This window comes from Phenylobacterium sp. (assembly GCF_030693405.1).
In the GTDB taxonomy this organism is placed as follows: Bacteria; Pseudomonadota; Alphaproteobacteria; order Caulobacterales; family Caulobacteraceae; genus Phenylobacterium.
On record NZ_JAUYAW010000007.1, the window covers coordinates 1 to 88197 of the forward strand.

Here is an 88197-nt window from a genome sequence, read left to right on the forward strand (position 1 = left end):
AAGGCGCCGAAGGCCTGATGGGCAAGACCGTCGCCATGCTGGGCGGCGCCATGTACGCCCAGTACCGCACGGTCCGGGCGGCTGACGCGCTTTTGCTGCCCGACGACGTGACCCCGGCCGAAGGCGCCTCCTGCTTCGTCAATCCGCTGACCGCGCTCGGCATGGTCGAGACCATGCGCCGGGAAGGCCACACCGCCCTGGTCCACACCGCGGCGGCGTCCAATCTCGGCCAGATGCTCAACCGCCTCTGCCTGAAGGACGGCGTGGCCCTGGTGAACATCGTCCGCAGCGCCGAGCAGGCAGCCCTGCTGAAGGGCCAAGGGGCGGTCCATGTTTTGGACAGCACCTCGCCGAACTTCACTGAGGAGCTGACCGAGGCCCTCGTCACCACCGGCGCGACGCTCGCCTTCGACGCCATCGGCGGCGGCCGCCTGGTGGGCCAGATCCTGACCGCCATGGAAGTGGCGGCCAATCGCAAGGCCACCGAATACAGCCGCTATGGCTCCTCCACCTACAAGCAGGCCTATATCTATGGCGGCCTCGACACCCGGCCCACCGAGCTGAACCGGGGCTTTGGCATGTCCTGGGGCGTGGGCGGCTGGCTGCTGACGCCCTTCCTCATGAAGATCGGCGCCGACGCCGCCCAGGCCCTGCGCCAGCGGGTGGCTTCGGAGCTGAAGACCACCTTCGCCAGCCACTACACCGCCGAGATCTCCCTGGCCGAGGCCCTGCAGCCGGACATTCTGGCGGCCTATAACCGCCGCGCCACGGGCGAAAAGTATCTGATCAATCCCAACAAGGGCGTCTAGGCCCCACTTCGCGAAGTGTTCAGCGTCCCCTGAGGCCTGGCTTCAGGGGACGCCGACTCGCGTCTGGCGATTCGTTTCAGGGCCAGGGCGGCGCTGCGTGGGGGGAGGTTTGGAGGCCTGGCCCGGAATCGAACCGGGGTGCACGGATTTGCAGTCCGCTGCGTAACCACTCCGCCACCAGGCCATCCGGCGCCCGACGCGCCCTTTCGGGCCCGTCGTCTTCAGCGGAGGCGGATCGCTAACAGAACCGCCCGCCCGCGGCAATCTCTCTTGCAGGGGGTGATTGCGCTCCGGTCCGGGCCGGACCTATAAGCGCGCTTCACCTGCACGCTCCCGAGGTCACATGGTCGACTTCTCCGCCGCCCGCCTGAACATGGTCGACAGTCAGGTCCGCACCAATGACGTGACCGATCTCCGGGTTCAGGACGCCATGCGGGTCATTCCCCGGGAAGCCCTGCTGCCGCCGGGCAAGGCCTTCCTGGCCTATGCCGACGCAGAGGTCCCCTATGGTCCCGGCCGCGCCCTGCTGGCGCCGCGGGACGTGGCCAAGCTGCTGCACGCCCTGGCCATAGCGCCGGGCCAGAAGGCCCTGGCCATCGCCGCCCCCTATGGCGCGGCTGTGCTCGAGCACGCGGGCCTGAGCGTCGAACGTCTGGACGGGGACGACCTGGCCTCGCCCAAGGCCGGGACCTATGACGTCATCATCTGCGAGGGGGCGGTGGCCCGCACCCCCGACGCCTGGACCGGGGCGCTGGCGCCTGGCGGACGGCTGGCGGTGATCGAGCGTATCGGCCCGGTGGGCAAGGCGGTGGTCTACACCCAGAGCCCCACGGGCCTCGCCCGGCGGGAAATCTTCGATGCGACCCCCAGCTACCTCGGTGGTTTTGAGCCTGAGCAAGGATTTGCTTTCTGAGGCGTGCTGAAACACGTGCGAAAGCCACGCGTGAAAAAAGCTTAAGGTTGCGACCCCTGGCCGAGTTGAAAACCGCGGGCCATATAGGTCGCAGAGACACACTGCCTTAATCGGGGTCCCATCGGGGCCTGAGTCGGGGACTACGCATGTTCATCAGCCGTCGCGGAGCCTTGCTGGCCGCCGTATTCACTGCGGGCCTGTCGTTTGGAGGACCTGCGTCCGCCGAGTCCCTGGCCGATGCTATTGCGCTGGCCTACGAAACCAACCCGACCTTGCAGGCCCAGCGGGCCTCCCTGCGGGCGCTCGACGAGAGCATCGTCCAGGCCAGGTCAGGATGGCGCCCGTCGCTCAGCGCCTCGGCCTCAGGCCAGTACACCGAAACCCGCACCCCCCGTCAGCTGGTCGATCTGAATGGCGACGGCATCCCCGACACCTCCGTCGGCGGGATCGATGAGGGTAATTCCGGGACCGCCGGGCTCAACCTGACCCAGCCGGTCTGGACCGGCGGCCGGGTCGGTGCGGCGGTCTCCGCAGCGCAGGCCGATGTCTTCGCCGGCCAGGAAAATTTGCGACGGATCGAGGCCGAGGTCCTGGGCGGCGTGATCGTCGCCTATGTGGACGTTCGCCGTGACCAGGAAGCCCTGCGAATCCGCCAGGACAATGTTCAGGTCCTGACCCGGCAGCTGGAAGAGACCGACGCGCGCTTCGAGGTCGGCGAAATCACCCGCACAGACGTCGCTCAGGCGCAGGCCCGTCTGGCGGCGGCCGAGGCGCAGATGCGCTCGGCCGAAGCCCAGCTGGCGATCAGCCGGGCGGGCTACGCCGCCATCGTTGGTCAGAACCCCGGCGACCTTGCGCCCGAGCCGCCGCTCACCGCGGTGCTGCCCGCCACGGTAGATCAGGCCTATGAGGCGGCGGAACGCAACAATCCCCAGCTCCGCCAGGCCCGCTACAACGCCCAGGCCGCCGGCGCCCGCGTCGCCGCCGCCCGGGCCGAGCGCATGCCGAACCTGTCGCTGACCGGCAGCGTCGGCTGGAGCGGCCTGGCCGATCCCTTCGAGCCTTCGGACTATTCGCGCAACGTGACGGGGCGCGCGACCCTGACCGTGCCGATCTTTACCGGCGGCCTGAACAACTCCCGTGTGCGGGCGGCCCGCGAACGCGAGAACGCCAGCGAGCTCACCGTCGAGCAGGCGCGCCGCAGCGCCTTGCAGAATGTCACCCAGGCCTGGAGCCAGCTTCTGGCCGCCCGGGCCAATATCGGCTCCACCGACGTCCAGGTCCGCGCCGCGCGCATCGCCGCCGAGGGGGTGCGTCAAGAGCAGCAGGTCGGCCTGCGCACCACGATCGATGTGCTGAACGCCGAACAGGAACTCCGCGCCGCTGAGCTGGCCCAGATCTCGGCCCGGCGGGACGAGTATGTCGCCGCCGCTTCGGTCCTGTCGGCGGTGGGACGCCTGGACGCCGCCAATCTCGCGCCTCAGCTCGACATCTACGACGCCACGGCCAATTCCCGGGGCCTGCGCTACGCCTGGGGCTGGACGCCGTGGGAGGAGCCGATCGCCCTCGTCGACTCCGTCTTCACGCCGCAACCTGAGCAACTGGCGCGGGACGCGCCCATGAGCACGGCCGGCGCGCCGCAATAGGCGCCCCCGGCGGTCTTATCGGTCTTGCGTCGCAAAGCTGAAATTGCAGGATCGCTCCATCGCGCCTAGGCTGGCGCACGGATTCCCTACCGCATTCAAAACGGCGCGCCCCATGTCCGATCAAACCTCCCAAGAACCGACGATGGAGGAGATTCTCGCCTCCATTCGCCGCATCATTTCGGAGGACGACGCGCCTGCGGACGAGGCGAAGGCCGAGGAGGCGCCGGCGGAGGCCGCCGCGCCCGAGCCCGAGTCGACCTACGAGCCTGAGCCTGAGCCGGAACCTGCGCCGGCCTATGAGGCGTCCGCGCCTGAGCCCGAGCCGGAAGACGACGCCCTCGAACTCACCGAGCGGGTCGATCAGGTCGGCGACCTGGACGTCTACAGCCCCACCTCTGCGCCGGCTTCGTCGGAGCCTGAGTCGGCCGTCTATTCGCCGCCGTCCAGCTACGAGCCGGTCAGCCGTGGTGATGATGAGGGGCTGCTCAGCCAGACGGCGGCCACGGCTGCGGCCTCGGCCTTCGGTCAACTGTCGGCGGCGATCGGCATGCCGCACTCCGACCGCACCCTTGAGGACGTGGTCCGCGAAATGCTCCGCCCGCTACTCAAGCAGTGGCTGGACGACAACCTGCCGCAGATCGTCGAGGCCTCGGTCCGCGAAGAGGTCGAGCGCATCGCCCGCGGTCGCGTACGCTAATCTATCTGTCTCTCACGCCCCACGGGCGTGCGAGTCGCCGAACCCGCCCCGTCAGGGCGGGTTCGTTCGTTTCGGCGCAGCATCCGGCTTTCGCGCAAATGCGCGGGCCTGTATGGACCCCCTGATCCGCCATGCTTGAAAAGACCTTCGATCCCAAGACCGCCGAGCCCCGCCTCTATGAGGCCTGGGAGCAGTCGGGCGCGTTCGCCCCCACCGACGATCCGAACGCCGAGCCGTTCTCCATCGTCATCCCGCCGCCGAACGTCACCGGCTCCCTGCACATCGGCCATGCGCTGAACAATACGCTGCAGGACGTGCTGATCCGGTTCGAGCGGATGCGGGGCAAGGCCGCGCTGTGGCTGCCCGGCACCGACCATGCGGGCATCGCCACCCAGAACATCGTCGAGCGCCAGCTGGCCGAGGCCGGGAACATCAGCCGCCGCGACATGGGCCGCGAGGCCTTCGTCGAGAAGATCTGGGAGTGGAAGGCCAAGTCTGGCGGGACCATCGTCAACCAGCTGCGCCGCCTGGGCGCCTCGTGTGACTGGAGCCGCGAGCGGTTCACCCTGGACGAAGGTCTGTCGGCCGCCGTCCGTAAGGTGTTCGTCCAGCTCCACAAGGAAGGCCTGATCTATCGCGACAAGCGGCTCGTGAACTGGGACCCCCATTTCCAGACCGCCATCTCCGACATCGAGGTCGAGCAGCGCGAGGTCGACGGCCACTACTGGCACTTCGCCTATCCGCTGGAGGATGGCTCCGGCGAGATCGTCGTCGCCACAACCCGGCCCGAAACCATGCTTGGTGACACCGCCGTGGCAGTCCATCCCGATGATGAGCGCTACAAGCACCTCGTGGGCAAGGCTGTTCGGCTGCCGATCGTTAACCGGCCGATCCCGATCATCGCCGACGAATACCCCGACCCGGAAAAGGGCTCCGGCGCGGTGAAGATAACGCCTGCCCACGACTTCAACGACTTCCAGGTGGGCAAGCGCCACAACCTGCCCGTTATCAACGTCTTCGACGACTTCGCGAAGATCAACGACAACGCGCCGGAAGACTACCGCGGCTTGGACCGGTTCGCCGCCCGCAAGAAGGTGGTCGAAGCGTTCGAAGCGCTCGGCCTGCTGCGCGAGATCGAGAAGACCCGCCATGTGGTCCCGCACGGGGACCGCTCCGGCGCCGTGGTCGAGCCCTATCTGACCGACCAATGGTACGTCGACGCCAAGACCCTAGCTGGCCCCGCCATCAAGGCAGTGGAGGAGGGGCGGACGGTTTTCGAGCCCCGCAACTGGGACAAGACCTATTTCGAATGGATGCGGAACATCCAGCCCTGGTGCATCTCCCGCCAGCTCTGGTGGGGCCATCGCATCCCGGCCTGGTATGGTCCGGACGGCAAGCCCTTCGTCGCCGAGACCGAGGAGGAGGCGCGCGCCGCCGCCCGGGAGCACTATGGCCGCGACGAGACCCTGAAGCAGGACGAGGACGTCCTCGACACCTGGTTCTCCTCAGGCCTGTGGCCGTTCTCCACCATGGGCTGGCCGGACAAGACCAGCGACCTGGCGCGGTTCTATCCGACCCACACCCTGATCACCGGCTTCGACATCATCTTCTTCTGGGTCGCCCGGATGATGATGCAGGCCATCCACTTCACCGGCGAAGTTCCCTTCAAGCGGGTCTTCATCAACGCTCTGGTCCGCGACGCCGAGGGCAAGAAGATGTCCAAGTCCAAGGGCAATGTCCTGGACCCGCTGGAGCTGGTGGACGAGTTCGGCGCCGACGCCCTGCGTTTCACCCTGACCGCCATGTCGGGCCAGGCCCGGGACATCAAGCTCTCGCGCCAGCGCATTGAAGGCTATCGGAATTTCGGCACCAAGCTGTGGAACGCCACGCGCTTCTGCCAGATGAATGGCTGCGCCCGGGCCGAGGGCTTCGACCCTGCCGCCCTGCAGGTTCCGCTCAACCGCTGGATCGTCGGCGAGGCTGCGCGCACCAGCCAGGCGGTGACCAAAGCCCTGGACGGCTGCGGCTTCGATGAGGCCGCGGGCCTGCTCTACCGCTTCATCTGGAACGTCTATTGCGACTGGTATGTCGAGCTCGCCAAGCCGCTGCTGAACGGCGAGGACGCCGCCGCCAAGGCCGAGACCCAGGCCACCGCCGCCTGGGCTCTGGACGTCATCCTGACCCTGCTGCACCCGATCATGCCCTTCCTGACCGAAGAGCTCTGGGTGCAGACGGCGGGCGAGGGGGCGGCGCGCAACCATCAGGGCTTCCTGATGACCGCGCCCTGGCCCAAGCTCGGCGAGGACCTGATCGACAAGGCGGCCGAGGCCGAGATCGGCCTGATCATCGCCGCCGTCAGCGAAGGCCGCTCGGTGCGGGCCGAACTGAATGTCCCCCCCGGCGCCCGGCCCGACCTGCTGGTCATCGAGGCCAGCCCCGCCCAGCGGGACGTCCTGGAGCGCTCGGCCCCGGTGATCTGTCAGACCCTGCGGGTGGCCAGCGTCCAGATGGCGGAGCGCGCCCCGGACGGCGCCATCCCGTTTGTGGTGGAGGGCGCGACGCTCGCCCTGCCGGTCGCGGCCTTCATCGACCTGGCCGCCGAGCGCGCGCGCCTGACGAAGGAGATCGCCACGCTCGCCTCGGACGTGGAGCGGACGGCCAAGAAGCTGGGCAATGCCGACTTCGTCGCCCGCGCGCCTGAGGAGGTGGTCGAGGAGAACCGCGAGCGTCTGGCCGAGGCGGAGGCCGCCAAGGCCAAGCTTGAGGCCGCCCTGCAGCGTCTGTCCGGCGTCGGCTGATCGCGTCTAGGCCGCGGCGTCCCGGGCGTCTTGGCCGCCCGGCGTCATCGCCTGGGCCGCGAGGGCCAGCAGGTCACGCTGGGCGATCGGCTTGGCGAGCACCGCGTCCATGCCGGCGTCGAAGCACTTCTGCTCGATCTCGGCCCCCGTCTGGGCGGTCAGGGCGACAATAGGCGTGTCGGCGTTCAACGGGCAGCTGGTGCGGATGGCGCTGGCGGCCGCCAGGCCGTCCATCACCGGCATGTTCACGTCCATCAGGATCAGGTCGAAATGTTCGACACTGGCTCGCTCGATAGCCGCCCGCCCATTGTCGGCCTCCGCGGTGACCACCCCGGGACTGGACAGGAAGAGGCGCACCAGTTCGCGATTGATGGGGTGGTCATCCACGATGAGCACCCGGCCTGTCAGCTGGAGCGCCTCGCCGTCGCGGCCCCCGTCAGCGATCTTCGCCTGGGCTGGGCACACGGCCGGAGCCGGGATTTCCACCCAGAAGCAGGCCCCGGGCTGATCCCGACTCTCTGCGCCGATCTGTCCACCCATGAGCTCCACCAGCTCGCGGCAGATCGCCAGGCCGAGCCCTGAGCCGCCGTGCCGGCGGGTCACGCTGGAATCCCCCTGGACGAACCGCTGGAAGAGGCGTTTGCGATGGGCTTCAGACAGGCCAGGACCGCTGTCGATGACTTCGATCCGAAGGCGGTCGCCCGACGCGCCGGCCTCCGTGAGATGCACCCGGACCGCGCCGCGATCGGTAAATTTCACAGCATTGCCCACCAGATTCAGCAGGATCTGGCGAAGCCTCAGACTGTCGACCTGACGTCTGGGGCGGGGCAGGTCATCGATGACCTGCAGACTGACCCCCTTCACGAACGCCTGGACGGACAGGATTTCCCGCACATCTTCCACCAGGGCCGGTACCTCGGCGGCGTTCAGCTCCAGTTCGATCTGGCCGGCCTCCAGCTTGGAGACGTCAAGGATATCGTTGATCAGGGCCAGCAGGGCGTCGCCGGCGATGGCGATGCGGCGGACATGGCTTTCGGCCGGCGCCGGCAGGCTGGTCTGCTGCAGCAGCGCGGTGAAGCCGAGAATGCTGGTCAGGGGCGTCCTCAGCTCGTGGCTCATATTGGCCAGGAAGGCGGCCTTGGCCTCCACGGCCGCCTCCAGCCTCTGCTGAAGCGCGCGCTGGGCGGTCACATCGCGGTAGACGCTGATCAGCTCGGATGGCTGGCCTGCGGCGTCCCGCACCACCGTGGACGCGCCTTCCAGCCAGATCGTTTCTCCTGTGCGGGTCTGAGCGGGGTAGGGCCGCTGCATCACCTCCCGCGGGGAGGCGGGATCAAAGCCGGGTGCGGTGGGGTCAAACAGCTTCGCCAAGCCGGAGACAACCGCCTCGTGGTGGTCGCTTGAGACGAAATCGACCAAGTTTCGACCGAGGACTTCGTCTGGCGAATAGCCCAGGATCTGGGTCGAGGGCGACGCGTAGGAGATCGTCCCGTGGCGATCGGTGCGCACCAGGATGTCGTGGCAATGGTTGGCCAGCATCCGGTAGCTCGCCTCCGACTGGATCAGCCGGGCCTCGGTCTCCCGTTGCAGATTGAGTTGGACCCGCAGTCGGAGCGCATCTTCGATCGCGTCAGCCAGACTTCTCATCTGGCTGCGTCCCAAGGCGTTCATCGGTGCGCGCGGAACGGTGTCCAGGACACACAGGGTCCCGACGGGCTCGCCTGAAGGGCATCGGATCAGGGCGCCCGCATAGTAGCGCAGGCGCGTCTCACCCCAGACCAGCGGATTGCCGTCGAAGCGGGGGTCGGCGGCGGCGTCGAGGATCTCATAGACCGGTGCGCCAGAGGCGAGGGCATGGGTGCAGAAGGAGATGTCGATCGGCGTGTCAGTGGGAATGATCCCCACACGGGCCTTGAACCACTGGCGATCGCCGTCCAGGAGCGAGAAGGCGCTGTAGGGCGCAGCGAAGATCTGCGCCGCCAGGCTGACGAGCGAATCGAAGGACGCCTCCGGCTCGGTCTCCACGATGTTCAGCCGCCGCAGGGCTGTAAGGCGTGCGGCGATGGGAGAGTCCATGGGGCGCGCTCCTAGGTTGGCCTCGTACCTGAGCGATTGGTCATTAACGACATCCTTCGAGGCCCTGCGGCCCGCCGCCGCAGGTTGAGTGCGATCGTGACGAACACATGTTTGCCACCGGTCTCAGGTTATGCTTGTTCACCCAGGAAGATGCGGGGGCTGTCTGACCCCTGCGCAGCATTAGGAGAACGCTCATGACCGAGGCCGCTCTGCCTCCCGGCTGGCCTGCCATGTCCATCGCCGACGCCCACGCCCTGCTGACCGCACCCGGCGTTCCGTTCGAGATGGAAGAGGTCACCGTCCGCGGGGTGACCATGAAGTCCTGGAAGAACTCGCCGCCGTCGCTGCGTTCGGTGGTCGAGGCTGGCCGCGCCCACGGGGAGCGAATCTTCCTGGTCTACGAGGATGAGCGCGTCTCGTTCGAGGCCTTTCACCGGGCGGTGGCCAATCTCGCCAAGGAATTCGCCGCCCGCGGCGTGACCAAGGGTGACCGCGTCGCCATCGTTATGCGCAATTTGCCCGAATGGGTTGTGGCCTTCTATGCCGGCGCCTCGTTGGGCGCGATCGTCACGCCGCTCAACGCCTGGTGGACCGGGCCCGAGCTGGAATACGGCCTCACCGATTCCGGCGCCAAGATCGTCGTCCTGGACGCCGAGCGCTATGAACGCCTCACCGAGCACCTGCCCAACTGCCCTGACCTGGTGCGGGTCTATGTCTCGCGGGAGTCCGACGAGATCGCCCACCCCGATGTCACCAAGCTTGAGGACATCTTGGGCGAGGCCAACAGCTGGAGCGGCCTGCCCGACATCGCGCTGCCCGACGTGGTCATCGACCAGGACGATGACGCGACCATCTTCTACACCTCGGGCACCACGGGTAAGCCCAAGGGCGCGCTCGGCACCCACCGTGGCGTCAACTCCAACATTCTCACCGCCGCCTGCGCCGGCGCGCGGCGGTTCCTGCGTCGCGGTGAAATGCCGCCGGCGCCGGATCCGGACGGTCCGCAGCGCTCGTCCCTGATCTCGGTGCCCTTCTTCCATGTGACGGGCTGCTTCGCGGTCCTGAACCCCAGCCTGTTCGCCGGAGCCAAGCTGGTGATGATGCACAAGTGGGACGCGGTCCGGGCCTTCGAGCTGATCGAGCGCGAGAAGATCCAGTCGGCCGGCGGCGTGCCGACCATCGCCTGGCAGCTGATCGAGCACCCGGCCCGGGCCAATTACGATCTGTCGTCCCTGGAATCCGTGGCCTATGGCGGCGCGCCCTCGGCGCCCGAACTGGTCCGCCGGCTCAGCGAGACCTTCCCCAAGTCGCAGCCCGGTCAGGGCTGGGGCATGACCGAGACCTGCGCCACCGTCACCAGCAATGGCGCTGAGGACTACACCCACCGTCCCGATAGCTGCGGTCCGGCCGCCCCGGTGGCCGAGTTGAAAATCGTCGATCCGGCTGATGGCGTGACCGAGCTTCCCATCGGCGCGGTGGGTGAGCTGTGGGCCAAGGGGCCGATGGTGGTGAAGGGCTATTGGAACAAGCCCGAGGCCACCGCCCAGACCTTCGTCGATGGCTGGGTCCGCACCGGCGACCTGGCGCGGCTGGATGAGGAAGGCTTCTGCTTCATCATCGACCGGGCCAAGGACATGCTCATCCGTGGCGGCGAGAACATCTACTGCGTCGAGGTCGAGAACGTCCTCTATGACCATCCGGCCATTATGGACGCCGCCATTGTCGGCGTGCCTCATCGCACGCTCGGGGAAGAGCCGGCCGCAGTGGTCACCCTGAAGCCCGGCGCCGAAGTGACGGAGCAGGAGCTGCGGGCCCATGTGGCCGAGCACCTGGCGGCCTTCAAGGTGCCGATCGCGGTCAAGTTCTGGCACGAGACCCTGCCGCGCAACGCCAACGGCAAGATCCTCAAGAACGAGCTCAAGAAGCTGTTCGAGGACAAGGCCGACGCCTGATCCATGGGCCGCAAGCGCGCCGACCTGCTGCTGGTCGAGCGCGGCCTGTTCGACAGCCGCGCCAAGGCCCGGGCCGCCATCGAGGCGGGCCGGGTCCTGGCCGGCGGGGCGGCGGTCGCTCGGCCGTCCGATCTTCTCGATGAACAAGCTGAGATCATCGCCGAGCCGGCCCATCCCTGGGTCGGTCGCGCGGCGCTGAAGCTCGCCCATGCTCTGGAGCTCTGGCCGATCGCCGTCGAGGGGCGGTTAGTGCTCGATGTGGGGGCGTCTACCGGGGGGTTCACGCAGGTGTGCCTCAGCCGGGGCGCCGCCCGCGTCTGCGCCGTCGATGTGGGGCGGGGGCAACTCCATCCCAAGGTCGCCGGTGACCCGCGGATTCACAGTCTGGAGGCGACCGACGCCCGGGACCTGGACGAGCCTCGCCTGGGGTTCGTCCCTGACCTCGTCGTCTGCGATGTCAGCTTCATCAGCCTCTCCAAAGCGCTGCCCAGGGCGCTGGACCTGGCGGCGCCGGGCGCGGATCTTGTGGTCCTGGTCAAGCCGCAGTTCGAGGTCGGTCCGGCCCTGGTCGGCAAGGGCGGCGTGGTCAAGGATGAGGCCGCCCGCGCCCGCGCCCTTTCGGAGGCTCAGACCTTCCTGACGGCCTCAGGCTGGGAGGTGCAGGCGACCGCCCTCAGTCCCATCACCGGCGGCGACGGCAATATCGAGTTTCTCGTCTGGGCGACGAAACCCGCCTGATCGGCCATGAAAAAGGCCGCCCACCCGAAGGCAGACGGCCCATCCCGTAGCAGGGATCAGGTCTAGTCGACGACCTGATAGCGTCCCGAATTATCGCGGCAGACGCGGACGAACCGCTTCTGAGTCGTGCCATCGGGCATGTAGATCGGGCTCTCGGCGATGCTGCAGCCATCGGCGCCGGGGCGCTGAGCCACCGAATAGGTGCGGCCATGGCGGTCATAGGCCTGACCGTAGGACGAACTCGAGGCCGAGTAGCCATAACGGTTGCTGTCATAGGACGAGCCGTAATAGCCGGGGGCCGCGCCGCTCTGATAGTAGCCGCCCTGGTACTGCGGCTGGCCATAGGATTGGCCGTAGCCCTGGCCATAGCGGTTCTGGTCGTAATAGCCGCCGTTCCCGTAGTGGCTGTTCTGCGTCGTGCGGTTGTCATAGCCCGGCGCACAGGCCGCAGCCCGGTTGCCGACCGCCGCGCCGGCCGCCGCGCCGAGCGCCCCACCCAGCAGAGCGCCTTCGGTGCGCACGCCGCCGGCCGCGGCGTTGGAGCCGATCACCGCGCCCAGCGCGCCGCCGATGAGGGCGCCGGCCGTGCTGCGGTTGGTCTGGTCGCGGCGGCAGGGGTCGTAATAGGTATTGCCCTGGGTCTGGCCGTAATAGCCGTAGGACTGGGCCGAAGCCGCGGTCGGGGCGACGGCGGCGGCGGCGAGAGTGGCGACGCCCGCAACCGCGGCGACGGCGCCCTTGGCGATGGTGGAACGGGTGGACATCGAAGCTCTCCCTTGAGCGGAAATCGTGGACGGGGCCGGGCCTCGTCCTTGTCGATCGTCAATATGGCGGCGCTTATCTGAACGGCCGTTGAGCGGGTCGTTCATCTTCGTTCATCTTGCCCTGCGACGCCCCAGTCGTGGCGTCCGGCGTCGAAATGTGGAATGGCCCTGGGGATGCGAAGTTCCAAACCGATCCGCCGCACCTCGACCCGCCCTCCTGCCGGCCCCGCCCCGGAGTCTGAGGTCACCATCACCGAGATGGGCGGGGAGGGCGACGGCATGGCGCCTGGGCCCATCTTCGCCAGCTTCACCCTGCCGGGCGAGCGGGTTCGTGTCGCCGGGACGGGCGAGCGTCGGAAGACCCTGGAAATCCTTTCAGCCAGCCCCGAGCGGGTCGAGCCGCCCTGTCCGCACTTTGGCCAGTGCGGCGGGTGCGCCCTGCAGCATTGGGGCATGCAGCCCTATCTGGCCTGGAAGCGCGACCGGATGATCGGCACGCTGGCCCGCCAGCATATCGAAACCGAGGTGCTGCCGATCTTCGCCTCGCCCCCGTACAGCCGCCGCCGGGCGGCCCTGCACGCCCGCCAGGGGCGCAAGGACGAGGCGCGGCTGGGGTATAAGATCCGGAATTCCTGGGACCTGGTGGACATCAGCGTCTGTCCGATCTCCGATCCCAAGATCACCGCCGCCCTGCCGGCCATGCGCCGCCTGGCCGCGCCGCTTTTCGAGCATCCCAAGTCTGCGCCGACCCTGCACGTCACCCTGACCGATGACGGGCTCGACATCGACATCACCGGTGTCGAGCGCAAGAGCGGCGGTCTGTCCGCCGACGCCCGCATGCGCCTGGCCGAGCAGGCCGCCGCCGGCGGCTTCGCCCGGGTCTCCATGGACGGCGAGATCGCCTATATGGACCAGGCCGTCCCTGGAGTGCGGCTGAGCGGCGTGCGCGTCGACCTGCCGCCCGGCGCCTTCCTGCAGGCGGTGCCTGCAGCCGAGAGCGCCATGGTCGACTTCGTGGTGGAGGCCGCGGCCGGCGCCGATCGGATCGCCGACCTGTTCTGTGGGGTCGGCACCTTCACCTTCGCCCTGGCTGGCGTCGCGCCCGTCTATGCCGCCGATGGCGCCGCACCGGCGATCACGGCGTTAAACGCGGCTGTCGCCAATGCGCCGGGCCTGAAGGGCGTCACGGCCGAGGCCCGTGATCTGGTGCGCCGTCCCCTGCTGGCCCAGGAAATGAAGAAGCTCGACCTGGTGCTGTTCGACCCGCCCCGGGCCGGCGCCGCCGAACAGGCCGGAGAGATCGCGCGTTCCAAGGTCAGCCGGGTGATCGGCGTCTCCTGCGCCCCGGCCACCTTCGCCCGGGATGCGCGGACCCTGATCGACGCCGGCTTCCGGCTGGAGCGGGTTCTGCCCGTCGACCAGTTCCTGTGGTCGCCGCATGTGGAGCTGGTCGGCGTCTTCTCCCGCTAGCCGAAGAGATCGACCTGGTCGCCGGGCTTCGGTGGAACCTTGAAGGCCGTCAGGTCCAGATCGGGGAGGGGGCGGTCAAGGCCGTAACGCCGCCGCGCGGCCCGGAACCTCTGGCCCATCATCTGGGCCACGGGACCCTGGCCCTTCATCCGGGCGCCAAACGTGGCGTCATAGTTTTTGCCGCCGCGCATCTGCCGGACCAGGGACATGACGCGGCTGGCCCGGTCGGGATGGTCGGTGGCCAACCACTCCTGGAAGAGGTCGCTGATCTCCAGGGGCAGGCGGAGCGCCACATAGCCCGAACCCACCGCGCCCGCCGCGGCGCTGCGCTCCAGAACCGCCTCCATCTCATGGTCGTTCAGGCCCGGAATGGCCGGGGCGAACATCACCACCACCGGGACGCCGGCCTTGGCCAGGCCCTCGACCGCCGACAGCCGTCGCTCCGGCGTGGCCGCGCGGGGCTCCATGCTGCGAGCGAGCTTGCGCTCGAGGCTGGTGATCGAGATGGCGACGCGGGTCAGGCCGCGGGCGGCCATGTCCCCCAAGATGTCGGCGTCCCGCAGGATCAGGGCTGACTTGGTGATGATGGTGAAGGGATGGCCAAAGCGCTGCAGCACCTCCAGCACCTGCCGGGTCACCCGCTGTTGGCGCTCGATAGGCTGATAGGGATCGGTGTCGCCGCCGATGTGGATCACCCGAGGAACATACCGCGGCGCAGACAGCTCCTTCTCCAAAAGGGCCGCGGCGTCAGGCTTGAAAAACAGCCGGCTCTCGAAATCGAGGCCGGGCGACAGACCGAGGAAGGCGTGGGCGGGCCGGGCGTAGCAATAGATGCAGCCATGCTCGCAGCCGCGATAGGGATTGATCGAGCGGTCGAAACCGACATCGGGGCTGGTGTTGCGCGCGATGATGGTCTTGGCCCTGTCCGGCAGGACATGGGTCTGCAGCTGGGCGGGCGCCTCGTCGTCCAGGGTCCAGCCGTCGTCGAACGCCTCCAGCTTACGGCTCTCAAACCGGCTGCTGGCGTTGGTGCGCGCGCCTCGGCCGCGGATCTGCTGGGTGAAGGTGACCACCAGCCCAGTCTAGGGCGAGGAGTGGAACATAACAAGAACGATCTTGACCCGGCGCCAGAACCGTCCCCTTTGGCGCCATGATCACCGTCATCGTGCCTGCCCATGATTCCGCCGAGCCCCTGGCGGGCCTGCTCGCCGCGTTGGTGCCGGCCGCCGTCGACGGACTGGTGCGGGACGTCATCGTCGCCGATGGAGACGCTGACCCGGCCACGGTCGCCCTCTGCGAGGACGCGGGCGCCACGCTGCTCCGGGGCTCCATTGCCGCGGCCGCCGCCGTCGCCAAGGGCAACTGGCTGCTGATCGTCGCCCCGGAGATGCGCTTTCCCAGCCGCTGGATCGAGATCGTCGCCGATCACAGTTCGCGGGCGACCCGCCCGGCCCTGGTGCTGCCGCCGCTGAAGACGGGCTGGTTCGCCGGCCGACGGCAGGCTCGCAATGCAGGCCTGCTGATCCGGACCCGGGACTTCGGCGGGACCCAGGGGGACCTGAAGGTCCTGCTGGCTCAGTTCGGGCGCAACGCGGTCCGGCTGGCCTAGAACTTCATCGCGCCGTTGAAATCCAGCCTCGCGTCGATGATGCGCGCGCCGCGGGCCGCAGCATCCAGGGTGCGCGAGGTTTCGCCGAAGTGGTCGCGATAGGCCCAATAGGCGGCCACGACCTTTTCCACATAGTTGCGGGTCTCGACCGACGGCAGGCACTCGATGACCAGCAGGCTGTCGGCCTGCTCGCCGACCATGGCCACGGTCTTTTGAAGCGTGCCGGGGCCGCCATTATAGGCAGCGACGACCTGCAGCAGATCATAGCCAACGCCGCGCTCCATCAGCCAGGTCAGATAGTCCTGGCCGACCCGCAGGTTGAAGGCGGGGTCGAACAGCGGGGTCATGTCACTGCGCAGCTTGTCGTCGCCGGCCGCGCGGGCGGCGGCTTCGGGCATCAGTTGCATCAGGCCGACGGCGCCGGCGGGGGACACCGCCGCAGGATTGAACCGGCTCTCCTGATGGACGATGGCGTAGACCAGGGCCCGGTCGATGGTGAAGCCCCACTTGGGCTCCAGCGTCGGGGTCGGATAGGCGAAGGTCGCCCGCATCCGGCCGCGGGAGGTGTCGGCCTGCGACGTCAGGGGCGCATTGAGAGCCAGGGCGAGCGTGGTCCAGCGGCTGCGCTCGGCCTCGGTCTTGGCCAGCATCAGGCCGGCGCGAAGTTCCAGGCCGGCCTCCAGGGACAGGCCCAGTTGGGAAAGCGCCACGGCGCGGTGGGCGCGGGGCTCAGTCTTGGCGAAGCGGACGATGTCGATGCTGTCGGCGCCTCTGCCGCTGGCGCGGAACAGCTGCGCCCGGGACGTGTCCTGCGACAGGCGAAGGGGGGCGGAATCGTCGCCAGAGAGGGCTAGGCGACGATCGGCGATCATGCCGTAGAAGGTCTGGGGATGGCGGGCGGCCACCCGAAGGTGGGCTGAGGCCCGATCGGCGTCTTCGTCCCGGCCGGCGGCGCGGGCGGCCCAGAAGCCGGCGCCGGCCTGCAGCCACTCGCCTTCTTCGGGATCACGGGCGACGGCGCTGAAGAAGCCCTCGGCCTCCTCGAAGCGGCCCATGCGGTAGGCGGCCATGCCGGCGATCCACCGCTCGCCGGACTCGCCGGCGAGATCGAAGGCGCGGGTGACGTCGCCGCCATAGAAGGCCTGGCGGGCGGCGCGGCCCTTGTCGGAATTCAGCCGCCCGCCGACCCGCTGGGCGGCGCTCTCCACCCGGCCCCAGTCAAGCCCGTTGACCACGGGGGCCGGGGGCGCCGGCGCGCCGGGCGGACGGCGCTTGATCGCCAGGGCGTAGACCCGCTCGGCGCCGGGCAGGTCAGAATAGGCGGCCAGCCAGCCGCTGAGTTCCTGGTAGGACGATGTGTGGGCGGTGGGGTGCATCAGCTGGCGCAGGGCGATGTGGCCAGCCAAGCTGCGGTCCTTCAGCTCCACCAGGTGCATCTGGGCGTCGATGAAATCGCCCCGGTCGACGGCGGCGAAGGCGGCGCGATAACGGGCGAGATCCCAGGGGTTAAGCACCTGGGGCGCGGCCCAGGCGGGGGTCGCCGCGCCCGCGGCCATAGCCGCGCCCATGGCGCCCAGACCCAGGCCGAAGACCTGCCTTCGCGTCGATGTCGTCATGCGACCTTCCACGTCCGCCGACATGCCGCAGCGGTTCCGTGGCCCTTTTCTCGAAGCTCAGCCTCCGGTCTAGTGGGGACGCTCCGGGCGATCAAGCCTCTGCACCAGAGACACGAGATCGCTCCACGCTTTCTTCTTGGCTGCCGGCTGACGAAGCAGAAACGCCGGGTGAAGCGTCGGCATGGCAGGCAGTTCGAGGCTTTCGTCTTCGGCCCGCCACTCGAACCAGCGCCCGCGCATGGCCAGAATGCCTTCGTCGCGCTTCAGCATGGTCTTGGCTGACGCGCCCCCCACCAGCAGCAGCATCTTCGGCTGAACCAGGGCGATCGCCCGCTCGACAAAGGGCGCACACACCGCCTGTTCGGCGGCCGACGGCGTGCGGTTGCCCGGCGGGCGCCAGAAGACGGTATTGGTGATGAACACCCGGTCGGTGAGGCCGGCCGCGGCCAGCATCCGGTCCAGCAACTGGCCGGCGCGGCCGACGAAGGGCTCGCCCCGTGCGTCCTCGTCGCCGCCCGGACCCTCGCCGATGATCATGACCGGGGCGTCTGCCGGGCCGCGGCTGAACACCGAGCGCGTGGCCGCGCCCTCATAGCGCAGTGGGCAGCCCTCGAAACCGGCGATCGCCTGAGCCAGGGCTTCGAGGTCCTGGGCCTGGGACGCCAGCTGGCGGGCCTCGGTGACGGCGTCGGCGGCGGGTCCGCCCTGCGCCCCAGGGGCCCGCAGCGGCGTCGGGGCCGGCTCCACCCGCCTTGGCGGCGGGCTCAACCCCGCGGCGATGCGGTCGGTCGGCTCGTCCTGATAGAGGCAGTCCACACCCGCATCGGCCCAGAAGGCGAGCAGGCTATGGGCCAGGATTTCGGGGGCGGGCGGGACGGACTGGTCCATACTGGCGGGTCGAAATCCTTGAGTTTCGCGGGGTTTGTCCTTGACCGCGTAGGGGCGACCTTCCGATAAGACGGCCAAAGGATCAACGCTGTCGGCGAGGGTGAGGGGCCCTGACCGTCACATAATGGAGTTCCGAGGGGATCATGAGCGAAGACGTCGAACGCGAAGCCATGGAATACGACGTCGTCATCGTGGGCGCCGGACCCGCGGGACTGTCGGCCGCCATCCGTCTGAAGCAACTCGCCGCCGAGGCCGGGACCGAGATCAGCGTTGCGGTCCTGGAAAAGGGCTCCGAGGTCGGCGCCCACATCCTGTCGGGCGCGGTCATCGATCCCAGCGGCATCAATGAACTGCTGCCGGACTGGAAGGCGCTGGGCGTTCCGCTGGAGACCAAGGTCACCCGCGACAAGTTCGTGATGCTCGGCCCGCAGGGGGAGCTGGACATCAGCTTCCTGCCCTTCCCCAAGTGGATGCTGAACCACGGCAACTACATCGCCTCCCTCGGGAATGTCTGCCGCTGGCTAGGTCAGCACGCTGAGAGCCTGGGCGTCGAGATCTATCCCGGCATGGCCGCCTCTGAGGTGGTCTACAGCGAGGATGGCTCGGTCAAGGGCGTCGTGGCCGGCGTGTTCGGCATCGGCAAGGACGGCGAGCCCACCGGCGACTTTCAGCCCGGCATCGAGCTGCACGCCAAGTACACCTTTATCAGCGAGGGCGTTCGTGGCTCGCTCGCCAAGCAGATCCAGGCCAAGTTCGGCCTTACCGAGGGCCGTGAGCCCCAAAAGTTCGGCATCGGCATCAAGGAGCTGTGGCAGGTCCCTGACGCCGTGTTCGAGCCCGGCCTGACCCAGCACACTTTCGGCTGGCCCCTGGATAACGCCACCGGCGGCGGCTCCTTCATGTACCACTTCGGGGACAACTACGTGGCCATCGGCTTCGTGCTGCACCTCAACTACAAGAACCCGTGGCTTTCGCCCTTCGACGAGTTCCAGCGCTTCAAGACCCACCCCACGATCCGCGGTTATCTGGAGGGCGGCAAGCGCATCTCCTACGGCGCCCGCGCCATTACCGAAGGGGGCTCCCAGTCCCTGCCGCAGCTCTATTTCCCCGGTGGCGCGCTGCTCGGCTGCTCGGCGGGCATGGTCAATGTTCCGCGGATCAAGGGCAGCCATAACGCGGTCAAAAGCGGCATCCTCGCCGCCGAGGCCGCTTTCGCCGCCATTTCCGAGGGCCGGTCGGGCGACGCGCTCACCAGCTACGAGGACGCCTACAAGAAATCCTCGATCCATAAGGAGCTGTGGAACGTCCGCAACTTCAAGCCGCTCTGGTCCAAGTTCGGCACCATCCCGGGCCTGGTCCTGGGGGGTATGGACGCGATGATCGCCACCCTGTTCGGTGGCTGGTCGCCCTGGGGCACCCTGAAGCACGGCAAGACCGACGCGGAATCCACGGGCCTGGCCAAGGACTACAAGCCGATCGTCTATCCGAAGCCCGACAACGAGATCAGCTTCGACAAGCTGTCCTCGGTCTTCCTGTCGGCCACCAACCACGACGAGAACCAGCCCGCCCACCTGCGGCTGAAGGACCCGGCGATCCCGATCTCGGTCAATCTGCCCCGGTTCGGCGAGCCGGCCCGGCTCTATTGCCCGGCGGGTGTGTATGAGGTCCTCTACGACGAGGCCGGACAGAACCCGAAGTTCCAGATCAACTTCCAGAACTGCGTCCACTGCAAGACCTGCGACATCAAGGATCCGTCGCAGAACATCGTCTGGACGACGCCTCAGGGTGGGGACGGGCCGAACTATCCCAATATGTGAGCCGTCGTCGCGCTTGCGGCGGGGGCCGGAAAAGGAAACCCTGCGGGGATGCGCCTTCGTTCTCTGACCGTGACGGTCCCTGTTCTGTTCCTGGCGGCCTGCGCCAGTCCCTCGGCTCCGGCCGGGGGGGCTGAGGCCCGTTCGCCCTATGGCCTGTTCCTGGCGGGGCAGGCGGCGCTCAATGACGGCGAGAGCCGGCAGGCCGCCGACTACTTCGAGCGCGCCACCCGCAGCGACGAGACCCCCGGTCTTATCTCCGAGCGGGCCTTCACCGCCGCGGTGCTGAGCGGGGAGATCGAAAAAGCCGCTGCCATGGCGCCGGTGGGCGATGAGGCTTCTGAAGGCGCCAAGCGCCTGGGCCGGCTGGTCCTGGCCGTGGACGCCCTGGCCGCCGGTCGAGGCGACGCCGCCTACAGGCTCCTGACCTCCGAGGAGATCGGCTTCCCCCACCGGACGGCTGCAGCCCTGCTGACCCCCTGGGCGGCCGCCCAGGCCGGTGACATGGATCTGGCCACCCGGCGTCCCGACGTGCCCGGCGACAAGCTCGTGGAGTATTTCGGCATGCTCGGCCAGGCGCACCAGTATGAGCGGGTGCGCCGCTATGACGAGGCCGAGACGGACTTCAAGGCCCTGACCGAGGGGCCTGACGCCCCGCCCATGCTGGTCCTGGCCTATGGCGAGTTCCTGGAGCGTCGCGGTCGCCGCACCGATGCGGTGGCGCTTTACGACCGGGCGTTGGCGACCTATCGCCGGGACGTAGCGCTGTCTCTGGCCCGGGAGCGGGCCCTGGCCCGCCGCGCCGCGCCGCCCGCGCCGAGCGTGCGCCAGGGGGCGGCCCAGGCCATTCTGACGCCGGCCGCGGCCATGCTGGCCGCCCGCCAGAGCCAGTTCGCCCTGGCCTATGTGCGCCTGGCCCTGCGTCTGGATCCGGAGCGCATGGACGCCTGGATGATGGTCGGTGACCTGATGGGGGCCGCCGGCGACGTAGAGGCCGCCCGTTCCGCCTATGGTCGCGTGCCGAAGGACCACCCCGACTACGCCGCCGCTCAGAGCAAGCTGGCCTGGAGCCTCCAGGGCGCCGGTGACATCGACGCGGCCCTCGACACCGCCGCCCGGGCCGCGGAGGGGGGCGATCCCACGGCGCTGCTGACCCTCGCCGATCTGCTGCGCAGCAATGAGCGCTATGAGGCCGCCATCGCGCCGCTGAACCAGCTGGTGGAGTCCAGCCCCGAACCGGACTGGCGGCTGCTGTTCGCCCGTGGCGCGGCCTATGAGCGCATGGGCGACTGGCCCCGCGCCGAGGCCGACCTGCAGGCGGCTCTGGCGCTCAATCCCGACGAGCCCGACATACTGAACTATCTCGCCTATGGCTGGATCGATCGGGGAGAGCGGCTGGAAGAGGCCCTGGCCATGGTCCAGGCGGCCGTGGACGCCAATCCCCGCTCAGGCGCCATGATCGACAGCCTGGGCTGGGGCTACTATCGCCTCGGCCAGTACGAGAAGGCCGTGGAGATCCTGGAGGAGGCGGTCGGCCTGGAGGCTGGCGATCCGGAGATCAACAATCACCTGGGCGACGCCTACTGGCAGGTGGGCCGCCGGGACGAGGCGGTGTTCCAGTGGCGTAGGGTGCTGACCCTTGAGCCTGATGCAAAGATCCGGGCGGATGCTGAGGCCAAGCTGGCCTCGGGCGTCGGGCCTGGGGCCGCCGGGGCGGCCGCCCAGGCCGCGGCCGAGCCTGCGCCTAGCACCATCGCTCGCTAGGCGATCCGATGTTCGGTCAGGCCTTCGCCCCCGCCAAGGTGAATCTGTTCTTGCACGTCGGGCCGCCCGGGGCGGAGGGCTACCATCCCCTATGCTCCCTGATGGTGTTCGCCGATGTGGGCGACCGCGTCTCCCTGGCGCCGGCTGAGGCCATGGACTTCGCCCTGACCGGGACCTTCGCCCGGGACCTCGCGGCCGATGGCGACAACCTTGTCCAGAGGGCCGCCTTGGCCATGCTCCAGGCGGTGCGGGCGCCGCGGTCTCCCGTCATGCTGGCCCTGGACAAGCAGCTGCCGGTGGCGGCCGGGCTGGGCGGTGGCTCCAGCGACGCGGGGGCGGCGTTGCGCCTTTTGCGGGCGGCCTGGGCGCCGGACATGTCTGATGCGCGTCTGCAAGACCTCGCCGCAAGCCTGGGCGCGGACGGCGCGGCCTGCCTCTGGGGCGCGCCCGTCCTGGCTGAGGGGCGGGGAGAGCGCCTGAGCCCGGCGCCGGACCTGCCGGTGATGCCCGCAGTTCTGGTCAATCCTCGGGTCGCCTCGCCGACCGGCGCCGTCTATGGCCGGTTCGACGCCCTGGGCGCGTTCGGCGATGTGACCCCGCCGCCGACGCCCGAAGCCTTTGAGACGGTGGAAGAGGTCGCCGGCTGGGTCAGCCTGCTGCGCAATGATCTTGAAGCCGCCGCCGTCCAGATCGCACCTGAGATCGGGGATGTGCTGAACGCCCTGCGTGGCGAGCCTGAGACCCTGGTCGCCCAGATGTCGGGCTCTGGAGCCACCTGCTTCGCCCTGTGCGCCAGCGACATCGAGGCCGAACAACTGGCCGAAGGGCTGGAGCGCCTGCGGCCTGACTGGTGGGTGCGTCGCTGCCGCCTGGGCGGCCCCTGGCCCGATCCGGCCTGACTCCCTTGCCATCGATCTGAACGCTGTGCGCCTTGCGGGGCGCCGCGGCTGTCCATGTCTCGCCCCAAACGAGAACGGGGGCCCCGAAGGACCCCCGTTCCGTGATCAGGCCAGAAGGCCCTATCAGCTGTGGATGGCTTCTCCGTGTTGGGAGAGGTCCAGACCTTCGACTTCCTCTTCCTCCGACGCCCGCAGTCCGACCGTGAACTTGCAGATCATCAGGATGATGAAGGTGACGACTGCCGACCAGGCGATGGTGGCGATGATGCCATAGCCCTGGGTAATGACGCTGGCGCCTTCGCCGGCCCCATTGATGGCCGGGTCGGCCAGGGCGCCGGTGAGCAGGGCGCCGGCGATGCCCGCGATCCCGTGCACGCCGAAGGCGTCGAGGCTGTCGTCGTACTTCAGCAGCTTCTTCAGCCACACCGCGCCCACATAGGCCGCCGCGCCGCCGACGATGCCGATGATCAGCGCGCCCTGCGGGTTGACGAAGCCGGCGGCCGGGGTGACGGCCACGAGGCCGGCGATGGCGCCCGAGGCCAGACCCAGCATGCCGGGCTTCTTGCGCTCGACCCACTCGATGATCATCCAGGTCAGGGCCGCGCCCGCGGCGGCGACCTGGGTGTTCATCATGGCTGCGGCGGCAAGGCCGTCAGCAGCCCATTCCGAGCCGGCGTTGAAGCCGAACCAGCCCACCCACAGAAGGCTCGCGCCGATCATGGTGTAGACGAGGTTGTTGGGGGCCATGTTGTCGACGCCGTAGCCCTTGCGCTTGCCAAGGACGATGGCGCAGACCAGACCGGCGACGCCGGCGTTGATGTGCACCACGGTGCCGCCGGCGAAGTCGAGCACGCCCGCGCCGCCGAGGAAGCCGCCGCCCCAGACCCAATGACAGACCGGGGCGTAGACGAAGATCGACCACAGACCCATGAACAGCAGCATGGCCGAGAACTTCATCCGCTCGGCGAAGGCGCCGGCGATCAGGGCCGGGGTGATGATGGCGAAGGTCAGCTGGAACATGATCCAGAGGAACTCCGGCAGGCCCGAGGTCAGGGAGTGGGCCGTCTCAACCGTCACGCCGCCGAGGAACACGGCGTCGAAGCTGCCGATATAGGCGTTGAGGCCTTCATCGGCGTTGGTGCCGAAGGCGAGGCTGTAGCCGACCGCCATCCAGAGCACCGTCACCAGGGCGGTGATGGCGAAGCTGGTCGCCACGGTGTTGATGACGTTCTTGTGCCGAACCATGCCGCCATAGAAGAGGGCGAGACCAGGAATGGTCATCAGCAGAACCAGACAGGTGGAGACCAGGATCCAGCCGGTGGAAGCTTCGTTCAGCTCCAGGGGCACCTGGTGGGCGTAGAGCGTGCTCGGCGCAGCTTCTTCCGCAGCCTCCTCAACCGGAGGCGCCTCGGCGGAGGCGGTGTCGACGACGGGCGCGGCCTCTTCGACCGGGGCCTCCACGGCGGCCTCGGCCGGCGGCGGCGCTTCTTGCGCCCAGGCCGAGGCGACGGGCGCCCCGACAATTGCGGCGGCGAGCATCAGGCCCGCCAGCCCCTTGAATTTCAACGACATCATTGTGGCTATCCCCTTGTCCCGTTCAGTTGCGCCCTTAAAGGGCGGCGGCCCCGGTCTCACCGGTGCGGATACGCACCGCGTCCTCGACGTTGACGACGAAGATCTTCCCGTCGCCGATCTTGCCGGTGGCCGCTGCGGCCTTGATGGCCTCGACGGCCTTGGCGGCGGCCGCGTCATCGACGACGGCCTCCAGCTTGACCTTGGGCACGAAGTTCACCTGGTACTCCGCCCCCCGGTAGATTTCGGTCTGTCCCTTCTGCCGGCCGTAGCCTTTGACTTCGGAGACCGTCAGGCCTTCAACACCGGCCGAAACGAGCGCTTCGCGCACGTCGTCCAGCTTGAAGGGTTTGACGATCGCAATGATCAGTTTCATCCGCTCGCTACCGCACGGGCTTTACGCCGCGCGTCCCCTTTTTGGTTCGAGCCGTCACCAAGCCCCATGGCCCCATTCCGACGGTGTCGGTCGACGGCGACTGTGACGCTATCGGCGGGGAGGGGAGGGCGGGCGGCTCCGGAGACCCGCGGTTAAGGAAAGCCTCCCGGCGCCTAGAATGCAGGCGCCGAGAGGAAGCGTCTGCGCGGTTGCTGGGCATTCCGCGCCGCGGTGGGGACTGACCTGTGCCCACGCCGGGCAGGGGGCGATGACGATCACGAGCCCGTGAACGTCGGCAACCGATGCCGCGCCCCCGCGTAGTTCTCCCGACCGTGACCCACGCTTCCGGGCCGCGACCCACAGTCGAGAGGATGATCATGCGTCTGACCCGCCTTATGTCCGCCACCGCCATCGCCGCCCTCGTGTCCGGCGCCGCCCACGCACAGACCGTCGATCCCGCGCCCTCTACGCCGTCGGCCGGGATGCCCGCCGCTCAGGCGGGCGCCGAGGCGCGCGCAGGCGGTCAGGTGTCGCCGGCTGGGGACATCGTCGAGACGGTCCAGGCGTCAGGCCAGTTCACGACCCTTATCAAGGCGCTCGAGGCGACCAACCTGGTTCAGCTTCTGAAGACCACCCCGAACCTCACCGTGTTCGCCCCCACGGACGCCGCCTTCTCGGCACTGCCGGCCGGTGAGCTGGACCGCCTGATGGCTGAGGAGAACCGCGCCGAATTGCAGAAGCTGCTCACCTACCACGTGGTCAACGCCCGCCTCGATGGCGCGAAGATCGAGAACTCCCGGGGCCCGGTCCCCACCGTGGCTGGAGAGGCCATCCAGGTTGATGGCGTCGAAGAGACCTGGATGATTGGTGAAGCCCGGATCACCCAGGCCGACATCAACGCCGACAACGGCGTGATCCACGTGGTCGACAAGGTGCTCATGCCGGGCGCCATACCGGCGGCCGGCGCTGCAGCCGCGTCTGGCTCTGACGCCTCGGCGATGATGGAAGCTCCGGCTCAGGGCGTCTCCGGCGCGATGTCGGAGCCGTCGCCGGAAATGGCCCCGATGGGCGCTGCCAGCGACACCTCGGCCAGCGTCTCGGCCACTCAGATGCAACCCATTCCGGACACTCCGGAAAATCGCGCCGCTTATGGCGCACCGCTTTCCAACGCCGGTAAACGCACCGCCGCTGAGAGCAACTAAGCCGATGGCAGGGCGCTGGGGGGACCTGCGGTACGACCAAACCCAAGGAATCCAGCAATGAACCTCAAGCTTGTTCTTTCGACCTCGGCGGCCGCCCTACTCGTGGCGTCCGCCGCCCACGCCCAGACCGCCTCAGGCGGCATGACCGGCGACATGTCCGGCCAGGCCGCAGGCGCCGTCAGCGGCCCTGCCGATCACACCCGGTCCAGCACCGGTCTGCCATCGGTTGATTCGACCCGTCCCACGGGCGCCGACGCCGGTCGCACCAACATGCCGGGGGGCCAGATCACAGGCGCCACCGCCATGGAGGATGACGCGGTCAATGCGCAGGGCGCCATGCGGGGCGCGACGCAGAACAGCGCCTCCATGAACAGCGGCGGCATGTCGGCGGACACCGGCATGACCGCGAGCGGTCAGGGCCAGATGAACACCCAGGCCCAGTCGGCCGGCTCCATGGGGGCTATGGCCTCCAGCACCACCGGCGCCCAGGTGACGACCAATGGTCCGATCCCGGACACGGAGGAAAACCGGGCCAAGTATGGCGAGCCCCAGTCCCGGGCCGGCAAGATGACCGAACCCAGCGGCAACTGATCTTCGCCGCGCGCTTGATGCACAGGTCGGCGGGCCCTATGGTCCGCCGACTTTTTTTGCGCCTGCAAATCAGCCCAGATGTCCTCAGAAAAACCGCTCTCGTTTCAGGGCCTGATCCTGAAACTCCATGACTATTGGAGCCGCCAGGGTTGCGTGATCCTGCAGCCGCACGACGTCGAGGTAGGAGCAGGCACGCTTCACCCGGCCACGGTGCTGCGCGCGCTCGGTCCAAAGCCGTGGCGGGCGGCCTATGTGCAGCCCTCCCGCAGGCCTGCAGACGGCCGCTATGGGGAGAACCCCAACCGGCTGCAGCACTATTACCAGTACCAGGTGATCCTGAAGCCAAACCCCGACGACCTGCAGGATCTCTATCTGGGCAGCCTCGAGGCCATCGGCCTCGACACCCGCCTGCACGACATCCGCTTCGTCGAGGACGACTGGGAGAACCCCACCGTGGGCGCCTGGGGCCTGGGCTGGGAGGTCTGGTGCGATGGTATGGAAGTGACTCAGTACACCTACTTCCAGCAGGTGGGGGGCGTGGACGTCTGGCCGGTGGCCGGCGAGCTCACCTACGGGCTGGAGCGGTTGGCCATGTATCTGCAGGGCGTCGACCATTTCACCGACCTGGCCTTCAACGATCCGGACGGGCCTGCGCCCATGACCTATGGCGAGGTGTTCCTGGAGAACGAGCGCCAGCAGTCGACGGCCAATTTCGACGGCTATGACGTGGCCACGCTCAAGCGCCAGTTCGAGGACATGGAGATTCAGGTCCCGCGCCTGCTTGCGATGAAGGGGCCGCAGGGCCAGGCCATCGTCCTGCCTGCCTATGACCACGTGCTGAAGGCCAGCCACCTGTTCAATCTGATGGACGCCCGCGGCGCCATCGCGGTGGCCGAGCGCCAGAGCTATATCGGCCGTATCCGCGACCTGACCAAGATGTGCGCCGAGGCCTGGGTGACCAATGAAGGGGGCAACGCCTAAGTCATGCCCCAACTGCTTCTTGAGCTCTTTTCCGAAGAGATTCCTGCGCGCATGCAGGTTCAGGCCGCCCGTGACCTGGAGCGCATGGCCCGTGAGCGCCTGGCCGAGCAGGGCTTCCTGCCCGAGGCCATGACCGCCTTCGCCGGCCCCCGTCGCCTGACCCTGGTGATCGAGGGCCTGCCCGAGGCCCAGGCCGACCGGACCGAAGAGCGCAAAGGCCCCCGGGTCGGCTCGCCGGAAAAGGCCATGGAAGGCTTTCTGCGCTCCACCGGCCTGACGATGGACCAACTGGTCGATCAGGACGGGGTCTGGTTTGCGAAGATTGAACGCAAGGGCCGGCCGACGCCGGAGATCATCGCCGAGATGGTCGAGGCCATTGTGCGGAACTTCCCCTGGCCCAAGTCGATGACCTGGGGGCGGGGGACCCTGCGCTGGGTCCGGCCGCTGAAGCGGATCGTCTGCCTGTTCGACGGGACGGTCGTGCCGGTCTCCATCGATGGGATCGTGAGCGGCGACGTCACCGAGGGCCATCGCTTCATGGGCAAGGCCCAGCCCTTCCGCGTGAAGGACTTCGACACCTATCGCGACGGCTTGGCCGCCCATTTCGTTGTGCTGGACGTGGAAGAGCGCAAGGCGCGCATCCTCGACGCCGCCCGCACCCTCTGCTTCGCCCGCAATCTGGAGCTGGTGGAGGACGAGGGCCTGCTGAACGAGGTCGCGGGCCTCGCCGAATGGCCGACGCCGGTCCTCGGCGACATGGACCCCGACTTCCTGGACCTGCCGCCCGAGGTGATCCGCACCTCCATGCGCACGCACCAGAAGTATTTCGCCGTGCGTGACCCGGCGACCGGGGGGCTCGCGCCCCACTTCATCACGGTGGCCAATATACAGGCGGCGGACGGCGGGGCGGCCATCGCCGCGGGCAACGCCAAGGTGCTGTCGGCCCGCCTGTCGGACGCCCGCTTCTTCTGGGACGAGGACCGCAAGCTGCGGCTGGAAGACCGGCTGGATAAGCTGAAGGGCGTTACCTTCCACGCCAAGTTGGGCGCCATGTCCGACCGTGTGGCCCGCATCACCGACCTCGCCCGCAGCCTGGCCCCCCGGGTCGGCGCCGATCCAGACGCCGCGGCCCAGGCCGCCCGCCTGGCCAAGGCGGACCTGGTCACCGGCATGGTCGGGGAGTTTCCTGAGCTGCAGGGCCTGATGGGTGGCTACTACGCCCAGGCCGAGGGTCTGCCGGCCGAGGTGGCCGCCGCCATTCGCGATCACTACAAGCCGCAGGGACCAAGCGACGCCCTGCCGGCCGGCCCCGTGGGCGCGGCGCTCGCCCTGGCCGACAAGCTCGACAGCCTGACCGGCTTCTTCGGCATCGATGAAAAGCCCACGGGCTCGCGCGACCCCTACGCCCTGCGCCGCTCGGCGCTCGGCGTGATCCGCATCGTGCTTGAGGGCGGCATCCGACTGCCCCTGCGCGAGCTGGCCGGCGACGATCTGGTGGCCTTCTTCGCGGACCGCCTGAAGGTCCTGCTGCGCGACCAGGGCAGGCGGCATGATCTGGTGGACGCCGTCTTCGCCCTCGGCGACGACGACCTCGTGCGGATCGTGGCCAGGGTCGAGGCCCTCGACGGCTTCCTGACCACCGAGGACGGGGTCAACCTGCTGGCCGGCTATAAGCGGGCGACCAATATCCTCAAGGCCGAGGAAAAGAAGGGCGCCATGCCCTCGGGGCCTGCGGTCGCCATGGGCGGCGCGCCCGAGGCCGAGCTCGCCCTGGTGGCGGCCCTGGCCGGGGTGGAGCCGCGGGTGGCCCAGGCCCTGGCCGCTGAAGACTTTGTGGCCGCCATGCAGGCCCTGTCGGGTCTGCGCGGTCCTGTGGACGCCTTTTTCGAGCAAGTGCTGGTGAATGCTGAAGACCCCGCAGAACGGGACAACCGCCTGCGGCTTCTGAGCCAGGTCCGCGACGCCATGGGGCGCGTGGCGGATTTCAGCCAAGTGACGGGATGAGTGGGACGATGACGAGCCTGACCAAGACGCGCTGGGTCTACGCCTTCGGTGGCGGCGCGGCCGACGGGGACTCCTCGATGAAGAACCTGCTGGGGGGCAAGGGCGCCAACCTGGCCGAGATGTCGTCCCTGGGCCTGCCGGTGCCGCCGGGCTTCACCATCACCACTGAGTGCTGCACGCACTATTACGCCAATGAGCAGCGCTATCCCGACGACATGAAGGCGCAAGTGACCGAGGCCTTGGGCCGGGTCGAGCAACTGACTGGCAAGCGCTTTGGCGACGCCGCCAACCCTCTGCTGGTCTCCGTCCGCTCGGGCGCCCGGGCCTCCATGCCCGGCATGATGGACACGGTGCTGAACCTGGGTCTCAACGACCAGACGGTCGAGGGCCTGGCCAAGCTGTCGGGGGACCGCCGGTTCGCCTTCGATTCCTATCGCCGCTTCATCCAGATGTATTCGAACGTGGTCCTCGACCTGGATCACCACATGTTCGAGGAGATTCTCGACGAGCATAAGGAACGTCTCGACGTCACCGTCGACACGGCGCTCAGCGCCGAGGACTGGGAGAAGGTGGTCGCCGACTACAAGAAGGCCGTCGCCGCCGATCTCGGTTCGGAGTTCCCGCAGGACCCACAGGAACAGCTGTGGGGCGCAGTCGGCGCGGTGTTCGCCAGCTGGATGAACGACCGGGCCAAGTTCTATCGCCGCATGCACGACATCCCCGAGAGCTGGGGCACGGCGGTCAACATCCAGTCGATGGTCTTCGGCAATATGGGCGAAACCTCGGCCACCGGCGTGGCCTTCACCCGTAACCCCTCCACCGGCGAGGCCCGCCTCTATGGCGAGTTCCTGATCAACGCCCAGGGCGAGGACGTGGTGGCCGGCATCCGCACCCCCCAGGCCCTGACCAAGATCGCCCGCGAGGAGATGGGGGACAAGCAGCCCTCCATGGAGGAAGCCCTCCCGGCGGTGTTCGAACAGTTCAAGGCCGCCGTCGAGCGGCTGGAGAGCCACTATCGCGACATGCAGGACATTGAGTTCACGGTCGAACAGGGCCGGCTCTATATGCTGCAGACGCGCAACGGCAAGCGCACCGCCAAGGCCGCCCTCAAGATCGCCGTCGATCTGGCCGCCCAGGGCGTGATCACCCAGGAAGAGGCGATCATGCGGGTCGAGCCGGCCTCCCTCGACCAGTTGCTGCATCCGACCATCGACCCCACCAGCGAGCGCGACGTGATCGCCCAGGGCCTGCCGGCGTCGCCCGGTGCGGCGACAGGCAAGATCGTCTTCGACGCTGACGAGGCCGAGCGTCTGGCCGCCATCCATGAGTCGGTGATCCTGGTCCGCGACGAGACCAGCCCCGAAGACATTCACGGCATGCATGCGGCCAAGGCGATCCTGACCGCCCGTGGCGGCATGACCAGCCACGCCGCCGTGGTCGCCCGCGGCATGGGCCGCCCCTGCGTCTCCGGCGCCGGGGAGGTTCAGATCCACGCCAAGGCCGGCGAATTCCGCGTCCGCGGCCGGACCTTCAAGGCCGGCGAGATCATCACCGTCGACGGCTCCACCGGCGAGGTGCTGGCCGGTGCGGTGAAGATGATCGAGCCCGAGCTCACCGGCGACTTCGCCACCCTGATGGTCTGGGCTGACGCCCTGCGCCGCCTGAAGGTCCGGGCCAACGCCGAAACCCCGCTGGACGCGCGCACCGCCCGCCAGTTCGGGGCCGAGGGCATCGGCCTGTGCCGCACCGAGCACATGTTCTTCGAGGAAGACCGCATCGCCGCTGTGCGCGAGATGATCCTGGCGTCTGACGAAAAGGGCCGCCGCACGGCCCTGGCCAAGATCCTGCCCATGCAGCGGGCCGACTTCGTCGAGCTCTTCACCATCATGGAGGGCCTGCCGGTCACCATCCGCCTGCTGGACCCGCCCCTGCACGAGTTCCTGCCCCACACCGAGGAAGACCTGAAGGCTCTGGCCAACAGCGCGGGCCTTGAGCTGGCCGTGTTGGAGCGGCGGGTGAAGGAGCTGCATGAGACCAACCCCATGCTCGGCCATCGCGGCTGCCGCCTGGGCGTTTCATACCCGGAGATCTACGAGATGCAGGTCCGGGCCATCTTCGAGGCCGCCTGCGAGATCGCCGAGAGCGGCAAGACCCCGCCGTGTCCGGAGATCATGCATCCGCTGGTGGCCAAGGGCGAGGAGATGAAGTTCCTGCGCCAACTCACCGACCGGGTGGCCAAGCAGGTGCTGGCTGAGCGCAAGCTCGACTTCCCCTATCTGGTGGGCACCATGGTCGAGCTGCCGCGCGCCGCGATCCGCGCCGCCGACCTGGCGGAGAACGCCGAGTTCTTCTCCTTCGGCACCAACGACCTGACCCAGACCACCTTCGGCATCAGCCGCGATGACTCTGGGCGTTTCCTGGCCGCCTATATGGACAAGGGCATCTTCGAAAAGGACCCCTTCGTCAGCCTCGACCAGGAGGGCGTCGGCGACCTGATCCGCATCGCCACCGAGCGTGGCCGCGCCCAGCGGCCGGAGATCAAGCTCGGCATCTGCGGCGAGCATGGGGGCGACCCGGCCTCCATCGACTTCTGCGAGCGGGTCGGCCTCGACTATGTGAGCTGCTCGCCCTACCGGGTGCCCATCGCCCGGCTGGCTGCGGCCCAGTCGGCCATCGGCGAGCGCGAGAAGGATCGATAGACAGACAAAAGGGCCCCGCCAGTCACCCGGCGGGGCCCTTCTTGTTTGTGGCTGACCTTGCGGCTTAGCGCTTGCGGACGAACACCGTGCCGGCCGAATAGCCCGCGCCGAACGAGCAGATCAGGCCCATCTCGCCTGCGGCGAACCCGTCATTGGCCTTGTGGAAGGCGATGATCGAACCGGCCGACGAGGTGTTGGCGTACTCGTCCAGAATGATGACGTTCTCCTCCGGCGAAGGATCGCGGCCCAGCACCTTGCGGCCGATCATGTCGTTCATGTTGATATTGGCCTGATGCAGCCACATGCGCTTCAGCGCCGTGGGGTCCAGGCCCAGGTCGCCGGCGTGATCGACGATCATTTCCGAGACCATGGGCACCACCTCGCGGAACACCTTGCGGCCCTCCTGAACGAAGAGCTTGTCCTTCGCGCTGGCCCCTTCCGGGGCGGCCCGGTTCAGGAAGCCGAAATTGTTGCGGATATTGTTGGAGAAGACCGTCTTAAGTCGCGTGCCGATGATGTCCCAGCCCTGGCCCGGCGCGGCGTCTTCAGCGGCTTCGACGATCACGGCGGTGGCCACGTCGCCGAAGATGAAGTGGCTGTCGCGGTCGCAGAAGTTCAGGTGGCCCGAGGTGATCTCCGGATTGACCATCAGCACCGCCTTGGCCGAACCGGTGGCGATATAATCGGCGGCGGTCTTGATGCCGAAGGTGGCCGAGGAGCAGGCGACATTCATGTCGAAGGCGAAGCCGTCGATGCCCAGCGCCTGCTGCACTTCGATGGCCATGGCCGGATAGGCCCGCTGCATGTTCGACGCCGCGCAGATCACCGCGCCGATCTCGCTCACCGGCTTGCCCCAAGCCTCGATGGCCTGGCGGGCCGCGGCCACGGCGATCTCGGCCAGGACTGAGATTTCTTCGTTGGGCCGCTCGGGGATCACTGGACGCATGACGTCGGGATCGATCAGGCCGGACTTATCGATCACGTAGCGCGACTTGATGCCCGACGCCTTCTCGATGAAGGGCTCCGAAGAGGGGGTCAGGGCCTCGACCTCGCCCGCGGCGATGGCCTCGGCGTTGCGGGCGTTGAAGCGCTCCACGTAGGCGTTGAACGTGGCCACCAGCTCCGCATTGGTAAGCGTATGAGGCGGGGTGTAGAGGCCGGTGGCGGCGATGACGGCGTGACGCAAGTTCGCTTCTCCGATGGCAGCCTCTTCCGGGCTTGCGGCCCTTAGATAGCACAGCGCCGGAAAATTGCAGGGGAGGGGAGTCGTGGCGGAATTGTCACAGGTTGTGGCCGCCCTGCAATTGTCTGCCCGCGGACAAGAAGCCGCCCTGATTGGCGGCGATTGAGGCCCGGTTCGAGGACACAGATCCTCAAGTCGGAGTACCTATTATGAAGTCTCTCATCACCGCCGCCGCCGCTGTCGCCGTGCTGGCCGCTGTCCCCGCCGCCGTTCAGGCCCAGTCCATGTCGGCGCCGGAAATCTACGGCTCGGTGGGTTACGCCCATGCCGACGCCGGCGACTTCGACCTGGGCGCCATCCAGGGCCGCCTGGGCGCCAAGCTCACCCCCTATTTCGGCGTTGAAGGCGAGCTCGCCTTTGGCGTGAAGGACGACACCTATCGTCCGCCGGTCAGCATCGGGGGTTCGCCGATCAAGGTGGAGCTCAACCACAGCGCGGCCATCTACGGTGTCGGCTTCCTGCCCATCAACCCCAATGCCGACCTGTTCGCGCGGGTGGGTTATGGCACCACCGAAGTCGAAGCCTCCGCCGCGGGCATCAGCAGCAAGGCCGATGGCGAAAGCTGGAACTATGGCGTCGGCGGCCGCTACTTCATCGACGCCAACAACGGCTTCCGGGCGGACTACACCCGCCAGGAGTTCCAGGACGACGGCGGTTCGGCTGACGTCTGGGCCGTGGGTTACGTCCGGAAGTTCTAAGCTTCCGCGATCCATCTGATGGATCTGGTGCGACGGCGCGTCCCGCGAGGGGCGCGCCGTTTTGCTTGACCAGGCCGCCTCGCCGGGGGACCGTGCCCTCAAGGGGAGGAAAGCGCTGTGGACAAGGCGTTCCTGATACAATTCACGGGCTCAATGGCCGCGGTCGCCGTGCTTGTGGGTCTGGCGGCGTGGGCGCGGATTGGCCGTCCGTCGCCGGGTCTCGACGAGGTCCGCGCCCGCGACCTGCTGGCTGAGGATTTTCCGGACCGGCAGGTCGACCAGTTGTGGATCGCTCGGGAGGGCCGCGGCGCCCTGGCCCGTTCAGGCGCCTGCGCCCTGGTGCTGATCCAGGTCGGTGACGGCTATGCAGCCCGTCGGCTCTCCTGGTGCCAGGCCTCTTCGGCCATGTTCCGCAACGGCCTGCTCGATATCCACCTGGACGAGGTGGCGGCGCCCCGGGCCGTCCTCGCCTTCGACAACTGGCCGCCCAAGGACCTGGCCGCCTGATGGACGACATCGATCCGGTCGGCCTGGCCGTTCCCTTCTTCATCCTGGCCATCGTGCTGGAGTTGCTGCTCGGTCGCCTGGGCTGGGCGCGAGCCCGCTACGAGCCCAAGGACACCTTCACCTCGCTGGCCATGGGCCTGGGCAGCTCGGTGGCGGGTCTCGCCACGGCCGGGGTTATTTTCGCCGCCAGTCTCTGGGTCTATCAGCACCGGCTGTTCGACATCCCCATGATCGCCGTCTGGGCCTGGGTGCTGATCTTCCTGCTGGAGGACAAGACCTACTACTGGTTCCATCGCCTCTCGCACGAGCGACGGTTCTGGTGGGCCAGCCACGTCAATCACCACACCTCGCAGCACTACAACCTCTCCACCGCCTTGCGGCAGACCTGGACAGGCGGGGTGGCCGGCACGTGGCTTCTGTGGCTGCCCCTGTCCCTGATCGGGTTCCCACCGGCCATGGTGGCGATCCAGAAGGGGATCAGCCTCGTCTATCAGTTCTGGATCCACACCGAGGCGATCGGCCGTATGCCGCGGTGGTTCGAGGCGGTGTTCAACACCCCGTCCCATCACCGGGTCCACCACGCGCGCAATCCCCGCTATCTGGACCGCAATTATGCGGGGATCCTGATTATCTGGGACCGCATGTTCGGCACCTTCCAGAGCGAGTTGGAGACCGAGGCCTGCCGCTATGGGGTGGTCAAGAACCTGGCGACCTTCAATCCCATCCGCGTCGCCTTCCATGAGTGGGCGGCCATCGGGCGGGACCTGTTGCGGGCGAAGTCCCTGCGGGAGGCGGCCCTCTACGTGTTTGGCGCCCCGGGCTGGAGCCCGGACGGCTCGCGGGAAACCTCGCAGCAGATCCGCGCCCGCTGGGCCGCGGGGCAGGGGCCAGCGCAGGTCAGTCCCGCAGCAGCGGAAGCGACAGCCCCGACACCGGACGCGCGTTCAGGCTCTCCCGCCTGAAGCGGAAGAGCTCGGCCGGCCGCCCGCCCGTATCGGCGTCGATTCGACCAAGGCCCTCAACCAGGCCGCCCCGCTCCAGGGCGCGGCGGAAGTTCTGCTTGTGCAGGGGCGCGCCGGCTATGGCCTCCACCGCCCGCTGCAGGGCCAGCAGGGTGAAGGCCTCGGGCATCAGCTCGAACACCACCGGCCGATACTTGATCTTCCCCCGCAACCGGCTGAGCGCGGTGGCCAGGATGCGGCGGTGGTCGGAGATCATCGGCGCCCCCAGGGCTGCCTTGAGCGCGTCTGAGCGCTCCCCCGAGGCCTCGCCCCGGTCACGGGCCGCCTCGGGCGCAAGACCGGCCCCATAGAGCAGCTCATAGCGCTCCAGGACACGCTCCTCGTTCCAGGGCGCGCCGTCCAGGGCGAAGGCTAGCCGGGCCCGGGCCATGCGCAGGTCCCGCTGGGCCGGCGGCGCCCGGTCGGCCCAGCGACGCAGGGCGTCCTCGATCAGGACGGCGGCGGCGGGCCGCCCCTGCCGCCAGTCCTCCCACGGGAAGAACCGCGTCCATGGGGCCCAGGCGGTGTCGGGCGCCTCGGTATCGACGGCTTGTGGTGTGAGGGCTAGATAGCCCACGGAAATGACCCTGCTGGGTGGCGCGCCTGGGGCGCTTTCGGCGCCCGCGCCCATATCGGCCAGCGGCGCGTCGCGGCCGCGGTCACCGAAGGTATAGAGCTGCTCCACATAGCCGAGGTCGAACCGGGTCTGGGCCGTCACAAAGGCGCGCAGGGCCAGCTCAAAGGTCCGGTGGCCGTCCGGGTCGAAGGGGCCGAAGGGCAGGCCCGCGGGTTCGGCGGCGGCCTCCTGGGCGCCTCGGGGCTGGACCGTAAGGACCATGGCCTCGGCGTCGCGCACGGCCACGACCACCGCCGACAGGCCGATGACGACCGGCGTTGGGGTCGGGCCCTTGGCCATCAGTGGCGGGCGGCGAAGTCGAAGGGCGCGCCGAGGCTCACATAGCTGTTGCCCCCGATCGCGGTGATGGCGTCGACCATGCGTCCGCCGCGGCCCAGCATGTCGTCGGCCAGGGCGACGATCCGCCGATTGGGATAGGCGTGCGGGGCGAGGCTGCGCAGGGTCCAGGCGATCTGCGCCTCGTCAGCCTCCGGGCTGCGGGCGCAGGCCAGGGTGAAGGCGCTGGCGGTGGAGCGGCTGACGCCGGCCCAGCAGTGCACCACCATCGGCGCGGATTCGTCCCAGGAGTGGGCGAAATCCAGCAGGCGGGTGACCAGATCCTCCTGCGGGGCCGTCATGCCCTCCATGGGCTGGGCGATGTCATTGACCCCCAGTTGCAGGTGCCGCTCCGGAGAAATGCCGGCCGGTGTGGGGATCAGGGTCGTGGGGTCCAGAAGGGTGACCACGTGGGAAGGGCGCCGGGCCGATATCACCCCAGGCAGATCGGCCAGGCCGCAGACGATCATCGTCATGTCTGGCTACTCCGTGTCGAAGGCCGCGTCGGCCGGGGCGAATCCCGCGGCCTCTGAAAGCACATGATAGCGCTGAACATAGCGCGCCTGCGCGACAGACGCTGTCTGCGGTTCGATGCGCAGATCGTAGCCCTTCGGCGGCGCGCCGAAGAATTCCAGGGCCTCGTGGGCCTCGAAGCCCGCCAGCTGGGTCGCCTCGAAATAGGCGCAGGCGTGGTCGGCCCGCTTGATCAGCGTCTTGACCCAGGCCGGGGACTTGGCCGGCAGGCCGAAGCGAACATGGATGGCGGTTTCCAGACGCTCCTCAAAGACCTTGTAGTCGAGGCCCAGGGCGGACTTGAACGGCGAGATCATGTCGCCGATCACATATTCGGCCGCATCATGCAGCAGGGCCGCCAGGCGCCAGCGCGGTTCGATGTCGGGCTGCAGATGCGCGACGATCTCCTCGACGATGATGGAGTGTTGCGCGACGGAAAAGGCGTGCTCGCCCACCGTCTGGCCGTTCCAGCGGGCGACCCGCGCCAGACCGTGGGCGATATCCTCGACCTCGATATCCATGGGGGAGGGGTCGAGCAGGTCGAGGCGGCGCCCCGACAGCATCCGCTGCCAGGCCCGCGGTTCCAGGGGCTTTCGACGCAGCCCTTTCCTCATCAAGGCGTTCCTTCCACAGTGCTACGGTCAAGGCGTCGGACCGCCGCGAGATTGGCAAAGATCAATGCACGGTTCGAACGCAGGACGCATCATCGGCGCTAGAGGAAAAGGGACGCAAATGAGCTGGGCGAAAATCATGGCGCCGCTGTCAGGCGGCGAGGGAGACCAGGTCGTGCTCGAGGCCGGCGCCCACGTGGCCGCAGCCTTCGGCGCGGAACTGGCGGGCGTCTACACGCCGGCGGATGTGGCCGATGTCATGCCGTGGATGGGCGAGGGCTTCATGGGCGGGGTTCAGGCCACCGCACTGGAATCCCTGAAAGAAGCCGCCGCCGTTGGTGAGAAGAAGGCCCGCGCCTCTGTCGCGGCCCTGGCCTATGAGGCTAAGAGCTTTCTCGCCTTGCAAACACCGGTCTGGGCGAACCTGTCGGCTGAGAGCCGCCTGTCGGACGTGGTGATCTTCTCCGACGAGCCAGGGCGTGGCCGTGGCCCCCTGGCCGAAGCCTTTCAGGAGGTTCTGGCCGACGAACAACGACCCGTCATCATCGCTCGTCCGGGCTTGAAGATCGGCGGCGTCGTCGCTGTGGCCTGGGATGGCGGCAAGGAGGCCTCGCGCGCGGCGCGGCAGGCGGTCCCCCTTCTGCAGAAGGCCAGCAAGGTGGTGATCCTCACGGCGCCGCGGGCGACCACTCGCGCGCTCGATCCGGCGCGCCTGCAAGCCTACTACGCCGCCCGCGGGGTGAGCGCAGAGTTTGAGATGCTGCCGGATTCCGGGGAGGCGGCGCCCATGCTGCTCTACGCCGCCCAGAAGGCGGGCGCCGACATTCTGGTGGCCGGCGCCTTTGGCCATCCGCGCCTGCAAGAATTCATCTTCGGCGGCACCACCCGTTCGCTCCTGGCGGCGGACTCGCCGTCCCTGTTCCTGTCCCACTGAGTACGAGGTCGATCATGACCCTTTCACGCATCGTCATGCGTCTCGCCCGCAATCCCGGCACGGAGTTCGCCGGCGGCGACGATCATCGCGGCTACGCGCTCACTGCGCCGCTGACCGCCGATGGCTTCCTGGATGAAGCCGCCTATGCCGAGAAGAAGGCGCAATGTGTCGTTCGCCGCTTTGCGCCCGACGAGCCGCCGGCCGATGGCCGGCTGGCCAGGCGGGGCAAGCACTGGTTCTTCGACTATGACTCCGCCGATACCGATGACGATGAGCCGGTGCACCGCCTGGGCGAGCATCGCTTTGCGCTGGGCGAGTATGTCACGGTCACCGATGATGACGGCCGGCCGCTGACCTACAAGGTGATGGAAGTCGTCGCCGCCTGAGGCCTGCGCGGCGGGGTCCCTCAGACCCCGCCGTTCTCGCGCACGAGATCCTGGATGTCGTCGAGGATTTCGGCCTCTTCGCCTTCCGTAGCCGCCGAGACGATGGCCACCACCAGCGGACCGGTCTTGGGGCCGCCAGCCTCAAGGCCTACATAGGTCGCCCCGCTGGCTTGCCGGCCGTCAGCCAGAATGTAGGTGGCCCGAACGCCGCGACGCTCCCGCGACAGGGACTCGCCCCGTAGACGGACCTCGCGGTAAATCCGCACGGTGGCCCCGTCCTCTGAGGCGTCAATGTTGATAGGGCCGATCTTGACCTGCGCCTGGTCCTCGCTGGCGTCGATCTTCAGGCCAGGCAGGGTGATGTTGACCGATTCAGGTCCTGAATCGATCTTGGTCCCGGGCGCGCGGACACTGGTTGTGCCCTCGCCCGCCACATCGGCCTCTGCCTGAGCCAAGGTGCTGGCGGCCAGGGCGGCGGTCTCGCTGCTCTCCGCCGTGTTCGAGGCTTCGGTCGCAGGGGCCGGCTGAGTCGCCGCCAGACTGGCGAGTTGGGCTTCTAGCCGCTCCAGCGTGGCCTTCGGCCCACCCTCGACGGGCACCAGCCGCAGCTCCATATCGGCGCCGTCGGCGGTGCGATAGCGGCAGGATTGTCCGTCCTCCGCGGCGCTGACCCGGGTCAGCTGACCCTTGGTCTCAGGGCAATCAAGACGGCCGGTGGTGATGGCGGACACCGGCGGCTGAGCGCAGCCCGACAGAGTGAGCAGGGCGCCCGCCGCGCCGGCCATGAGAAAAGTTTTCATCCGGAAGCTCCCGTACGCCATGGTCGTGACGGTGTACGGGAGCGACCGGCAGGTCGAGTGAAATCGCGGTAAGCTTGAGCCTACTGTCCCGGACGGGAGCCCGCGCCCTCGCGCCGCGCCAGGAAGGCCAGGCGCTCGAACAGATGCACGTCCTGCTCGTTCTTCAGCAGGGCGCCATGCAGCGGCGGGATCAGCTTGGTGGGGTCGCGTTCCTTGAGCGCTTCAGCGTCGATGTCTTCGACCATCAGCAGCTTAAGCCAGTCGAGCAGCTCAGAGGTCGACGGCTTCTTCTTCAGGCCCGGCACCTTGCGCATGTCGTAGAAGATGCGCAGGGCCTCGGCGACCAACTTCTGCTTGATCCCGGGATAGTGGACCTCGACGATCTGGTTCATCGTGTCGGCGTCGGGGAAGCGGATGTAGTGGAAGAAGCAGCGGCGCAGGAAGGCGTCGGGCAGTTCCTTCTCGTTGTTCGAGGTGATGATCACGATGGGGCGGATCGCCGCCTTGATCGTCTCATTGGTCTCGTAGACGTAGAATTCCATCCGATCGAGCTCCTGCAGGAGGTCGTTGGGGAATTCGATGTCGGCCTTGTCGATCTCGTCGATCAGCAGCACGGGGCGCTTGGGGGCGTCGAAGGCTTCCCAGAGCTTGCCCTTCTTGATGTAGTTCTTGACGTCCTTGACCCGCTCATCGCCCAGCTGGCTGTCGCGCAGACGGGTGACGGCGTCGTATTCATAAAGCCCCTGGTGGGCCTTGGTCGTCGACTTGATGTGCCAGGTGATCAGTTCGGCGTCGAGCGCCTTGGCGATCTCGTAGGCCAGCACGGTCTTGCCGGTGCCGGGCTCGCCCTTGATCAGAAGGGGACGTTCCAGCGCGACGGCCGCGTTGACGGCGACCTTCAGATCCTCGGTGGCGACGTAATCGTCTGTGCCTTCGAAACGCTCGGCCATATGAGCTCCCAATGTCCGCGGGTTCAATGCGGCCCGCGTTCGAACAAATGTTTCAACTGACGCCAACCTAAAGGGCGGCGCGGGACATTCAAGCGGCTTGAGCATCTGAAGGGCCGGCAAGGCGCGCCCGCCGCCGGAATAGGCCTCCCCGGTGGTTAGACGCGGCGCAGGTCGGGGCCGCCCGACTGGCCCAGGGCCATAGCCATCTCGGACAGCATCGGCGCCCAGTCGCCCAGGGCGCTGGCGGTGAAGACGCGCATCTGCGGGTACCAGGGGTAGTGGTCGCTCCCCAGCCTGGGCCAGGCACCAGGCGCCGAGGTGATCCAGGCGCTGGCGCCGCAGGCGCCGGCCAGGTTCACAGTCGCATTGGGGAACCCGACCACCAGATCCAGGGCGCAGGTGAGGGCGGCGATGTCGTCCAGGTCCTGCTTCAGATCGATCCCGGGGGGCGTCCAGATTTCCACCCCCATCTCCCGCCGGGCCTGGTCGAGCTCAGCGGCGCAATCGCCATACTGCAGGTTGACGAAGCTGACGCCCGGAACCGCGAGCACCTCAGCCCAGGCCTCGAAGGGGGAGAAGTAGCGTCGGCGGGCCCCGTTCATCAGGCCGCTCTTCCAGAGAAGCCCCACCTTCAGGCCGGCCGGCGCCTGCTTCAACGCCTCGCGCCAATGGGCCACCCGATCGGGGGCCGGCGTCAGAAAGCCAGGGCGAGGCGGAAACGAGTCCACCGTGGGTCGGAAGCGTCGCAGCAGGGACCCCATAGGCGCCCAGTAATCCAGCGCCTCGTCTTCGGCCAGGAAGGGCGCCACCCGCACGGTCCGTCCCCCCACGGCATAGGTCGCGTGGCCGCCCACCCGGGCGCTGGGGAAGCTGCGTTGGAACAGGGGGATCAGGCGGGGCTCCACCGCCAGGGTCAGACGCCCCTTGGGGCCCAGGGCCTCGATGACCTCAGGGATGAGGTTTGCGAACATCACCTCATCGCCCAGGCCCTGCTCGCCGAAGACCAGCAGCGAGCGGCCGTTCAGGTCGGTCTCCGGGGTCCACGGCGCGCCGGGCGACTGAAACTGCGTGCGGTCGGCGAACTGCGGGTGCAGGCGCGCCTCATAGTCCGCCCAGCCTTCGGCGGTGCGGCCCAGCTCCATCAGGATGGTGGACCGCGACAGACGCATCATCTGGCGTTCATCCTGGGCTATGGTTCCCGCCAGGGCGATGTCGCAGTCGGCGAGGGCCTCCTCCGGCCGGCCCAGGGACAGGCGAACATTGCCCCTGTTGTACTGAGCCTTGGGGAAGTTGGGCTGCAGCCGCAGCGCCTCATCAAAGAAGGTGTGCGCCGCCTCCAAATCCCCTTGTTCGGTGACGATGGTCCCCAAGGTGTTCCATGGCATGGCCGCGGTGGGATTGGCCTCGATGGCCGGCCGGAGGATCTCAATGGCTTCCTCGGCGCGGTCCTGATCCCGGATGGCGCAGGCCAGGTTGTTGGCCCCCTCCGGATGGTTCGGCTTGGCGGCGAGGAAGTGGCGGAAGAGCTTCTCGGCCTCGACCTTCATGCCCATGCGAAAAGCCAGGCGGCCGAGGTCATTGGCGACGTCGGCCTGGTTGGGCAGCAGGGCCAGAGCCGATTCATAGCAGGTGATGGAGCTGGTGAAGTCGCCCGCCCGTTCCCGGGCGATGGCCAGCAGGTACCAGGCGAAGCCATTCCGCTCGTCCTGCTCCAGGGCCTGGATGGCCAGGCGACCGCCTGTCTCGTGGTCTTCAGCCTCCAGGGCGGTCACCGCCCGGTTGAGCAGGGGCTCCACGGACAGGGCCTTCAGTTCGCTGATGGCGGCGTTCAGCCGTCGCAGGGCGTCCTGGGACCCGGCCGTTCCCATGGCGTCGGCCGCGCGGCCGGGAGAGGTCGGTCCAGCCTGGGCGGCCGAGAGGGCGATGGCCGAGGTTTCGCTGGTCCGGCTGGGGCGCGTCATCCCGACTCCATTTCCTGGGTGAACAAAGCGATGCTTCGGTCCATTATGGTTACCTCTTGCTTAAGCGCGGCCTTCCGTCGCAGGGCCAGCAAGGGCTCGTTAACAGTCCCCGCCTAGCTTGGGCCTGTCCGCTGCGCCGCCTTGATGACGGCCAGTCTGGGCTCAACGCGTCGGGGCGCGTAATTGGGGGTCGAGCATTGCCGCTCAAGCTGTCGCTGAAACCGGGCGAGAAGTTCGTTCTTAACGGCGCTGTCGTTCAGAATGGCGATCGTCGCGGGACCCTGGTGCTCCAGAACAAGGCGTCTGTTCTTCGTGAGAAGGACATCATGCAGCAGGACGAGGTGACGACGCCGGCGCGGCGCGTGTATTTCCCTGTCATGATGATGTATCTCGATGAGGCGGGCGCCGAGCGTTACTACGATGAATTTGTCCGGCGGCTTTCGGAGTTCATGAGCGCCGTCCGGAACCCTGCGGTGCTCGCAGAGTGCGTCTCCATCTCCAAGCACGCCATGACCCGAGAATACTATAAGGCGCTCATGCTGTGCCGGAAACTTATCGACTACGAGGACGAGGTGTTCGGTAATGTCCCTACGAGCCTACCAACAGGCGGCGCAGAGAGCTGAATCCCCGCGCGAGGCGGAATACCGCCTTTTCGCCCAGGTGACTCGTGCGCTCATCGAGGCGTCCAAGGCCGATCCCTTCGACTTCGGGACCCGCGCCGACGCCCTGGATTGGAACCGGCGGCTATGGATCGCGCTGGGGGACGACTGTGCCCATACCGACAATGGCCTGCCTGAGGCCCTGCGGGCGCAGATCATTTCGCTCAGCATCTGGGTCCAGAAGCACACCAGCGCCGTGATCCGTCGCGAGGATGACTTCGAGGCCCTGATCGATGTGAACCGAATCATCATGCAGGGGCTATCGCCCTCGGCGGCCGAGGCCGCCTGACCAGGCTCCAGTCCTACTGAACCGATTGAAGGCCCGGCCCCGCTCCGGGCCTTTTTCGTATGCGCCGCCGTTCCTGCCGCCCCGGCAGATTTGACTGGGCGATTCCTGCCCAGAACGGTTGGGGCGTGGTTTCCCGCCCATGAAAAGTCTAGGTGAATCAGGCGTTTACTGAGCGCTCGGACCTGGGCGCCCTTGGCGCGCCAATTGCGACGCCTCACGCGAGCCAACAAAGGCTCTCCGGTGAAAAATCGCCGGGTACCCGACCAGAATGGAAGGACAAGGCCATGCCGATGAATTCGGTCAACACCAATGTCGGCGCCATGGTGGCGCTTCAGAACCTTAACAAGACGAATACGGACCTCAACACCACTCAGAACCGGATCAACACCGGCCTGAAGGTCGGCAGCGCCAAGGACAACGGGGCCATCTGGGCGATCGCTCAGAACCAGCGGTCCAACTCCGGCGCGCTGAACGCCGTCAAGGAATCGCTTTCCCGGTCGATCTCGACCGTGGACGTGGCCCTGTCGGCGGGGGAGAGCGTCTCCGATCTGCTCCTGCAGATGAAGGAGAAGTCTCTCGCGGCCTCCGACACCACCCTGGATGCGGCCAGCCGCACGGCCCTGAATGATGACTTCAAGGCCCTGCGCGACCAGATCACCAAGGTGGTCACCAACGCCGTGTTCAACGGCGCCAACATGATCACGGCGACCACCCCGACCACGGTCGCGGCGCTCGCCAGCTCCGATGGGGTGAACAAGATCACGGTGGCGGCGCAGAACCTGGCGCTTGGCGGCGGCAATGTGACGATTGCGGCGACGGCCTCCATCGGAACCCAGACGACGGCTGCGGCGATGATCGCGACGATCAACACCTCAATCGCCAACGTCTCGGCCGCACTGTCCAAGCTCGGCACCGGATCCAAGGCGCTGAGCTCGCACATGGAGTTCGTCGGCAAGCTGCAAGACTCCATCGACGCCGGGGTCGGCAACCTGGTCGATGCGGACCTGGCCAAGGAGAGCGCCAAGCTCCAGTCGCTGCAGACGAAGCAGCAGCTGGGCATCCAGGCCCTGTCCATCGCCAACCAGTCGTCGGGTACGATCCTGTCGCTGTTCCGTTAACGTCTTGAGGCCGGGCGGCGCGCTCGCGTCGCCCGGCAGACTTTTCACCGGGCAGGTCGCGCCCGGCGATTTTTGCCGGGTTGCGCTCGGCAGAAATTACCGGGCATTTTGGCGGTCGGCAGAAACTGCCGGGCCAAAACGTGCCTAACGCCCCTATAACGCAATGATTCCAGATATTTGAGAGCGGCCTTCCCGCCAAGGCGACTTGGCGCGTCCGTTGCTGCCCTATGGTCCGGGCAAAACGCCCACGGCGGTCAAAACGACGGCCGGCTTCCTTAAGAACAAGGACCTAGGCGCATGAATAGCGTTAACACCAACATCGGGGCGATGGTCGCCCTGCAGAACCTCAACAAGACCAGCGGCCAGCTCGGTGAAGTTCAGAACCGTATCAATACGGGCCTGAAGGTCGCCAGCGCCAAGGACAACGGCGCCGTTTGGGCCATCGCCCAGAACCAGCGTTCGAACTCCGGCGCCCTGAATGCGGTCAAGGACTCCCTCCAGCGCTCGATCTCGACGGTGGACGTGGCCCTTTCGGCCGGCGAGAGCATCTCCGACACCCTGCTCCAGATGAAGGAAAAGGCCCTGGCCGCTTCCGACACCACTCTGGACGCCGCCAGCCGCACGGCCCTGAACGATGACTTCAAGGCCCTGCGCGACCAGCTGGCGAAGGTCGTGAACAACGCCGAGTTCAACGGCGCCAACATGATCAAGGCCACCACCCCGACCACCGTCGCGGCCCTCGCTTCGGCCGATGGCGTGAACAAGATCACTGTGGCGGCCCAGAGCCTTGCGCTCGGCGGCGCCAACGTGACCGTTTCGGCCACGGCCTCGATCGGCACCCAGACCACGGCCGCGGCCATGATCGCCACGGTCAACACCTCGATCGCCAACGTGTCCTCGGCCCTGTCCAAGCTCGGCACCGGGTCCAAGGCTCTGTCCTCGCACTTCTCCTTCGTGAGCAAGCTGCAGGACACGATCGACGCCGGCGTGGGCAACCTCGTCGACGCCGACCTGGCCAAGGAAAGCGCCCGTCTCCAGTCGCTGCAGACCAAGCAGCAGCTGGGCATTCAGGCCCTGTCCATCGCCAACAGCTCCAGCTCCTCGCTGCTGGGCCTGTTCCGTTAATCCGCTTACCAGCCCCGGGCGCCTGGCGTCCGGGGCTGGCCGAGGCCGGCGGGGAGGGCGACCTCTCCGTCGGCGTCGGTCCTCTAGCAGGGAGGCCGGCGACAGAAAGGTCCCGGTCACGACAGTATGGAAAACAGAGTGGCGGCTGTGGCGGCCACGAACAGAGCCAGCTTCGAGCGGCCCACGCCCCAGGCGACCAGGACCGCACCGGAAGTCGCTCCGCGACCCGCCCCCAAGTCCGAACAGGCCGATCTCAGATTGATCATCGAGGAAGACGCCGCCGTCGGCGCCTATGTCTACAAGACCGTTGATCGACACACCGGCGAGGTGATCTCGCAGATCCCCCGGGAAGAGGTCCTCAAGATGCGCGACCGGCCTGAGTACGAAGTCGGCGACGTGGTGAGCACCCAGGTCTGACCCGCAGGTCCGGCGCGCCGGGTCTGAAGAAGATGAGTCGTTTCAACCGTCTCGGTCCGCCGAGGCGGCCGCAGGCGTTTGCGCGTTAACCATCTAGACACCATGATTCCATAGCTTGCCCTTCGAACAGCAACCCGCGACTCGTCCCATGAGGCGAGGCGGGCGGCGGACGATGAAGGAGGTCCGGGCCATGGCGATCAGTGTTCACACCAACAAGTCTGCGTTGGTCGCACTGCAGAATCTGAACCGCACGAACGACGAGCTGTCGGGAGTTCAGAACCGCATCAGCACCGGCCTCAAGATCGGCAACGCCAAGGATAACGCTTCGGTCTGGTCCATCGCTCAGGGGCAGCGGGCCGACATCGGCGCTCTCGGCGCGGTGAAGATGAGCCTGAACCGGGCTCAGTCGATTTCCGAGGTCTCCATGGCCGCCGGCGAGTCGGTGTCCGACCTGCTGGTGCAGTTGAAGGAAAAGGTCGTCGCGGCGATGGACACATCGCTGGACGCGTCCTCGCGCACGGCGCTCAACTCCGACTTCAAGTCGATCCTCCGCCAGATCACTCAGGTGGTTGAAAACTCGGAGTTTGACGGCGCCAACATCCTGGACGGCTCCGTGGCAGGCTCGATCCGCTTCCTCGCCAACGCCGACGCCAACGCCTACATCACGCTCTCGACCCAGAACATGTCTCTGGGCGGGGCCATCATCACCATGGCTGCGACGGCCTCGATCACCACTTCTACGTTGGCGGCGGGCATCCTGACACAGCTGGACGCCTCGATCGCCAATGTGAACCAGTCGCTGGGCAGCCTCGGCGCCCAGGCCAAGCAGATCGAGGCGCACAACAAGTTCGTCTCCAAGCTGACCGACGTGCTGACGTCTGGCGTCGGCAATCTGGTGGACGCCGACCTGGCCAAGGAGAGCGCGCGCCTGCAGGCCCTTCAGGTCCAGCAGCAGCTGGGCGCCCAGGCCCTGTCCATCGCCAATGAGGCGCCGCAGGTCATCCTGTCGCTCTTCCGCTAACACCCATTCAGAGTTCTACACGGGGCGTCGAAATGAGCCCGGACCACAGGCCTGGTCCGGGCTCACTTCGTCTGTAGGCCTTAACCCCCTGTAAGCTCCGCAGGCCTGATCATAGGCGCGCAGGCGCCTGCCTGTGAGGGGGACCCCTTGATCGGCTTCGATTCCAACCTGCTGGTGAACTACTACCAGTCCAAGCTCACCGGGCTCGGCGGCGCGTCGAGCAGCGGGGGGACTGGAGTCGCGACCAAGTATGCGCCGACGGCGCCCTGGTCACCCCAGGCGAAGCCCGCCGACACCTCAGCCCTGCTGAAGACGGCTCTTCAGGGCGGCAAGCTCATCGATGAGGGCGCCGCGAGCCTTGATCTCTCCGGAGCGAGCTCAGACTACAAGAAACTCTTCGCCCTCTATCAGGGGCTGGGAACGCTGACCGCCCTGGCTGAGCGCGCCAACGCCAAGAACCTGACCAGCTTTGATTCGTCGCGCATCCTCGCAGCCTTCAACAAGGGCATGGCCGAGGTGGCCGGCTATGTGGACACCGCCGCCTTCGAAAAGGTCCGGCTCGGCTTCGCCGAAGTGTCCGACACCTCCCGCGCAGCGATCGGCATCGCCCGGGCCAAGACCGAGTATGTCACCGCGCCCCTGGTCACGGGCGTCGCCGACAGCGCCGTGCCCGCCTTCGCAGGCGACGTCCGCTTCAACATCGCTGTCCAGCAGATCAATTCGAGCCAGACGGTCCAGATCGATCTGGCGGAGATGGGCGCCCAGACCCGCACCCTCCCCAATGTGATCAATCACATCAACGCCAAGCTCGAAGCCGCTGGCGTCACGACGCGATTCGCCCAGGAGCGGATTCCTGGCGCCGAGCGCTCCTATCAGTCGGGCGGCAAGACCATCAAACTGGCTCCGGCCCCCGATCAGTGGGCCATGAAGATCAAGACCGACATCACCGAGAAGGTCACCTTCCAGGCGGTGGACACGGCGCCAGCCGTCTATCTGACGCAGAAGGTCGGTGACCCCGATCCGGACGGCAAGCCCGAAACCAAGGACGGCGTCCTGGTCAATCAGCTCCTCAAGTTCCAGACCGAGGCCGGCGTGGTGCCGGCGCCGTTGCAGCCCACCGGCGAGGCCAACTGGGTCGAGGGGCGCATCTTCGCCAAACCTCTTGAGGGCGCCATCGAGACCGTCCGCGCCACCCAGGTAGGCAGCGATGGCTCCGTCTATGTGCTGGCCGATATCACCGGCCCGGCGGGTGGTCAGGCGATCAAGGGCGCGCGCGACGTCGCCCTGATGAAGTACGATTCCGCCGGCAATCTGCTCTACACCCGCGTTCTGGGCGCGGCCGACGACGCCAAAGGTCTGGCTCTGGCCGTTTCCGCCGATGGTCAGGTGGCGGTGGCGGGTTCGGTGACCGGCGGACTGAACGGCGCCGTGGACGGCCCGCTGAACTCCAGCACCTCGGCGGCCCTGGCCGACAAGAGCGACAGCTTCGTCACGGTGTTCAACGCCAAGGGCGAGGAGCTCTGGACCGCCCGTCGCGGCGCGCGCATGGAGGACGAGGCCAGCCAGATCACCTTCGGACCCGACGGCAAGGTCTATGTGGCCGGCCGGTCCAAATCGACCATGCCGGGAACTACTGCGCTCGGCGGTTGGGACTCCTATGTGGAAGGCTTCAGCGTCAACGCCAAGGGCGAACCCCAGGCCCTGTTCACCCAGAGCTTCGGCACGGCGGCGGACGACCGGCCTGCGGGTCTCGTCCTTGATGGAAACGCCCTGGTCACCGCCAGCGTCGAGGATGGCCGCGCCGTGGTGCGCCGTTTCGACATCTCCAGCGGCGCGCCGGTTCAGACCGCCATGCGCGATCTGGGCGATCTCCAGGGTGGCTCCATCACGGGACTGGCGCTGGACGGGGGCCAACTGGTGATCGCGGGTTCGACCCGCAATGCGGCGCTGGACGCCGGGACCGTGACGCGGGCCCATGCGGGGGGCGTCGACGCCTTCGCCGCCCAGATTTCGGCCGACCTCTCGACGACCCCCGGCGACGCCGTGGCCTATTATGGCGGGGCAGGGGACGACAGGGCCGCCGGCCTCGCCGTCTCCAATGGCCAGGTCTGGATAACCGGTCAGGCGGGCGGAGCCCTGCCGGACCTCGCGGCCATGGGCAAGGCCGATGGTTTCCTGGCGCGCCTGGATGTGGCCGCTGGCGCAGTGGCCTGGTCTCAACAGTTCACCGGCAAGGACGGACACGCCGTCCCCGGCTCCATCGCCATCGCCCAGCAGGGCGCCAGCGTCCTCGATCGGCTGGGTCTGCCCACCGGCGAGCTCAGCTTCAGCGGCTCCTCCAAGCTGACCGCGGTCAGCGCGCTTCGGGCTGGCGACCAGTTCAACATCGCGGTCAATGGCGGCCGGCCAAAGGCCATCTCTATCGCCGTGGATGAGACGCTTGAGAGCCTGATGCTCAAGATCCGCCGGGCGACCGGCTTTCAGGTCAAGGTGGACACCGCCGTCACCGACGGCGTGCGTCGCCTGCAGATCAAGCCTCTGAACGACCGCTCGGTGATCGAGCTGACGCCGGCGGCGGCGGGCCAGGACGCCCTGTCGATCCTGGGGCTCAAGGAAGGCGTGATCCGGGCCAGCAAGATCGAGGATGGCAAGACAGTTGCGGCCGATGGCAAGGCCAACTTCTACGGCCTGGGACTTCACTCGAAGATCAATCTGAGCAGTCCCGAGCAGGTCAGGCACGCCATCTCCGAGCTGACCCAGGCCCAGGGCGTGATCCGCAAGATCTATACCGACCTGCGCGACGCGGCCACGCCCAAGAGCGTGCTGGCCCAGCGGCAGGCCGCCAGCACCGGCCAGGCGCCGGCCTATATGACCGCCAGGATCGCCAACTATCAGGCGGCGCTGGATCGGCTTACCGGCGGCGGGTAGGGGCCTTCTTGAAACCTTCGCACGGTCGGTCTAGAGCCGCCCGTGATCGTGCAGGCCGGTCCTGCGCGGGCCAGGATCGCAATTTTATCGGGGCGTTTGGGTCCCCGATGTGGTCTTTGGCAGGAATCCCCGCGTGCGAGGCCCCATGGACTTCCTGAACGACCGTCGCGTTGTGCTGTCCCTCGTTGGCGGGGCGCTGGCCCTGCTGGCGGGCATGGGCATCGCCGTAGGCCTGCTGGCGCGCGGCGGTGATGAGCCGGCTGAGGATCCGCCAGCCTCCAAGGCGGGCCTTGTGGTCGAGACCACCGAGATGGACGACGGCCGCCTTGATCCCGCCAGACCGCTGCGTTGCTTCGTTGGCGGTCAGTTCGTGGGCGAGGTGACGCTGAGCGAATGCGCACAGCGCAATGGCGTCGCCACCGGCGCCCTCGATGTCGGGGTCGATGAGACCGGCGCCCTGGCCGCGGCCGATGCAGCGGGCACCGTGCTAACCCCGCTGCCGCCGCCGGTGGAGACGGTGACGCCCGCCGCTACGGCGCCTCGCGAGGCGGCCGCGCCGTCGGCCACTGAAACCGCCGCTCAGGCCGCCCCGGCCGGCGCCTGCTGGCGCTATACCGACGCCGAATGGCGTCGCCTGCCTGGCGACCTGACCCTCAACGCCTGCGTCCAGGCCCTGTTCGCCGGGCGCTGCGAATCCCCTGGCGGGGCCACCTATGGCCGCTGGATGCAGCAGACCCTGCGTCTGGTGCCAGGTCGGGTGGAGGTCTCGGCCGACAACCGGCGCTTCCGCACCCTGGCGGAGCAGGGCGCGGGCTGCGCTATCGCGCCGATCGGTTGAGGCTTCGCCCCGGCGGCGATCTGCGTGTAGGATTTGGTCATGCTGAGAACCGCCATCCTTCTGGGCGCCTGCGCCCTCGCGCTCGCCGCCTGTCAGAAGCGCACCTACCCCCCTGGAGACCCTGGGGTCTGCTACCAGGTGGTCCGCACGCCTGAAGGCGCGCTCAAGTACAACAAGATCCCCGGGACCCAGCCAGACCTCGAGCATTGCGCCGCAGCCCTTGAGGCCATCCGGATCCGGTTCCTGCAGATGGGCGGCTCCACCCGGACCCTTGTGGGCGCCTATCAGGGGAATTTCATCTTCGTCCAGCGCGAGGGTATCTTCACCTCTCGCGCCTGGGAGCAGAATCGATATCTGGCCCTCGTGCGCACGGGCGACGGGCGCCTGGCCATCCCGGGCGCCATGCCGCAGCAGCCGGCGCAATGAGAACGTATGTGGAACATTGGCGTTGATCGCGCCGATCTGCGGCGCTAGCCTTAGGGCTCGCTGCGGTTTTAATTTTTCGAGAGCTTCAAGGACATCGACATGGCGGGCAGCGTCAACAAGGTCATTCTGGTCGGCAATCTGGGCGCTGACCCGGAAATCCGCGCCCTGTCGTCCGGCGACCGGGTGGCCAATCTTCGCATCGCGACCTCGGAAACCTGGCGCGACCGGTCCTCGGGCGAGCGCAAGGAGCGCACCGAGTGGCACCGGGTGGTGATCTTCAACGAGAACCTGGTGAAGGTGGCCGAGAGCTATCTGCGCAAGGGCTCCAAGGTCTATATCGAGGGCGCCATCCAGACCCGCAAATGGACCGACCAGAGCGGCGTGGAGAAGTACTCCACCGAGATCGTGCTCCAGAAGTTCCGCGGCGAGCTGACCATGCTCGATGGCCGTGGCGGCGATGGCGACGAGGGTGGCGGCTCCGGTGGCGGCTTCTCCTCGAGCGGCCCGCGCAGCCAGCCGTCTGGCCCCCGGGAGGACTTCTCCGCCGACCTGGACGACGAAATCCCCTTCTGATCCTGGCTCTCAGCCAGCAGACGCCAATGCGGCCGGTCCCCTACGGGGCCGGCCGTTTCTGTTGGATGACGGCGGGCTGGCCATGGTCAAGCCTACGCAGCCCTACCTAGGGGGAGGGCCCGAATGTCGGAGGCGCTCGCCAGGGCCTATCAACATCCTCAGTAACTTACGCCCTGGCGACAGGGCCGCAGCTTGAGGACCGCTTCCATGACCGCCCCGCTCGTTGACCTCTCCATCCATCACGCGCCCAAAGGTGTGTCTGACGCCGTCGCCCTGGGTTTCACCAAGCTGCTGCGCTTCACCGCCGACACCTTCTTCGCCAAGCGCTATGGCCACCGGGCCGTGGTGCTGGAAACCGTCGCGGCCGTGCCGGGCATGGTCGGCGCCACCATCAATCACCTGACCTGCCTGCGGCGCATGTGCGACGACAAGGGCTGGATCAAGACGCTGATGGACGAGGCCGAGAATGAGCGCATGCACCTGATGACCTTCATCGAGGTCGCCAAGCCCACCGCCTTCGAACGGTTCGTCATCGTCGCCGTGCAGTGGGTCTTCTACCTGTTCTTCTTCGCCCTTTATCTGGTCTCCGCCAAGACCGCCCACCGGGTGGTGGGCTATTTCGAGGAAGAGGCGGTGATCAGCTACACCCACTATCTCGCCGAACTGGATGAGGGCCGCTCGCCCAACGTCCCGGCGCCTGAGATCGCCAAGCGCTACTGGAACCTGCCGGCGGACGCGACCTTGCGCGACGTGGTCATGGTGGTCCGCGCCGACGAGGCCCACCATCGCGACGTCAACCACAGCTTCGCCAATGAGATCGCAGGCCTGCCCACCGGCGAGATCGCGCCTTGCCCGCCGCACGTGGAATTGCAGCCGACCTGGAAGACCGCAGCCTGAGCGCAGCGCACCCAAACCGGACCATCAACTATGAAAAAAGGGCGGGGCCTCGCGGTCCCGCCCGTCTTTTTTGCGCCGGCTGAAGGTGCGCCTAGAGCATTTTCCGATAAGTGTGACGCGGTTATCGGATCAAAAATGCTCTAACTTTATGATTTGGAGCCCGTTTCATTCGGTCTGATTGAAGCAATCAGACCGGAAAGGGCTCTAGTCTGCGGCGTCCTTCGGGGGACACACGTCGCTGATCCGCCGGGCCTCGGTGCTGGCGCGACCCGAGACGGGGATGCCAGCGAAGGTGGTGGCGATGTTGGCGGTCAGCTTGAATGTCGTCGGGGTGAAGTTCCCTTCGCCGGACACGGCCACTTGGCGGCCCTTCTTGCTGACGCAGGTGCCCTTTAGCAGGATCTGGCCGCCCGCGAACGACCGGGTGGGGTAGGTGCAGGTGTAGTGCCGGTTGCTGGGACCCATCATGAACTTCTCGACGTCAGCCTTTGTCAGGCAACGCTTTTCCACATCCGTCGTGCGGATCGGAGAGAGCATCCGGTTGGTGCTCTCCCAATAGCCGGGCAGGATGGTGTCGGCAGCCGCCGCGGGGCCGGCCAGGGCCACTAGGGCCAGTGCGAGGGGCGCAAGGCGTGTCATCGTCATGTCCTGGATAATTTAGGAGGCCGGTCTAGCGCCTTCAACCTGAACCAATCCTGCACGCCCGATACGGGCGCAGGGCCAGGTGAGACGGGGAGGGGCCGCAAAGTTGGCGCAACCGCCTGGGAATGCTAACAACCCAATTCCGTAATTTTGTCCGATTCTGACGGCTTTTCCCTGCTTTGACAGACGATCTCCATAACCCACCGGAAGATGGCCGGCGCGGGGGCATCGCCCCTATCGCCATTGAGGACGAGCTGAAGCGCTCGTATCTCGACTACGCCATGAGCGTCATCGTCAGTCGGGCCCTGCCCGACGCCCGTGACGGCCTCAAGCCGGTCCACCGCCGCATCCTCTTCTCCATGAGCGAGCAGGGTCACACCCCTGACCGGTCCTATGTGAAGTCGGCCCGGGTGGTCGGTGACGTGATGGGTAAGTATCACCCGCACGGGGACTCGGCGATCTACATGACCCTGGTCCGGCTGGCTCAGCCCTTCTCCATGGGTCTGCTGCTGATCGATGGTCAGGGCAATTTCGGCTCGGTGGATAACGATCCGCCGGCCGCCATGCGCTATACCGAGTGCCGCCTGACCAAGGCGTCCATGTCGGTCTTGGCCGACCTCGACAAGAACACCGTCGACTTCAAGCCCAACTATGACGGCTCCGAGCACGAGCCCTCGGTGCTGCCGTCGCGCATTCCCAACCTGCTGGTCAACGGGGCCGGCGGCATCGCCGTCGGCATGGCGACCAATATTCCGCCGCACAATCTGGGCGAAGTGATCGACGCCTGCCTGGCCTATGTGGATAATCCCGAGATCGGGCTTGAGGAACTGGCCGACATCGTGCCGGGACCAGACTTCCCCACTGGCGGCGAGATCATGGGCCGGGCGGCGTCGCGCCAGGCCATGCTCACCGGCCGCGCCTCCGTGGTCACCCGCGGCAAGGCTGCGGTGGAGGAGATCCGCAAGGATCGCGAGGCCATCATCATCACCGCCTTGCCCTATCAGGTGAACAAGGCGGGCCTGGTGGAGCGGATCGCCGAACTGGTCCGCGAAAAGCGTATTGAGGGCGTCGCCGACCTCCGGGACGAGAGCGACCGCGACGGCATGCGCGTGGTCGTGGAGATCAAGCGCGACGCCTCGGCCGAGGTGCTGCTGAACCAGCTCTACCGGTTCACCCCGCTGCAGTCCTCCTTCGCCGTGAACATGCTGGCGCTCGACCGCGGGCGTCCGCGGGAGATGAACCTCCGCGACCTGATCGTGGCCTTCATCGAGTTCCGCGAAGAGGTGGTGGTCCGCCGCACCAAGTTCGAGCTGTCCAAGGCGCGCGACCGGGGCCACGTCCTGGTGGGCCTGGCCATCGCCGTGGCCAACATCGACGAAGTCATCCACATCATCCGCTCGTCCAAGGACCCGGCCGAGGCCCGCGAGCGGCTGACCGACCGATCCTGGCCGGCGGGCGACATGATGCCCCTGGTCGACCTGATCGCCGATCCGCGCACCGTGCTGCTCGAGGGCTATCAGATCCGCCTGACCGAGGAACAATCCCGGGCCATCCTGGCGCTGACCCTGTCGCGTCTTACCGGCCTGGGCCGGGAGGAGATCTTCGGCGAGGCCAATGAGCTGGCCACCGCCATCCAGGGCTATCTGGCGATCCTGGCGTCCCGCGAGCGGGTCATGGGCATCGTCCGTGACGAGCTGATCGAGGTGAAGACCGCGTTCGCCGTGCCGCGCCGCACGGAGATTCTCGAAGGCGGCGGGGATATGGACGATGAGGATCTCATCGCCCGCGAAGACATGGTCATCGCCGTCACCCATTCCGGCTATGTGAAGCGGACGCCGCTGGCCACCTACCGGACCCAGCATCGCGGCGGCAAGGGCCGCTCGGGGATGTCCATGAAGGAAGAGGACGTGGTCACACGCGTCTTCTCCGCCAACACCCACACCCCGGTGCTGTTCTTCTCTTCCGGCGGCAAGGTCTACAAGCTGAAGGTCTGGCGTCTGCCTGTGGGCGCGCCGAACTCTCGCGGCAAGGCCTTCGTCAACCTTCTGCCCATCGAGCCCGGCGAGGCGATCACCTCGATCCTGCCGCTGCCCGAGGACGAGGCCAGCTGGGATCAGTACGACGTCATGTTCGCCACGCGCTCGGGCAATGTCCGGCGCAACAAGCTGTCGGACTTCGTGCAGATCAACCGCAACGGCAAGATCGCCATGAAGCTGGACGAGGGTGACGCCATCATCGGCGTTGCCGTCTGTCAGTCTGACCAGGACGTCCTGCTGACCACCTCGACGGGCCGCTGCATCCGCTTCTCGGTGGAAGACGTCCGCGTCTTCGCCAGCCGCGACTCCACGGGCGTTCGCGGCGTGCGTCTGGCCGAGGGCGACAGCGTCATTTCCATGGCCATCCTGCGCTCGGTGGACGCTACGCCTGCCGAACGCGCAGCCTATCTGAAGCACGCCACGGCCACCCGCGCGGCCGAGTCCGGCGAGGCCGAGGAACCGACCGCGCCGGAGACCGGCGAGGACGAGGACGTCGAGGCCGCTGATCAGGCCCTGTCCCTGGAGCGGATCGCCGCCCTGGGCGCGGCCGAGGAGTTCATCCTCACCGTCTCGTCCGAGGGTTTTGGCAAGCGCAGCTCGGCCTACGACTTCCGGCGCACCGGCCGCGGCGGCCAGGGCCTGATCGCCCAGGACCTCACCAAGCGCGGCGGCAAGCTCACCGCCTCCTTCCCGGTGGAGGAGGGCGACGAGATCCTGCTGGTCACCGACCAGGGTCAGCTGATCCGCACGCCGGTGGCCCAGGTCCGTATCGCCGGGCGCAACACCCAGGGCGTGACCATCTTCCGCACCGCCGCCGACGAGCATGTGGTGTCGGTGGAGCGCCTGGCTGAGGGCTCGGACGGCGCTGTCGCCGATGGCGAGGTCGGTGGCGAGGCGCCCAGTGATGACGGTCCTGGGGCGCCGAGCGAGGATTAGGTCTTGCTTTCGTCGTGTCGTGCGGCGAAAGCCGGACGAACGGGAACACGGGGAAACGTCGCATGACCCGCATCGGGCTCTATCCGGGCACCTTCGATCCAATCACCAACGGCCATTCCGATATCATGGGTCGGGCGGTGAAGCTGGTGGACAAGCTGGTGATCGGCGTCGCCATCAACGCCGGCAAGGGGCCGATGTTCTCCCTCGAGGAGCGCGTCGAGATCATCAAGGCCGAGACCGCCCCCCTGGCCACCCACATCGAGATCGACGTCCAGCCCTATGAGGGCCTGACCCTGCAGTTTGCGCGGCAGATCGGGGCGACCATGATTATCCGCGGCCTGCGGGCCGTGGCGGACTTCGAGTACGAATTCCAGATGACGGCCATGAACCAGCAGCTCGATCGCGAGATCGAGACCGTGTTCTTGATGGCCGACCCCCGCCACCAGGCCATCGCCTCGCGCCTGGTCAAAGAGATCGCCACCCTGGGCGGCGAAGTGGGCAAGTTCGTCAGCCCGCGGGTCAAGGAGGCCTTGCTGGCCAAGGTCCGCGGCTGATGGTTGACGGCGAGGCTTTCGCCGACGCCTGGATCGCCGCCTGGAACCAGCACGATCTGCCGGCCATCCTGTCCCACTACCGCGAGGATATCGTCTTCGTCAGCCCGGCGGCCGCCCGGATCACCGGCGAGGCGTCAGGCCGGGTGGTGGGCAAGACGGCCCTGGCCGCCTATTGGGGCGAGGCCTTGCGCCGGGTCCCTGATCTCACCTTCACCCTGCGCAGCGTTCTGAAGGGCGTGGACTCTGTCGCCCTGCGCTATCACAGCTCGCGCACGGACGCCGAGGTGGTCGAGGTGCTTCGTTTCGGACCCGACGGTCTGGCGGTCGAGGCCGCCGCCTATTACGAGTGATCCCATGATCCGCATGACCCTGATCGCCGCCCTCGCATTTGCGACGGCGGCCGCGCCCGCCGCGGCCCAGCCAATGGCCCAGGCCGAACCCGCCGCGCCGACCGCTGCGGATTGGCGCTCGCCCGACGCCGAGAACGTCATGGTGATCGACACCAACAAGGGGCGGGTCTTCGTCGAACTTGCCCCCCGTCTGGCGCCGACCCATGTGGAGCGGATCAGGACGCTCACCCGCCAGGGCTTCTATGACGGGCGCAGCTTCTTCCGCGTCATCGACGTCTTCATGGCCCAGACGGGCGACCCGCTGGACTCTGGCGCCGGCGGCTCGGATCTGCCTGACATGAGCGCCGAATTCACCTTTCGCCGGGGGGCGGCCGATCCCTTCGTGCCGGTGGCCGACACCGGCGGCAGCCAGACGGGCTTTGTCGGCGTCGTGCCGGTCATGACCCAGAGCCCGATGCTGATGGCCATGACCGCCGACCAGAAGGTCACCGGGTGGGCCCTGTTCTGTCCAGGCGTCGCCGGCATGGCCCGCGGCTCGGAGGAGAATTCAGCCAACAGCCAGTTCTTCCTGATGCGCCAGGCCTATCCGTCGCTGGAGAAGCGCTACACCGCCTTCGGGCGGGTGGTGGCGGGCCTTGAGGTGGTCCGCGCCATCAAGACCGGCGAGCCGGTGGCCGCGCCGCAGGACCAGATGACCAAGGTGCGCATGCTCGCCGATATTCCGGCGGCCGAGCGCCCGACCTTGCGCGTTGTCGATACGGCGGGCCCCTGGTTCGCCGCCCAGGTTGCGCAACAGCGCGCCGAAGACGGGGCCGATTTCTCGGCCTGCAATCTCAAAATCCCTTCCGAGGTAAAGTGATGGATTCCGAAAACACCCTGATCATGACGCTGGAGTCCGGTCCGGTGACCATTCGCCTGCGGCCCGACCTGGCGCCTGGCCACGTGGCCCGCATCAAGGAACTGGCCCGCGAGGGCTTCTATGACGGTGTCGTCTTCCACCGGGTCATTCCGGGGTTCATGGCCCAGGGCGGCGACCCCACGGGCACCGGCTCGGGCGGCTCGAACAAGCCGAACCTGAAGGCCGAGTTCAACGCCGAGCCCCATGTGCGCGGCGTCTGCTCCATGGCCCGCACCGCCGTCCCGGACTCTGCCAACAGCCAGTTCTTCATCTGCTTCGACGACGCCCGCTTCCTGGATGGCCAGTACACGGTCTGGGGCGAGGTTTCCGAGGGCATGGAACTCATCGACGCCCTGCCCAAGGGCGAGCCGCCGCGCAGCCCGGGCAAGATTGTCTCCATGAAGGTCGCCGCCGACGCTTGAGGCCTCGGCAATCCCCCGGCCGGCGTTCAGTCGGCCGGGGATAGCGCCAGGGTCACGATCACCGGGAAGTGGTCAGATCCCAAAGATGGCCCGCGCTCCACGTTCACCGTCTTCCAGTCGGCCCCCGCATAGACGTGGTCGATGGCCAGGAAGGGCAGGGGCATGTGGATGTTCCAGCGCGAAAACGCCATGGCCGGCCAGGTCAGCATCGACCGGTTCCGCCGGGTCAGGCCCAGCGCCTTGTCCTGTCGACGCAGGGTGAAGGACCAGGGCGTCGAGTTGAAATCGCCGGTGATGATGAGCCGGTCGCGGTCATAGAGCTCGGCGATCTTGGTCAGGCGCAGGCTCTGTTGCTGCTGCGGCCCGGCCGGAATCGGCCACGTGTAATGGGCCCCAATGACCGTGAAATCCCCCCCTGGCGCATCAAAAGTGGCCCTTGTGGCGGGGAAATAGGACCCTTCGCTGACCCGTGGCAGGCCGCCGGAGACCGGGGCGACCTTGCTGTAGATGATCACTTCGCAGCGATCGTCGGGATCGCAGGTGCGGTGGTAGTCGCCCCGAGCCTCAAGGGCGCGCTGGAAACGGCGGCTGGATTCTTCGACGACGATGATGTCCGGATCCTGGGCGACCAGCCAGTCGGCGGTCTCGTCCATGGTCTGGTTGCGACCGCTCCAGGTGTTCATCTGGATAATCTTCAGCTGGGCGAGTTCGGCGCCCTCGGCGTCTGACGCCCGGTGGGTGTCGCGCACCATTTCCGGGAGGATCAAAACGCCGGCGAGCGCCACGGCCAGGGCTGCGGAGCCCAGAGTGACGCGTCGCAGCAGGCTCTTCGGCGTCAGGGCCGCCATCAGGGCCGCGGCCATGGCCAGGACCAGGAAAACCAGGGCGAAATGCGTGGCGATGTCGAGGCGGTCGCTGAACCGACCCCCCTGGGCGGCCAGCATAGCCAGGGCCGAACCCACCGCCAGGGCAGCGGCGATGTCTTCCAGGATCCGGGTGATGACGACTCGCACGAGGCCCATGGATCGCCTCTAGCATGAGCCTGCGCTTGACGCGCGGGGTCTCGCATGGCCTGAGGCGGGTCACATGAAGACCGCCGATTTTGACTTCGATCTGCCTGACAGCGCCATCGCCCTGCGGCCAGCCCAGCCCAGGGACGCCGCGCGCATGTTGCGGGTCATCCCAGGCCAACCGCTGGCTGACCTGCAGGTGCGCGACCTGCCTGGCGAGCTACGGGCGGGCGACATCCTGGTGCTGAACGACACCCGGGTGATCCCGGCCAGGCTCAGCGGCCGACGGACCCGGGGCGAAAGCGTCGTCGCCGTGGAGGCCACCCTGCACAAGCGGGTCTCGTCCTCCCGCTGGAGCGCCTTCATGCGGCCTGGCAAGCGCCTGGCGCCCGGCGACCGGGTAGGCTTCGGCGAGACCGAGGACCGCGCCTGCCTGCTGGGGACGCTCGACGCCACCGTGGTCGAGAAGGGGGAGGGCGGCGAAATCCTGCTGGCGTTCGATCTGTCGGGTCCGGCCCTGGACGAGGCGATCAAGGCCCGCGGGGCCATGCCCCTGCCGCCCTATATCGCCGCCAAGCGCCCCGAGGACGATCAGGACCAGACCGACTATCAGACGGTCTACGCCCAGGCCGACGGCTCGGTGGCCGCGCCCACGGCGGGTCTGCACTTCACCCCTGAACTCCTGGCGCGGCTGGGCGAGGCCGGCGTCGAGACCTGCTTCGTCACCCTGCATGTGGGGGCCGGCACCTTCCTGCCGGTCAAGGTGGACGACATCTCAGGCCACCGCATGCATGCCGAGTTCGGCGAGGTGAGCCCGGAAACCGCCGATCGACTCAACCGCGCCCGGGCCGCAGGCGGCCGGATCATCTGCGTCGGCACCACCTCCCTGCGGCTTGTGGAGAGCGCGGCGGGGGAGGATGGCGTCGTGCGCCCATTCGCTGACGACACCGCCATCTTCATCACTCCGGGCTACCGGTTCCGGGCGGCCGACGGGCTGATGACCAATTTCCATCTGCCGCGCTCGACCCTGTTCATGCTGGTCAGCGCGTTTTCGGGCCTGGAGACAATGCGGGCGGCCTACGCCCATGCCATCGAGTCCGGCTACCGCTTCTATTCCTATGGCGACGCCAGCCTGCTCTGGAGGGCCGACTGATGGCCGCCTTTCCTTTCGAGATCGCCGCCACGGACGGCGCCGCACGCACCGGCGTGCTCAAGACCGCCCGCGGCGATATCCGCACGCCCGCCTTCATGCCGGTAGGGACAGCCGCCACGGTAAAGGCCCTGACCGTGGACCAGGTGGCCTCCACCGGCGCCGACATCATCCTCGGCAACACCTATCACCTGATGCTGCGGCCGGGCGCCGAGCGGGTGTCGCGCCTGGGCGGGCTGCATCGCTTCATGCGCTGGGAGAAGCCGATCCTCACCGATTCCGGCGGCTTCCAGGTGATGTCGCTCTCCAACATCGCCAAGGTGACCGAAGAGGCCGTGACCTTCGCCAGCCACATTGATGGCTCGCGTCACGTGCTGTCGCCCGAGCGCTCGGTCGAGATCCAGGCCGACCTGCTGGGCTCCGACATCGTCATGCAGTTGGACGAATGCGTCGCCTGGCCGGCCGAGGAAACCCGCGCGGCTGAGGCCCTGCGGCTATCGGCCCGCTGGGGCGCGCGCTGCAAGGCGGCGTTCGGCGAGCGGGAGCATCAGGCCCTGTTCGGCATCCAGCAGGGCTCGACGATCGAGGCCCTGCGCCGGGAATCGGCCGAGCGGTTGATCGAGATCGGCTTCGACGGCTACGCCATCGGCGGCCTGGCCGTGGGCGAGGGCCATGAGGCCATGTGCGAGGTGCTGGACTATGCGCCAGGCCTGCTGCCGGCTGATCGGCCGCGCTATTTGATGGGGGTGGGCAAGCCCATCGACCTGGTGGAGGCCGTGGCCCGCGGGGTGGATATGTTCGACTGCGTCCTGCCGACCAGGTCAGGCCGCCATGGCCAGGCCTGGACCTGGAACGGTCCTATCAATCTGAAGAACGCCCGCTTCGCCGAGGACGACACGCCGCTGGACGAGACCTCGGACTGCCCGGCCAGCCGGGATTATTCCAAGGCCTATCTGCACCACCTGGTGAAGGCCGAGGAGATCCTCGGGCAGGTGCTGCTCTCCTGGCACAATATCGCCCATTTCCAGGCCCTGACGGCGGCCATGCGTGCGGCTATCGCCGAGGGGCGGTTCGAGGCCTTCCGCCGGGACTTCCGCAGCGCTCAGCGGACGGGATAGCGGGGACGCAGCTCCTGCTGGATCACCTCGGGCTTTTCCCGCCCGTGGTTAGGGGTGGCCGGCGGGTTGCAGCCGCGCGCCTCGCCCAGACCCTTCAGATAGGCCCGCCGCACGCCGCCGGCGATGATGGCGTCGCGGACCAGATTGTCATGCTGCTCGGCGCCGCTCAGCTTGCGCACCCAGCCGCGGAACGGGATCACGTCCTGGGTGAAGCCGGCTACTGCCCCGAAGGCGGTGCTCCGCCCCTGGGACATCAGGTCGTCCTCATCGACCGCCGCCTCATCGAGATCGGCACCCAGGGCCTGGTTCAGGGGGGTGATCAGGGCGATCAGCTGGGCGCAGGTCGCCGGCTGCGGCCGCTGATAGGGATCAGCCTGAGCCTCCAGCAATACGGTCGGAATCTTCGTCCGCAGCAGGTTCACATCCCGCAGCGGCGCCGAGACCGCGCCTTCGAAGCTCTCGCGGGTGGCTTGGGAAGATGTCTGCACCTGAGGTGAGCCATCGGCGCGGGTGGTGGTGCAGCCGGCGAGCGCCAGGGCCAGAAGGGCGAGGGCGGGGGTAAGCGCGATACGGGTCATGGTCCAAGTTTATCCCCGAGCGATCCGAACAGGAAACACCCAAGCCTCACTTGCCCGAGTCGGACCTGCGCCCTATGGTCCGCCCCCTTCGACCGGCGCCCATTCCGCGCCATGTCGTGGGCCGGTAGCTCAGTGGTAGAGCATTCGACTTTTAATCGAATGGTCGTGGGTTCGACCCCCACCCGGCCTACCAATCCTTCCCAGGATTGCCGCGTCTCCATCGGACGTGAGGGCGGCTCTAATATTCCGCAATTCTGGAAATGTGATAGACGGAGCGCTTCGCGGCGCGGGCGCCGTGCCGGTGAGGAACGATCATGTCGGTTTTTGAGCGCTATCTGACGCTTTGGGTGGGTCTGGCCATCGTGGCCGGCATCGGGCTTGGGCAGGTGTTCCCGGACATCTTCCAAGCGGTGGCCGCCCTGGAGGTGGCCAGCGTCAACCTGCCGGTGGCCGTGCTGATCTGGGCCATGATCATCCCCATGCTGGTGAAGATCGACTTCCGCGCCCTGGGCGGGGTGGCGGCGCATTGGCGGGGTATCAGCGTCACCCTGTTCGCAAACTGGGCGGTCAAGCCCTTCACCATGGCCGCGCTGGGCTGGCTGTTCATCGGCTGGCTGTTCCGACCCCTGCTGCCCGAGGCGCAGATCGAATCCTATATCGCCGGCCTGATCCTGCTGGGCGCTGCGCCGTGCACGGCCATGGTCTTCGTCTGGAGCCATCTGACCAGGGGGGACGCGCCGTTCACCCTCAGCCAGGTCGCCCTGAACGACACGGTGATGGTGGTGGCCTTTGCGCCCATCGTCGCCCTGCTGCTGGGCCTGTCGGCGATCATCGTGCCCTGGGCGACCCTGCTGCTGTCGGTGGTGCTCTATATCCTGACGCCGGTGGCGATCTCACAGGTGCTGCGGGCCTGGCTGATCCGGTCCGGGCGGCTGGAGGCGTTTCTGAGCGCGGTGCAGCCCGTGGCCATCGCCGCCCTACTGGGCACCGTGGTGCTGCTGTTCGCCTTCCAGGGGGAGCAGATCCTGGCCCAGCCGGTGGTGATCGCCCTGCTGGCCGTGCCCATCATCATCCAGACCTATTTCATCTTCGGCCTGGCCTATCTGCTGAACCGCGCCACGGGCGAGATTCACGGTGTGGCCGGGCCCTCCGCGCTGATCGGGGCCAGCAACTTCTTCGAACTGGCCGTGGCTGCGGCCATCAGCCTGTTTGGCCTGCAGTCGGGCGCGGCGCTCGCCACCGTGGTCGGGGTGCTGATCGAGGTGCCGGTCATGCTGACCCTGGTGGCGCTGGTGAACCGCTCGCGCCCCTGGTACGAGGCCGGCCGCCGGGTCCGCCAGCGGCTGCAAGGGACCGACCCCGCGGGAGGCTGACCACGGGCCGCCTCACCGGTCCGGACCTAGGCCCGGACCGGGGGCGCTGGGGTTCAGTGGGCCATGCCGTGCGGCGCGGAGCGGATCTGCGCGGTGACGGTCTGGGCCGGAGCCTTTTCGAAGGTCAGGGTGAGCTCGACCTCGCCGCCTTCGTCCAGGGCGCCGGTGGGCGCCATCAACATCAGGTGTTCGGCGCCAGGCTTCAGGGCGACGCTCTCGCCGGCCGGCAGGGCCAGGCCATCGGGCAGCTGCCGCATGCGCATGACGCCGTCATCCATCGACATGGTGTGGATTTCGCCCCGGGCGGCAGCCGGCGTCGCCACAGCGACAAGACGATCATCGACGCTGGCCTGCAGGCCGACATAGCAGCCGACGGCGCCAGCGCCCGCCGTGGCGGGGCGGCACCAGGGATCGGTGACCGTGACGACGGCCTCGGCGGCCGGCTGCGGGCTGCAGGCGGCCAGAAGGGCGAGGGGGGCGAGGAGGAGAAGCGATCTCATGGCGGGCTCCGTGAGGGCGGGCCGGTGAAGGCGCCGCGGGGGCAGGAAAACTCGGCGGCCCCACGATGGGGGAGCCGCCGAGCCGTGGGAAGTCTGTGGCGCGACCTCAGAAGTCGAGGACGACGCCGGCGAAGATCGAGCGACGGTCGCCAGGCCAGTAGGCCGCCGTGGTGGGCGCCGCCAGGATCACCGGCTGGACGTTGGAGACATAGGCCTCGTCGGTGAGGTTGCGCAGGTCGAGGAACAGGCTGATCCCGTTTGGCGCCGTCCAACCGAGGTTGAGATTGGCGATGGCGTAGCTCGGCGACTTCAGCGTGTTGCGGAAGTCGACCCAGGCGCCCTGCGGCGACCACTCCACCGATGGCGCGACGAACCAGCCGGCGGGCGCGTCGTAGCGCAGCTCGGCGCGGTAGAAATGCTCCGGGGCGACGGGCAGGCGGTTGTCGCCGTACTGAGCGTCATCCCGGAACCGGAAGTCCGACCAGGTGTAGCTCTGGCGCAGGCGCCAGGCTTCGGCCAAGCGCCAGTCGAGGGCGGCCTCGATCCCCCGGTGATAGGTCTCATCGGCGTTGAAGGTGGTGGCCGGCCGGTCGGGGCTGACGCTGAACTGGAGCATCTCCTTCTCCAGCTCGGCATGGTAGAAGGTCAGGTCCCAGGTCAACGCCCCGCGGCGGCCCCGCGTGCCGATCTCGAAGGTCACCGCCTCCTGGGCCTCCACCGGCGCGAAGCCGACGCCGGTGGGCGACAGCGAGCCGAAGTTCGGCGGCTCGGCTGAGCGCGTCACATTGGCGAAGACCTGCACCCCGTCCGGCGCCTCCCAGAGCAGACCAATCCGCGGCGCCAGCCAGTCGAAGTCTTTGGAGTCGTCCAGATTGAAGGTCCCGGTGACGCCAGGAACCGCCACGCTGCGATAGTCACGCTCGGCCTGGCCATAGGTCGCCCCGGCGACGAGCGCCACACGATCGCTGACGAACAGCCGACCTTCGGCGAAGAGGTCGAGGGCCGTGGCGTTCTGATACGAAATCGACCGCAGGGCTCCGCGGGCCCCGTGATTGTTCACATAGAAGTGGGAATCGAGGTCGCCGCTGCGGCCCCACAGACCGGCATAGGCGTCGGCCCGGCGGCCGGCGACCTCGCCGTCCCAGTCGAGGCGGGCGAAGGCGCCGTAGTTGCGGCTTTCCTGGTCGATGACCTGGAAGATGGGATGGTCCAGCTCCTTCCAGACGGCGTAGACGCCGGCCGAGACGGAGAGGGTGTCGCTGAGGGGCTGCTGGAGGCTGACCACCCCGCGCAGGCCCCGCAGGTCGCGGGCATAGTCATTGGTCACATTGCCCGCCGCCGGCTGGTCGGGGTCGGCGGCGAACTGGGCGGCGGTCAGCGCCCCGTTGATCTCCTGCTTGATGTGAGCGCCGCTCAGGGTGAAGCGGATCTCGCCCTCTCCCAGTTCGCGGCCGAGGTTCAGGCTGCCGAACTGGATATTCTGCTGGCTCTGGGAACGAGGCCCCTGGCCTGTCTGATTGGTGGCGGCGACGAAGCCGTCCCAGGGGCCCATGGTGCGGGCGAGGGCCGCATGCTGGCGCAAGAGGCCGAACGACCCGCCGTCGATGCGGACGCGGTTGTCGTAGGGCGCGGTCTTGCCGGTGGGGGTCACCATATTTACCGCCCCGCCGAGGGTCGCGCCGCCGAATCGCAGGGCGTTGCCGCCGCGATAGACCTCCACATGGCGGGTCAGCAGCGGATCGGCGATCTGGCTGTCGCCATAGCCGTCGGCCTCGTTCAGGGGCAGGCCGTCCTGGGCGATTAGCAGGCCGCGATTGTGGTTGGCGTTGCCGATTCCCGATCCGCGGATCGAGAGCCGGGTGTCGCCGCCCCACTTCTTCTGGGCGAACACCCCGGGCGCGTCCCGGAGCATGTCATCCAGGGCCAGGGCGAAGCGGTCTTCGAAGGACTCTGCGGCGATGACCGACACCGCGCCTGGGGTTTCCGACAGGCGCCGTCGGGCGTCGGCCACCACGGCGGGATCTTCGGAGTCGGGGCGGGCGGTGACAATGACGGAATCGACGGTGGTCTGGGCGGCCGCGGCGAAGGGCAGGGCCAGGACGAACAGGGCGCTACAGGCGCCAAGCGTGGTTTTCATTGGGAGTCCCCCGGCCGCGCAGAGGCGGCCGCATATGCAGTGCAGGAAGGCGCGCGCCGTCGATGGACCTCGGGCGCCGGTTGCGTCGCGGAACCGGTGGCCGGTTCCTAGGCCTGCAGGGGAGGGGGGCCTCGGGCGGGGGGCGGAGGCGCCGCGAGGCCGCGGCCAGGGACGACCTGACGGGGGGCCGCCTCAGAGCGGTCGACATGGGGCGCAAAGGCGACGAGCTCGCCAGTCAGCATGACCGGCGGTGGAGCGTTCACCCCATGGCCGGAGAAGGCGCAGGGGCTGTGGCGGGCGCCGTCTTCGTCGGTGGGATCAGGGGCGCCGTGTTCGCCCCGGGCCGCAGCATCCAGGGTCACCATGCCCTGGGGCGTACAGAGCACCAGAGCGAAGGCCGGAGCCTCGGCCCTGACCGGCGCGGCCATATAGCCGGGCGGGATCAGGATCTTCAGGAACAGGGCCAGACCCGCCAGCACCAGCATCAGGCTGTGGCGGGAAGCAGGAGAAGGGGAGGCCCGGCGGTTCACAGCCTCGCCATAGTCCAGCCCGTTCCGGTTTGAAAGTCCCCATTCGCTGAGGAATGGAGGGCTCTTTGGTCCCCTATTGCTGCTGCTGCTGTTGCTGCTGCTGGTCGTGCATCACCGCATTCGGGGCCGGACGGCGCCGGGCGTTGCGGCTGAAGGTCGGCGGCGAGATGCGCAGGAACTCCGGCTCGGTGATCGCCGCCCGGGCCCGGCGAACCGAGACGCCGACGGCCAACTGGCTTTCGGCGTCGCCCTTATAGACCCCGCGGGACGGCGGCACATCGCTGTAGTCGCGGCCCACGGCGGCGGCCACATGCCGTTCGCCGGCCATCACATTGTTGGTCGGGTCGAGACCAATCCAGCGCAGGCTCGGCAGGAAGACCTCCACCCAGGCGTGGGTCGCATCGGGATCGGAGCGGTCGCCGCCCTCCCGGTCGGTGAACAGATAGCCTGACACGTAGCGGGCCGGGATGCCCCAGGCCCGGCAGAGCGCGATCATGATGTGGCTGAAGTCCTGGCAGACGCCCCGCCGCTCTCGCAGCGCCTCGTCGATGGGACTGTCGGCCTCGGTGACGCCCGTCTCATAGGCGAAGGACTCATAGATGATCTTCGACAGGGTGGTGACGGCGCTCAAGGGATCGCGCTGGCGCAGGCGCTCGATCTCATGCTCGGCGGCGAAGGCCCGCAACAGCTCAGTCTGTACGGCGAAGCCGTGCTCGCGCAGAAAGTCGAACTGGTCCCCGAGCACGAAGTCGCTGCGCAGGCGGTCCCATTCTCCCATGTCGAGCGCCTCGGGCAGGGGCGCCTCGGTCTGGGTCTCCACAGCCGATCGAGCGACAATGGTCAGGCGGTCGTGGGGGTGGGGGACATCGAAGTGGTAGACGGCGTTGCCGAAGGTGTCGGCGTAGGAAAACAGCTGTGCGCCCGGATCGATCTCCAGGTCGAAGCTCACCAGCCGCTGGCGCGCGCCCTTCTGGGGCTGCATCCAGACCTCCATGAGGCTTTCGCGGACCGGCGCGGCGTAGTGGTACTGGGTGACGTGGCGGATTTCGAGCAGCACTGGAATTCCTCAGGCCGGCAGGCGCATTTCGAGGGGATAGGCCACGAAGGCGTCATAGACGCCGCTGTGGATCGCGCCGCACTCGGCCAGCACGCCTTCCAGGAAGACGTGGGAGCCCTCACGTTCGATCTCGGCCATGTCGGCATATTGCAGCCGCGCCTTCAGCCGCCCGGCCAGACGGCCGGGACCGGCATGCACCGCCTCGGTATGGCGGCTGAGCACGGACAGATGGGCCTCGATCTCGTCGGTGGAGAAGCGGATCGACCGCGGGAACTCGGCGTTCAGGAGCAGGAATTCCAGAATCGGCCGGGCCCGGACGTCGGCGGTATAGACGCGCAGATAGGGCTCGAGCGCGCAGCTCATCCGCAGGACGGCCGTCAGCGTGGGGTGGTCCAGCCGCTCGACCCCCCGGCCAAAGCAGACCTCCAGCAGGCGACCGATCAGTTGGGCGCGCTCCAGATGGGCCCCCAGCAACAGGAAACGCCAGCCCTCGCCGTGACTCATGGTGGCGTCGGCGGCGCCCTTGAACAGGTGCAGGTCGGCGATGATGTCGTGCAGGAAGGCCGAGGAGCCGTCGTTGAACGACTTGGCCGCCGTGGCGCCCGACAGACGCAGATGGACAAGGTTCAGCCGCTCCCAGGTCTCGCTGGTGATCTGGTCGCGGACCTGGCGGGCGTTCTCGCGGGCCAGCGCCAGGGAGGAGACCACCGAGCTGCCGTCCATCCGGTCCAGGGCCAGGCCCCGGGCCGATTCAAAGGGGGTGGCGATCTTCTCCGGCGTGGCCTCGCCCACGGCCGACAGGGCGATCCGCGCCACCTGGGCGGCGGTCTCGGCCCGGTCGAGGGTGGCGGTGAGCATGATGTCGGCCAGACGGGCCACATGTTCGGCCCGCTCCACATAGCGACCGATCCAGTAGAGACTGTCCGCAACGCGGGCGAGCATCATGACAGGTCATCTCCCGGCCCGGCCAGGACCCAGGTGTCCTTCGACCCTCCGCCCTGGCTGGAATTGACCACCAGGGAGCCCTTGCGCAGGGCCACTCGGGTGAGGGCTCCCGGTGTCACGGTGATCTTCTCCCCGGACAGGATGAAGGGCCGCAGGTCCACATGGCGGGCGTCCACCTCACCATCGATCAGGCAGGGCGCGGTGGAGAGCTGGATGGTCGGCTGGGCGATGTAGTTCTCAGGGTCGGCCTTGATGGCCTGGGCGAACTCTTCGCGCTGGGCGGCGCTGGCGTGGGGGCCGATCAACATGCCGTAGCCGCCGGAGGCGCCGACCGCCTTGACCACCAGCTTGTCGAGATTGGCCAGCACATGGCTCATCTGCGCCGGCTCGCGGCAAATGAAGGTCTCGATATTGGGCAGGATCGGCTCTTCGCCCAGATTGTAGCGGATGATCTCCGGGACATAGGCATAGACCGCCTTGTCATCGGCCACGCCGGTGCCTGGGGCGTTGCACATCACCACGGTGCCGGCGCGATAGGCGTTGAACAGGCCTGGCACGCCCAGGGAGGAATCCCGCCGGAAGGTGAGGGGGTCGATGAAGTCATCGTCCACCCGGCGATAGATCACATCGATCCGCCGCAGGCCGGTGGTGGTCCGCATGTAGACCATGTTGTCGTGGACCACGAGGTCGCGGCCCTCGACCAGGGGGGCGCCCATCAGCCGCGCCAGATAGGCGTGTTCGTAATAGGCCGAGTTGTAGACGCCCGGGGTCAGCACCACGACCTGAGGGTTGGGCCGCCACTCGGCCATGCTCCGCAGGGTGGTGAGGAGCAGATCCGGATAACGGTCGATCTGGCGCACCCCGGCCAGGCGGAACGTGCCGGGGAAGGTGCGCTTGGAGGCCTCACGGTTGGCCAGCATGTAGGACACGCCAGACGGCACCCGCAGATTGTCCTCCAGGACGGCGTACTCCCCATCCTCCTGCCGGATCAGGTCGCTGCCGCAGACATTGGCGTAGGCCTGGTGGGGGACATACAGCCCCTGCATTTCCCGACGATATGAGGGCGCGCCCAGCACAAGCTCACGCGGGACCACCCCATCCTTGAGGATCATCCGCTCGCCATAGATGTCAGCGAGAAACAGGTTCAGGGCCTGCAGGCGCTGAACAAGGCCGGTCTCGATCCGCGCCCATTCGTCTGCGGGGATGATCCGCGGCAGGAGGTCGGTGGGGATGATCCGCTCGGTGGAGCTTTCGGCCCCATAAACGGTGAAGGTGATCCCTTGCAGCAGGAAGAACCGCTCCAGCGTTCGTTGCCGCTCGTCCAGCTCTCCAGGTCCCAGGGCCGCAAGCCGCCGCGCCATGATGGCGAAATGCGGTCTGACCGAGCCGTCAGGGGCGTGCATTTCGTCATAGGGCGGCTTCACGTCCGCCTTGGCCGCCGTTTCGGCGGCCTCCTGGGCCAAGGCCCGGTCGATCTCTTCGGATCTCTGCGCTGTCGCCACGCCCTACTCCACCCGCTCACGTCCTCGAAACCGCAAGCCGCAGGCTGAGCCTAGAGACTGCGAGCGTGATCGTCGCCCTGTAACGTCGGCGGCGCAAAAACAGGCGCCGGGCGCCAAATAAATGGGCGAAGACGGCGGGGTGACAGGGGGGCGTCCCCTCGTTACAGGGGGTGCGTCGGGGGCTTAAAGGTGATTGCGTGGGACGACTTGCCTTCGCAGCCGTCGCCACGGCTGCCCTCTGTGTCTATGGCGCGGGTTCCGCGCGGGCCGAGCCACGCGCCGACGTGGCCGGAGAGCTCGGCTCAGATCTGCGCGAGCGCATCGTCCGAGCGATCGGCGAGGCGGACCGGCCGGTCGAGAATCGCTTCCAGGCGCGCCGTCGGGCGCGCGATGCGGCCGAGGATGCGGTCGCCGTGCTCCGCTCAGAGGGCTACTACGCCTACGCCGTCGAGGCCGAGGTTAGCGAGGACGAGCCGCCACGCCCCGTCGTCGCGATCGTCCCCGGCCCGCGGTTCGTCTTCGCTGATCTTCAAGTCGCCTGGACAGGCGCCGCTCCGGATGGGGAGGCCCGCCTTGAGGCCGAGGAGGCGATGGGGCTGAACTTGGGCGATCCGGGCCGATCGGCGGAGGTCGTGGCCGCCGAGGGCCGGATCGTCGCCACGGTGCGCCAGTCCGGCTATGCCGACGCCACCCCCGATCCCCGCGAGGTGATTGTCGATCATGCCGACAACACGGTGCGGCCGACCTTCCGCATTTCCGCCGGAGATCTGGTTCGCCTCGATGGCCTCGTCCTCGACACCGATGGTCGCACCAACCCCGCCTGGCTGGACCAGCTGCGCCCCTGGCGGGAGGGAGACGTCTATGATCCGGAGGACGTGGCCGAGCTTGAGCGGCGGCTGCTGGACACCGGCGTCTACGACACCGTCACGGTCGCCCTGTCGGCAAAGGACGATGTGGACGAACAAGGCCGGCGCCGTGTTCTCGTCGGGCTGGCTGACCGTCCCCGCCGCACCCTCGAACTGGGCGCCAGCTATTCGACCCTCGAGGGCTTCGGCGTTGATTCCCGGTGGAGCCGCTACAACGTCCTGGGCCGGGCCGACACCCTGGCCCTGGTGGCGAGGCTCTCGGAGCTTGATAGCCGGATCGGCGGCGACCTGACCCTGCCGCACTGGCGTCGCGCCGCCCAGACCCTGCATCTGAACGCCGGCGCCTACCGCAATGAAACCGACGCCTATGAGGAGACGGGCGTTGGCGTCGGAGCGGACTTGCGCCGTCGCTATGGCGCCAATTCCTTTGTCACCGTCGGCGCATCCCTCGATTTCTCGCGAAACGACGAGAAGGAGGCGCGCACGCTCTCGCCGCTGGGTCGTGACCTGATCACCGCGGCGGTGTTCGGCGCAGTCTCCCTCGACCGCTCCAATGACCGGCTCGATCCGACCCAGGGTTGGCGCGTCGACACGCGGCTGGAGCCGACCTACATCGCCGGGGACGAGGCCTTGCCCTATCTGGAGGTCTCCGCCCAGGGCGCGGCCTATCTGCCCCTGGACGATCAGGCCCGGACCGTCATAGCCGGCCGCCTGCGGGTGGGCAGCCTCGTGGGCGGCGAACTGCCGGACGTGCCGGCCTCTCGCAGGTTCTACGCTGGCGGCGGCGGCTCGGTCCGCGGCTACGCCTATCAGGCGGTGGGCCCACGCCTGTCCGACAACACCCCGCGGGGTGGTCTGTCGCTGGTGGAGGTGAGCCTGGAAGCCCGTCGCAAGCTCACCGATCGCTGGGGCGTGGTGGCCTTTGTGGATGCGGGCTCGGTGGGCGACGAGATGACGCCCAATGGGGACAATCTCAGCGTCGGCATAGGGGTCGGCGTCCGCTACGACCTGGGCTTTGGGCCGATCCGCGCCGATATCGCCATCCCCCTTGACGCCGACAAGCGGGATGGCGCCTTCCAGATCTATCTCAGTATCGGACAAAGCTTTTGAGTCTCGAGCTTGAGCCCCAGGATGAGGCGGTGACGCCCGCCCGCCCGCGCCTGAAGCGCCGGCTGGCCGTCGCCGCTGTGGCCCTGGTCGCCCTGATCGGCATCCTCTTCGCCGCCGTACGGTTCGGCGCCATGGCGCCGCCGACCATGGGGCTGATCGAGGCGCGCACCGACGGGCTGGCCATCGGCCGCTTCGGCAATCTGAAGATCGAAGGGCTCGAGGGTGACCTGTTCCGCGATATCCGCATCCGCCGGTTGACCATCACCGACGAGGACGGGGTCTGGCTCGAGGCCGACAACATCGCCTTGCAGTGGAACTATCTGGAGCTGCTGCGCCGGCGCTTTCATGCCGAACGGCTGACCGCCGAGGAGGTGAGGCTGCTGCGCAGGCCGACCCTGACGCCCAAGAAGGATGAAACCAGCGGGCTGCCGGTCCGTATCGTCGTCGACCAGGCCCGCCTGCGGCTGGCCGCTTCGCCGGAGTTCAGCTACGAGCGCGGCCTTTTCGACGTCACCGCCCAGCTCGACGTGCGTCGGAAGGGGCGGGGCCAGTCCGGGGAGATCAGCGCCCGCAGCCTGCTGCGGTCTGGGGATCACCTAGACGTCGCCTTCGATCTCGGCCCCCGGCGGCCGCTGCTGGTCGATGTTTCGGCGCTGGAGGCGCAAGGGGGCGCGATCGCCGGCGCCCTGGGCCTGCCCGCGGACCAGCCGTTCCGGCTTCGTATCGACGCCGCGGGCGAGGGGCCGGACGGGCGTTTCGAGGCCCTCGCCCAGTCCGGCGCCACGACCCCGCTGCGGGCCAATGGCGGCTGGAATGAGCTCGGCGGCCGGGCTGTCGGGCGGGTGTCGCTGGGCGCCTCAAGCCTCACGGCGCCCCTGGCGGCGCGCCTCGGCGACGAGGTCACCTTCGATATCCAGGGCCAAGGGGTTGAGGACGGCCTCTACGCCATGACCGCGCGCCTGGGGGCCGACAACCTGACGGCCCGGGCGGTCGGCCAGGTTCATCCCGGCGAGCGGCGGACAGGTCCCCAGGGCCTGAGCCTGGTGCTGCAGACACCGCAGCTCTCGCAGCTTACTGGCGGCCCCGAGATGGGCGCTACGCGACTGTCCGGCGTGCTGTCCGGAACGCCGCAGGAGCTCACCTTCGCGGGTGATGTGTCGGCCAGCGACCTTGCGACAGGCGGTTACAGTCTGGGGTCGGTGGCTGGTCCGGTGAGCCTGGAGCGCAATCGACGGGGGATCGCCATCGAGACCGACCTGCGGGGCGCGGGCGGGGCAGGCGAGGGATATCTGAACGCCTTGCTGGGCCCCCAACCGCGGGTCTTTCTGGACGCCGAGCGCCTGAATGACGGGCGTCTGCTGGTTCGTGAGCTGAACGCCACCGGTGACGGCCTTGCGGTTGAAGCCCGGGGCGGCCGTGGGCTGCTGGGCGGTTTGAACGCCCGGGGAACCGCACGTCTGTCGAATCTCGCTGCCGCGCGGGCCGGCGCGGCGGGGCTGGTGAACCTGACCTGGTCAGCCGAGCGCGGTCGCCGGGAAGGCCCCTGGAGCCTGCGTCTGGAAGGCCGCGGCGCCGACCTGGGCACAGGTTATGCCCAGCTTGACCGTCTCCTCGGGCCGACCCCGCACTTGCGGGCCCAGGCCGACTATGGCGGCGGTCGTCTCGCCCTGCAGGAGGCCAGGCTCAATGGCCGCGCCCTCGAGGCGCAGGCGGCAGGGGTCTATGGTCCCGAGGGTGACCTGCGGTTCAAGGTCGACTGGTCGGCTCAAGGCCCCCTGCAGGCTGGTCCCGCCGAGTTCGATGGATCGGCTGACGGCAGCGGCGCCCTGACCGGGACCGTCTCGGCGCCGAAACTCGACCTGACCGCCCGGTTTGACGAGGTCGATCTGCCCCGTATGCCGCTGAGGCAGGCGGTCCTCACCCTGAGTTTCGGCCGCAGCCAGACCGCGGGCTCGGCAGGCCAGGTCACCCTGGCGGCTGAGAGCCAGTATGGCCCGGCCCGGGGCCGCGCCGACTTCGCCCTGCCCACCTCGGGCGTGGATCTTCGCCGTATCGATGTGGATGCGGGAGGGGTGACCTTACAGGGCGACCTCAGCCTGCGTCGCGCGACGCCGTCGCGGGCCGACCTGCGTCTGACCATCGGACCTGGCGCAATCCTGGCCCGCGGCGCGGTGACAGGCGAGGTTCAGATCGTCGATGGCGTGGATGCGCCCATGGCCGATCTCGATCTGCGGATACGTGACGCCGTCCCGGTGGGCAGCGAACTGGCCATCGTCGCCGGCCGGCTGAGCGCCCAGGGTCCGATGGACCAGCTGGCCTATGAGCTGTCGGCCAGCGGCGGCCATGGGGGCGAGCGCTGGGACGTGGCGGGCGGCGGCGCCCTGGCTGAGGCCGAGCGCGCCCGCACCCTGACCTTCATGGGGCGGGGCGCCTATGGGGGACGCGAAGTGTCCACCATCCAGCCGGCCATCCTCCGCCTGGGGGGAGATGTCCGTACGGCGCGTATCCTCCTGGGGACCGAGGATGGCGGACGGGTGGACATCGACGGCCGACTGGCCGGGGCCATCGCCGATGTGGAAGCCGAGATCACCAATCTGGGTCTCGATGTCATCAACCCCGATCTGGCCGGACGGGTGAACGCCAACCTCACCCTGTCGGGCCGGGACGGCGAGCTGGTCGGCTCCCTTGGGGCCCGTCTGGCGGACGCCCGCGGGCGTGGGAGCCCCCGGATCCAGGGGCTGGATGGGGTGCTTGAGGTCGAGCTGAATGACGAGACCATGACCGTGAAGGCCGAGGTCAGCAATGAACAGGGGCTGCGCGCCGAGGCCGACCTGAACCTGCCCACGGAAGCCTCTGCCCGCCCGTTCCGGCTTGCGCTCGACCGGCGACGTCCCGTCAGCGGCCGCGTGTTCGCCGATGGGGATGTGGAGCCGCTCTGGGCCCTGCTGGTGGACGGCGACCGCACCCTGGCCGGCCGGGTCCAGATCAATGGCCAGATCGCTGGCACACTGGCCGATCCCAGCCTGTCGGGCCGGGCCAGCCTGGAGAACGGGCGGTTCGACGATGCGCCGACCGGGCTGAGCCTTCGAGAGATGAGCGTCGCCGCCGTGCTGTCGGAACGGGTCATCGATGTCAGCCGAGCCCGCGGTGTGGACGGCTCCGGCGGGCGCGTTGACGGCGCGGGCCAGATCAGCCTCTACCGGGGCGGGGTCTCGGGCTTCCGCCTTCGTCTCGACGGCTTCCGACTGATCGACAACGACATCGCCCAGGCCGACGCCAGCGGCGAAGTGACCATCAACCGCAACGCCGAGGGCAAGGTCCGCCTTTCGGGCGATCTGCGGGTGGACAATGCGGAGGTCGCCGCAGATCCGCCGACCCCTTCAGGCGTGGTCAGCATCGAGGTGGTGGAGCGCAATCGGCCGCTGGAGCTGGACCTGCGCCAGAACCTTCGCCTCCAGCCGCAACGGCAGGGCGAAGGCTGGGCCCTGGATGTCAGCCTAAATGCGCCGCGCGGCGTCTTCCTGCGGGGCCGGGGCCTCGACATGGAGATGTCGCTGGACGCCCGGGTGACCGGGTCGACCGCCCGACCGATCCTGTCAGGACAGGCGCGGGTGGTGCGCGGCGACTACGAGTTCGCCGGCAAGCGGTTCGAGTTCGATTCCCGTGGCGTGGTCTATCTGTCCACCTCGCCGGCCAATATCCGCCTGGACCTGACGGCGACCCGGGACGATCCGTCTCTGACCGCCGTGATCCGTGTCAGCGGGACTGCCGCCAAGCCGAGCATCCGCCTGACCTCAACGCCTGTGCTGCCGGACGACGAGGTGCTGTCGCAGGTGCTGTTCGGACGCTCGGCCTCGCAACTGTCCACCATCGAGGCGGCCCAGCTGGCCGCGGCCCTGTCGTCCCTCGCTGGCGGCGGCGGGTTCGACATCGTGGGCAACCTGCGGGAGTTCGCCGGCCTCGACCGCCTGAGCCTGGGCGGTGACGAGACGTCCGGGGTGACGGTGGCTGGGGGCAAGTACCTGACCGACGACGTCTATCTGGAGATCATCGGCGGGGGCCGTGGCGGCGCTACGGCTCAGGTCGAGTGGCAGGTGAGGCGCAACCTCTCCATCGTGTCGCGCCTGACGGGCGAGGGGGACAGCCGCCTCGCTGTCCGCTGGCGCCGGGACTACTGAGGATCCGAGCGACTCAGATGGTAGGTCTGGCTTCCGCGATGAATGATCCCATCGGCTCGGGCCACCTCGCCGATCGGGATGTCATCTAGGCTCTCCAGCGCCTCATAGATGGGTCCGAAATCCTGCAGACTGGCGGCCAGCAGCTCCTCCAGCGAGGGGATGACGAAGTAGGTCGGCTGGAAGTCGTCGATCCGGTAGGGCGTGCGCATCACCCGGACGAGGTCGAAGTCCAGGCGATGGGGCGATGGATCGTCCAGGCAGAACACCGACTCCGCCCGGGACGAGACGATTCCGGCGCCATAGATGCGCAGCCCAGCGTCGGTGCGCATCAGGCCGAACTCCACCGTGTGCCAGTAGAGGCGGGCGAGGTGGGCCAGATGACCCTTGCTGAGCGCCCGCATGCCGCCGCGGCCATAGGCGGCCATATAGTCGGCGAACACGGGATCGGTGAGCATCGGCACATGGCCGAACACGTCGTGAAAGACGTCAGGCTCCTGCAGATAGTCCAGCTGGTCACGGGTGCGGATGAACCGCCCCGCGGGAAAGCGGCGATTGGCCAGGTGCTCGAAGAAGACGGCGTCCGGGACCAGACCTGGGACCGCGACCACCTGCCAACCGGTCAGGCCCATCAGCTGGGCGTTGATCTGGCGAAAGTCAGGAATGCCGTCGCCATGCAGGTCCAGGGCTTCGAGTCCCCTGAGGAAGGGCTCGCATGCGCGGTCCTGAAGGAGCGCCGTCTGGCGCTCATAGAGGGTGGTCCAGACCTGGTGTTCGGCGCGGGAATAGGTGTCCCAGCCCTGATCGATGGTCCAGTCGGCGCCGGCGCCGGATGGTGGCTCAGATGAAGTGTGGCTCCCGTCCATAGGGAGAGAATGCGCTGGGTGCGCGGAAATATCCGTTCGAATTTGACGTGAAAACGTCAATCGACGGATTAAAAATTGCGCCTAGTGGCTGATCCGGGGGCGCAGCGTGTAGTGGTCGCCGTGGAAGGAATCGAACAGCAGGGCGGCCTGAGGGTGAGCGACCGGCTCGCCTGTCTCATCGGGCAGAAGGTTCTGCTCGGAGACATAGGCCACGTAGGCGCTTTCCTGGTTCTCGGCCAGCAGGTGGTAGAAGGGCTGATCCTTGTGCGGGCGCACGTCCACGGGAATCGACAGCCACCAGTCTTCGCTGTTGGCGAACTCGGGATCGACATCGAAGATCACGCCCCGGAAGGGGAAGATCCTGTGCCGGACCACCTGACCAATGGCGTACTTGGCGCGACGAGGTTCCATGACAGGGGTTTGTACACCACGTTTTCTGACCGGGAGGTGAACGTAATCATCCTGTCATGTGGCGCAAGGCGACGCCTTTCGGCGGGCGAGTACGCTTGCTACAGTCGCCTCTGAAACGAGCCGGCGGTCTTTTCTGACCGGCTGCAAAGGGACAGGTGGCGGTCCATGTCAGAGGCGCCGAGAGCGCCCGACACCAGGTTGCGTGCGCGGGACAAGACGACCAGGGACGGGCCCTGCTATGCGGCCCTCGACCTTGGGACCAACAATTGCCGGCTGCTGATCGCCACCCCGTCGGCTGGCGGGTTCCGGGTGGTCGAGGCCTATTCGCGAATCGTGCGGCTGGGGGAGGGACTTTCCCAGACGGGCCGCCTGTCGGATGCGGCCATGGACCGCGCCCTGGCCGCCCTGGCGGTCAGCGCCGAGAAGGTGCGCCGCCGGCGCGTTGTCAAGCTGCGCGCCGTGGCTACCCAGGCCTGCCGTTCGGCGACGAATGGCGAGGCCTTTGTGGCCCGCGTCGCCCAGGAGACGGGCCTGAATCTGCAGGTCATCACCCCGCACGAGGAGGCCCGCCTGTCGGTGGCCGGCTGCCTCGGCCTGCTCGACCGGGAGGCGCAGGCCGCCCTGGTGGTGGATGTGGGCGGCGGCTCCACCGAAATGTCCTGGGTCGATCTTAGCGGCGCGCCCCAGGCGGCCGACAAGACTCCCCCGATCAAGGCCTGGCTCTCCATTCCGATCGGGGTCGTGACCCTGGCCGAGCGCTTTCCTGAGGGCGACGCCCCAACCCAACAGTGGTTCCGGGCCATGGTCGAGGCGGTCAAGGCCGAGATCAGCGCCTTCCGCCGGGCTGAGTCCCTGCGGCCGGTCTTTGAGGCCGATGGAGCCCATCTGGTGGGAACCTCGGGCGCCATCACCAGCCTGGCGGGCCTGCATCTGGGGCTGGAGCGCTATGACCGCTCGCGGGTGGATGGCATCTGGATGACCCGCGCCGATTGCGACCGGGCCGCCGACAGGCTGCTGGCCCTGACCCCGGCCGAGCGGGCTCAGCAGCCCTGCATCGGGCCGGACCGCGCCGATCTGGTCCTGGCCGGCGCCGCCATCCTTCAGGCAGTGCAGGAGCTCTGGCCGTGCTCGCGGGTTCGGGTGGCGGACCGTGGATTGCGCGAAGGCGTGCTAATCTCGCTGATGTCCGATAAGGGCGGGCGACGACGTCGCCGTCGCGGCCCCCGCCGCCGCCGGGCGGGCGACAGCAGCAAGGCGCCAGCATGACCGAGCCCCCTCGCAAACGGATGGTCCGCCTGCCCACCGGCGGCAGCGATGAAGGCCGCTCCAAGCCCGCGCGCCTGAAAACGGCCAAGCAGCGGACGCCCTCGTCCCAGGCCTGGCTGGAGCGCCAGATCAACGACCCCTTCGCCGCCAAGGCCCGCGCCCATGGCTATCGGTCGCGGGCGGCCTACAAGCTGATCGAGATCGACGACAAGTTTCACTTCCTGAAGCCGGGCGTTCGGGTCATCGACCTGGGGGTCGCGCCTGGCGGCTGGACGCAGGTGGCCATCGAGCGGGGCGTGACCCACATCGCCGCCGTCGACCTGTTGCCGGTCGACCCCATGCCGCCGGCTCACATCCTGCAGATGGACTTCACCGATCCCGAGTGCGGCCCGATGCTGATCGACCTGCTGGGCGGCCCGCCGGACCTGGTGCTGTCGGACATGGCGCCTAATACGGTGGGCCACCGCCAGACCGACCACCTGCGCATCGTTGGCCTGATCGAGGTGGCAACGGCCTTCGCCATCAGCGTGCTGAAGCCCGGCGGCGCCTTCGCCATCAAGGCCTTCCAGGGCGGCGAGGTCGGCGACCTGATCCAGAAGCTGCGCCTGGACTTTGCGACCGTGCGTAACGTCAAACCCAAGGCCAGCCGCGCGGACTCCTCGGAGACCTATATCGTCGCCACCGGCTTCAAAGGCCGGCGCGATCCGCAGGGCGATCTGGCCTAATTTGCGCTGCGGCGCCCACGGCCCTTGCTCCCACCGCGCCGGACGGCTTATACGCGGCTCGCAAAACGGAGAGTCTCATGGAGATTCGCGAAGGGCTCACCTTCGACGATGTTTTGCTCGAACCCGGCGCGTCCGAGGTCATGCCCACCCAGGTGGACACGACCACACGGCTGACCCGAGAGATCCGGCTGAACATACCCCTCGTGTCCTCAGCCATGGACACGGTCACCGAAAGTCGGCTCGCCATCGCCATGGCGCAGGCTGGCGGCCTGGGCGTGCTGCATCGCAACTTCACCGTCGAGGAGCAGGCCGATCAGGTCCGCGAGGTGAAGCGCTATGAAAGCGGTATGGTCATCAATCCGCTGACCATCCACCCGGACACAACGCTTGGCGAGGTCCGCGAGATCAAGGCGCGCCGCCGCATCTCGGGCTTCCCGGTGGTGGAGCGCAACACCGGCAAGCTGGTGGGCATCCTGACCAATCGGGACATGCGCTTCGAGGCCAGCGACGCCATGCCGGCCAGCGCGATCATGACCAAGGACAAGCTTGTTACGGTCAAGGAAGGCGTCGAGCAGGCCGAGGCCCACGAACTGCTCCGGCGCAACAAGATCGAGCGCCTGATCGTGGTGGACGACGCCTATCGCGCCGTCGGCCTGATCACCGTCAAGGACATCGAGAAGGCTCAGGCCCATCCGCTGGCCGCCAAGGACAGCAAGGGCCGCCTGCTGGTGGGCGCGGCCTCCACGGTCGGTGACGCCGGCTATGAACGCTCCATGGCGCTGATCGACGCCGGCGTGGACGTGGTGGTGATCGACACCGCCCACGGCCACAACGCTGACGTCGGCCGCGCCGTCGGACGGATCAAGGCCGAGAGTAACCGGGTCCAGGTGATCGCCGGCAACGTCGCCACCTATGACGGCGCTCGCGCCCTGATCGACGCCGGCGCTGACGCGGTGAAGGTCGGCATCGGCCCTGGCTCCATCTGCACCACCCGCGTGGTGGCCGGCGTGGGCGTGCCGCAGCTGACCGCCATCATGGACGCCGTCCGCGCCTCAGGCGATTCCGGCGTGCCGGTCATCGCCGACGGCGGCATCAAGTATTCCGGCGACCTGGCCAAGGCGCTCGCCGCCGGCGCCCAGGTGGCGATGATGGGCTCGGTCTTCGCCGGCGTCGACGAGGCGCCGGGCGAGGTGTTCCTGTATCAGGGCCGCTCCTACAAGGCCTATCGCGGCATGGGCTCCCTGGGCGCCATGTCCCGCGGTTCGGCTGACCGCTACTTCCAGAAGGAAGTCTCCGACGCCCTGAAGCTGGTGCCTGAAGGCATCGAGGGCCAGGTGCCGTTCAAGGGGCCGATCGCCCCCATCGTCCACCAGATGGTCGGGGGCCTGCGGGCGGCCATGGGCTATGTGGGGGCCGGCAATCTGCAGCAGTTCCGGGAGCGGGCGCGGTTCATCCGCATCACCGGGGCTGGTCTGCGCGAAAGCCACGTCCACGACGTCATGATCACCCGCGAGGCGCCCAACTATCCGAGCGGGATCTAGGCCATGACCATGGCCATCGAGCTGAAGCTGCTCGCCGTCGCCGTCCTGATCGGGCTTGTTCAGATCCTCTGGGGCGCGGCCGCCGCACGCCGCCAGCAGGGTCTGACGTGGGCGGCCGGTCCGCGGGACGAGGTGCGGCCCATCGATGGGGTCGCAGCCCGCCTCGACCGGGCCCTGCGCAACTTCCTCGAGACGTTCCCCCTCTTCGCCGTCGCGGTGATCGTCGCCTATCTGGGCGGCAAGCTGGGGGACCTGACCCTGTGGGGCAGCATCACCTATGTGGTCGCCCGCGCCCTCTATGTCCCGATCTATGCCGCCGGGATTCCCATGGTGCGGAGCCTCGTCTGGTTCGCCGCCATGATCGGGCTCGGCATGGTGGTCGCGGCCATTTTCCTGTGAGGCGACCCAGTGCGTGACGGCGGACGCCTGGCTGCGGCCATAGAGGTTCTCGACGACATCGAAACCCGCCACCGACCGGCGCGCCTGGCCCTGAAGACCTGGGGCGAGCGTTCGCGGTTCGCCGGGTCCAAGGACCGGGCCTTTGTCTCAGGCCTGGTGCTGGATGTCCTGCGCAAGCGACGCTCTCTGGGTTGGCGGATGGGCGCCGACACCAACCGCGCCGCGGCGATCGCCGCCCTGAAGTTCGAGTGGGGCTGGACGAGCCAGGCGATCGCCGAGGCCTGCGCCGACGAGGAACACGGTCCAGGCGCCCTCAGCGCGGCTGAGGCTGCGGCCCTCGAGGCGCCGGCTGATTTGGTGGCCGCCCCTGATCCCGTGCGCGGCGACTATCCCGACTGGCTGGACGAAGACCTGGGCCGCGCCTTTGGCGATCGCCGGGTCGCCGAGGCTCAGGCGCTCGCCCAGCGGGCGCCGGTCGATCTGCGGGTCAATCTGCTGAAAACCGATCCCATTCGCGCCCTGAAGGCGCTTTCGCCCCTGGGGCCAGAAACCGTCGACCTGCTGGAAGGCGCCATCCGGATGCCGGCGCCCGACCCGTCGCGGCGGGCCGGCGCGGTGGAGACCATCCCCGCCTTCTCCAAGGGCTGGTTCGAAGTGCAGGACCTGGGCTCTCAGATCGCGGCGGCCTGCGCCGGCGAGGTGAAGGGGCGTCAGGTCCTCGACCTTTGCGCCGGAGGCGGCGGCAAGACCCTGGCCCTCGCCTCAGCCATGAGCAACACCGGCCAGATCTACGCCTACGACTCTGACGCCCGGCGGCTGACCGACACCATTCGCAGAGGGGAACGGGCAGGGGTTCGCAACCTGCAGATCCGTTCGCCGGTGAACGCCGAGCCCCTGGCGGGTCTGGAAGGCAAGATGGACGTCGTGTTCATCGACGCCCCCTGCTCAGGCTCAGGCTCCTGGCGCCGTCATCCGGACACCAAGTGGCGTCTGAGCCCCGAAGCGCTGGAGCGCCGCATGGCTGACCAGGACCAGGTGCTGGATCACGGGGCCACCTTCGTGCGCCCCGGGGGACGCATCATCTATGTGACCTGCTCCATCCTCCCCCGCGAGGACGAGGACCGGGTGGAGGCCTTCCTGGCCCGGCAGGCCGGGGCCTTTACCGTCCGGCCCGCCACCGAACGCTCCGAACTTGCCCCCTGGCTCACGCCGCAGGGCTATCTGCGCCTGACGCCGGCCGGCGCCCAGACCGATGGCTTCTTCGTCGCCGTGCTGGAGCGTGCGCGCTAAACCGACCGAATGACCAAGGCCTCCGCCATGACCGAGCTTCTCGAACCCAACCACGAGCGCGTCCTGATCGTCGATTTCGGCAGCCAGGTGACCCAGCTGATCGCCCGGCGCCTGCGGGAGAACGGCGTCTATTGCGAGATCCATCCCTACGACAAGATCGAGGCGATGCTGGATGTCTATGCGCCCAAGGCGGTCATCCTGTCCGGCGGACCGGCCAGCGCCCATGAGGACGAGGCGCCTAAGGTCACGCCTCGGGTCTTCGAGCTCGGCGTGCCGGTGCTGGGCATCTGCTATGGCGAGATGCACATGTGCGCCAAGCTGGGCGGGGCGGTGGAGAGCGGCCACCACCGGGAGTTCGGCCGTGCCGAAATTCTGATCGAGCGGGAAAGCCCGCTGCTAGACGGCCTGGGCGGGGTGGGCGCCAAGGAGACCGTCTGGATGAGCCATGGTGACAAGATCACCGCCATTCCTGAGGGTTTCCACGTCGTGGCCGCCTCGGAGGGCTCGCCCTACGCCGTGATCGCCGACGAGGGGCGGCGCTTTTACGGCATCCAGTTCCATCCGGAGGTCGCCCATACGCCGCGCGGGGCGCTGATCCTGCGCAACTTCACCCACAAGATCGCCGGTCTGAAGGGCGACTGGACCATGAAGGCCTTCCGCCAGGAGATGGTCGAGCGCATTCGCGAGCAGGTGGGCGAGGGCAAGGTGATCTGCGGCCTGTCGGGCGGGGTCGATTCCTCGGTGGCGGCGGTCCTGATCCATGAGGCCATTGGCGACCAGCTGACCTGCGTCTTCGTCGATACGGGCCTCCTGCGGCACAATGAGGCCGAGCAGGTCGTGACCATGTTCCGCGACCACTACAACATCCCCCTGATCCATGTGGACGCGGGCGAGCAGTTCCTGGGCGAGCTGGCTGGCGTCTCTGACCCCGAGACCAAGCGTAAGACCATCGGGCGGCTGTTCGTCGAGGTCTTTGACCGCGAGGCCGCCAAGATCGAAGGCGCCGCCTTCCTCGCCCAGGGCACCCTCTATCCCGACGTGATCGAGAGCGTCTCGGCCCGGGGCGGCCCCTCGGCGGTGATCAAGAGCCACCACAATGTCGGCGGCCTGCCGGACTATATGAAGCTCAAGCTCGTGGAGCCCCTGCGGGAGCTGTTCAAGGACGAGGTCCGGGCGCTCGGCGTCGAGCTTGGCCTGCCGCCAGCCTTCGTCGGCCGCCATCCGTTCCCCGGGCCGGGCCTGGCCATCCGCATTCCCGGCGAGATCACGCCTGAAGCCGTGGCGGTGTTGCAGCAGGCCGACGCCATCTATCTCGACGAAATCCGCAAGGCGGGACTCTATGACTCGATCTGGCAGGCCTTCGCCGTCCTGCTCCCGGTGAAGACGGTCGGCGTCATGGGCGACGCCCGCACCTACGAAAATGTCTGCGCTCTGCGCGCGGTCACCTCGACAGACGGCATGACCGCCGACTTCTTCGAGTTCCCCTGGGAGGTCTTGGGCAAGGCCGCCACCCGGATCATCAACGAGGTCCGCGGCGTCAACCGTGTCGTCTATGACGTGACGTCGAAACCGCCGGGCACGATCGAGTGGGAATGATTCAGGCCCGTTTGGGCCTATCGGCATCTTTCGCCAAAGTGCCACTAAGCTACTGAAATAAAAAAGTTATCTTCCGGCATCTATCGAGATCAATCGGGGGGCAGCGGCTCGCGCTGACGGCCTGCGCGACGGTATGCCGCAAACTTGCACCATGCCGCCAAGGGCGATACCGTCAGGGACATCGGCTTACATGACGGTATTTTTTAAGACCTAACACGCGGAAAACGCAAGATAAAAGGTCTAGAGGGATACCGAAATCGGGCCGACGGTATTTCTGTCGTGAAGGAGCCCGTATGCTCACCGATGTGGCGCTTAAGAATCTGAAATCACGCGAGAAAGCCTACAAGGTCACGGACCGTGACGGGCTTTACGTTCATGTTTCCACGTCGGGTACGGTGACGTTCCGATTGGACTACCGCTTGAACGGCCGGCGGGAGACGCTGACGCTGGGCAAGTACGGCCCGACCGGGATCTCGCTTGCCCGCGCGCGCGAAAAGACGATCGACGCAAAACGCGCCGTCGCTGAAGGCCGGTCGCCAGCCCAAGAGAAGCAGCGGGAGAAGCGCCGCCTCAAGGAAGCCAAGAGCTTCGGAGAGTTCGGAGAAACGTGGCTGACCAAAGCGCCGATGGCTGACAGTACCCGAGCCATGCGGCGCTCGATCTTCGAGCGTGAGCTGCTGCCGGTCTGGAAGAACCGCCTGCTGCACGAGATCACGCCGGATGATCTTCGCGCCCATTGCGGAAAGATCGTCGATCGCGGTGCTCCGGCCACCGCCATCCACGTCCGCGACATCCTCAAACAGATCTACGGATTTGCGATTCTGCACGGCGAGAAGGTGGCCAATCCGGCCGACGATGTCGGGCCGGCCTCGATCGCGACGTTCGTGCCGAGAGACCGCTCGCTGTCACCGACCGAGATTCGTGTGATGTTGAAGCAGCTCGAGCATGTCGCCACGCTGCCCACGATCCGGCTCGGTATGCGCCTCTTCCTGCTGACGATGGTGCGCAAGAGCGAACTACAGGACGCGACCTGGGACGAGATCGACTTCGAGAACGCTGTCTGGACGATCCCCAAGGAGCGGATGAAGCGATCGAAGGCGCACAATGTCTATCTGTCTCAGCAGTGCATCGACATCATGATCGCGCTCAAAACCTGCGCGGGAAATTCCCGCTACCTGCTCCCATCGCGCTACGATGCGGACGCACCCATGTCGCGCGCCACCTTCAATCGGGTGACCTATGCGGTGGTGGAGCGGGCTCAGAAAGAAGGCCTCCCGCTTGAGCCCTTCACGGTGCACGATCTGCGCCGAACCGGCTCGACCCTTCTCAACGAGCTGGGTTTCAACAGCGACTGGATCGAGAAGTGCCTGGCCCATGAAGACGGCCGCTCATCGCGCGGGGTCTATAACAAGGCCGAGTATGAGCATCAGCGCCGGCACATGATGCAGGAGTGGTCCGACATCGTAGATGCTTGGGTCGCGGGGCAGAAGCGGGCGCCGGTGCTGGTCCCGCCCACGATGGCTATGCTCGCGCCTGATCCTGCGCTTTAACGGGACGGGTCCTGCGCTTGCGCACATCCGGGTGCGGCGCTCGATCGACGCTCTGTCGCCGCGCCTTGCTCAGCCGCTCTGTCAGCCACGCTTCGACCTCGGCGAGGTCCCAGACCACACAGCGCGGCGTCAGCGCAAAGCGCCGGGGAAATTCTCCGCGCTGCTCCATCTCGTAGATGGTCGTGTCGGCCAGCGGCACGATTTGGCGTAGCTCATGCCTGCGGATCATCCGCTTCTTCAACGCATCGGACCGTGTCGACATGCTCTTTGACTCCCGGGAGGTGACGTGTCGCCTCGAATGGAGCCGATAGACCCGGCGTGAAAAGAGCTTGTGGACCGGCGTAGGGTTGCAGGCGGCTCTGGCGTGCAAATCGGCGGGGTCGTCTGTCCGCCCATAGGCGGCTACTCGGGCGCTGGCGGCAGTCCATCGATGGCGGCCACGGCATCGACCAACTGACGCCGCAAGCTTGCGAGCCCGACCGCGACGACCAGATCCTGACGATCGGCCAGCCCCAGGACGGTGCGGAGCACCAAATCGGAATGGCGCATCAGGACCACCAGGTTCTCGCCGCTGGGCCCGTTCTTGGCCTCGAACCAGTTTCGGACCGCCCGCTCGTTCGAAGCGGTGAGCTGGGCCACCGTCTTCAGCGCCGAGGGCGTGCTGCCGAACTCGGCCTTGAGCGCGAGTGCAACGGCGCGCGCGAGAGGCTGGGCCGTATCGACCGGAAAAGGATTTCCGGCTTTCGACTGAACTTTTCGGTCTTTCTCGGAGAACGACATTCGTTCTGACTCCCAATAGAATTGGTGGGAGATCGAACCTGTCCTTTTCGGGCCAGCGAGAGCAGCCGGTGTGATCGAAGTATCAGAGGCAATCAGCGCTGAAGCAACGCCGCGCACGGCCGTGCGAGCGGCGCAATATGTGCGAATGTCGACTGAGCACCAGAAATATTCGACCGAAAACCAAGCGGAGATCATCGCCCAGTACGCCGCGCGGCGTGGATTCGAGATCGTGAAGACCTACGAGGACTCGGGCAAGAGCGGTCTTCGCCTGGACGGACGGCTGTCGCTTCAGCAGCTCATCGCCGACGTCCGTAGCGGCAAGACCGACTTTAAGGCCATCCTCGTCTATGATGTGAGCCGCTGGGGCCGTTTTCAGGATGCCGACGAGAGCGCTTATTACGAGTTCATCTGCCGTGAAGCGGGAATCGCCGTCCAATACTGCGCCGAGCAGTTCGAGAATGACGGCAGCCTAAGCGCCACGATCATCAAGAGCATGAAGCGGGCGATGGCGGGCGAATATAGTCGCGAGCTGTCGGTCAAGGTGTTCACAGGCCAGTGCCGCTTGATCCGTTTGGGCTTCCGGCAGGGCGGCGCGGCCGGCTACGGACTTCGGCGCTATTTGGTCGACGAGCACCGCAATCCCAAGGCTGTGCTCAATCACGGCGAACAGAAGAGTCTGCAGACCGACCGGGTCGTGCTTCAACCCGGCCCGCCCGAAGAGGTCGAGGTGGTGCGCCGGCTTTACCGCATGTTCGTCGTGCAGCGGCGGACCGAGACGGAGATCGCTGCGGCGCTGAACGCCGAAGGCATCCTCACGGATCTTGGGAGGCCTTGGACCCGCGGCACTGTCCATCAGGTCCTGACCAACGAGAAGTACATCGGCAACAATGTCTACAACCGGGCGTCCTTCAAGCTGAAGGCCAAGCGGGTGGTGAACAGCCCTGACATGTGGGTGCGCGCCGATGGCGCTTTCGAGGGGATCGTCGAACGCGACTTCTTCGAGGCGGCGCAACGGATCATCGTGAGCCTCCGGTGGGGGCCGCCTTGTCGGGGTGAGGTGGATGGCGATGCTGTGCTCGTAAGGACGTCCTTAAGAGCGCTCGTAGCTGCACAGCATGGCCCATGTCAGTTTGATCACCGGTCCGGAGCGCCGCCGCAG

78 protein-coding genes and 2 tRNA genes are annotated in these 88197 nt (G+C 67.7%); 52 read left to right on the forward strand and 28 right to left on the reverse strand.

Translation table 11 applies throughout. From position 1 onward, the window contains the following. A partial coding sequence (locus Q8N19_RS00420; protein WP_305587678.1) for an NADH oxidase occupies positions 1–809 on the forward strand: 809 nt, incomplete at its 5' end. Between the two features lie 110 nt (positions 810–919). Here the strand turns inward: Q8N19_RS00420 and Q8N19_RS00425 are convergent. Further along, positions 920–993, reverse strand: a tRNA-Cys gene (locus tag Q8N19_RS00425). A gap of 159 nt (positions 994–1152) precedes the next feature. Here Q8N19_RS00425 and Q8N19_RS00430 point away from each other — a divergent pair. The 4 genes from Q8N19_RS00430 to Q8N19_RS00445 all read left to right on the forward strand — a co-directional run bounded on the left by Q8N19_RS00430 (position 1153) and on the right by Q8N19_RS00445 (position 6863). After that, entirely contained in the window at positions 1153–1722 is a 570-nt protein-coding gene (locus Q8N19_RS00430; RefSeq protein ID WP_305587679.1) for a protein-L-isoaspartate O-methyltransferase, read from the forward strand. A gap of 146 nt (positions 1723–1868) precedes the next feature. Beyond that, on the forward strand, positions 1869–3368 hold the full coding sequence (locus Q8N19_RS00435) for a TolC family outer membrane protein (RefSeq protein WP_305587680.1): 1500 nt from the start codon (positions 1869–1871) through the stop codon (positions 3366–3368). Positions 3369–3480: 112 nt separating this feature from the next. After that, positions 3481–4065 (forward strand): PopZ family protein, encoded by a 585-nt coding sequence (locus Q8N19_RS00440; protein WP_305587681.1) that lies wholly within the window; start codon positions 3481–3483, stop codon positions 4063–4065. Between the two features lie 131 nt (positions 4066–4196). Beyond that, on the forward strand, positions 4197–6863 hold the full coding sequence (locus tag Q8N19_RS00445) for a valine--tRNA ligase (protein WP_305587682.1): 2667 nt from the start codon (positions 4197–4199) through the stop codon (positions 6861–6863). A 6-nt stretch (positions 6864–6869) separates the two neighbouring features. On the opposite strand, the gene Q8N19_RS00450 is transcribed toward Q8N19_RS00445, so the two are convergent. Next, positions 6870–8939: an ATP-binding protein gene (locus tag Q8N19_RS00450; protein ID WP_305587683.1), complete on the reverse strand. Its 2070-nt coding sequence runs from the start codon at positions 8937–8939 to the stop codon at positions 6870–6872. Positions 8940–9133: 194 nt separating this feature from the next. Here Q8N19_RS00450 and Q8N19_RS00455 point away from each other — a divergent pair, with 194 nt between their 5' ends. Together Q8N19_RS00455 and Q8N19_RS00460 are read left to right on the forward strand one after the other, a co-directional pair. Continuing rightward, on the forward strand, positions 9134–10891 hold the full coding sequence (locus tag Q8N19_RS00455; RefSeq protein WP_305587684.1) for a class I adenylate-forming enzyme family protein: 1758 nt from the start codon (positions 9134–9136) through the stop codon (positions 10889–10891). Between the two features lie 3 nt (positions 10892–10894). Next, complete coding sequence (locus Q8N19_RS00460) at positions 10895–11629, forward strand: TlyA family RNA methyltransferase (protein WP_305587685.1); 735 nt, start codon at positions 10895–10897, stop codon at positions 11627–11629. Between the two features lie 62 nt (positions 11630–11691). Here Q8N19_RS00460 and Q8N19_RS00465 read toward each other — a convergent pair whose 3' ends face one another. After that, positions 11692–12393: a hypothetical protein gene (locus Q8N19_RS00465; RefSeq protein ID WP_305587686.1), complete on the reverse strand. Its 702-nt coding sequence runs from the start codon at positions 12391–12393 to the stop codon at positions 11692–11694. Between the two features lie 174 nt (positions 12394–12567). Here Q8N19_RS00465 and Q8N19_RS00470 point away from each other — a divergent pair, with 174 nt between their 5' ends. Then, entirely contained in the window at positions 12568–13863 is a 1296-nt protein-coding gene (locus Q8N19_RS00470; RefSeq protein WP_371133761.1) for a class I SAM-dependent RNA methyltransferase, read from the forward strand. On the opposite strand, the gene Q8N19_RS00475 is transcribed toward Q8N19_RS00470, so the two are convergent. Further along, positions 13860–14936 (reverse strand): PA0069 family radical SAM protein, encoded by a 1077-nt coding sequence (locus tag Q8N19_RS00475; protein ID WP_305587687.1) that lies wholly within the window; start codon positions 14934–14936, stop codon positions 13860–13862. The genes Q8N19_RS00470 and Q8N19_RS00475 overlap by 4 nt on opposite strands. Before the next feature lie 77 nt (positions 14937–15013). Between Q8N19_RS00475 and Q8N19_RS00480 the strand changes: the two genes are divergently transcribed. Then, on the forward strand, positions 15014–15472 hold the full coding sequence (locus Q8N19_RS00480; protein WP_305587688.1) for a hypothetical protein: 459 nt from the start codon (positions 15014–15016) through the stop codon (positions 15470–15472). On the opposite strand, the gene Q8N19_RS00485 is transcribed toward Q8N19_RS00480, so the two are convergent. Then, positions 15469–17088 (reverse strand): lytic transglycosylase domain-containing protein, encoded by a 1620-nt coding sequence (locus tag Q8N19_RS00485; protein WP_305587689.1) that lies wholly within the window; start codon positions 17086–17088, stop codon positions 15469–15471. The two genes, Q8N19_RS00480 and Q8N19_RS00485, sit on opposite strands and share 4 nt — an antisense overlap. Before the next feature lie 69 nt (positions 17089–17157). Continuing rightward, entirely contained in the window at positions 17158–17976 is an 819-nt protein-coding gene (locus Q8N19_RS00490) for a uracil-DNA glycosylase family protein (RefSeq protein WP_305587690.1), read from the reverse strand. A gap of 143 nt (positions 17977–18119) precedes the next feature. Here Q8N19_RS00490 and Q8N19_RS00495 point away from each other — a divergent pair, with 143 nt between their 5' ends. From Q8N19_RS00495 to Q8N19_RS00505, 3 genes are read left to right on the forward strand one after another with little or no spacing between them, the layout of a single operon-like run. Beyond that, positions 18120–19793 carry an electron transfer flavoprotein-ubiquinone oxidoreductase gene (locus Q8N19_RS00495; protein WP_305587691.1) on the forward strand — a complete coding sequence of 558 codons (1674 nt, stop codon included), beginning with the start codon at positions 18120–18122 and terminating at the stop codon, positions 19791–19793. Positions 19794–19841: 48 nt separating this feature from the next. Beyond that, positions 19842–21554 carry a tetratricopeptide repeat protein gene (locus Q8N19_RS00500; protein ID WP_305587692.1) on the forward strand — a complete coding sequence of 571 codons (1713 nt, stop codon included), beginning with the start codon at positions 19842–19844 and terminating at the stop codon, positions 21552–21554. A gap of 8 nt (positions 21555–21562) precedes the next feature. After that, complete coding sequence (locus Q8N19_RS00505) at positions 21563–22453, forward strand: 4-(cytidine 5'-diphospho)-2-C-methyl-D-erythritol kinase (protein ID WP_305587693.1); 891 nt, start codon at positions 21563–21565, stop codon at positions 22451–22453. Between the two features lie 123 nt (positions 22454–22576). Here Q8N19_RS00505 and Q8N19_RS00510 read toward each other — a convergent pair whose 3' ends face one another. After that, positions 22577–24025, reverse strand: coding sequence for an ammonium transporter (locus tag Q8N19_RS00510; protein WP_305587747.1), 1449 nt, complete (start codon positions 24023–24025; stop codon positions 22577–22579). A 37-nt stretch (positions 24026–24062) separates the two neighbouring features. After that, positions 24063–24401 carry a P-II family nitrogen regulator gene (locus tag Q8N19_RS00515; protein WP_293317793.1) on the reverse strand — a complete coding sequence of 113 codons (339 nt, stop codon included), beginning with the start codon at positions 24399–24401 and terminating at the stop codon, positions 24063–24065. A gap of 377 nt (positions 24402–24778) precedes the next feature. On the opposite strand from Q8N19_RS00515, the gene Q8N19_RS00520 reads away from it, so the two are divergent. The 5 genes from Q8N19_RS00520 to ppdK all read left to right on the forward strand — a co-directional run bounded on the left by Q8N19_RS00520 (position 24779) and on the right by ppdK (position 31878). Then, entirely contained in the window at positions 24779–25603 is an 825-nt protein-coding gene (locus tag Q8N19_RS00520) for a fasciclin domain-containing protein (protein WP_305587694.1), read from the forward strand. 57 nt (positions 25604–25660) lie between these two features. Beyond that, entirely contained in the window at positions 25661–26194 is a 534-nt protein-coding gene (locus Q8N19_RS00525) for a hypothetical protein (protein WP_305313178.1), read from the forward strand. 78 nt (positions 26195–26272) lie between these two features. Beyond that, entirely contained in the window at positions 26273–27175 is a 903-nt protein-coding gene (locus tag Q8N19_RS00530; protein WP_305587695.1) for a glycine--tRNA ligase subunit alpha, read from the forward strand. Positions 27176–27178: 3 nt separating this feature from the next. Continuing rightward, complete coding sequence (gene glyS / locus Q8N19_RS00535) at positions 27179–29179, forward strand: glycine--tRNA ligase subunit beta (RefSeq protein WP_305587696.1); 2001 nt, start codon at positions 27179–27181, stop codon at positions 29177–29179. 8 nt (positions 29180–29187) lie between these two features. Next, on the forward strand, positions 29188–31878 hold the full coding sequence (gene ppdK, locus Q8N19_RS00540; protein WP_305587697.1) for a pyruvate, phosphate dikinase: 2691 nt from the start codon (positions 29188–29190) through the stop codon (positions 31876–31878). 64 nt (positions 31879–31942) lie between these two features. Here ppdK and Q8N19_RS00545 read toward each other — a convergent pair whose 3' ends face one another. Continuing rightward, positions 31943–33064: a beta-ketoacyl-ACP synthase III gene (locus Q8N19_RS00545; protein WP_305587698.1), complete on the reverse strand. Its 1122-nt coding sequence runs from the start codon at positions 33062–33064 to the stop codon at positions 31943–31945. A 206-nt stretch (positions 33065–33270) separates the two neighbouring features. On the opposite strand from Q8N19_RS00545, the gene Q8N19_RS00550 reads away from it, so the two are divergent. The 3 genes from Q8N19_RS00550 to Q8N19_RS00560 all read left to right on the forward strand — a co-directional run bounded on the left by Q8N19_RS00550 (position 33271) and on the right by Q8N19_RS00560 (position 35288). Further along, the gene (locus Q8N19_RS00550; RefSeq protein ID WP_305587699.1) at positions 33271–33819 is read left to right on the forward strand and encodes a porin family protein; all 549 of its coding nucleotides are present in this window, start codon (positions 33271–33273) and stop codon (positions 33817–33819) included. A gap of 153 nt (positions 33820–33972) precedes the next feature. Continuing rightward, positions 33973–34326, forward strand: a complete 354-nt coding sequence (locus Q8N19_RS00555; protein ID WP_305587700.1) for a hypothetical protein — start codon at positions 33973–33975, stop codon at positions 34324–34326. Further along, the gene (locus Q8N19_RS00560; protein ID WP_305587701.1) at positions 34326–35288 is read left to right on the forward strand and encodes a sterol desaturase family protein; all 963 of its coding nucleotides are present in this window, start codon (positions 34326–34328) and stop codon (positions 35286–35288) included. Before Q8N19_RS00555 ends, Q8N19_RS00560 begins: the two co-directional genes overlap by 1 nt. On the opposite strand, the gene Q8N19_RS00565 is transcribed toward Q8N19_RS00560, so the two are convergent. From Q8N19_RS00565 to Q8N19_RS00575, 3 genes are read right to left on the reverse strand one after another with little or no spacing between them, the layout of a single operon-like run. Continuing rightward, positions 35224–36243, reverse strand: a complete 1020-nt coding sequence (locus tag Q8N19_RS00565; RefSeq protein ID WP_305587702.1) for an NAD regulator — start codon at positions 36241–36243, stop codon at positions 35224–35226. The genes Q8N19_RS00560 and Q8N19_RS00565 overlap by 65 nt on opposite strands. Then, a complete protein-coding gene (locus Q8N19_RS00570) occupies positions 36243–36755 on the reverse strand; it encodes a tyrosine phosphatase family protein (protein ID WP_305587703.1) in 513 nt (170 codons plus the stop codon). The genes Q8N19_RS00565 and Q8N19_RS00570 overlap by 1 nt, the downstream gene beginning before the upstream one ends. A 6-nt stretch (positions 36756–36761) precedes the next feature. After that, positions 36762–37406, reverse strand: coding sequence for an HD family hydrolase (locus Q8N19_RS00575; protein WP_305587704.1), 645 nt, complete (start codon positions 37404–37406; stop codon positions 36762–36764). 118 nt (positions 37407–37524) lie between these two features. On the opposite strand from Q8N19_RS00575, the gene Q8N19_RS00580 reads away from it, so the two are divergent. Together Q8N19_RS00580 and Q8N19_RS00585 are read left to right on the forward strand one after the other, a co-directional pair. Beyond that, positions 37525–38337 carry a universal stress protein gene (locus tag Q8N19_RS00580; protein ID WP_305587705.1) on the forward strand — a complete coding sequence of 271 codons (813 nt, stop codon included), beginning with the start codon at positions 37525–37527 and terminating at the stop codon, positions 38335–38337. Between the two features lie 14 nt (positions 38338–38351). Beyond that, a complete protein-coding gene (locus tag Q8N19_RS00585; protein WP_305587706.1) occupies positions 38352–38723 on the forward strand; it encodes a hypothetical protein in 372 nt (123 codons plus the stop codon). Positions 38724–38743: 20 nt separating this feature from the next. Here the strand turns inward: Q8N19_RS00585 and Q8N19_RS00590 are convergent, their stop codons facing one another. The 3 genes from Q8N19_RS00590 to Q8N19_RS00600 all read right to left on the reverse strand — a co-directional run bounded on the left by Q8N19_RS00590 (position 38744) and on the right by Q8N19_RS00600 (position 42434). Further along, positions 38744–39523 carry a hypothetical protein gene (locus Q8N19_RS00590; RefSeq protein WP_305587707.1) on the reverse strand — a complete coding sequence of 260 codons (780 nt, stop codon included), beginning with the start codon at positions 39521–39523 and terminating at the stop codon, positions 38744–38746. Positions 39524–39603: 80 nt separating this feature from the next. Next, positions 39604–40473, reverse strand: a complete 870-nt coding sequence (locus Q8N19_RS00595) for a MoxR family ATPase (protein ID WP_305587708.1) — start codon at positions 40471–40473, stop codon at positions 39604–39606. 155 nt (positions 40474–40628) lie between these two features. Then, complete coding sequence (locus tag Q8N19_RS00600; protein WP_305587709.1) at positions 40629–42434, reverse strand: tetratricopeptide repeat protein; 1806 nt, start codon at positions 42432–42434, stop codon at positions 40629–40631. 197 nt (positions 42435–42631) lie between these two features. Here Q8N19_RS00600 and flbT point away from each other — a divergent pair, with 197 nt between their 5' ends. The 11 genes from flbT to Q8N19_RS00655 all read left to right on the forward strand — a co-directional run bounded on the left by flbT (position 42632) and on the right by Q8N19_RS00655 (position 52725). Next, positions 42632–43057, forward strand: a complete 426-nt coding sequence (gene flbT / locus Q8N19_RS00605) for a flagellar biosynthesis repressor FlbT (RefSeq protein ID WP_305587710.1) — start codon at positions 42632–42634, stop codon at positions 43055–43057. Then, positions 43017–43382, forward strand: a complete 366-nt coding sequence (gene flaF, locus Q8N19_RS00610) for a flagellar biosynthesis regulator FlaF (RefSeq protein WP_305587711.1) — start codon at positions 43017–43019, stop codon at positions 43380–43382. The genes flbT and flaF overlap by 41 nt, the downstream gene beginning before the upstream one ends. A 284-nt stretch (positions 43383–43666) precedes the next feature. After that, the gene (locus Q8N19_RS00615) at positions 43667–44500 is read left to right on the forward strand and encodes a flagellin (RefSeq protein WP_305587712.1); all 834 of its coding nucleotides are present in this window, start codon (positions 43667–43669) and stop codon (positions 44498–44500) included. A 297-nt stretch (positions 44501–44797) separates the two neighbouring features. Further along, positions 44798–45625, forward strand: coding sequence for a flagellin (locus Q8N19_RS00620; RefSeq protein WP_305587713.1), 828 nt, complete (start codon positions 44798–44800; stop codon positions 45623–45625). Positions 45626–45772: 147 nt separating this feature from the next. Next, on the forward strand, positions 45773–46042 hold the full coding sequence (locus Q8N19_RS00625; protein WP_305587714.1) for a flagellar protein FlaG: 270 nt from the start codon (positions 45773–45775) through the stop codon (positions 46040–46042). A 190-nt stretch (positions 46043–46232) separates the two neighbouring features. After that, positions 46233–47063 (forward strand): flagellin, encoded by an 831-nt coding sequence (locus tag Q8N19_RS00630; protein WP_305587715.1) that lies wholly within the window; start codon positions 46233–46235, stop codon positions 47061–47063. A 147-nt stretch (positions 47064–47210) separates the two neighbouring features. Further along, a complete protein-coding gene (locus Q8N19_RS00635) occupies positions 47211–49991 on the forward strand; it encodes a hypothetical protein (RefSeq protein ID WP_305587716.1) in 2781 nt (926 codons plus the stop codon). A 145-nt stretch (positions 49992–50136) separates the two neighbouring features. Next, entirely contained in the window at positions 50137–50829 is a 693-nt protein-coding gene (locus Q8N19_RS00640) for a hypothetical protein (protein WP_305587717.1), read from the forward strand. Positions 50830–50868: 39 nt separating this feature from the next. Beyond that, entirely contained in the window at positions 50869–51255 is a 387-nt protein-coding gene (locus Q8N19_RS00645; protein ID WP_305587718.1) for a hypothetical protein, read from the forward strand. A gap of 99 nt (positions 51256–51354) precedes the next feature. Further along, positions 51355–51828 carry a single-stranded DNA-binding protein gene (gene ssb, locus Q8N19_RS00650; protein ID WP_305587719.1) on the forward strand — a complete coding sequence of 158 codons (474 nt, stop codon included), beginning with the start codon at positions 51355–51357 and terminating at the stop codon, positions 51826–51828. Positions 51829–52035: 207 nt separating this feature from the next. Then, on the forward strand, positions 52036–52725 hold the full coding sequence (locus Q8N19_RS00655) for an alternative oxidase (RefSeq protein ID WP_305587720.1): 690 nt from the start codon (positions 52036–52038) through the stop codon (positions 52723–52725). Positions 52726–52929: 204 nt separating this feature from the next. Here Q8N19_RS00655 and Q8N19_RS00660 read toward each other — a convergent pair whose 3' ends face one another. Then, positions 52930–53364 carry a DUF3617 family protein gene (locus Q8N19_RS00660; protein ID WP_305587721.1) on the reverse strand — a complete coding sequence of 145 codons (435 nt, stop codon included), beginning with the start codon at positions 53362–53364 and terminating at the stop codon, positions 52930–52932. Between the two features lie 284 nt (positions 53365–53648). Here Q8N19_RS00660 and gyrA point away from each other — a divergent pair, with 284 nt between their 5' ends. The 5 genes from gyrA to Q8N19_RS00685 all read left to right on the forward strand — a co-directional run bounded on the left by gyrA (position 53649) and on the right by Q8N19_RS00685 (position 58563). Next, entirely contained in the window at positions 53649–56339 is a 2691-nt protein-coding gene (gene gyrA / locus Q8N19_RS00665; RefSeq protein ID WP_371133762.1) for a DNA gyrase subunit A, read from the forward strand. Between the two features lie 62 nt (positions 56340–56401). Further along, positions 56402–56893 (forward strand): pantetheine-phosphate adenylyltransferase, encoded by a 492-nt coding sequence (coaD, locus tag Q8N19_RS00670; RefSeq protein WP_293320710.1) that lies wholly within the window; start codon positions 56402–56404, stop codon positions 56891–56893. Further along, a complete protein-coding gene (locus tag Q8N19_RS00675) occupies positions 56893–57243 on the forward strand; it encodes a nuclear transport factor 2 family protein (RefSeq protein ID WP_305313236.1) in 351 nt (116 codons plus the stop codon). The genes coaD and Q8N19_RS00675 overlap by 1 nt, the downstream gene beginning before the upstream one ends. A gap of 4 nt (positions 57244–57247) precedes the next feature. Continuing rightward, positions 57248–58102, forward strand: coding sequence for a peptidylprolyl isomerase (locus Q8N19_RS00680; protein WP_305587723.1), 855 nt, complete (start codon positions 57248–57250; stop codon positions 58100–58102). Further along, complete coding sequence (locus tag Q8N19_RS00685) at positions 58102–58563, forward strand: peptidylprolyl isomerase (protein WP_305587724.1); 462 nt, start codon at positions 58102–58104, stop codon at positions 58561–58563. Before Q8N19_RS00680 ends, Q8N19_RS00685 begins: the two co-directional genes overlap by 1 nt. A 26-nt stretch (positions 58564–58589) precedes the next feature. Here Q8N19_RS00685 and Q8N19_RS00690 read toward each other — a convergent pair whose 3' ends face one another. Beyond that, positions 58590–59585: an endonuclease/exonuclease/phosphatase family protein gene (locus Q8N19_RS00690; protein WP_305587725.1), complete on the reverse strand. Its 996-nt coding sequence runs from the start codon at positions 59583–59585 to the stop codon at positions 58590–58592. Positions 59586–59649: 64 nt separating this feature from the next. On the opposite strand from Q8N19_RS00690, the gene queA reads away from it, so the two are divergent. Together queA and tgt are read left to right on the forward strand one after the other, a co-directional pair. Continuing rightward, entirely contained in the window at positions 59650–60726 is a 1077-nt protein-coding gene (queA, locus tag Q8N19_RS00695) for a tRNA preQ1(34) S-adenosylmethionine ribosyltransferase-isomerase QueA (protein ID WP_305587726.1), read from the forward strand. After that, positions 60726–61841, forward strand: a complete 1116-nt coding sequence (gene tgt, locus Q8N19_RS00700) for a tRNA guanosine(34) transglycosylase Tgt (RefSeq protein ID WP_305587727.1) — start codon at positions 60726–60728, stop codon at positions 61839–61841. Before queA ends, tgt begins: the two co-directional genes overlap by 1 nt. Here the strand turns inward: tgt and Q8N19_RS00705 are convergent. Continuing rightward, on the reverse strand, positions 61826–62419 hold the full coding sequence (locus Q8N19_RS00705; RefSeq protein WP_305587728.1) for a hypothetical protein: 594 nt from the start codon (positions 62417–62419) through the stop codon (positions 61826–61828). The genes tgt and Q8N19_RS00705 overlap by 16 nt on opposite strands. Before the next feature lie 118 nt (positions 62420–62537). On the opposite strand from Q8N19_RS00705, the gene Q8N19_RS00710 reads away from it, so the two are divergent. Further along, positions 62538–62612 (forward strand) — tRNA-Lys (locus Q8N19_RS00710). Between the two features lie 121 nt (positions 62613–62733). Further along, a complete protein-coding gene (gene arsB, locus Q8N19_RS00715) occupies positions 62734–63792 on the forward strand; it encodes an ACR3 family arsenite efflux transporter (RefSeq protein ID WP_305587729.1) in 1059 nt (352 codons plus the stop codon). 53 nt (positions 63793–63845) lie between these two features. On the opposite strand, the gene Q8N19_RS00720 is transcribed toward arsB, so the two are convergent. From Q8N19_RS00720 to Q8N19_RS00745, 6 genes are all read right to left on the reverse strand, one after another. After that, positions 63846–64292, reverse strand: a complete 447-nt coding sequence (locus Q8N19_RS00720; protein ID WP_305587730.1) for a copper chaperone PCu(A)C — start codon at positions 64290–64292, stop codon at positions 63846–63848. A gap of 106 nt (positions 64293–64398) precedes the next feature. Then, entirely contained in the window at positions 64399–66429 is a 2031-nt protein-coding gene (locus tag Q8N19_RS00725; RefSeq protein ID WP_305587731.1) for a TonB-dependent receptor, read from the reverse strand. A gap of 107 nt (positions 66430–66536) precedes the next feature. Further along, the gene (locus tag Q8N19_RS00730; protein WP_305587732.1) at positions 66537–66959 is read right to left on the reverse strand and encodes a DUF2946 family protein; all 423 of its coding nucleotides are present in this window, start codon (positions 66957–66959) and stop codon (positions 66537–66539) included. 73 nt (positions 66960–67032) lie between these two features. After that, positions 67033–68016 carry a transglutaminase family protein gene (locus tag Q8N19_RS00735; protein WP_305587733.1) on the reverse strand — a complete coding sequence of 328 codons (984 nt, stop codon included), beginning with the start codon at positions 68014–68016 and terminating at the stop codon, positions 67033–67035. Positions 68017–68025: 9 nt separating this feature from the next. Further along, on the reverse strand, positions 68026–68961 hold the full coding sequence (locus tag Q8N19_RS00740) for an alpha-E domain-containing protein (protein ID WP_305587734.1): 936 nt from the start codon (positions 68959–68961) through the stop codon (positions 68026–68028). Next, a complete protein-coding gene (locus Q8N19_RS00745; protein WP_305587748.1) occupies positions 68958–70364 on the reverse strand; it encodes a circularly permuted type 2 ATP-grasp protein in 1407 nt (468 codons plus the stop codon). Before Q8N19_RS00745 ends, Q8N19_RS00740 begins: the two co-directional genes overlap by 4 nt. A gap of 296 nt (positions 70365–70660) precedes the next feature. Between Q8N19_RS00745 and Q8N19_RS00750 the strand changes: the two genes are divergently transcribed. Beyond that, a complete protein-coding gene (locus Q8N19_RS00750) occupies positions 70661–72439 on the forward strand; it encodes an autotransporter assembly complex family protein (RefSeq protein ID WP_305587735.1) in 1779 nt (592 codons plus the stop codon). Next, positions 72436–76617 (forward strand): translocation/assembly module TamB domain-containing protein, encoded by a 4182-nt coding sequence (locus tag Q8N19_RS00755; protein WP_305587736.1) that lies wholly within the window; start codon positions 72436–72438, stop codon positions 76615–76617. The genes Q8N19_RS00750 and Q8N19_RS00755 overlap by 4 nt, the downstream gene beginning before the upstream one ends. On the opposite strand, the gene phhA is transcribed toward Q8N19_RS00755, so the two are convergent. Next, positions 76611–77480 carry a phenylalanine 4-monooxygenase gene (phhA, locus tag Q8N19_RS00760; protein ID WP_305587737.1) on the reverse strand — a complete coding sequence of 290 codons (870 nt, stop codon included), beginning with the start codon at positions 77478–77480 and terminating at the stop codon, positions 76611–76613. The two genes, Q8N19_RS00755 and phhA, sit on opposite strands and share 7 nt — an antisense overlap. A gap of 81 nt (positions 77481–77561) precedes the next feature. Next, on the reverse strand, positions 77562–77891 hold the full coding sequence (hspQ, locus tag Q8N19_RS00765; RefSeq protein ID WP_305587738.1) for a heat shock protein HspQ: 330 nt from the start codon (positions 77889–77891) through the stop codon (positions 77562–77564). 165 nt (positions 77892–78056) lie between these two features. Between hspQ and Q8N19_RS00770 the strand changes: the two genes are divergently transcribed. The 7 genes from Q8N19_RS00770 (at position 78057) to Q8N19_RS00800 (ending at position 86258) form a co-directional block, all read left to right on the forward strand. Then, complete coding sequence (locus Q8N19_RS00770; RefSeq protein ID WP_305587739.1) at positions 78057–79157, forward strand: Ppx/GppA phosphatase family protein; 1101 nt, start codon at positions 78057–78059, stop codon at positions 79155–79157. Beyond that, complete coding sequence (locus Q8N19_RS00775; protein WP_305587740.1) at positions 79154–79882, forward strand: RlmE family RNA methyltransferase; 729 nt, start codon at positions 79154–79156, stop codon at positions 79880–79882. The genes Q8N19_RS00770 and Q8N19_RS00775 overlap by 4 nt, the downstream gene beginning before the upstream one ends. A gap of 77 nt (positions 79883–79959) precedes the next feature. After that, positions 79960–81423 (forward strand): IMP dehydrogenase, encoded by a 1464-nt coding sequence (guaB, locus tag Q8N19_RS00780; protein WP_305587741.1) that lies wholly within the window; start codon positions 79960–79962, stop codon positions 81421–81423. Positions 81424–81426: 3 nt separating this feature from the next. After that, a complete protein-coding gene (locus Q8N19_RS00785) occupies positions 81427–81822 on the forward strand; it encodes an MAPEG family protein (RefSeq protein WP_305587742.1) in 396 nt (131 codons plus the stop codon). A 9-nt stretch (positions 81823–81831) separates the two neighbouring features. Next, positions 81832–83112 (forward strand): RsmB/NOP family class I SAM-dependent RNA methyltransferase, encoded by a 1281-nt coding sequence (locus tag Q8N19_RS00790; RefSeq protein WP_305587743.1) that lies wholly within the window; start codon positions 81832–81834, stop codon positions 83110–83112. 27 nt (positions 83113–83139) lie between these two features. Next, positions 83140–84708, forward strand: a complete 1569-nt coding sequence (gene guaA, locus Q8N19_RS00795; RefSeq protein WP_305587749.1) for a glutamine-hydrolyzing GMP synthase — start codon at positions 83140–83142, stop codon at positions 84706–84708. 293 nt (positions 84709–85001) lie between these two features. Beyond that, on the forward strand, positions 85002–86258 hold the full coding sequence (locus Q8N19_RS00800) for a tyrosine-type recombinase/integrase (RefSeq protein WP_305587744.1): 1257 nt from the start codon (positions 85002–85004) through the stop codon (positions 86256–86258). Here the strand turns inward: Q8N19_RS00800 and Q8N19_RS00805 are convergent. Further along, a complete protein-coding gene (locus Q8N19_RS00805) occupies positions 86230–86520 on the reverse strand; it encodes an AlpA family transcriptional regulator (RefSeq protein WP_304755562.1) in 291 nt (96 codons plus the stop codon). The genes Q8N19_RS00800 and Q8N19_RS00805 overlap by 29 nt on opposite strands. A 140-nt stretch (positions 86521–86660) precedes the next feature. Continuing rightward, positions 86661–87038 (reverse strand): hypothetical protein, encoded by a 378-nt coding sequence (locus Q8N19_RS00810; RefSeq protein WP_305281782.1) that lies wholly within the window; start codon positions 87036–87038, stop codon positions 86661–86663. Positions 87039–87108: 70 nt separating this feature from the next. Between Q8N19_RS00810 and Q8N19_RS00815 the strand changes: the two genes are divergently transcribed. Next, a partial coding sequence (locus tag Q8N19_RS00815) for a recombinase family protein (protein ID WP_305587745.1) occupies positions 87109–88197 on the forward strand: 1089 nt, incomplete at its 3' end.

Coding starts and splice junctions, on each gene's coding strand:
- Q8N19_RS00640 (WP_305587717.1), top strand. CDS start 50,137: ATGGACTTCCTGAACGACCGTCGCGTTGTGCTGTCCCTCGTTGGCGGG.
- hspQ (WP_305587738.1), bottom strand. CDS start 77,891: ATGGAACCTCGTCGCGCCAAGTACGCCATTGGTCAGGTGGTCCGGCAC.
- Q8N19_RS00500 (WP_305587692.1), top strand. CDS start 19,842: ATGCGCCTTCGTTCTCTGACCGTGACGGTCCCTGTTCTGTTCCTGGCG.
- Q8N19_RS00490 (WP_305587690.1), bottom strand. CDS start 17,976: ATGGACCAGTCCGTCCCGCCCGCCCCCGAAATCCTGGCCCATAGCCTG.
- Q8N19_RS00600 (WP_305587709.1), bottom strand. CDS start 42,434: ATGACGCGCCCCAGCCGGACCAGCGAAACCTCGGCCATCGCCCTCTCG.
- guaB (WP_305587741.1), top strand. CDS start 79,960: ATGGAGATTCGCGAAGGGCTCACCTTCGACGATGTTTTGCTCGAACCC.
- ppdK (WP_305587697.1), top strand. CDS start 29,188: ATGACGAGCCTGACCAAGACGCGCTGGGTCTACGCCTTCGGTGGCGGC.
- Q8N19_RS00560 (WP_305587701.1), top strand. CDS start 34,326: ATGGACGACATCGATCCGGTCGGCCTGGCCGTTCCCTTCTTCATCCTG.
- coaD (WP_293320710.1), top strand. CDS start 56,402: ATGACCCGCATCGGGCTCTATCCGGGCACCTTCGATCCAATCACCAAC.
- Q8N19_RS00720 (WP_305587730.1), bottom strand. CDS start 64,292: ATGAGATCGCTTCTCCTCCTCGCCCCCCTCGCCCTTCTGGCCGCCTGC.
- Q8N19_RS00450 (WP_305587683.1), bottom strand. CDS start 8,939: ATGGACTCTCCCATCGCCGCACGCCTTACAGCCCTGCGGCGGCTGAAC.
- Q8N19_RS00530 (WP_305587695.1), top strand. CDS start 26,273: ATGTCCTCAGAAAAACCGCTCTCGTTTCAGGGCCTGATCCTGAAACTC.
- Q8N19_RS00660 (WP_305587721.1), bottom strand. CDS start 53,364: ATGACACGCCTTGCGCCCCTCGCACTGGCCCTAGTGGCCCTGGCCGGC.
- Q8N19_RS00690 (WP_305587725.1), bottom strand. CDS start 59,585: ATGGGCCTCGTGCGAGTCGTCATCACCCGGATCCTGGAAGACATCGCC.
- Q8N19_RS00435 (WP_305587680.1), top strand. CDS start 1,869: ATGTTCATCAGCCGTCGCGGAGCCTTGCTGGCCGCCGTATTCACTGCG.
- Q8N19_RS00575 (WP_305587704.1), bottom strand. CDS start 37,406: ATGAGGAAAGGGCTGCGTCGAAAGCCCCTGGAACCGCGGGCCTGGCAG.
- Q8N19_RS00505 (WP_305587693.1), top strand. CDS start 21,563: ATGTTCGGTCAGGCCTTCGCCCCCGCCAAGGTGAATCTGTTCTTGCAC.
- Q8N19_RS00620 (WP_305587713.1), top strand. CDS start 44,798: ATGAATAGCGTTAACACCAACATCGGGGCGATGGTCGCCCTGCAGAAC.
- guaA (WP_305587749.1), top strand. CDS start 83,140: ATGACCGAGCTTCTCGAACCCAACCACGAGCGCGTCCTGATCGTCGAT.
- arsB (WP_305587729.1), top strand. CDS start 62,734: ATGTCGGTTTTTGAGCGCTATCTGACGCTTTGGGTGGGTCTGGCCATC.
- Q8N19_RS00510 (WP_305587747.1), bottom strand. CDS start 24,025: ATGTCGTTGAAATTCAAGGGGCTGGCGGGCCTGATGCTCGCCGCCGCA.
- flaF (WP_305587711.1), top strand. CDS start 43,017: ATGTCCCTACGAGCCTACCAACAGGCGGCGCAGAGAGCTGAATCCCCG.
- Q8N19_RS00470 (WP_371133761.1), top strand. CDS start 12,568: ATGCGAAGTTCCAAACCGATCCGCCGCACCTCGACCCGCCCTCCTGCC.
- phhA (WP_305587737.1), bottom strand. CDS start 77,480: ATGGACGGGAGCCACACTTCATCTGAGCCACCATCCGGCGCCGGCGCC.
- Q8N19_RS00440 (WP_305587681.1), top strand. CDS start 3,481: ATGTCCGATCAAACCTCCCAAGAACCGACGATGGAGGAGATTCTCGCC.
- Q8N19_RS00520 (WP_305587694.1), top strand. CDS start 24,779: ATGCGTCTGACCCGCCTTATGTCCGCCACCGCCATCGCCGCCCTCGTG.
- Q8N19_RS00770 (WP_305587739.1), top strand. CDS start 78,057: ATGTCAGAGGCGCCGAGAGCGCCCGACACCAGGTTGCGTGCGCGGGAC.
- Q8N19_RS00785 (WP_305587742.1), top strand. CDS start 81,427: ATGACCATGGCCATCGAGCTGAAGCTGCTCGCCGTCGCCGTCCTGATC.
- Q8N19_RS00725 (WP_305587731.1), bottom strand. CDS start 66,429: ATGAAAACCACGCTTGGCGCCTGTAGCGCCCTGTTCGTCCTGGCCCTG.
- Q8N19_RS00800 (WP_305587744.1), top strand. CDS start 85,002: ATGCTCACCGATGTGGCGCTTAAGAATCTGAAATCACGCGAGAAAGCC.
- Q8N19_RS00655 (WP_305587720.1), top strand. CDS start 52,036: ATGACCGCCCCGCTCGTTGACCTCTCCATCCATCACGCGCCCAAAGGT.
- Q8N19_RS00495 (WP_305587691.1), top strand. CDS start 18,120: ATGAGCGAAGACGTCGAACGCGAAGCCATGGAATACGACGTCGTCATC.
- Q8N19_RS00745 (WP_305587748.1), bottom strand. CDS start 70,364: ATGCACGCCCCTGACGGCTCGGTCAGACCGCATTTCGCCATCATGGCG.
- gyrA (WP_371133762.1), top strand. CDS start 53,649: ATGAGCGTCATCGTCAGTCGGGCCCTGCCCGACGCCCGTGACGGCCTC.
- Q8N19_RS00645 (WP_305587718.1), top strand. CDS start 50,869: ATGCTGAGAACCGCCATCCTTCTGGGCGCCTGCGCCCTCGCGCTCGCC.
- tgt (WP_305587727.1), top strand. CDS start 60,726: ATGGCCGCCTTTCCTTTCGAGATCGCCGCCACGGACGGCGCCGCACGC.
- Q8N19_RS00630 (WP_305587715.1), top strand. CDS start 46,233: ATGGCGATCAGTGTTCACACCAACAAGTCTGCGTTGGTCGCACTGCAG.
- Q8N19_RS00550 (WP_305587699.1), top strand. CDS start 33,271: ATGAAGTCTCTCATCACCGCCGCCGCCGCTGTCGCCGTGCTGGCCGCT.
- Q8N19_RS00460 (WP_305587685.1), top strand. CDS start 10,895: ATGGGCCGCAAGCGCGCCGACCTGCTGCTGGTCGAGCGCGGCCTGTTC.
- Q8N19_RS00810 (WP_305281782.1), bottom strand. CDS start 87,038: ATGTCGTTCTCCGAGAAAGACCGAAAAGTTCAGTCGAAAGCCGGAAAT.
- Q8N19_RS00445 (WP_305587682.1), top strand. CDS start 4,197: ATGCTTGAAAAGACCTTCGATCCCAAGACCGCCGAGCCCCGCCTCTAT.
- queA (WP_305587726.1), top strand. CDS start 59,650: ATGAAGACCGCCGATTTTGACTTCGATCTGCCTGACAGCGCCATCGCC.
- ssb (WP_305587719.1), top strand. CDS start 51,355: ATGGCGGGCAGCGTCAACAAGGTCATTCTGGTCGGCAATCTGGGCGCT.
- Q8N19_RS00805 (WP_304755562.1), bottom strand. CDS start 86,520: ATGTCGACACGGTCCGATGCGTTGAAGAAGCGGATGATCCGCAGGCAT.
- Q8N19_RS00740 (WP_305587734.1), bottom strand. CDS start 68,961: ATGATGCTCGCCCGCGTTGCGGACAGTCTCTACTGGATCGGTCGCTAT.
- Q8N19_RS00570 (WP_305587703.1), bottom strand. CDS start 36,755: ATGACGATGATCGTCTGCGGCCTGGCCGATCTGCCTGGGGTGATATCG.
- glyS (WP_305587696.1), top strand. CDS start 27,179: ATGCCCCAACTGCTTCTTGAGCTCTTTTCCGAAGAGATTCCTGCGCGC.
- Q8N19_RS00565 (WP_305587702.1), bottom strand. CDS start 36,243: ATGGCCAAGGGCCCGACCCCAACGCCGGTCGTCATCGGCCTGTCGGCG.
- Q8N19_RS00585 (WP_305587706.1), top strand. CDS start 38,352: ATGACCCTTTCACGCATCGTCATGCGTCTCGCCCGCAATCCCGGCACG.
- Q8N19_RS00595 (WP_305587708.1), bottom strand. CDS start 40,473: ATGGCCGAGCGTTTCGAAGGCACAGACGATTACGTCGCCACCGAGGAT.
- Q8N19_RS00675 (WP_305313236.1), top strand. CDS start 56,893: ATGGTTGACGGCGAGGCTTTCGCCGACGCCTGGATCGCCGCCTGGAAC.
- Q8N19_RS00485 (WP_305587689.1), bottom strand. CDS start 17,088: ATGACGACATCGACGCGAAGGCAGGTCTTCGGCCTGGGTCTGGGCGCC.
- Q8N19_RS00465 (WP_305587686.1), bottom strand. CDS start 12,393: ATGTCCACCCGTTCCACCATCGCCAAGGGCGCCGTCGCCGCGGTTGCG.
- Q8N19_RS00590 (WP_305587707.1), bottom strand. CDS start 39,523: ATGAAAACTTTTCTCATGGCCGGCGCGGCGGGCGCCCTGCTCACTCTG.
- Q8N19_RS00775 (WP_305587740.1), top strand. CDS start 79,154: ATGACCGAGCCCCCTCGCAAACGGATGGTCCGCCTGCCCACCGGCGGC.
- Q8N19_RS00580 (WP_305587705.1), top strand. CDS start 37,525: ATGAGCTGGGCGAAAATCATGGCGCCGCTGTCAGGCGGCGAGGGAGAC.
- Q8N19_RS00455 (WP_305587684.1), top strand. CDS start 9,134: ATGACCGAGGCCGCTCTGCCTCCCGGCTGGCCTGCCATGTCCATCGCC.
- Q8N19_RS00615 (WP_305587712.1), top strand. CDS start 43,667: ATGCCGATGAATTCGGTCAACACCAATGTCGGCGCCATGGTGGCGCTT.
- Q8N19_RS00680 (WP_305587723.1), top strand. CDS start 57,248: ATGATCCGCATGACCCTGATCGCCGCCCTCGCATTTGCGACGGCGGCC.
- Q8N19_RS00515 (WP_293317793.1), bottom strand. CDS start 24,401: ATGAAACTGATCATTGCGATCGTCAAACCCTTCAAGCTGGACGACGTG.
- Q8N19_RS00525 (WP_305313178.1), top strand. CDS start 25,661: ATGAACCTCAAGCTTGTTCTTTCGACCTCGGCGGCCGCCCTACTCGTG.
- Q8N19_RS00705 (WP_305587728.1), bottom strand. CDS start 62,419: ATGACCCGTATCGCGCTTACCCCCGCCCTCGCCCTTCTGGCCCTGGCG.
- Q8N19_RS00555 (WP_305587700.1), top strand. CDS start 33,973: ATGGCCGCGGTCGCCGTGCTTGTGGGTCTGGCGGCGTGGGCGCGGATT.
- Q8N19_RS00480 (WP_305587688.1), top strand. CDS start 15,014: ATGATCACCGTCATCGTGCCTGCCCATGATTCCGCCGAGCCCCTGGCG.
- Q8N19_RS00685 (WP_305587724.1), top strand. CDS start 58,102: ATGGATTCCGAAAACACCCTGATCATGACGCTGGAGTCCGGTCCGGTG.
- Q8N19_RS00430 (WP_305587679.1), top strand. CDS start 1,153: ATGGTCGACTTCTCCGCCGCCCGCCTGAACATGGTCGACAGTCAGGTC.